This is a genomic window from Pseudomonas sp. GW822-FHT05A08, assembly GCF_058800485.1.
In genome coordinates this window covers 55,889-168,135 of record NZ_CM179511.1, presented here as the reverse complement: position 1 = coordinate 168,135, position 112,247 = coordinate 55,889, and the positions used below count along the sequence as shown (strand labels likewise).

At 63.9% G+C, this 112,247-nt stretch carries 107 protein-coding genes and 2 pseudogenes (2 of these 109 running past the window's edge); 55 read left to right on the top strand and 54 right to left on the bottom strand.

The features are described 5' to 3' along the window. The 6 genes in view from AC3RCP_RS00800 to folE2 are tightly spaced (at most 11 nt apart) and all read right to left on the bottom strand, a layout consistent with a single transcriptional unit that may run on beyond the window. On the bottom strand, positions 1-344 hold the 5' portion of the coding sequence (locus AC3RCP_RS00800; protein ID WP_492570531.1) for a gamma carbonic anhydrase family protein. The gene continues 217 nt to the left of window position 1, outside the view; the window shows 344 of its 561 coding nt (coding positions 1-344); the start codon lies at positions 342-344; its stop codon lies off the left edge, out of view. Further along, a complete protein-coding gene (gene hisI / locus AC3RCP_RS00795) occupies positions 341-778 on the bottom strand; it encodes a phosphoribosyl-AMP cyclohydrolase (RefSeq protein WP_007927616.1) in 438 nt (145 codons plus the stop codon). Before hisI ends, AC3RCP_RS00800 begins: the two co-directional genes overlap by 4 nt. Continuing rightward, entirely contained in the window at positions 775-1,659 is an 885-nt protein-coding gene (locus AC3RCP_RS00790) for a metal ABC transporter substrate-binding protein (protein WP_492570532.1), read from the bottom strand. Before AC3RCP_RS00790 ends, hisI begins: the two co-directional genes overlap by 4 nt. An 11-nt stretch (positions 1,660-1,670) precedes the next feature. Continuing rightward, positions 1,671-2,537, bottom strand: a complete 867-nt coding sequence (locus tag AC3RCP_RS00785; protein ID WP_492570533.1) for a metal ABC transporter permease — start codon at positions 2,535-2,537, stop codon at positions 1,671-1,673. Continuing rightward, positions 2,537-3,205: a metal ABC transporter ATP-binding protein gene (locus tag AC3RCP_RS00780; protein WP_492570534.1), complete on the bottom strand. Its 669-nt coding sequence runs from the start codon at positions 3,203-3,205 to the stop codon at positions 2,537-2,539. Before AC3RCP_RS00780 ends, AC3RCP_RS00785 begins: the two co-directional genes overlap by 1 nt. After that, a complete protein-coding gene (gene folE2, locus AC3RCP_RS00775) occupies positions 3,202-4,098 on the bottom strand; it encodes a GTP cyclohydrolase FolE2 (RefSeq protein ID WP_492570535.1) in 897 nt (298 codons plus the stop codon). The genes AC3RCP_RS00780 and folE2 overlap by 4 nt, the downstream gene beginning before the upstream one ends. 129 nt (positions 4,099-4,227) lie before the next feature. On the opposite strand from folE2, the gene AC3RCP_RS00770 reads away from it, so the two are divergent. Next, entirely contained in the window at positions 4,228-5,448 is a 1,221-nt protein-coding gene (locus AC3RCP_RS00770; protein ID WP_007927610.1) for an N-acetylmuramoyl-L-alanine amidase, read from the top strand. Between the two features lie 119 nt (positions 5,449-5,567). Here AC3RCP_RS00770 and AC3RCP_RS00765 read toward each other — a convergent pair whose 3' ends face one another. Next, the gene (locus AC3RCP_RS00765; RefSeq protein WP_007927609.1) at positions 5,568-5,948 is read right to left on the bottom strand and encodes a hypothetical protein; all 381 of its coding nucleotides are present in this window, start codon (positions 5,946-5,948) and stop codon (positions 5,568-5,570) included. Between the two features lie 134 nt (positions 5,949-6,082). On the opposite strand from AC3RCP_RS00765, the gene dksA reads away from it, so the two are divergent. From dksA to AC3RCP_RS00745, 4 genes are all read left to right on the top strand, one after another. Next, on the top strand, positions 6,083-6,487 hold the full coding sequence (gene dksA, locus AC3RCP_RS00760) for an RNA polymerase-binding protein DksA (protein ID WP_492570684.1): 405 nt from the start codon (positions 6,083-6,085) through the stop codon (positions 6,485-6,487). Positions 6,488-6,520: 33 nt separating this feature from the next. After that, on the top strand, positions 6,521-7,729 hold the full coding sequence (zigA, locus tag AC3RCP_RS00755) for a zinc metallochaperone GTPase ZigA (protein WP_009041404.1): 1,209 nt from the start codon (positions 6,521-6,523) through the stop codon (positions 7,727-7,729). Continuing rightward, the gene (locus AC3RCP_RS00750) at positions 7,729-8,427 is read left to right on the top strand and encodes a DUF1826 domain-containing protein (protein ID WP_492570536.1); all 699 of its coding nucleotides are present in this window, start codon (positions 7,729-7,731) and stop codon (positions 8,425-8,427) included. Before zigA ends, AC3RCP_RS00750 begins: the two co-directional genes overlap by 1 nt. Before the next feature lie 167 nt (positions 8,428-8,594). Then, positions 8,595-9,557: a CobW family GTP-binding protein gene (locus AC3RCP_RS00745; protein WP_492570537.1), complete on the top strand. Its 963-nt coding sequence runs from the start codon at positions 8,595-8,597 to the stop codon at positions 9,555-9,557. A 150-nt stretch (positions 9,558-9,707) separates the two neighbouring features. On the opposite strand, the gene AC3RCP_RS00740 is transcribed toward AC3RCP_RS00745, so the two are convergent. Continuing rightward, the gene (locus AC3RCP_RS00740; protein WP_007927603.1) at positions 9,708-10,103 is read right to left on the bottom strand and encodes a DUF3301 domain-containing protein; all 396 of its coding nucleotides are present in this window, start codon (positions 10,101-10,103) and stop codon (positions 9,708-9,710) included. Between the two features lie 116 nt (positions 10,104-10,219). Here AC3RCP_RS00740 and pdxY point away from each other — a divergent pair, with 116 nt between their 5' ends. Next, complete coding sequence (pdxY, locus tag AC3RCP_RS00735; protein WP_007927602.1) at positions 10,220-11,092, top strand: pyridoxal kinase PdxY; 873 nt, start codon at positions 10,220-10,222, stop codon at positions 11,090-11,092. 64 nt (positions 11,093-11,156) lie between these two features. Here pdxY and AC3RCP_RS00730 read toward each other — a convergent pair whose 3' ends face one another. Beyond that, entirely contained in the window at positions 11,157-11,639 is a 483-nt protein-coding gene (locus tag AC3RCP_RS00730) for an acyl-CoA thioesterase (protein ID WP_007927601.1), read from the bottom strand. A gap of 266 nt (positions 11,640-11,905) precedes the next feature. Here AC3RCP_RS00730 and AC3RCP_RS00725 point away from each other — a divergent pair, with 266 nt between their 5' ends. Further along, a complete protein-coding gene (locus tag AC3RCP_RS00725; RefSeq protein WP_492570538.1) occupies positions 11,906-13,669 on the top strand; it encodes a cation:proton antiporter in 1,764 nt (587 codons plus the stop codon). Here AC3RCP_RS00725 and AC3RCP_RS00720 read toward each other — a convergent pair. The 4 genes from AC3RCP_RS00720 to uvrD form a co-directional block, all read right to left on the bottom strand. Then, positions 13,666-14,430, bottom strand: coding sequence for an alpha/beta hydrolase (locus AC3RCP_RS00720; protein ID WP_492570539.1), 765 nt, complete (start codon positions 14,428-14,430; stop codon positions 13,666-13,668). The genes AC3RCP_RS00725 and AC3RCP_RS00720 overlap by 4 nt on opposite strands. 147 nt (positions 14,431-14,577) lie before the next feature. Further along, positions 14,578-14,985, bottom strand: coding sequence for an SMI1/KNR4 family protein (locus AC3RCP_RS00715; RefSeq protein ID WP_007927598.1), 408 nt, complete (start codon positions 14,983-14,985; stop codon positions 14,578-14,580). Between the two features lie 138 nt (positions 14,986-15,123). Further along, positions 15,124-16,002, bottom strand: a complete 879-nt coding sequence (locus tag AC3RCP_RS00710) for a Tim44 domain-containing protein (RefSeq protein WP_007927597.1) — start codon at positions 16,000-16,002, stop codon at positions 15,124-15,126. A gap of 256 nt (positions 16,003-16,258) precedes the next feature. Continuing rightward, a complete protein-coding gene (uvrD, locus tag AC3RCP_RS00705; protein ID WP_007927596.1) occupies positions 16,259-18,442 on the bottom strand; it encodes a DNA helicase II in 2,184 nt (727 codons plus the stop codon). Positions 18,443-18,688: 246 nt separating this feature from the next. On the opposite strand from uvrD, the gene AC3RCP_RS00700 reads away from it, so the two are divergent. Beyond that, on the top strand, positions 18,689-21,553 hold the full coding sequence (locus AC3RCP_RS00700) for an EAL domain-containing protein (RefSeq protein ID WP_101336325.1): 2,865 nt from the start codon (positions 18,689-18,691) through the stop codon (positions 21,551-21,553). A gap of 237 nt (positions 21,554-21,790) precedes the next feature. Then, entirely contained in the window at positions 21,791-22,657 is an 867-nt protein-coding gene (gene hexR, locus AC3RCP_RS00695; RefSeq protein WP_007927594.1) for a transcriptional regulator HexR, read from the top strand. Positions 22,658-22,688: 31 nt separating this feature from the next. Here the strand turns inward: hexR and AC3RCP_RS00690 are convergent, their stop codons facing one another. After that, positions 22,689-23,147 (bottom strand): hypothetical protein, encoded by a 459-nt coding sequence (locus tag AC3RCP_RS00690; RefSeq protein ID WP_101336324.1) that lies wholly within the window; start codon positions 23,145-23,147, stop codon positions 22,689-22,691. Between the two features lie 135 nt (positions 23,148-23,282). Between AC3RCP_RS00690 and AC3RCP_RS00685 the strand changes: the two genes are divergently transcribed. Further along, on the top strand, positions 23,283-25,019 hold the full coding sequence (locus AC3RCP_RS00685; RefSeq protein ID WP_492570540.1) for a hypothetical protein: 1,737 nt from the start codon (positions 23,283-23,285) through the stop codon (positions 25,017-25,019). 107 nt (positions 25,020-25,126) lie between these two features. Further along, positions 25,127-25,339: a PA3496 family putative envelope integrity protein gene (locus AC3RCP_RS00680; protein WP_492570541.1), complete on the top strand. Its 213-nt coding sequence runs from the start codon at positions 25,127-25,129 to the stop codon at positions 25,337-25,339. Here the strand turns inward: AC3RCP_RS00680 and AC3RCP_RS00675 are convergent. After that, on the bottom strand, positions 25,281-26,243 hold the full coding sequence (locus AC3RCP_RS00675; protein ID WP_028683627.1) for a LysR family transcriptional regulator: 963 nt from the start codon (positions 26,241-26,243) through the stop codon (positions 25,281-25,283). The genes AC3RCP_RS00680 and AC3RCP_RS00675 overlap by 59 nt on opposite strands. A 190-nt stretch (positions 26,244-26,433) precedes the next feature. Between AC3RCP_RS00675 and AC3RCP_RS00670 the strand changes: the two genes are divergently transcribed. The 4 genes and pseudogenes from AC3RCP_RS00670 to AC3RCP_RS00655 all read left to right on the top strand — a co-directional run. Beyond that, on the top strand, positions 26,434-27,849 hold the full coding sequence (locus AC3RCP_RS00670; protein ID WP_007927582.1) for an acetyl-CoA carboxylase biotin carboxylase subunit: 1,416 nt from the start codon (positions 26,434-26,436) through the stop codon (positions 27,847-27,849). A 98-nt stretch (positions 27,850-27,947) separates the two neighbouring features. Next, the gene (gene oadA / locus AC3RCP_RS00665; RefSeq protein WP_492570542.1) at positions 27,948-29,756 is read left to right on the top strand and encodes a sodium-extruding oxaloacetate decarboxylase subunit alpha; all 1,809 of its coding nucleotides are present in this window, start codon (positions 27,948-27,950) and stop codon (positions 29,754-29,756) included. Positions 29,757-30,063: 307 nt separating this feature from the next. Beyond that, positions 30,064-31,338: a type II toxin-antitoxin system HipA family toxin gene (locus tag AC3RCP_RS00660; RefSeq protein WP_492570543.1), complete on the top strand. Its 1,275-nt coding sequence runs from the start codon at positions 30,064-30,066 to the stop codon at positions 31,336-31,338. Then, positions 31,335-31,601 (top strand): annotated as a pseudogene (locus tag AC3RCP_RS00655) (helix-turn-helix domain-containing protein); the annotation flags it as partial. The gene AC3RCP_RS00660 and the pseudogene AC3RCP_RS00655, both read left to right, overlap by 4 nt. Before the next feature lie 87 nt (positions 31,602-31,688). On the opposite strand, the gene AC3RCP_RS00650 reads toward AC3RCP_RS00655, so the two are convergent. Next, positions 31,689-32,525 (bottom strand): amino acid ABC transporter permease, encoded by an 837-nt coding sequence (locus tag AC3RCP_RS00650; RefSeq protein ID WP_457295246.1) that lies wholly within the window; start codon positions 32,523-32,525, stop codon positions 31,689-31,691. Beyond that, positions 32,522-33,343 (bottom strand): ABC transporter substrate-binding protein, encoded by an 822-nt coding sequence (locus tag AC3RCP_RS00645; protein WP_053263149.1) that lies wholly within the window; start codon positions 33,341-33,343, stop codon positions 32,522-32,524. The genes AC3RCP_RS00650 and AC3RCP_RS00645 overlap by 4 nt, the downstream gene beginning before the upstream one ends. Before the next feature lie 111 nt (positions 33,344-33,454). Between AC3RCP_RS00645 and AC3RCP_RS00640 the strand changes: the two genes are divergently transcribed. Next, a complete protein-coding gene (locus AC3RCP_RS00640) occupies positions 33,455-34,354 on the top strand; it encodes a homocysteine S-methyltransferase family protein (protein ID WP_101336316.1) in 900 nt (299 codons plus the stop codon). Between the two features lie 436 nt (positions 34,355-34,790). On the opposite strand, the gene AC3RCP_RS00635 is transcribed toward AC3RCP_RS00640, so the two are convergent. From AC3RCP_RS00635 to AC3RCP_RS00625, 3 genes are read right to left on the bottom strand one after another with little or no spacing between them, the layout of a single operon-like run. Continuing rightward, the gene (locus tag AC3RCP_RS00635; RefSeq protein WP_085532737.1) at positions 34,791-35,462 is read right to left on the bottom strand and encodes a GNAT family N-acetyltransferase; all 672 of its coding nucleotides are present in this window, start codon (positions 35,460-35,462) and stop codon (positions 34,791-34,793) included. Positions 35,463-35,479: 17 nt separating this feature from the next. Then, on the bottom strand, positions 35,480-35,926 hold the full coding sequence (locus AC3RCP_RS00630) for a GNAT family N-acetyltransferase (RefSeq protein WP_007927568.1): 447 nt from the start codon (positions 35,924-35,926) through the stop codon (positions 35,480-35,482). Beyond that, the gene (locus AC3RCP_RS00625) at positions 35,923-36,558 is read right to left on the bottom strand and encodes an FMN-binding negative transcriptional regulator (RefSeq protein WP_007927566.1); all 636 of its coding nucleotides are present in this window, start codon (positions 36,556-36,558) and stop codon (positions 35,923-35,925) included. The genes AC3RCP_RS00630 and AC3RCP_RS00625 overlap by 4 nt, the downstream gene beginning before the upstream one ends. Before the next feature lie 120 nt (positions 36,559-36,678). On the opposite strand from AC3RCP_RS00625, the gene pdxR reads away from it, so the two are divergent. Both pdxR and AC3RCP_RS00615 read left to right on the top strand, forming a co-directional pair. Continuing rightward, the gene (gene pdxR, locus AC3RCP_RS00620) at positions 36,679-38,241 is read left to right on the top strand and encodes a MocR-like pyridoxine biosynthesis transcription factor PdxR (RefSeq protein WP_492570544.1); all 1,563 of its coding nucleotides are present in this window, start codon (positions 36,679-36,681) and stop codon (positions 38,239-38,241) included. 39 nt (positions 38,242-38,280) lie between these two features. Continuing rightward, positions 38,281-39,492 (top strand): YeeE/YedE family protein, encoded by a 1,212-nt coding sequence (locus AC3RCP_RS00615; protein ID WP_053263143.1) that lies wholly within the window; start codon positions 38,281-38,283, stop codon positions 39,490-39,492. A gap of 124 nt (positions 39,493-39,616) precedes the next feature. Here AC3RCP_RS00615 and AC3RCP_RS00610 read toward each other — a convergent pair whose 3' ends face one another. From AC3RCP_RS00610 to aspA, 27 genes are all read right to left on the bottom strand, one after another. Next, positions 39,617-40,717 carry a polyamine ABC transporter substrate-binding protein gene (locus AC3RCP_RS00610; RefSeq protein ID WP_492570545.1) on the bottom strand — a complete coding sequence of 367 codons (1,101 nt, stop codon included), beginning with the start codon at positions 40,715-40,717 and terminating at the stop codon, positions 39,617-39,619. Between the two features lie 14 nt (positions 40,718-40,731). After that, positions 40,732-41,763 (bottom strand): histone deacetylase family protein, encoded by a 1,032-nt coding sequence (locus AC3RCP_RS00605; RefSeq protein WP_053263141.1) that lies wholly within the window; start codon positions 41,761-41,763, stop codon positions 40,732-40,734. Between the two features lie 161 nt (positions 41,764-41,924). Then, complete coding sequence (locus tag AC3RCP_RS00600; RefSeq protein WP_492570546.1) at positions 41,925-43,844, bottom strand: ankyrin repeat domain-containing protein; 1,920 nt, start codon at positions 43,842-43,844, stop codon at positions 41,925-41,927. Positions 43,845-43,915: 71 nt separating this feature from the next. Then, positions 43,916-44,908: an AraC family transcriptional regulator gene (locus AC3RCP_RS00595; RefSeq protein ID WP_101336309.1), complete on the bottom strand. Its 993-nt coding sequence runs from the start codon at positions 44,906-44,908 to the stop codon at positions 43,916-43,918. A 179-nt stretch (positions 44,909-45,087) separates the two neighbouring features. Then, positions 45,088-46,092, bottom strand: a complete 1,005-nt coding sequence (locus AC3RCP_RS00590; RefSeq protein ID WP_492570547.1) for an asparaginase — start codon at positions 46,090-46,092, stop codon at positions 45,088-45,090. A gap of 99 nt (positions 46,093-46,191) precedes the next feature. After that, positions 46,192-47,637 (bottom strand): alanine/glycine:cation symporter family protein, encoded by a 1,446-nt coding sequence (locus tag AC3RCP_RS00585; RefSeq protein WP_101336307.1) that lies wholly within the window; start codon positions 47,635-47,637, stop codon positions 46,192-46,194. Positions 47,638-48,166: 529 nt separating this feature from the next. Then, a complete protein-coding gene (locus tag AC3RCP_RS00580) occupies positions 48,167-49,396 on the bottom strand; it encodes a hypothetical protein (protein WP_101336306.1) in 1,230 nt (409 codons plus the stop codon). Between the two features lie 929 nt (positions 49,397-50,325). Continuing rightward, positions 50,326-51,285, bottom strand: coding sequence for a PDR/VanB family oxidoreductase (locus AC3RCP_RS00575; protein ID WP_085532761.1), 960 nt, complete (start codon positions 51,283-51,285; stop codon positions 50,326-50,328). After that, entirely contained in the window at positions 51,278-51,724 is a 447-nt protein-coding gene (locus AC3RCP_RS00570; protein ID WP_492570548.1) for a Rid family hydrolase, read from the bottom strand. The genes AC3RCP_RS00575 and AC3RCP_RS00570 overlap by 8 nt, the downstream gene beginning before the upstream one ends. Next, positions 51,721-52,755 (bottom strand): Rieske 2Fe-2S domain-containing protein, encoded by a 1,035-nt coding sequence (locus AC3RCP_RS00565; RefSeq protein ID WP_101336304.1) that lies wholly within the window; start codon positions 52,753-52,755, stop codon positions 51,721-51,723. The genes AC3RCP_RS00570 and AC3RCP_RS00565 overlap by 4 nt, the downstream gene beginning before the upstream one ends. 21 nt (positions 52,756-52,776) lie before the next feature. Next, entirely contained in the window at positions 52,777-53,004 is a 228-nt protein-coding gene (locus tag AC3RCP_RS00560) for a recombinase-like helix-turn-helix domain-containing protein (protein ID WP_007928486.1), read from the bottom strand. Position 53,005: 1 nt separating this feature from the next. After that, entirely contained in the window at positions 53,006-53,323 is a 318-nt protein-coding gene (locus AC3RCP_RS00555) for a hypothetical protein (protein ID WP_007928488.1), read from the bottom strand. A 2-nt stretch (positions 53,324-53,325) separates the two neighbouring features. Further along, positions 53,326-54,468 (bottom strand): FAD-dependent monooxygenase, encoded by a 1,143-nt coding sequence (locus AC3RCP_RS00550; RefSeq protein ID WP_492570549.1) that lies wholly within the window; start codon positions 54,466-54,468, stop codon positions 53,326-53,328. 13 nt (positions 54,469-54,481) lie between these two features. Beyond that, a complete protein-coding gene (locus tag AC3RCP_RS00545; RefSeq protein ID WP_101336302.1) occupies positions 54,482-55,447 on the bottom strand; it encodes a VOC family protein in 966 nt (321 codons plus the stop codon). Continuing rightward, positions 55,444-56,940 carry an aldehyde dehydrogenase gene (locus AC3RCP_RS00540; RefSeq protein ID WP_101336301.1) on the bottom strand — a complete coding sequence of 499 codons (1,497 nt, stop codon included), beginning with the start codon at positions 56,938-56,940 and terminating at the stop codon, positions 55,444-55,446. The genes AC3RCP_RS00545 and AC3RCP_RS00540 overlap by 4 nt, the downstream gene beginning before the upstream one ends. Positions 56,941-57,055: 115 nt before the next feature. Beyond that, positions 57,056-57,859 carry an aspartate dehydrogenase gene (locus AC3RCP_RS00535; protein ID WP_492570550.1) on the bottom strand — a complete coding sequence of 268 codons (804 nt, stop codon included), beginning with the start codon at positions 57,857-57,859 and terminating at the stop codon, positions 57,056-57,058. Positions 57,860-57,869: 10 nt separating this feature from the next. After that, a complete protein-coding gene (locus AC3RCP_RS00530) occupies positions 57,870-59,552 on the bottom strand; it encodes a thiamine pyrophosphate-binding protein (RefSeq protein WP_007928497.1) in 1,683 nt (560 codons plus the stop codon). Next, positions 59,545-60,342, bottom strand: coding sequence for an SDR family oxidoreductase (locus tag AC3RCP_RS00525; protein WP_492570551.1), 798 nt, complete (start codon positions 60,340-60,342; stop codon positions 59,545-59,547). The genes AC3RCP_RS00530 and AC3RCP_RS00525 overlap by 8 nt, the downstream gene beginning before the upstream one ends. A 1-nt stretch (position 60,343) precedes the next feature. Beyond that, entirely contained in the window at positions 60,344-61,177 is an 834-nt protein-coding gene (locus AC3RCP_RS00520; RefSeq protein WP_007928502.1) for an IclR family transcriptional regulator, read from the bottom strand. Further along, positions 61,174-62,052, bottom strand: coding sequence for an alpha/beta fold hydrolase (locus tag AC3RCP_RS00515; protein WP_492570552.1), 879 nt, complete (start codon positions 62,050-62,052; stop codon positions 61,174-61,176). Before AC3RCP_RS00515 ends, AC3RCP_RS00520 begins: the two co-directional genes overlap by 4 nt. 4 nt (positions 62,053-62,056) lie before the next feature. After that, complete coding sequence (locus AC3RCP_RS00510) at positions 62,057-62,596, bottom strand: cupin domain-containing protein (protein ID WP_007928504.1); 540 nt, start codon at positions 62,594-62,596, stop codon at positions 62,057-62,059. A gap of 13 nt (positions 62,597-62,609) precedes the next feature. Next, complete coding sequence (locus tag AC3RCP_RS00505; protein WP_101336297.1) at positions 62,610-63,374, bottom strand: SDR family oxidoreductase; 765 nt, start codon at positions 63,372-63,374, stop codon at positions 62,610-62,612. Then, a complete protein-coding gene (locus tag AC3RCP_RS00500; RefSeq protein WP_007928506.1) occupies positions 63,374-64,150 on the bottom strand; it encodes an ABC transporter permease in 777 nt (258 codons plus the stop codon). The genes AC3RCP_RS00505 and AC3RCP_RS00500 overlap by 1 nt, the downstream gene beginning before the upstream one ends. 28 nt (positions 64,151-64,178) lie before the next feature. Then, positions 64,179-65,174 (bottom strand): ABC transporter substrate-binding protein, encoded by a 996-nt coding sequence (locus AC3RCP_RS00495; protein WP_492570553.1) that lies wholly within the window; start codon positions 65,172-65,174, stop codon positions 64,179-64,181. A 39-nt stretch (positions 65,175-65,213) separates the two neighbouring features. Next, complete coding sequence (locus AC3RCP_RS00490; RefSeq protein ID WP_052034491.1) at positions 65,214-66,050, bottom strand: ABC transporter ATP-binding protein; 837 nt, start codon at positions 66,048-66,050, stop codon at positions 65,214-65,216. A gap of 526 nt (positions 66,051-66,576) precedes the next feature. Next, positions 66,577-67,302: a hypothetical protein gene (locus AC3RCP_RS00485; RefSeq protein WP_492570554.1), complete on the bottom strand. Its 726-nt coding sequence runs from the start codon at positions 67,300-67,302 to the stop codon at positions 66,577-66,579. A gap of 288 nt (positions 67,303-67,590) precedes the next feature. Next, positions 67,591-69,015 carry an aspartate ammonia-lyase gene (gene aspA, locus AC3RCP_RS00480; RefSeq protein WP_007928510.1) on the bottom strand — a complete coding sequence of 475 codons (1,425 nt, stop codon included), beginning with the start codon at positions 69,013-69,015 and terminating at the stop codon, positions 67,591-67,593. A gap of 181 nt (positions 69,016-69,196) precedes the next feature. On the opposite strand from aspA, the gene AC3RCP_RS00475 reads away from it, so the two are divergent. The 5 genes from AC3RCP_RS00475 (at position 69,197) to AC3RCP_RS00455 (ending at position 73,068) form a co-directional block, all read left to right on the top strand. Continuing rightward, entirely contained in the window at positions 69,197-70,114 is a 918-nt protein-coding gene (locus tag AC3RCP_RS00475; RefSeq protein WP_009041373.1) for a LysR substrate-binding domain-containing protein, read from the top strand. A 392-nt stretch (positions 70,115-70,506) separates the two neighbouring features. Then, the gene (gene purE, locus AC3RCP_RS00470) at positions 70,507-70,998 is read left to right on the top strand and encodes a 5-(carboxyamino)imidazole ribonucleotide mutase (protein ID WP_007928512.1); all 492 of its coding nucleotides are present in this window, start codon (positions 70,507-70,509) and stop codon (positions 70,996-70,998) included. An 11-nt stretch (positions 70,999-71,009) separates the two neighbouring features. Further along, entirely contained in the window at positions 71,010-72,092 is a 1,083-nt protein-coding gene (locus AC3RCP_RS00465) for a 5-(carboxyamino)imidazole ribonucleotide synthase (RefSeq protein WP_007928513.1), read from the top strand. A gap of 107 nt (positions 72,093-72,199) precedes the next feature. Continuing rightward, entirely contained in the window at positions 72,200-72,445 is a 246-nt protein-coding gene (locus AC3RCP_RS00460; RefSeq protein WP_007928514.1) for a GlsB/YeaQ/YmgE family stress response membrane protein, read from the top strand. Between the two features lie 86 nt (positions 72,446-72,531). Further along, the gene (locus AC3RCP_RS00455; protein WP_101336294.1) at positions 72,532-73,068 is read left to right on the top strand and encodes a DUF3299 domain-containing protein; all 537 of its coding nucleotides are present in this window, start codon (positions 72,532-72,534) and stop codon (positions 73,066-73,068) included. 7 nt (positions 73,069-73,075) lie between these two features. Here AC3RCP_RS00455 and AC3RCP_RS00450 read toward each other — a convergent pair whose 3' ends face one another. Then, on the bottom strand, positions 73,076-73,975 hold the full coding sequence (locus AC3RCP_RS00450; protein ID WP_492570555.1) for a D-hexose-6-phosphate mutarotase: 900 nt from the start codon (positions 73,973-73,975) through the stop codon (positions 73,076-73,078). Positions 73,976-74,047: 72 nt separating this feature from the next. Next, positions 74,048-74,452, bottom strand: a complete 405-nt coding sequence (locus AC3RCP_RS00445; protein ID WP_003229628.1) for an acyl-CoA thioesterase — start codon at positions 74,450-74,452, stop codon at positions 74,048-74,050. Positions 74,453-74,840: 388 nt separating this feature from the next. Here AC3RCP_RS00445 and AC3RCP_RS00440 point away from each other — a divergent pair, with 388 nt between their 5' ends. From AC3RCP_RS00440 to AC3RCP_RS00395, 10 genes and pseudogenes are all read left to right on the top strand, one after another. Further along, positions 74,841-76,139 (top strand): MFS transporter, encoded by a 1,299-nt coding sequence (locus AC3RCP_RS00440; RefSeq protein WP_101336292.1) that lies wholly within the window; start codon positions 74,841-74,843, stop codon positions 76,137-76,139. Positions 76,140-76,407: 268 nt separating this feature from the next. Further along, positions 76,408-77,406, top strand: a complete 999-nt coding sequence (locus tag AC3RCP_RS00435) for a phosphate ABC transporter substrate-binding protein PstS family protein (protein WP_007928520.1) — start codon at positions 76,408-76,410, stop codon at positions 77,404-77,406. A 219-nt stretch (positions 77,407-77,625) separates the two neighbouring features. After that, positions 77,626-79,911: an ABC transporter permease subunit gene (locus AC3RCP_RS00430; protein ID WP_009041368.1), complete on the top strand. Its 2,286-nt coding sequence runs from the start codon at positions 77,626-77,628 to the stop codon at positions 79,909-79,911. 15 nt (positions 79,912-79,926) lie between these two features. After that, the gene (gene pstA, locus AC3RCP_RS00425; protein ID WP_007928524.1) at positions 79,927-81,597 is read left to right on the top strand and encodes a phosphate ABC transporter permease PstA; all 1,671 of its coding nucleotides are present in this window, start codon (positions 79,927-79,929) and stop codon (positions 81,595-81,597) included. A gap of 92 nt (positions 81,598-81,689) precedes the next feature. After that, the gene (gene pstB, locus AC3RCP_RS00420; protein WP_007928526.1) at positions 81,690-82,523 is read left to right on the top strand and encodes a phosphate ABC transporter ATP-binding protein PstB; all 834 of its coding nucleotides are present in this window, start codon (positions 81,690-81,692) and stop codon (positions 82,521-82,523) included. A 110-nt stretch (positions 82,524-82,633) separates the two neighbouring features. Then, the gene (phoU, locus tag AC3RCP_RS00415; protein WP_007928528.1) at positions 82,634-83,395 is read left to right on the top strand and encodes a phosphate signaling complex protein PhoU; all 762 of its coding nucleotides are present in this window, start codon (positions 82,634-82,636) and stop codon (positions 83,393-83,395) included. 167 nt (positions 83,396-83,562) lie between these two features. Then, complete coding sequence (locus tag AC3RCP_RS00410; RefSeq protein WP_492570556.1) at positions 83,563-84,519, top strand: response regulator; 957 nt, start codon at positions 83,563-83,565, stop codon at positions 84,517-84,519. A gap of 550 nt (positions 84,520-85,069) precedes the next feature. Next, a pseudogene (locus tag AC3RCP_RS00405) lies at positions 85,070-85,390 on the top strand (type II toxin-antitoxin system RelE/ParE family toxin); the annotation flags it as partial. A 7-nt stretch (positions 85,391-85,397) separates the two neighbouring features. Beyond that, positions 85,398-85,712 carry a helix-turn-helix domain-containing protein gene (locus tag AC3RCP_RS00400; RefSeq protein WP_037004383.1) on the top strand — a complete coding sequence of 105 codons (315 nt, stop codon included), beginning with the start codon at positions 85,398-85,400 and terminating at the stop codon, positions 85,710-85,712. 61 nt (positions 85,713-85,773) lie between these two features. Continuing rightward, a complete protein-coding gene (locus tag AC3RCP_RS00395) occupies positions 85,774-86,670 on the top strand; it encodes a peptidoglycan DD-metalloendopeptidase family protein (RefSeq protein ID WP_007928535.1) in 897 nt (298 codons plus the stop codon). Positions 86,671-86,918: 248 nt separating this feature from the next. On the opposite strand, the gene AC3RCP_RS00390 is transcribed toward AC3RCP_RS00395, so the two are convergent. The 3 genes from AC3RCP_RS00390 to phoB all read right to left on the bottom strand — a co-directional run bounded on the left by AC3RCP_RS00390 (position 86,919) and on the right by phoB (position 90,506). After that, a complete protein-coding gene (locus tag AC3RCP_RS00390) occupies positions 86,919-88,259 on the bottom strand; it encodes a hemolysin family protein (RefSeq protein ID WP_007930300.1) in 1,341 nt (446 codons plus the stop codon). Positions 88,260-88,375: 116 nt separating this feature from the next. Next, complete coding sequence (gene phoR, locus AC3RCP_RS00385; protein ID WP_492570685.1) at positions 88,376-89,668, bottom strand: phosphate regulon sensor histidine kinase PhoR; 1,293 nt, start codon at positions 89,666-89,668, stop codon at positions 88,376-88,378. A gap of 148 nt (positions 89,669-89,816) precedes the next feature. Continuing rightward, complete coding sequence (phoB, locus tag AC3RCP_RS00380; RefSeq protein WP_007896474.1) at positions 89,817-90,506, bottom strand: phosphate regulon transcriptional regulator PhoB; 690 nt, start codon at positions 90,504-90,506, stop codon at positions 89,817-89,819. A 151-nt stretch (positions 90,507-90,657) separates the two neighbouring features. On the opposite strand from phoB, the gene AC3RCP_RS00375 reads away from it, so the two are divergent. Further along, positions 90,658-91,041 (top strand): COG4315 family predicted lipoprotein, encoded by a 384-nt coding sequence (locus tag AC3RCP_RS00375; protein ID WP_492570557.1) that lies wholly within the window; start codon positions 90,658-90,660, stop codon positions 91,039-91,041. 75 nt (positions 91,042-91,116) lie between these two features. Here the strand turns inward: AC3RCP_RS00375 and ubiA are convergent, their stop codons facing one another. Continuing rightward, positions 91,117-92,007, bottom strand: coding sequence for a 4-hydroxybenzoate octaprenyltransferase (ubiA, locus tag AC3RCP_RS00370; RefSeq protein WP_492570558.1), 891 nt, complete (start codon positions 92,005-92,007; stop codon positions 91,117-91,119). After that, positions 92,007-92,570 carry a chorismate--pyruvate lyase family protein gene (locus AC3RCP_RS00365; protein WP_009041358.1) on the bottom strand — a complete coding sequence of 188 codons (564 nt, stop codon included), beginning with the start codon at positions 92,568-92,570 and terminating at the stop codon, positions 92,007-92,009. Before AC3RCP_RS00365 ends, ubiA begins: the two co-directional genes overlap by 1 nt. A 216-nt stretch (positions 92,571-92,786) precedes the next feature. Between AC3RCP_RS00365 and AC3RCP_RS00360 the strand changes: the two genes are divergently transcribed. The 21 genes from AC3RCP_RS00360 to icmH form a co-directional block, all read left to right on the top strand. After that, positions 92,787-92,954 (top strand): rubredoxin, encoded by a 168-nt coding sequence (locus AC3RCP_RS00360; RefSeq protein WP_007930291.1) that lies wholly within the window; start codon positions 92,787-92,789, stop codon positions 92,952-92,954. A gap of 38 nt (positions 92,955-92,992) precedes the next feature. Continuing rightward, positions 92,993-94,141: an NAD(P)/FAD-dependent oxidoreductase gene (locus tag AC3RCP_RS00355; protein WP_492570559.1), complete on the top strand. Its 1,149-nt coding sequence runs from the start codon at positions 92,993-92,995 to the stop codon at positions 94,139-94,141. A 188-nt stretch (positions 94,142-94,329) separates the two neighbouring features. After that, positions 94,330-94,605 carry an HU family DNA-binding protein gene (locus AC3RCP_RS00350; RefSeq protein ID WP_003213368.1) on the top strand — a complete coding sequence of 92 codons (276 nt, stop codon included), beginning with the start codon at positions 94,330-94,332 and terminating at the stop codon, positions 94,603-94,605. Between the two features lie 629 nt (positions 94,606-95,234). Then, positions 95,235-96,791 carry a type VI secretion system protein TssA gene (gene tssA / locus AC3RCP_RS00345; protein ID WP_492570560.1) on the top strand — a complete coding sequence of 519 codons (1,557 nt, stop codon included), beginning with the start codon at positions 95,235-95,237 and terminating at the stop codon, positions 96,789-96,791. 33 nt (positions 96,792-96,824) lie between these two features. Beyond that, positions 96,825-97,328, top strand: coding sequence for a type VI secretion system contractile sheath small subunit (gene tssB / locus AC3RCP_RS00340; RefSeq protein WP_007930286.1), 504 nt, complete (start codon positions 96,825-96,827; stop codon positions 97,326-97,328). 29 nt (positions 97,329-97,357) lie between these two features. Then, on the top strand, positions 97,358-98,833 hold the full coding sequence (gene tssC, locus AC3RCP_RS00335; RefSeq protein WP_053263125.1) for a type VI secretion system contractile sheath large subunit: 1,476 nt from the start codon (positions 97,358-97,360) through the stop codon (positions 98,831-98,833). 14 nt (positions 98,834-98,847) lie between these two features. Next, complete coding sequence (gene tssE / locus AC3RCP_RS00330; protein ID WP_087087493.1) at positions 98,848-99,255, top strand: type VI secretion system baseplate subunit TssE; 408 nt, start codon at positions 98,848-98,850, stop codon at positions 99,253-99,255. A gap of 10 nt (positions 99,256-99,265) precedes the next feature. Further along, positions 99,266-99,772: a PAAR domain-containing protein gene (locus AC3RCP_RS00325; RefSeq protein ID WP_087087495.1), complete on the top strand. Its 507-nt coding sequence runs from the start codon at positions 99,266-99,268 to the stop codon at positions 99,770-99,772. 3 nt (positions 99,773-99,775) lie between these two features. Next, positions 99,776-100,615, top strand: coding sequence for a hypothetical protein (locus AC3RCP_RS00320; RefSeq protein ID WP_492570561.1), 840 nt, complete (start codon positions 99,776-99,778; stop codon positions 100,613-100,615). Beyond that, positions 100,596-100,934 carry a hypothetical protein gene (locus tag AC3RCP_RS00315; protein WP_087087499.1) on the top strand — a complete coding sequence of 113 codons (339 nt, stop codon included), beginning with the start codon at positions 100,596-100,598 and terminating at the stop codon, positions 100,932-100,934. Before AC3RCP_RS00320 ends, AC3RCP_RS00315 begins: the two co-directional genes overlap by 20 nt. 101 nt (positions 100,935-101,035) lie before the next feature. Continuing rightward, the gene (locus AC3RCP_RS00310) at positions 101,036-101,386 is read left to right on the top strand and encodes a hypothetical protein (protein WP_256583122.1); all 351 of its coding nucleotides are present in this window, start codon (positions 101,036-101,038) and stop codon (positions 101,384-101,386) included. Between the two features lie 20 nt (positions 101,387-101,406). Then, positions 101,407-101,826 (top strand): hypothetical protein, encoded by a 420-nt coding sequence (locus AC3RCP_RS00305; protein ID WP_157832228.1) that lies wholly within the window; start codon positions 101,407-101,409, stop codon positions 101,824-101,826. A gap of 24 nt (positions 101,827-101,850) precedes the next feature. Next, the gene (tssF, locus tag AC3RCP_RS00300; protein ID WP_101336283.1) at positions 101,851-103,638 is read left to right on the top strand and encodes a type VI secretion system baseplate subunit TssF; all 1,788 of its coding nucleotides are present in this window, start codon (positions 101,851-101,853) and stop codon (positions 103,636-103,638) included. Beyond that, complete coding sequence (tssG, locus tag AC3RCP_RS00295; RefSeq protein WP_007930277.1) at positions 103,602-104,609, top strand: type VI secretion system baseplate subunit TssG; 1,008 nt, start codon at positions 103,602-103,604, stop codon at positions 104,607-104,609. The genes tssF and tssG overlap by 37 nt, the downstream gene beginning before the upstream one ends. Before the next feature lie 11 nt (positions 104,610-104,620). Next, the gene (gene tssH / locus AC3RCP_RS00290; protein WP_007930275.1) at positions 104,621-107,275 is read left to right on the top strand and encodes a type VI secretion system ATPase TssH; all 2,655 of its coding nucleotides are present in this window, start codon (positions 104,621-104,623) and stop codon (positions 107,273-107,275) included. 10 nt (positions 107,276-107,285) lie between these two features. Beyond that, the gene (locus AC3RCP_RS00285) at positions 107,286-108,803 is read left to right on the top strand and encodes a sigma-54 interaction domain-containing protein (RefSeq protein ID WP_062824223.1); all 1,518 of its coding nucleotides are present in this window, start codon (positions 107,286-107,288) and stop codon (positions 108,801-108,803) included. A 95-nt stretch (positions 108,804-108,898) separates the two neighbouring features. Beyond that, entirely contained in the window at positions 108,899-109,039 is a 141-nt protein-coding gene (locus tag AC3RCP_RS00280; RefSeq protein ID WP_007930271.1) for a hypothetical protein, read from the top strand. Positions 109,040-109,056: 17 nt separating this feature from the next. Next, positions 109,057-110,250, top strand: a complete 1,194-nt coding sequence (tagH, locus tag AC3RCP_RS00275) for a type VI secretion system-associated FHA domain protein TagH (RefSeq protein WP_101336282.1) — start codon at positions 109,057-109,059, stop codon at positions 110,248-110,250. 5 nt (positions 110,251-110,255) lie between these two features. Beyond that, positions 110,256-110,756 (top strand): type VI secretion system lipoprotein TssJ, encoded by a 501-nt coding sequence (gene tssJ, locus AC3RCP_RS00270; RefSeq protein ID WP_007930268.1) that lies wholly within the window; start codon positions 110,256-110,258, stop codon positions 110,754-110,756. A 2-nt stretch (positions 110,757-110,758) separates the two neighbouring features. After that, the gene (tssK, locus tag AC3RCP_RS00265; protein WP_007930267.1) at positions 110,759-112,090 is read left to right on the top strand and encodes a type VI secretion system baseplate subunit TssK; all 1,332 of its coding nucleotides are present in this window, start codon (positions 110,759-110,761) and stop codon (positions 112,088-112,090) included. A gap of 5 nt (positions 112,091-112,095) precedes the next feature. Further along, positions 112,096-112,247, top strand: partial view of a type IVB secretion system protein IcmH/DotU gene (gene icmH, locus AC3RCP_RS00260; RefSeq protein WP_007930266.1) — the 5' end (the start) only. It continues 718 nt past the right edge of the window; 152 of the gene's 870 nt are visible here — the first part of the coding sequence; it begins with the start codon at positions 112,096-112,098; the stop codon falls past the right edge of the window.

Below are 112,247 nucleotides of genomic sequence, written 5' to 3'. Positions count from 1 at the left end.
GCGCAGTTGAACAGCACGCTGTTGAAGCCGATGAAGACCCGGTCGCCGACCGTGCACGGGCCATGGACGATCGAGCGGTGGGCGATGGAGGTGAACTCGCCGATGGTCACCGCCGCGCCGGATTTGGAGTGGATCACCACGCCGTCCTGGATGTTCGAATTGGCGCCGATGACGATCGGGTCCATGGCGCCTTGCTCGTTGACTTCGTCGGCACGGATCACCGCGTAGGGGCCGACGAATACGTTCTCGCCGATCACCACCTTGCCGCAGATGATGGCGGTCTTGTCGACATAGGCCGACTCGGCGATGACCGGCAGATCGCCGGAGGGGTTCTTGCGAATCATGCTGGGGTTTCCTGTAGCGGCGCGCTGATGACCTGCACCGCACCGTCGCGAATGGCGTTGTAGAAACAGTTGGGGCGCCCGGTGTGGCAGGCCGGGCCTTGCTGGTCCACCAGCAGCAGGACGGCGTCGCCGTCGCAGTCCAGGCGCGCTTCGAGCAGACGCTGGCGATGCCCCGAGCTTTCGCCCTTGCGCCACAGTTGCCGGCGCGAGCGCGACCAGTAGCAGACCTGCCCGCTGGCCAGGGTCTCGGCCAGCGCCTTGCGGTTCATCCAGGCCAGCATCAGCACCTCGCCGCTGTCGTGCTGTTGGGCGATGGCGGCGATCAGGCCGTCGGCGTTCCATGGCAGGGCATCGAGCACGCTGGTGAGCGGCCAACGGCTGCCCAGGGGCGCGCTTTCCAGGTCGAGCATCGATAGCGGTGGGCGCTTGTTCATGGTTGGCTCAGGGCGTCGTACAGGGTGTTCAGGTTGTATTCGAACAACCCGGTGAAGGTGCTGGCTGGTCCCTGCGCAGCGAGAGCGTCGGAGTACAGGGTGCCGCCGATCTGGGCGCCGCTTTCGTCGGCGATCTGCTTGAGCAGGCGCGCGTCCTTGATGTTCTCCATGAACACCGCCTTGACCTTGGCGTTGCGGATCTGGGTGATCAGCGCCGCGACTTCGGCGGCCGAGGGTTCGCGTTCGGTGGACAGGCCTTGCGGGGCCATGAAGTCGATGCCATAGGCCTGCCCCAGGTAACCGAAGGCGTCGTGGGAGGTGACGATCTTGCGATTGCCCGGCGGCAGCGCGCCGAACTTGGCCTTGGCTTCGGCCAGCAGCGCGTAGATCCGTTTCAGGTAGGCCTGGCTGTTGCGTTCGTAATCAGCTTTGTTCGCCGGGTCGGCGGCCACCAGCGCCTTGGTGATGTTGCCCACATAGAGTTCGGCGTTCGCCAGGTTGTGCCAGGCGTGCGGGTCGGGAACGGTCTCGCCGTCCTCATCCAGCGGGCGCGGGATCACTCCGCGACTGGCGGTGATCACCGGGGCCCGGGTGCCGGTACTGGCCACCAGGCGATCCAGCCAGGGCTCGAAACCCAGGCCGTTCTTGATGATCAACCGGGCCTTGAGCAGGGCCTTGGCATCGTCCGGTGTCGGTTCGTAGGTATGGGCGTCGGCGTCCGGACCGACCATGTCGGTGATCTGGATATGCTCGCCGCCGACCTGGCGGGTGATGTCGGCGAGGATGCTGAAGCTGGTGACCACAGCGAGTTTGTCCGCGGCCTGGGCGGGCGACAGCGACAACGGCAGCAACAGACTGAAGAGCACGAGTAGGGCGCGCATCGGGGAACACCTCATGGGGATGTGAGCAAAGGCGGGTGGCGCAGCAGACCGTGCACCGGACCGAACACCACGGACAGCAGGTACAGGCCGCCCGCCACCAGGACGATGGCCGGGCCGCTGGGCAGCGAGTAGTGGAACGACAGCAACAGGCCGAGCCACACCGAGAGGCAACCGAGCAGCGCGGCAATGCCGATCAGCACCGGCAGGCGCCGACTCCAGAAGCGCGAGGCGGCGGCCGGCAGCATCATCAGGCCGACCACCATCAAGGCGCCGATGGCCTGGAAACCGATCACCAGGTTCAGCACCACCAGGGTCAGGAACAGGCCGTGGGCGAGGGGGCCGAGGCGGCTGACGCTGTTGAGGAACAGTGGGTCGAGGGTGTCCAGCAGCAACGCTTTGTAGATCAGCGCCATGGCCAGCAGGCTGAACCCGGAGACCCAGAGCATGCCCTCCAGGGTCGGCCCATCCACCGCCAGGGCCGAGCCGAACAGCAGGTGCAGCAGGTCCAGGCGTTTGCCGGCGAGGCCGAGAATCAGCACGCCGCTGGCCAGGGAAATCGGGTAGATCGCAGCCAGGCTGGCGTCCTCGCGCAAGCCGGTGCGCCGGGTAATCCAGGCGGCCAGGCCGGCCATGCCGAGTCCGGCGCCAAGGCCGCCGAGCGTCAGTGCCGGCAGGCTCAGCCCGGCGAACCAGAAGCCCAGCGCCGCGCCGGGGAGAATGCCGTGGGCCACGGCGTCGCCGATCAGGCTCATGCGCCGCAGGATCAGGAACACCCCCAACGGTGCGGTGCTGCATGCCAGCGCCAGGCCGCCGAGCAATGCCCGGCGCATGAACACGAACTCGTGGAAGGGCTGCCAGAGCTGGGCGGCGGCGAGCATCAGGCCACCTGCATCTGAATGGGCTGGACGATCAGTTCATCGCTGCTGCCGAACCGGCAACCGCTGGCCTTGATCAGCAGGGTCTGGGGGATGTGCTGGCGCACGGCGGCGAGGTCATGGCAGACCACCATTTGCGTGCGACCTTGCTGCTGCCAGGTGTGGATGTGTTTCCACAGCAGGGCCTGGCCCAGTTCGTCCAGGGCGGCGTGGGGTTCGTCCAGCAGCAACAGCGGGGCATCGGCGAGGTTCAGGCGGGCGAGCAGGGCACGCTGCAATTCGCCGCCGGACAAGGCCATCAACGGGCGTTGTTCCAGGCCACTCAGGCACCAGTCTGCGAGCACCTGCTGCAAACGTCCGGCACGCTGTTGCGCGCTTTGCCGATCGCCCCAGAAACCGGCGGCTACCAATTCCTGCAGGGTGATGGGGAACTGCCGGTCGAGGTACTGCTGCTGCGGCAGAAAGGACAGGCCGCCACGGCGAGGGACCTGCAACTTGATCTTCCCGGCCAAGGGCTTTTGCAGGCCGGCGATGACTTTCAGCAGGCTGCTTTTGCCCGAGCCGTTGGCGCCGATGATGGCGGTCAGGCTGCCGGGCTCCAGCTCAAGGTCGAGTGCTGGCGTCAGCGGTTGGCCGGGCGCGCCCCAACGTAGCGATTGCAGGCTGATCATGCGAGCTCCCACTTCCAGCGGCTCTCGGCCACGGCGTCATGGGCGTGCAGGCTTTCGGCGTGCACCACGCGCACCTGGAAGGCGCGGATGCCTGGCGAACGTTGCAAGGCGAGGTTCAGGCGGCGCGCGGCGTCTTCGCAGAACATCAGGTTTTGCCCGTTGGCCAGGGCGAAGGCTTGTTCGTCGGCGCGTTTCACCGCGGTTTGCACGGCGGTGCCGAGGGCGGCTTCGGCGTCGTTGATCGCCGCCATCAACGGCAACTCGTCGAGAAAGTCATCCAGGCGCAAGTGCAATTGCGCGGTGCTGCGCTGGCTGTGGGGCGTGGCGACTATGCCTTTCGAGGAACCGAGCCAGGTCAGGATGTCTTCATGGTGCAGCGCCCGGTTGGCGAAATCATCGATGAATTGCTGCTGAATCAGCTGCCTGGAAAGTGCGGCTGAACAGGGGCACGTCGAGGAATAATGCACTTCGATTTTTAGTTCCACGTGGAACATTGCGTTTTTCAGGTGCGCTTCGATGCTCACCGGATAGGTTTTCCAGCCGGCCAACGGACTGATCAAGGCCGGGCGTTTCAGTAGCAGATCGGTATGAATTCGTAGGTAGGCACTGCTGGACAGCCCGTCGTGGCTGTCGAGAAAGCGTTGCAGTACCTGGCGCATCAGGGCCGGGGTGAGATTTTCCTGTTCGAGCATTTCCAGCGCCAGATACAGGCGCGACATATGAATGCCGCGGGCTTCGCCGTCGTCGAGGCTGACGCCGGCATCCGCTGTTGCGCCAATCCGCTGGCCATCAAACAACACAGGTAAGGCAATGCCACACATGCCCACCCACTCAAGGGGCAGGGCCTGGCGTGCGGCCTGCGCGGCGATATCCGGCAGAGTCAGCGCATTCATGAGCAGGTCCATCGTTGGAAACAATTTGCCATGTTATATTATAACAATGCAGTCGATGAAACCTTTTTCCTGAACGTTTTTTCACCAAGCCTTTCGAGTACGGATGCTCCTCAATCTGCGGTGTAAGTCATGCACAGACGTCAGTTGCTCAACCTGCTGTTGGCCAGCGCGGCCTTGGTTCTGCCTTTGGGGGTGTCCGCCACCCAGATTCGCAACCTGCGTTTATGGAACTCGGCCGACAAGCTGCGCCTGGTGCTCGATCTGAGTGGGCCGGTGCACTACAAGACCTTCTCTCTCAGCGCGCCGGAACGGCTGATCATCGACCTTCGCGGCGCGCAGCTCAGTGGCGATTTCAGCCAACTGGCCCTGGCCAATACGCCGATTCGCTCGATCCGTTCCGGGCACTTTGGCCAGGGCGATACGCGGATCGTCCTCGACCTGGCCGAACCGCTGCGGCTCGACAGCTTCTTGCTGCCGCCCCAGGACGGTCAGGGCCACCGCCTGGTGCTCGATCTGAGCAACGCCAGCCGCGTCCCGCAGCAGATCGCGGCGGTCGCCGCTCCCGCTTTGCCGCGTGAAACACCGGCGGACCGGGCGCATCCCAAGCGCGACATCATCGTTGTGGTCGACCCGGGTCACGGCGGCAAGGACCCGGGGGCGGTCGGCGCCCGTGGCGAACGGGAGAAGGATGTGGTGCTGGCGATCGCCCAGCTGCTGGCCAAGCGGCTGAAGCGTGAGAAGGGCTTCGATGTGAAGCTGGTGCGCAACGACGATTTCTTCGTGCCGCTGCGCAAGCGGGTGGAGATCGCTCGCAAGCACAAGGCCGACATGTTTATCTCGGTGCATGCCGATGCGGCGCCACGCCTGACGGCGTCCGGGGCTTCGGTTTACGCGCTGTCGGAAGGTGGTGCGACCTCGGCCACCGCACGCTTCATGGCGCAGCGGGAGAACGGCGCCGACCTGCTGGGCGCCACCAGCCTGCTCAACCTGAAAGACAAGGACCCGATGCTCGCCGGGGTGATTCTCGACATGTCGATGAACGCGACCATCGCCGCCAGCCTGCAGTTGGGCGGTACCGTATTGGGCAGCCTGGCGGGCATCACCACCCTGCACCAGAAGCGCGTGGAACAGGCCGGTTTCGCGGTGCTCAAGTCCCCCGACGTGCCCTCGATCCTGGTGGAGACGGGTTTCATCTCCAACAGCCGCGACAGCCAGCGCCTGGTCACCGCGCGGCACCAGCAGGCGATTGCCGATGGGCTGTTCGCGGGCTTGCAGAGCTACTTCCAGAAGAACCCGCCGGTGAACAGCTACATGGCCTGGTTGCAGGAACAGAAAAAAGCCCAGGCCTGACGCGGCTCAGCCTGCTTCTGTAGGAGCACAGCTTGCGTGCGATGAAGACGCTGCGGTGTATCAGCTATACCGCGTAAGCGTCCATCGCGGGCAAGCCTCGCTCCTACAAAATGCTTTGCTCAGCAGCCGCTGATCCGGCTGCAAGTGAACTTGCCGCTGCTGCCGCCGGAGCTGGAAAAACGGTTGCGGGTGGTCCAGCCGACGCGCTGGCTGTAGCCGACCCAGGCCTCGCCGTCGGAGGCCAGGCCGGTAAAGAAGGTCAGTTGGCCGTAACGGCTGTTGGTCTGCGCCCAATAACGTTTGCCGGCGACTTCGAAACCCCGCAGATAGGTAGTACTGCCCGCGGCCGCGACGCTGTAGGCGTTGCCTTCGGCATCCACGCAGGCCAGCAGGTTGGCGCTGCGGGTGCAGGTGGCCAGGGCGCTGGGCACTTGCGCGATGGCGGTGTCCGCGACCAGCAGGGACAGGCTCAGCAGCGTGTATTTCAAGGCGTGGCGCATGGGGTTTCTCGGCTGGGGAGGCTCAAGCATCCCGCCCTTCGTCGCGGGCGGCAAGAGAGGGTTGGCTTATTTGTATTGTTATACTATAACATTAAATAAAGCCTGACCCGTGACCCACCATGACTGAACGCCCGATGACCGAAGCGCAACTTCTCGCCCAGCCCGAGGCGGACTACATGAACGACGTCCAGCAGGCCTATTTCCGTGAGCTGCTGCTGGCGCAGCGCGTCGAGCTGCAAGAACGCATCGATGGCGAGTTCGAGGTGCTGCGCGAGCAGGAGCCCCACAGCGACCTCGCCGATATCGGCAGCGCCGAAGAGCAGCGTCAGTGGCAACTGCGCCTGCTGGAGCGGGAAAAGAAGCTGCTGGACAAGATCGACGAAGCCCTCGAATGCCTGGCCCGTGGCGAGTACGGCTGGTGCCGTGAAACCGGCGAGGCCATTGGCCTCAGGCGCTTGCTGCTGCGGCCCACCGCCACCCTGTGTATCGAAGCCAAAGAACGCCAAGAGCTGCGCGAACGCCATCAACGGGCGATCTGACCCAGCCACCCAGCCCCCGATGAGGATCACCTGATGACCGACCGTCTTCCCGTTACCGTGCTGTCCGGCTTTCTCGGCGCCGGCAAAAGCACGCTGCTCAACTACGTTCTGCGCAACCGCGACAACCTGCGGGTGGCGGTGATCGTCAACGACATGAGCGAAATCAACATCGACGGCAGCGAAGTGCAGCGCGATGTCAGCCTCAACCGCGCCGAAGAAAAACTGGTCGAAATGAGCAACGGCTGCATCTGCTGCACCCTGCGCGAAGACCTGCTGGAAGAGGTCGGCAAGCTGGCCAGGGACGGGCGTTTCGATTACCTGCTGATCGAGTCCACCGGCATTTCCGAGCCGCTGCCGGTGGCCGAGACCTTCACCTTTCGCGACGAAGCGGGGCAGAGCCTGGCCGACATCGCGCGGCTGGACACCATGGTCACCGTGGTCGACGGCATGAACTTCCTGCTCGATTACCAGGCCGCGGAAAGCCTGGCGTCCCGCGGCGAAACCCTGGGCGAGGAAGACGAGCGCTCGATCACCGATCTGTTGATCGAACAGATCGAGTTCGCCGACGTGATCCTGATCAGCAAGATCGACCTGATCGGCAGCGACGAGCGCCAGGAACTGATCGCCATCCTCGAACGCCTCAATTCCCAGGCGGAAATCATCCCCATGGTGATGGGCGAAGTGCCGCTGGCGAAGATCCTCAACACCGGTCGTTTCGACTTCGAGCGCGCTGCCCAGGCGCCGGGCTGGCTGCAGGAGCTGCGCGGCGAGCACGTGCCGGAAACCGAAGAATACGGCATCGCCTCCAGCGCCTATCGGGCGCGCCGACCCTTCCATCCACAGCGCTTTTTCGATTTCATCAACCGCCCCTGGAGCAACGGCAAGCTGTTGCGTTCCAAGGGTTTTTTCTGGCTCGCCAGCAAGCACCAGGAGGCTGGCAGCTGGTCTCAGGCTGGCGGTCTGATGCGTCATGGTTTCGCCGGACGCTGGTGGCGTTTCGTGCCGAAGCAACACTGGCCGCAGGATGCGGAAAGCACCGCGGCGATCATGCAGAACTGGACCGCCGCCACCGGCGACTGCCGCCAGGAACTGGTGTTCATCGGCCAGAACATCGACTTCGCCCGGCTCACCGCCGAACTCGACGATTGCCTGCTGACGGACGACGAAATGGCATTGGGCGCGGAGGGCTGGCGCCTGATGCGCGACCCGTTCGGCCCCTGGCATGAAGAGGCCGCTGCCTGATGCTCTACCAACCACTGTCCCGTGTGGGAGCGAACCTGCTTGCGAAGCCGCTCCTGCGGCCAACCCTGCAGAAACCGATACGCCGCGAGGCCAGCGGCCCGGCCCCTATCGTCCTCGCCGAGGTGCTGGACGACGAGGTCAACTTGGCCCTGTGGCAGCGCCAGTTGCCGGCGCATATCGCCGATTTCGGTGCCTTGCTGCTGTCGCTGAACGAGCCGCTGGCCGAGTCGCTGTCGCTGGAACTCGACACCGAGGACGCCGAGCCGAACCTGCGCGGCCTGGCTTCTGGCTTCAGCGATCTGCAGGGCTACGATGGCTTTATCGCCGATGTCGCCTGGCTGGTCAGCGCCTTTGCCTGTCTGCTGGGCGCCAAGCGCGTCGGCCTGCGCCTGCGGGTGCTGGATAAGGCCATGTGCCCGCGCTTTCATGTCGACCATGTGCCGGTACGGCTGATCACCACCTATGCCGGCGCCGGCAGCCAATGGTTGCGCGAGGGCGCGATGGATCGTCGACAACTGGGCCAGGCCGAGGCCGAACCCACGGATGCCGCGCTGGTCCAGCAGATGGCCAGCGGCGAGGTGGCCCTGTTCAAGGGTGAGAAATGGCTGGGCAACGAGGGTTTCGGCCTGATCCACCGCTCGCCGCAACCGGCCCCCGGCGAGCGCCGGCTGATCCTCACCCTGGACTGGCTCGGCTGACCCTGTAGCTGCTGCCGCAGGCTGCGATCGGCTCCGCAGGAGACGTGCTCTTGAGGCCCTCGGAAGGCGCTGCGCGCCTTATCGCAGCCTGCGGCAGCGGCTACAGGAATTTCGCTGCCGCGGGTTAGCGCGTAGGATCAATCTCCTCCTTCCCGAGCGTTCCCCCCATGCTGCACAACATCCCCACCCACGTCATCGCCGGCCCCCTCGGCGCGGGCAAGACCAGCCTGATCCAGCACCTGTTGGCGCAGCGTCCGGCCCATGAGCGCTGGGCGGTGTTGATCAACGAGTTCGGCCAGATCGGCCTGGACGCAGCGCTGCTGGCCCGGGACGAGGACGGTATCGCCCTGGGCGAAGTGGCCGGCGGCTGCCTGTGCTGCGTCAACGGCGCGCCATTCCAGGTGGGCCTGGGGCGCCTGCTGCGCAAGGCCCGGCCCGACCGCCTGTTTATCGAACCTTCCGGCCTGGGGCACCCCGCGCAGCTGCTCCAGCAATTGCGCGAGGCGCCCTGGCAAAAGGTCCTGGCCGTGCAACCTTGCGTGCTGGTCCTCGATGCCCAGGCGCTGGCGGCCGGCAAGCCGCTGCCGCAGGCCCAACAGGAAGCATTGCCCAGCGCCGGCCTGTTGCTGCTGAACAAGGACGAAGGGCTCGACGCGGCGCAGCGTCAGGGCATTCTCGAGCAGTTGCCGGCCTGTCCGCTGCTCTGGACTACCCGCGGAACCTTGGCTCTGGAGCGTTTGCCTGGCGTGGAGGCTCGCGCGGGGGCTGCCATCGAGGCCTTCGAAGTACCCAAGGGGTTGGCACAGCTGCCGGCGATCTGGACCGATCCGGCCCAGCCCATCTGCCTGAGCCAGGACCAGGAGGGCGGCTGGAGCATCGGTTGGCGCTGGCACCCGAGCCGGGTGTTCGATGTTCGGTGCATCGAGCAATGGCTGGCGAGCCTTGATTGGCGCCGGACCAAGCTGGTGATCCATGGCGCCGATGGCTGGGTCTCGGGCAACGCCCTGGATAACGCCGCGCTGCACTGGCAAGCCAGCGAATGGCGCCGCGATTCGCGTATCGAGTTGATCTTCAGCGAGCCGCAGGACGTGGCCACCCTGCAACAGTCCCTGGCCCAGTGCTGCCAATAATCCAACCCCTGCTTCTGTAGGAGCGGCCGGTCGACGCTCGATTGCCCGCGAAAAACTCGTCAACGATGACGCGTTTTGCCAGGAAAAATCGCCGCTTCGCGGCTATCGCGGGCAAGCCTCGCTCCTACAGGATTGCATAGGCGGTTGGCCTTACTTGCTGCGTCCTTCGCGCCATTGGCTCAGTTCGATCACTTCGGCGCTGTGTGTCGGCACGGGTGGCGGCGCGGGCGTTGCAATCGGGTAGGGCGCCAGCTCGATCTGCGCGCTGTGGGCGCCGAACTGGGTGATGGTCCCCGCATGGCGGGTTTCGCCGGTGACGGTGAATTCGAAGGTGTAGATCCGGGCCAGGCGCCGGCGACCACTGGCGTCCCTGACGAAACCGATGCGCTTCAACGCCACGTTGCCGTCCAGCAGCTCGATATCGAGCCGCGCGCAATGCTGCTTGACCCTCTCCAGCGCCCGCTCGCGCAGGCCGTGGTTGTGCCATAGCCAGGCGGCGCCGGTCGCCAGCAGCATCAGCACGAAAATGTTTCCAAGGGTCAGCATGAGGTGCGCTCCAACGAAGTCGCACCAGCTTAACTGCGTCTTCGGTCTGTCGTACAGGTTGCGTTTAGTCGCATACTGCGCGGCTCGAATTTCAATCGTTTTACGGAATGACCCGAATGAAACGTACGCCTCATCTGCTCGCGATCCAGTCCCATGTGGTCTTCGGCCATGCCGGCAACAGCGCCGCGGTGTTTCCCATGCAGCGGGTCGGGGTGAATGTCTGGCCGCTCAATACGGTGCAGTTCTCCAACCACACGCAATACGGCCAGTGGGCCGGCGAGGTGCTGTCGCCGCACCAGATCCCGGAGCTGGTGGAAGGCATTGCCGCCATCGGCGAACTGGGCAACTGCGACGCGGTGCTGTCCGGCTACCTGGGCAGCGCGGCGCAGGGGCGGGCGATCCTCGGTGGCGTGGCGCGGATCAAGGCGACCAACCCCAAGGCCCTGTACCTGTGCGACCCGGTGATGGGCCACCCGGAAAAGGGTTGCAGCGTGCCCCAGGAGGTCAGCGACTTCCTGTTGGAAGAGGCGGCAGCCGTGGCGGATTTCCTCTGCCCCAACCAACTGGAGCTGGACAGCTTCGCCGGGCGCAAGCCGCAGTCGCTGTTCGACTGCCTGGCCATGGCCCGGGCGCTGCTGGCGCGTGGTCCGAAAGCGGTGCTGGTCAAGCATCTGGATTACCCGGGCAAGCTGCCGGACGGCTTCGAGATGTTGCTGGTGACCGCCGAAGGCAGCTGGCACCTGCGTCGTCCGCTGCTGGCATTCCCGCGTCAGCCGGTGGGTGTGGGCGACCTGACTTCGGGCCTGTTCCTGGCCCGGGTGCTGCTGGGCGACAGCCTGGTGGCGGCGTTCGAGTTCACTGCCGCGGCGGTGCATGAAGTGCTGCTGGAAACCCAGGCCTGCGCCAGTTACGAACTGCAACTGATACGGGCCCAGGACCGGATCACCCATCCACGGGTGCGGTTCGAGGCGGTGCCGATCGAGCTGTAACGGGTTGCGCAGGGGTTTTATCGCCAACAGGCTCGCTCGGTAGAAGCGAGCCTGTCTCGGACGATCAGGCGTCGGCCTTGATTTCCTGATAGCGCTTTTCCAGCTCCTGGCGGATCTGCCGGCGTTGCTGGGCCTGCATGAAGCGGCGCTTGTCTTCGCTGGTTTGCGGTTGCAGTGGCGGCACGGCGGCGGGTTTGCGCTGGTCGTCCACGGCCACCATGGTGAAGAAGCAACTGTTGGTGTGGCGCACCGAGCGCTCGCGGATGTTCTCGGTGACCACTTTGATACCGACCTCCATCGAGGTGTTGCCGGTGTAGTTGACCGAGGCCAGGAAGGTCACCAGTTCGCCGACGTGGATCGGCTCGCGGAAGATCACCTGGTCCACCGACAGGGTCACCACATAACGGCCGGCATAACGGCTGGCGCAGGCGTAGGCGACTTCATCGAGGTACTTGAGCAGGGTGCCGCCGTGGACATTGCCTGAGAAGTTGGCCATGTCAGGGGTCATCAATACCGTCATCGACAGCTGGGCGTTTCCGGGTTCCATAGCACACTCACGGGTTAAGGCAGGGGTTGCGGGGCGCACCTCTGCGGGTGCTTGGTCAGCGTTTCAAACCATCGATAACGGGACGCTGCGCCCGCGGTCGCCGTCACGCGGCGATCTATCTGTTTCCATATATTGCACCGCCTTTCTGGCACAAGTCGCGATGTTAACCTTCAAAAGCCCGTCCCAAGGGCTTTTCCCGCTGGCCGGCAGGCTGCGCAACGCCCCCGCGCCGCCCGCAAGAACACGACCCCAAGGAGCCCCACGCCATGCATGCCATCAGCTTTATTCAGGACCTGGCAGTGATCATGCTGGTCGCAGGCGTGGTGACCATTCTCTTCCACCGGCTCAAGCAGCCGGTGGTCCTCGGCTATATCGTCGCCGGCTTCATCATCGGCCCGCACACCCCGCCGTTCGGCCTGATCCACGACGAAGACACGATCAAGACCCTGGCCGAGCTGGGGGTGATTTTCCTGATGTTCTGCCTGGGCCTGGAGTTCAGCCTGCGCAAGCTGTTCAAGGTCGGCGCCACGGCCTTTATCGCGGCGTTCATGGAAATCGTGCTGATGATCTGGATCGGCTACGAGATCGGCCGCTGGTTCGACTGGAACACCATGGACTCGCTGTTCCTCGGCGCGATCCTGGCGATTTCCTCGACCACCATCATCGTCAAGGCGCTCAACGACCTGAAGATGAAGAACCAGCGCTTCGCCCAGCTGATCTTCGGTGTGCTGATCGTCGAAGACATCCTCGGCATCGGCATCATCGCCTTGCTCTCGAGCATCGCGGTCAGCGGCACTGTCAGCTCCGGTGAAGTGTTCTCCACCGTCGGCAAGCTCTCGCTGTTCATGATCGTCGCCCTGGTCATCGGCATCCTGCTGGTCCCGCGGCTGCTGGCCTACGTGGCCAGGTTCGAAAGCAACGAGATGCTGCTGATTACCGTGCTGGGGCTGTGCTTCGGCTTCTGCCTGCTGGTGGTCAAGCTGGAGTACAGCATGGTGCTCGGCGCCTTCCTGATTGGCGCGATCATGGCCGAGTCGCGGCAATTGCTGAAGATCGAGCGGCTGATCGAGCCGGTACGCGACATGTTCAGCGCCATCTTCTTCGTCGCCATCGGCCTGATGATCGACCCGCAGATCCTCCTGCAATACGCCTGGCCGATCGCGGTGATCACCGTCGCCGTGGTGCTGGGCAAGATGCTGTCCTGCGGCCTGGGCGCCTTTATCGCCGGCAACGATGGCCGCACCTCGCTGCGGGTCGGCATGGGCCTGTCACAGATCGGCGAGTTCTCCTTCATCATCGCGGCGCTGGGCATGACCCTGCAGGTTACCAGCGACTTTCTCTACCCGGTGGCGGTCGCCGTGTCGGCCATTACCACCTTGCTCACGCCTTACCTGATCCGCGCCGCCGACCCGCTGTCGCTGAAGCTCGCCGCCGTGATGCCGACCCGCCTGAGCCGGGTGCTGGGCATGTACGGCGAATGGTTGCGCAGTATCCAGCCCCATGGCGAGGGGGCGCTGCTGGCGTCGATGATCCGGCGGATCCTGTTGCAGGTCGGGGTCAATCTGGCGCTGGTGGTGGCGATCTTCTTCTCCGGCGGTTATTTCGCCGCGCGCATTGGCGAATACCTGCAGGACTGGATCAGTGATCCGAGCTGGCAGAAGGCATTGATCTGGGGCGGGGCGCTGCTGCTGTCGCTGCCGTTCCTGATCGCCGCCTATCGCAAGCTCAAGGCCCTGTCGATGCTGCTGGCGGAGATGGGGGTGAAGCCGGAAATGGCCGGGCGTCACACCCAGCGCGTGCGCCGGGTGATCGCCGAGGTGATTCCGGTGCTGTCGCTGCTGGTGATCTTCCTGCTGCTGGCGGCGCTGTCTTCGAGCATCCTGCCGACCACCGAGCTGCTGGTGCTGATCGCGGTGGTGACGGCGGCGGTGGCCGCGCTGCTGTGGCGCTGGTTCATCCGCGTGCACACCCGCATGCAGGTGGCCTTGCTGGATACCCTGGATAACCACAAGGAAGACAATGGGCACTAATTGCCGGGTGATGCACAACACAGCGGTTGGTCGCGCCAGTGTCGCCAGGCTTCGACCCAGCCCTGGTCGTGGGTGACCCCGGGCAGGCTGACGGATTGTACGCAGAAGGCTTTCGTCCCCAGTGCCTGCCGATAGGCGGGGTAGAGGCTGGCAGGCACGCTGCGGTCGGCCTGGCCGAGCAAATGCCGTTGCGCCACCAGGGCCAGCTTGGGTGCCTGGTCCAGCGGCTCGAGGGAGCCGTGCAACGGGCTCAACCCCAGCGCACTGACCCATAGCCGAGGGCTCAGGTTGCCGGCCAGGGTTTGCACCTGGGCAATATCGTCTCGCCGCGCGGCCAGCAACAGGGCCAGTGCCGCGCCACCTGAATAGCCGATCAGCTCGAAATCCTGATTGCCATAACGCAGCTTGAGGCGGTCGAGGGCCTGGTCGAGGCTGCGCAGTACCGCTGGGGAAAAGCGCTGGTCGGTCCAGATCGCCGCCGTGCAGTCGGCCGCGCTGACGAATTGGCAGGGGCGGGCCAGATAGACGCTGGGACGGGGATCGCTCAGCGCCAGTTGCACCATCAGCAGGTGCTGCGGACTGGGGTCGAGGCTGGGTTGGCGGGCTGTCGCCCAGGCATGGCCGTCGCCTTCAAGGTAGATGCGCAGGCGGGGTTGTTTGAATAAGTGCAGGGGCAGGCTGCTGGCGAGCGGGAAGGGTGAAGTGGGCAGGACTTCGACCTGATGGGCGTACTGCGTGCTCAGGTTTTGCAACTGAGCCATGGGCGACTGACAACCCGCCAGCAGGCTGCTGGCGAGTAGTGTCAATGCAGCGATCGACCGGGTGGCGCGACCGCTTGTGAACGTCATGCAACGGGTGGCAGTCGATCCATGCGCCTGCGCCCGCGGGGCGAAACCGCGCAAGGCCGATCAGCTTTCCAGCCAGACGTCCCGCGCCCAGTGCCATACCGATTCCCAGGATTCTTCGGTGATCAGCTCTTCTTCGCCGGACCACAGCACCACGGTGCCGTCTTCCTCGACGCAGTAGTAGTCGTCACCGTCCTGGCAGATCGGGATCAGCTCGCGCGGCACCCCCATGTCCCAGGCGGTGGCGGCCACTTCCGGCAGGTAGGTGTGGGACTGCGGGTCGGTCACGGTGACCGGCTCCAGGCTGCCGTAGACGACATCGCTCACGGTCAACAGGAACTCTTTGAAGACGAACGGGATATTGATGAACAGCTGTTCTTCGATTTCCACCAGCAGGTCTTCATCCGGCAGTTCCAGGGGAACGGGTACCGGTTCGTTTGCTTCACGGAGTTGCTCGATGACTTCTTCCACGGCCTGGGTCCTCTTAGCTCTATGGCGCGGTTTAATAGACGGCGGTTTATACAGTAGCTCGCTATAAGTGCAATCGTGAAATGCAAAACCCCGACCTGAGCCGGGGTTTTGCGATTACCGATGTGACACTGGAGAGAATCAGCCGTTCTGGCGGATACCTGCAACCAGCCAAGGCTGATTTTCGCCCTGGGCGCGCTCCATGTTCCAGCTTTCGCTGAACACTTCGCCCTGGTCGAAACGCGAGGTCTTCGACACGCCGGTGAAGGTCAGGGTTGCGATGGTCTTGTCGGCGCGGTCGTCGACGCCTTCCAGTTGCACATTGAGGTTGTCAATGTAGGTCGACTGGAAGCCGTCGCCCAGATCGGCACGTTCCTGCTTCAGGAATTGCAGCATCTGCGGGGTCACGAACTCGGCGATCTTGTCCATTTCGTTGGCGTCCCAGTGTTGCTGCAGGGACTGGAAGTGGTTGCGCGCGGCTTCGACGAAACGCTCTTCGTTGAACCAGGCTGGCGCGTTGATTACCGGACGGGCCGCGGCGGCAGGTGCAGCCGAACCACCGAAGATCGAACCGGAGGCAGGTTTTGGCTCGAAGGCTTCACGCTGCATCGGTGCGTGACCGGCTGGAGCGTACTGCTCCTGCTGCTTGCGACGACGGGCGGCGATAAAGCGGAAGACCAGGAAGGCGATGACCGCCATGATCAGGATGTCGAAGATCTGCATGCCCTGGAAGCCGTCGCCCATGAACATGGAGGCCAGCAAGCCGCCTGCGGCGATACCGGCCAATGGGCCGAGCCAGCGCGAAGCGCCGCTGGCCTTGGTGGCAGCGCCCGCGGCACCGGCAGCGCCGGCGGTCGCGGCAGTGGAACCCATGCCGGAAGAGGACGGAGCCATCTGGCTGGTCTGGTGGGTCGGCGCGGCGCCAGCGCTTTTGCCGCCACCGAAGCGCTTGGCGTTGGCGTCGAGGCTCATCGTCAGGCCGATGCACAACGCCATGGCGATGCTAAGAAAACGTTTCATAAAGGGAATTCCCATTTGTGGATGGCACGCGCGCCATGTTGCACAGGTGAAGTGTCACTGGCTAGCGGCAGAGTGTTTCGGGCTTTTGCCTGACAGCCGCGGTTCAGCTTGGGTCGAGGCAAGTGGGCCCTGTACAGGTTTGTCCGTTGGGCGGATGCAAAGGTTCAGTGGCCGGTCAGCCCGACTTCGCTCCATGCCGCGGGGCATGCTTCTGGTTCAGAAGCATCGCCCCGGCATGGCGAAGGAGGTCAAGGCCTCAGATGGCTTCGAGCTTGGCGTAGCCGAGCATCAGCCACTTGCTGCCTTCGCTGAAGTTCACCTGGACCCGGGCCTGGGCGCCGGCACCTTCGAAGTTGAGGATCACGCCGTCGCCGAATACCGAGTGGCGCACCGCCTGGCCGAGGCTGAGGCCGGTGTCCGGGATCTCGCTGCCGCCGAACAGGCTGCTGGTGCTCTGCGACTGGCCACCGCCGAACGGACGGCTGACGCTGTTGGACAGGCGCACTTCCTGGATCAGCCCCTTCGGTACCTCCCGTACGAAACGCGACACCTTGTTGTAGGTCTCGCTCCCATACAGGCGTCGGGTTTCGGCGTAGGTCATCACCAGGTTCTGCATCGCCCGGGTGATGCCGACGTAGGCCAGGCGACGTTCCTCTTCAAGGCGGCCGGGCTCTTCCAGGCTCATCTTGTGCGGGAACAGGCCTTCTTCCATGCCCACCAGGAACACGTAAGGGAATTCCAGGCCCTTGGCGCTGTGCAGGGTCATCAGCTGGATGCTGTCTTCGTGCTCGTCGGCCTGGGTGTCGCCGGCTTCCAGCGAAGCGTGGCCGAGGAAGGCCGCCAGCGGCGTCAGTTCCTGGTCTTCTTCGGTGTGCTCGAAGTTGCGCGCGGCGCTGACCAGTTCCTCGAGGTTTTCTACCCGGGCCTGGCCTTTCTCGCCTTTTTCCGCTTCGTGGTAGGCGATCAGGCCGGACTGCTCGATAACGGTCTGGGTCATCAGGTGCAACGGCATCTCGGCGGTTTTCGCCGCCAGGTGCTCGATCAGCTCCATGAAGGCGCCCAGGGCACCGGCGGCGCGCCCGGTCACGCCTTTATTGGCCACCAGCTGGCGCATCGCTTCCCACATCGACACATGGCTGTGGCGCGCGTGTTCGCGAATCGCTTCGACGGTCTTTTCGCCAATGCCGCGGGTCGGCACGTTGATCACCCGCTCCAGGGCCGCATCGTTGCCGCGACCTTCGAGCAGGCGCATATAGGCCATGGCGTTCTTGATTTCGGCGCGTTCGAAGAAGCGCTGGCCGCCGTAGATGCGGTACGGAATGCGCTCGCGCAGCAATGCTTCTTCCAGCACCCGCGACTGGGCGTTGGAGCGATAGAGGATGGCGATATCGCTGCGGGCCAGGCCGGTCTTCAGGGCGCTTTCGATGGTTTCCACCACGTAGCGCGCTTCATCGTGTTCGTTGAAGGCGGCGTACAGGTTGATCGCTTCGCCTTCGCCGCCGTCGGTCCACAGCTCCTTGCCCAGGCGCCCGGTGTTATTGGCGATCAGGGCGTTGGCGGCCTTGAGGATGCCGGCGGTGGAGCGGTAGTTCTGCTCCAGGCGGATCACTTCGGTGTCCGGGAAGTCTTCGGAGTACTGGTGAATGTTCTCGATCTTCGCGCCGCGCCAGCCGTAGATCGACTGGTCGTCGTCGCCCACCACCATCAGGCTGTCGCCGCCCTTGGCCAGCAGGCGCAACCAGGCGTACTGCACGGCGTTGGTGTCCTGGAATTCGTCCACCAGCACGTGGCGGAAACGCTTCTGGTAGTGCGCCAGCAGGCCCGGGTGGTCGCGCCACAGGTCCAGGGCACGCAGCAGCAGCTCGGAGAAGTCGATGACCCCGGCGCGCTGGCAGGCGGCCTCGTAGGCTTCGTAGATGCCGCGCATGGTGGCCAGAAACAGGTCGCCGCTGGCCTGAATGTGTTGCGGACGCAGGCCTTCGTCCTTCTGCCCGTTGATGAACCACTGGGCCTGCCGGGCCGGCCAGCGCTGCTCGTCCAGGCCGAGGTCGCGGATCACCCGCTTGACCAGGCGTTGCTGGTCGTCGCTGTCGAGGATCTGGAAGGTCTGGCTCAGGCCGGCCTCTTGCCAGTGCGCCCGCAGCAGGCGGTGCGCCAGGCCGTGGAAGGTACCGACCCACATGCCGGCCGGGTTGATACCCATCAACTGCTCGATGCGCTGGCGCATCTCGGCAGCGGCCTTGTTGGTGAAGGTCACCGACAGGATGGAGTGGGGCGAGGCGTTCTCGACCTGGATCAACCAGGCGATACGGTGCACCAGCACTCGGGTTTTACCGGAGCCAGCACCGGCCAGGACCAACTGACGACCCAAGGAGGCGGCTACGGCCTGGCGTTGGGCATCGTTGAGGGAGTTCAGCAGAAGGGAGAGATCATCGCGCATCGGGGCATTCTAGGGGGCTGGCGCACACCGGGCAAACCAAGCTTTGGTTTAGCCGATAAAAGAACGCCGGGGACGACCGGTCGGTCACGGGCTGCAGCCGTTGGCCGGGCTTGGCTGGAGGAATTTCGCAGGGATCGGCGCTCGCGCGGATTTGCCGATTTTATGATTCCAGGCAGTTTGGTCCGGGCGGTTGCTTGTGTATGCTCCGGCGACGTTTCGGGCTCAATCATTATAAGAACACTGCCTATGACACTCAGCACTGGCCCGTCCGGACCCTCCGTGGAGCCTCGGGTTGTTCGCAAGCAATACGCCATGGAGATGGCGGTAGAGCGCACGCGCCTGCTTTATCAGGGCTCCCTGTTGCCCACCCTGTTCATGCTGCTCAACGGCCTGGTCTGCGCCTGGCTGCTGTGGAGCCCCGAGCGTTATTGGCTGGTCAGCGTGTGGATGGTCTGGTTGCTGGCCCTGGTCGCCCTGCGGGTGATCCAGGTGGCGGCGTTCGACTCGGCGATTCCCAGCCGCCAGGCGCAACCGGTCTGGCGCCGCATGTTCCTGCTCGGCTCCGCCGTCAGCGGCCTGACCCTGGCCTGCGCCGGCATCGCCCTGATGCCCACCGACAATTTCCTGCAGCAGGCCTGGGTCTTCGGCCTGATCGGCGCGGCGATCCTCTCGGCCAGCGTGGCCTACGCGGTCAGCCTGCCGGCCTTCCTGTCCTTTACCTTGCCCTGTTTGCTACCGGCGATCGGCTACCTGTTCTGGGGCGGCGACGAGCAGCAGCGTGGCTGGGGCTGGCTGGGATTGATCCTGCTGGTGTCGCTGAGCGTGGTGGCCTGGCAGGTCAACCGCCTGATCCAGATGGGCTTGCTGCGGCGTTTCCAGAACCAGGCCCTGATCGAACATCTGCAACAGGCGCAGAGCCGCAGCGAACAGCTCAACAGCGAGCTGCTGCGGGAAGTCGAACAGCGTCGCCGTGCCGAAGAGCAATTGCGCGAGGCCCAGGTCGGCCTGGAAAGCCGGGTGGCCCAGCGCAGCCTCGAGCTGGACGCGGCCAACCAGGCCCTGAGCAAGAGCGAAGCGCGCCTGGCCCTGGCCCTCAAGGCCAGCCAGCTGGGGCTGTGGGACTGGAACCTGCAGACCGACGAGGTCCATCACAGCCATATCAAGGAGCTGTTCGGCCTGGAGCCGGAGTTCGTGCGGGCGATGCTCAGCCACCTCAAGCCGCTGCTACATCCCGAAGACCTGCCGCTGCTCAAGCGCGCGCTGGTGGAGCACCTGAAGGGGCGCACCGAGGATTACCTGGTGGAATATCGCGTGCGGCATGCCGATGGCCACTGGGTCTGGATCGAGGACCGTGGCCGCGCCGTGGAGCGCGGCCCAGGCGGGCGGGTGCTGCGCATGGTCGGCACCCGGCGCGATATCAGCGCCAGCAAGCAACAGGAAGAGCAGCGTCGCCTGGCGGCGATGGTGTTCGAGGCGGCCAGCGAGGGCATCGTGATCCTCGACCCCGATTACGTGCTGCTGGCGGTCAATCAGGCGTTCAGCCGGGTTACCGGTTACCAGATCGAGGACATGCTCGGGCGCAATGTGGTCGACCTGCCGTGCAGCCGCGACGCACGGCGGCACTTTCCGGTGATTCATCAAGCCCTCGAACAGCACGGCAGCTGGCAGGGCGAACTGGTGGAGGCGCGCAAGAACGGCGAGCTGTACCCGCAGTGGCTGCAATTGAACGTGGTGCGCGATACGCGGGGAAAGGTCAGCCATATTGTGGGCTTCTTCGCCGATCTGTCGGCGCGGCGCGAATCCGAAGAGCGCATGCGCTACCTGACCCATTACGACGAGCTCACCGGCCTGGCCAACCGTTCGCTGTTTCGCGAACGCTTGCGCGAAGCCCATCAACGGATGCGCCAGGGCGGCCGCAGCCTGGCCCTGGTGCATATCAACCTGGACCGTTTCAAGCTGCTCAACGACAGCCTGGGCCACGACATCGCCGACCAGCTGTTGCAGAAAATGGCGCGGCGGCTGGTCAACGCGCTGCCGGAAGCCGACACCATTGCCCGCTTGTCCGGCGATGAGTTCGCGGTGCTGTTCGATGCCTATGGCAGCCTGTCGAGCCTGACCCGGGTGGCCACCCGCTTGTCGGCGAAGCTGCGCCTGCCGATCACCGTGGAAGGCCATGAGCTGGTGGTCAGCGCTTCCATGGGCATCAGCATGCTGCCCGACAGCGCGCGGGAAATTCCGGCGCTGATCAGCCAGTCGAACATCGCCATGCAACACGCCAAGCACCTGGGCGGCAACAACTTCCAGTTCTACACCGCCAGCCTGCAAGCCAGCACCCTGGAGCGCCTGCAACTGGAGAACCAGCTGCGCAAGGCGGTCGAGGAGCATCAGCTGAAGGTGTTCTACCAGCCGAAACTGTGCCTCGCCACCGGCCGCCTGAACGCCGCCGAAGCCCTGGTGCGCTGGGACCATCCCGACCTGGGCCGGGTGCCGCCGGGGGACTTTATCGGCCTGGCGGAAGAGATCGGGCTGATCGGCCCGATCGGCGAATTCGTCTTGCGCCAGGCCTGCTGGCAAGCCTGCGAGTGGCAGCGCCAGGGGCTGCCGGCGATTCGGGTCTCGGTGAACCTGTCGGTGCATCAACTGCGCCAGGGCAAGCTGGTCAGCCAGGTGCGCAGCGTGCTGGAAGAGACCGGGCTGGCGCCGCACTTCCTCGAGCTGGAGCTGACCGAAAGCCATCTGCTCGACAGCGTCGAACACATCGTTTCCACCTTCCAGCAACTGCGTGACCTGGGGGTGAAACTGGCCATCGACGACTTCGGCACCGGTTATTCCTCGCTGAGCTACCTCAAGCGGATTCCGGTGGACTACGTGAAGATCGACCAGGCATTCATCCGCGGCCTGAGCGAAGGCAGCGCCGACGCGGCGATCACCCGGGCGATCATCGCCATGGCCCACGGGCTGTCGCTGAAGGTGGTGGCCGAAGGGGTGGAGCATCCGGAGCAGCTGGCATTTCTCAAGGAGCAGAAATGCGATGAGGTGCAGGGCTACCTGATCAGCCGGCCGGTGGAAGCCGAGGGGCTTGCGGCGCTGTTGCGGGCCGAGACCCTGTAGCCGCTGCCGCAGGCTGCGATCGGCTGCGCAGCGGCCGCAAAAGGCCAGGAATATCTGAAGTTTTTACGAATACCGGCCGCCCGGCTCCAGCAGCTACAAAGAGCAGGCGAGGCTAAAACAGTGGGGCGCAAAGGTGATTCAGTTACGCATTGAGCAGGCAAAAAGCGAATTCATGTAGTATAACTACAAAATTGCTACATCCTTGGGCGTCTGCCCCATAACAATGAGTCCAGCCCTTTGAATCTGTTGCAGCACATTGCCCAATCACGCCATCTCTTGCGCAAGTCGGAGCTCAAGGTCGCCGATCATGTGCTGCTCGACCCTGCGGCTGTGATGCACAGTTCCATGGCCGACCTGGCCCACAGCGTGGGTATCAGCGAGCCGACCATCGTGCGCTTCTGCCGCGCCATCGGTTGCTCGGGGTTCCAGGACCTGAAACTCAAGCTGGCCCAGAGCCTGGCCGCCGGGGCGAGCTTCGGCCAGTTCGCGATTCATGAAGACGACTCGGTCGCCGACTACAGCCTGAAAATCTTCGACACCACCCTGCACACCCTGATGGAGGTTCGCGAGAAGCTCGATCCGGTGGAGTTGCAACGGGCTGTGACCCTCATGTCCCAGGCCCAGCGCGTGGAGTTCTACGGCTTCGGCGCCTCGGGTGCGGTGGCGGCGGACGCCCAGCACAAATTCTTCCGCCTGCTGCTGACCGCGGCGGCCTATTCCGACCCGCATATGCAGGCGATGTCGGCGGTGACCCTCAAGCCCACCGACGTGGCGATCTGCATTTCCCAGTCCGGGCGTTCCAAGGACCTGCTGATCACCGCCAACCTGGTGCGTGAAAGCGGCGCCTCGCTGATTACCCTGTGCCCGAGCCAGACGCCGCTGGCCGAGCTGTCGACCGTCAACCTGGCGATCGACGTGCACGAAGACACCGAAATCTACACCCCGCTGACCTCGCGTATCGCCCACCTGGTGGTGATCGACGTCCTGGCGATGGGCGTGGCCATGGCCCGCGGCCCGAGCCTGGTCAACCACCTCAAGAGCGTCAAGCGCAGCCTTCGCAGCCTGCGCCTGTCGCCCAAGTCGGTAAAAGCCCTGGACGACTGAGCTGCCGGCAGCGCCTGGGTGATCATCCGGGCTAGGGCAGCGCGGCGTCGTCCTGATCCTGGTCATCGAGGTCGTCCGGCTTCACTTCCATCAGGGTGCCCGCCGCGTTTTCGCTGAGGCAGCGCGCCCGGCTCAGGGCCGCGTTGTCCGGCTTGAAATCCAGCAGCCTTTCCGCGGCCAGCAATTGCTCGTCGGCCTCCTCGAGCCGTACCAGTTCCTCGCCATAACCTTCGTAGCAAGTGTCGTCGTCCGACAGATCGTCGATGCGCCGCTGCTTGGCGCTCAGGTTGGCGTGGATCCTTTCCAGCAGATCCTGGTGCTCGGCGATCTCATCGATGATTTCATCGACTTCATCGGGGTCGGCCGCCGCGTCAGGTGCCGGCTCCTGGCTTTGACTGGCAGCGAGGGTGTCCTCCTTGTCTGGGCTGAAGACCGTGGGTTGCCCGGCAGGTGCTTCGCCGGGGAATTTTTCGTGTTCGGGTGTGGCCATGGTGACGCTCTCCAAAAGGAAACAGGAATGGGTTTGTCCAGCTGAGTGTTGCGAGGGCGATAATAGAGAGCGGGCATTTTCCGGTTGACCGGAAATCCGAGGAGGCGGTGTCCATTTTTCAAGGAGCGACAGTCGATGGTCAGGATTCCAGCGTATTTTGAAGTCTTCGAGGTGTTGTGCTGGGGAGCAGGACTGGTGACTTCCACTGCTGATGGCTTTTCCGGGCTCAGGTCCTATGAGGCTAAGCAGAAGCTGTACTTCAGGAAAAACAATGAAGTGGAGCAGGGGCTGCTGCCGGACCTGCTCAGGTACCTGGTGCAGGACGACAAGGCGCTGGCCAGTACGCTCCAGCACTATCTGAGTCAGTACGAGCATATCTTCTCGATATTGAGGTCACGCCCGATCATTACTTACCAGGATTACGCAACGGGAATAGCCCGGTTTCTGGATATCTGGGTACTGCCGCAACTGGCTGTGCTTCTGCATCGGTTGAGCGGCAAGCTTTCTCCTCAAACGACGCTCCATCATTTCCACGCACTGCTGGTCAGCCACGGTGCCAGCGGTATACGAGCGGCTGCGGTAAAGGCCTATATAAAAAGCCTGGTTCCAGCCACGGTAGAAGCTCCGGATTTTTTCTATGCCCTGGACAAGGTCAGCGATAAATCCCATAAGAAAATCTCCACGATCAACGCTGAAGTCGAAGGCCTGAGGGCAGAGATTTCATCCAGCAAGCTGACCGCAGCAGAGCAGCAGGAGCTGCTGGACACCGTTCGTTGCGCCTATACGGCGGCGACCGCGCTGAGTCGTTTTTCCGAGATGTATGGCTCTGCCCGAATGGACTCGAAGGTCACCCTGGTAGAACGTTTTCGTTACCACTACGAAGCATTCTGCGGGCGCCGGGAGCCCGATCGACTGGCTACTTCGCATATCGGGCTGTTCGATGGCTTCATTGCTTCCGGATTGCCGGATGCCAGTGGAAATGGCCATCTTGAGCGCCAGTTCGCTATCTTTTCCCAGCAAGTCGGCGCACGGTCAGTGGAGGCGTTCGAACCCTTGTACCAGCTTGTTCTGGCCACTGAAGAGGAGTACAGGGACCCCGTGGCGATCGAGCAGGCATTCTCGAAGCTGGAGCAGCATCCGGATTACCGGCTGTTCGAGGCTTTTGCGTGGCAGGCGCGTGCCGTCTTGGCATTGGAGAATGGCGAGACTGCCCGGTCCCTGGCGTTTTATCGAAACGTCTTGCCGTACTCGAAAAAACAGCAACTGGGGCGTGTGGGGTTCTATGCCGCGTCCTATGCCATTGCCTTGGAGGTGATGCAGGAAACGCCGCTGCCACACGGACACCAAAACCCGCTGATCAGTTACAGGATCGAATCGGAGCAGCAGGTCGGTGAACTGCGGATGGAGTTTCCTACGGTTTTCAGTCCCTTCATTCAGCAGCCTGAATGGCCGGCCCCGGTGCAGGCGGTATTCTCCTCGATCAGGGAGTTCAACACGGACATGTTGGAACTGGCGCGAATTCCCCGGGAGATTTACTGCAACCCATTGAAAAAGCTCAACGGATTCATGGGAGAGTTCTTCAGTTCGCTGGCGTCGGGAAGCGATGAGGCTCAGTTCGGCAAGCTGATCTGCAAGGCCATCAAGGGCAAGGACCGGGGGCGCTCGGTGCTGAGTATGCATACCGCGACGCCTTATGAAGTCTTGCGGGATGAAATCCTGTACGCGCAAACACTGTTCGGTGGCCTCAAGCTGTACTTTCGGCTGAACCCGCACTTGCGTTCCTATCATGAGTTGTCGGATGCCCAGAAGAAAGTCATCTTGAAGGCCTTGAGCCCGGATCGTTACCGGCATGACTCGCAGCAGGTCCGTTGATCATTGCCGGGCAGCCGCAAGCTTCATCGTTCTGTTACCCCAGTGACGTACAACTGTCATCGAGGTGGCGCATCTTGTACTCCCGTACTCGCATTGGGAGACTCGAAATGGCCCGGCCTTACGAAGAGAGCAGCAGCGCAGTCAAGACCCGTCGTCAACAGGAAGACCAGCGCCGCATGGAATTTCGCCGCGCGATCGAACATCGCTGTGAGCTGCGCCGTCTGCAGCAGGAAATCAACGACTACCCCGAGCTGGACGCCGTCAATTACTGGCAGGCAGCCTCGGCAGCTTCCCGTCAAAACGCTCAACAAGCCCGCTGATCTGCACCCGTTCGCTGCGGATAAACCCCAGGAACGCATGCGCTACCGGTGACAGGCGTTTAGCCTTGGCCTGCACCAGGCACCAGCTGCGATACAACGGCAGCTCTTCGACCGGCAACTCGACGAGTCCCCCGGTCGCCAACTCAAGGTTCAGGGCGTGGCGCGTCAACAGCGCCACGCCCAGACCCGCCAGCACACACTCGCGCTGAGCCTCGGCCGACGACACTTCCAGGGTCTGGGTGAAGTGCACGCGCTTTTCCTTGAAATATTCCTCGCAGGCCAGGCGCGTGCCCGAACCCTGTTCGCGCACCAGCAGGTTGTAGGGTTCCAGGTCCTGCAGGCGCAGCGGCCCGAGGTGGCACAGCGGATGGTCGGGCGGCGCCACGGCGACGATCGGGTTATTGAGGAACGGCAGGAATTCCAGGCCCATGTCCTGCGGGACCATGGACATGATCACCAGGTCGTCGCGGTTGTCCGAGAGGCGGCGGATCACTTGGCCCCGATTGACCACCGTCAGTTGCAGGTTGACCTCCGGGTGCTGGCGCTTGAAGGCGGCGAACAGGTGCGGCACGAAGTACTTGGCGCTGGATTCCACCGCCAGTTTCAGCTGGCCCTGCAAGGAGCCCTGCATGTCCGACAGTTGCATGTCGAGGTTTTCCAGGCGCCCGAAGATGTCGCGGCTGGCCCGCTGCAGCGCCTCGGCGGCTTCGGTCATATAGAGCTTCTTGCCGACGTAATCGAACAGGGGCTGGCCGATCAGCTCTTCCAGCTGGCGAATCTGCAGGCTGACGGCGGGCTGGGTCAGGGACATTTCGTCGGCCGCCCGGCTGTAGGAGCGCAGATCGCAGACCTCATTGAAAATCTGCAATTGGCGTAATGTCATACGCATCAAGGACTTACGCATTATCTAAGGTCTCGCGCCGAAGGCTGTCGGATCAACTATAAGTCTTTGCTTATGAGCGACCCAATAATTATTGATTTTTGTTAATTCATCGACAGGAATAGTGTGGGCCTGCGACTGGCTTGAAACATTTGGTCACGCGCCGACCCGGTCTAGCGGGTCTTTTGTTCCAACGGCTCAAGGGTACCTCCAAGTGATAAAAAAGATCCTGATCGCCAACCGTGGTGAGATTGCCGTACGAATCGTGCGTGCCTGCGCCGAGATGGGCATTCGCTCGGTCGCGATCTTCTCCGACGCCGATCGCCATGCCCTGCATGTGAAGCGCGCGGATGAAGCCCACAGCATCGGTGCCGAACCCCTGGCCGGCTACCTGAACCCACGCAAGCTGGTGAACCTGGCCGTGGAAACCGGCTGCGACGCGCTGCACCCCGGGTACGGCTTCCTTTCGGAAAACGCCGAGCTGGCGGACATCTGCGCCGAACGTGGGATCAAATTCATCGGCCCATCGGCTGAAGTGATTCGCCGCATGGGCGACAAGACCGAAGCCCGCCGCAGCATGATCAAGGCAGGCGTGCCGGTCACCCCGGGCACCGAAGGCAACGTCGCCGATATCCATGAAGCCCTGAGCGAAGGCGACCGCATCGGTTACCCGGTGATGCTCAAGGCCACTTCCGGCGGTGGCGGCCGCGGCATTCGTCGCTGCAACAGCCGGGACGAACTGGAACAGGCGTTCCCACGGGTGATTTCCGAGGCGACCAAGGCGTTCGGTTCCGCCGAAGTGTTCCTGGAAAAGTGCATCGTCAATCCCAAGCACATCGAGGCGCAGATCCTCGGCGACAGCTTCGGCAACGTGGTGCACCTGTTCGAGCGCGACTGCTCGATCCAGCGCCGCAACCAGAAGCTGATCGAGATCGCCCCCAGCCCGCAATTGACCCCGGAACAGCGCGCCTACATCGGCGACCTGTCGGTGCGCGCGGCCAAGGCCGTGGGCTACGAGAACGCCGGTACCGTGGAGTTCCTGCTCGCCGACGGCGAGGTGTACTTCATGGAGATGAACACCCGGGTGCAGGTGGAACACACCATCACCGAAGAAATCACCGGCATCGACATCGTTCGCGAGCAGATCCGCATCGCTTCCGGCCTGCCGCTGTCGGTGAAGCAGGAAGACATCCACCACCGTGGTTTCGCCCTGCAGTTCCGGATCAACGCCGAAGACCCGAAGAACAACTTCCTGCCGAGCTTCGGCAAGATCACCCGTTACTACGCGCCCGGGGGCCCCGGCGTGCGGACCGACACGGCGATCTACACCGGCTACACCATTCCGCCGTTCTACGACTCCATGTGCCTGAAGCTGGTGGTCTGGGCCCTGACCTGGGAAGAGGCGATGGACCGTGGCTTGCGCGCCCTGGACGACATGCGTCTGCAAGGGGTCAAGACCACTGCTGCCTATTACCAGGAAATCCTGCGTAACCCGGAATTCCGTAGCGGCCAGTTCAACACCAGTTTTGTGGAAAGCCACCCTGAGCTGACCAACTACTCGATCAAGCGCAAACCCGAAGAGCTGGCCCTGGCCATCGCCGCCGCCATCGCCGCCCACGCAGGCCTTTGAATGCAGCGGCAAGCTGTGAGCGGCAAGCTGCAAGTAGAAGCAGATCGGCTTTTTCTTGCGGCTTGTAGCTTGAAGCTTGTCGCTATGAGGAGATAAGAATGTCCAAGAAGATCTTTGTTACTGACACCATCCTGCGCGACGCCCACCAATCGCTGCTGGCGACCCGCATGCGCACCGAAGACATGCTGCCGATCTGCGACAAGCTCGACAAAGTCGGCTACTGGTCGCTGGAAGTCTGGGGCGGCGCGACCTTCGACGCCTGCGTGCGCTTCCTCAAGGAAGACCCGTGGGAGCGCCTGCGCAAACTGCGCGCCGCGCTGCCCAACACCCGCCTGCAAATGCTCCTGCGCGGGCAGAACCTGCTGGGCTACCGCCATTACAGCGACGACGTGGTCAAGGCCTTCGTCGCCAAGGCGGCGGTCAACGGCATCGACGTGTTCCGCATCTTCGACGCCATGAACGACGTGCGTAACCTGCGGGTGGCCATCGAAGCGGTGAAAGCCGCCGGCAAGCACGCCCAGGGCACTATCGCCTACACCACCAGCCCGGTGCACACCATCGAGGCGTTCGTGGCCCAGGCCAAGCAAATGGAATCCATGGGTTGCGACTCGGTGGCGATCAAGGACATGGCCGGCCTGCTGACCCCTTACGCCACCGGCGAACTGGTCAAGGCGCTGAAGGCCGAGCAATCGCTGCCGGTGTTCGTCCACTCCCATGACACCGCCGGCCTGGCCGCGATGTGCCAGCTCAAGGCTATCGAGAACGGCGCCGACCATATCGACACCGCGATCTCCAGCTTCGCCTGGGGCACCAGCCACCCGGGCACCGAGTCGATGGTCGCCGCCCTCAAAGGCAGCGAATTCGACACTGGCCTGGACCTGGAACTGCTGCAGGAGATCGGCCTGTACTTCTATGCCGTGCGCAAGAAGTACCACCAGTTCGAAAGCGAATTCACCGCGGTCGACACCCGGGTGCAGGTCAACCAGGTGCCGGGCGGGATGATTTCCAACCTGGCCAACCAGCTCAAGGAGCAGGGCGCCCTGAACCGCATGAACGAAGTGCTGGCGGAGATCCCGCGGGTGCGTCACGACCTCGGCTACCCGCCGCTGGTGACCCCGACTTCGCAGATCGTCGGCACCCAGGCGTTCTTCAACGTGCTGGCCGGCGAGCGCTACAAGACCATCACCAACGAAGTGAAGCTGTACCTGCAAGGCGGCTACGGCAAGGCACCGGGCGAGGTGGACGAGAAGCTGCGGCGCCAGGCCATCGGCAGCGAAGAAGTGATCGACGTGCGCCCGGCCGACCTGCTGAAGTCGGAAATGACCAAGCTGCGCAATGACATCGGCGCCCTGGCCAAATCCGAAGAAGACGTGCTGACCTACGCCATGTTCCCGGACATCGGGCGCAAGTTCCTCGAAGAACGCGAAGCCGGCACCCTGACTCCGGAAGTGCTGCTGCCGATTCCGGAAGCGGGTGGTGTGACCTCGGCCGGCGGCGAAGGTGTACCGACCGAGTTCGTCATTGACGTGCACGGCGAGACCTACCGCGTCGACATCACCGGTGTCGGCGTGAAGGCCGAAGGCAAGCGCCACTTCTACTTGTCCATCGACGGCATGCCGGAAGAAGTGGTGTTCGAGCCGCTCAACGAGTTCGTCGGCAGCGGCAGCAGCAAGCGCAAGCAGGCCAGCGCGCCGGGCCACGTCAGCACCACCATGCCGGGCAACATCGTCGACGTGCTGGTCAAGGAAGGCGACACCGTCAAGGCCGGCCAGGCGGTGCTGATCACCGAAGCCATGAAGATGGAAACCGAAGTCCAGGCGGCCATCGCCGGCAAGGTCACCGCCATCCATGTGGCCAAGGGCGACCGGGTCAACCCGGGCGAAATCCTGATCGAGATCGAAGGCTGATTTTCAATCCTTCATCGGTAACTGTTTACCTCGGGGGGGCTACGGCCTCCCTTTTTTTTGCCTGTTGCCGGGGCGGCGGGGGGGGGGCAATGCGCGTGCCGCTACAGGCGGCTTGAGGGATATTTCCAGGCTGGAACGAGCATCATGTGAATGTATTTTAATGCACTTATTTCATTCTGGATTTTGTATATCTGTATTACAATACACTTAACTGACTTATAGCTCATTAAAAGTGCACTAAAATGCAGGTGACAAAGTGCTTCGGCTGACGTTGCAGCTCTACTGCGCAGGGGCATGGAACGACGCCATGACCCTGACCTTCGACAGGCCCGAAGAGGGCTTCGCCAGCCCCTGCCGTTTTGGTTATGTCCAGCAGTATCTGGTGGATAACCTGGAGGCTGTCGCCAGCCCGCTGGCCAGGTCGGTCAGTGCGCAGATCCCATTGGGCTGGGAATCGTGGCGGGAAGAACGGGCCCCGGCCTTTCTCTATGACCTTGCCCCGGCGGCAGCGACCGGGCGCTTCCTGCTGCGCCAGATTGGCCACGAGCGGCCGGACGGCATGGGCGTCGAGTTGTTCCTCTTGAGTCGGTCCACTGCGGCACCCATCGGCAACCTGCGGATCAAGGAGTCGCTGGCGGGCTTGCGCAGGCGTCCGGCGCTGGGGTTTTCCCGGGACCAGGTGATCGCCCTCGATAATCGCTTTCTCGAGTACGCCCACGAGCAGGGCGCGGCGTTCGGCGGTACTGCGAGCATCGGCGGTGAGGCGCCCAAGCTGCTGCTGAGTCAAAACCGCGAGGGCCTGCTGTACCCCGATGCGCTGCTCGACGACGCCTCGGCGGCGTACCACTGGTGGGTGAAGTTTCCCCGCAACCCGGCCACGCAGAATGACGGCGACATCCTCAGGAGCGAATTCCACTATTACCGGGCGCTGCAACAGTTGGGCATCGATACGCTGCCGGCCGAGGGCCTGGCCCTGGAAGAAGGACCCAGGCCCAGCCTGTGGATGCAGCGCTTCGACCGTCGGGTAACGCCGGCGGGGGTGGAGCGCCTGGCGGTGGAGTCGATCTATTCCCTGGCGGGGCTGGTGGGCCATGGCCAGGGCATGCGGCACACCGAGGTGCTGGGGATCCTCGCCGAACTGTGGCGAGCCACGGGCCAGGAATCGGCGATCCCCGAGCTGGTGGCGGATTACCTGCGCCGGGACCTGCTCAACAAGATCCTCGGCAACTCGGACAATCATGGACGCAACCTCTCGATCATCCGCACCGACAGTCGGGTGCAGCTGGCGCCGATCTACGATCTGGCACCCACGGTCATGGACGATGAGGGCATTACCCGGACCATCAAATGGCCCGGGCGCATGGAAGTGGCGGGTGACGTGGACTGGCGCCTGGTATGCGCGAGCCTGAAGCCGCTGCTCGACCCTGAAGCCGCCCTGACACGCCTGCGGGAGGATGCCGAACGGCTACGGGCCTTGCCGGACCTGTTGCACGCCAGCGGCTTGCCCGACGCCACCCTGAATCACCCGCGCATTCACTTGCGCCACTTGGACCGACGCCTGCAGGAGTGGGGACTGCGATGAGTACAACCCTGGAAGAACGCGGCGCGCTGATCGACAACATCCAGCAGGAGCTGGCGGCCGGCCGCTTGCCGCTTGGCGATGCGGTCAGGCGCCTGCGCAGCGAAGTCACGGGGCTGCACCAGAGCCAGTTCGCCAGGATGTGCCGGATTTCCCTGCGCACCCTGATCCACATCGAACACGGTGACGGCAACCCGACCCTCAAGTCGTTGAACGCGGTGTTCAAGCCCTTCGGTTTGCAGATGGGGGTGCTGGCCGTGCAGAAAACCAGTCGCGCCCGCTCGCTGCTCAGTGATCTCGAGCGCCTGGAAAAGGGCCCGGGTACGCCCGAACCCTCGGCACCTCACTGAGCCTCAGTCGCGCTGGGCGTAAGCCTTGCCGTAATGCCTTTCCATCCGCGCCTGGATCAGTTCCAGGCCGATCGACAGCAACCAGTAGATGATCGCCGCGGTGCTGAGCATTTCGATGTAGCGGTAGCTGGAGCGGCCGTAGGACTGGGCCAGGAACATCACTTCCCAGACGCCCATCACCGAGATCAGCGACGAGTCCTTGAGCATCGAGATGAACTGGTTGGTGGCCGGCGGGATGATGGTGCGCATGGCCTGGGGCAGGGTCACCTGCCAGAAGATCACGCTGTCACTCATGCCCAGGGCCAGGGCCGCCTGGCGTTGGCCGTGGGGCACGCCGAGGATGCCGGCGCGGAAGATTTCGCTGAGGTAGGCGCCGTAGTTCAGCGACAGGGCGATGATCCCCGCGGCGATGGCGCCCGGCACCACGCCCAGTTGCGGCAGGCCGAGGTAGATCAGCAGGATCTGGATCAGCAGCGGCGTGCCGCGAAAGAACGAGGCGTAGAAGCTGGCGATGCCAAAGGCCACGGCGCTTTTCGACAACCGGGCCAGCGCGGTGACGAAGCCCAGCAGCGACGACAGCACGATCGAGCAGAGGCAGAGGAACAGGGTCAGCGCCGCGCCTTGCAGAAACCCGTTGGGGGCCAGGGTGATGCCGAGCAGGTTGGGCAGCTTGTCGAGGATGATCGAGAACTTCAGGTCGAAGCTCAGGAAGAAACTGGCGAACAGGCCGAACAGCACCGCCCAGGTCAGGTACAGGCGGGCGCGGAAACCGAAGAGGCGTTTGACCCGTGGCCCGGCCAGCGCTTGCGGTGGCCGGGGCGGTTGCGAAAGAGAAGTCATTGGCTGATGTCGGCGCCGATCCATTTCTGCGAGAGCTTGCTCAGGGTGCCGTCCTGCTTCAGCTGGGCGAATACTTCACGGACCTTGGCATGCCACTGGGCGTCGCCTTTCTCGATGGCCACCGAGTTGGGTTCGGCGTACAGCGGCTCGCCGGCGAGCTTGAAGCGCGGGTCCTGGGCCAGGCGCGGCTGGGCCGTTACCAGGTTGGTGAGGATCGCGTCCAGGCGCACGCCAGCGCCCAGGCCGAGGTCCTGGAAGGCCACGTTGTCGGTGTCGTACGGGGCGATCTGCACGTTGTCGAACGGGTACTGCAACCGGGTGTCCTCGGCACCCTCGATCACCAGGTTCTTGTTCAGGTAGCTCTCGTAGCTGGACGCGCTGGTCAGGCCGACCTTCTTGTCGCTCAGGTCCTTGGCGCCGTGGATACGATCGTCCTTGGCGTTGACTACGATCACCGCCGGCGAGGCGTAGTACTGCACCGGAAAGTCGAAGACTTCGGCGCGGGCCTTGCTCGGGGTCATGGAGCAGATGCAGATGTCGTAGCGGCCGCTCCAGCGGCCGGCGGCGATCACGTCCCAGGACGGCGTTTCCAGGCGCAGCTTCACCCCCAGTTTGTCGGCCACGGCCTTGGCCACGTCGACGTCGAAGCCATCGAGCTGGTTCTGATCGTTGAGGAAGGAGAAGGGCGGGTAGCTTTCCATCAGCACGCCGACCAACTCTTTTTTCTGTTCGATACGGTCCAGCGTGGCACCGGCAAAAGCCTGGCTGGAGGCAGCGAGAATCGTCAGGCCCAGGGCCAGCAGCGGTTTGAATTTCATTGGAATCCCGGGCAGAAAAAAGGTTGTTATTAACTGAATGGTGCGTATTAAATAGTTATAAGAGCGACTCAGATAGTGAGTTATTTTCATAAGCATATGAGTAAAGAGCATATGGGCACAGGCAGCAGGGTAATTCTGGATGGCGGCATGGGTCGTGAACTGCAACGCCGCGGGGCGCCGTTCAGGCAGCCCGAGTGGTCGGCGCTGGCCCTGAGCGAAGCGCCGCAGGCAGTGGAAGCGGTGCATGCGGCTTATATCGAGAGCGGTGCCAACGTCATCACCAGCAACAGCTACGCGGTGGTGCCGTTCCACATCGGCGAAGCGCGTTTTGCCGCCGAAGGCCAGGCGCTGGCGGCCTTGGCCGGTGAACTGGCGCGGCGCGCGGTCCAGGCTTCCGGCAAGCCGGTGCGGGTAGCCGGTTCGCTGCCGCCGCTGTTCGGCTCCTATCGCCCGGACCTGTTCGAGGCCGATCGCGCCGCCGAGTTGCTGGCGCCGCTGGTCAACGGCCTGGCTCCGCATGTCGACCTGTGGCTGGCGGAAACCCAGAGCTCCACGGTCGAGGCACGGGCGATCCATGCCGGCCTGCCCAAGGACGGCAAACCCTTCTGGCTATCGTTCACCTTGCACGATGAGAACCCTGACCAGGTGCCACGCCTGCGCTCCGGCGAGCCGGTGGCGGACGCGGCGGCGGTGGCCGCCGAGCTGGGGGTGGAAACCCTGCTGTTCAATTGCAGCCAGCCGGAAGTGATAGGCGCGGCGATCGACGCGGCGCGGGTAACCTTCGAGCGGCTGGGGGTGAAGATCCATATCGGCGCCTATGCCAACGCCTTCCCGCCGCAACCGAAAGAAGCCACGGCCAACGATGGCCTCGACCCGCTGCGCGACGACCTCGACCCGCCGGGTTACCTGCAATGGGCGGCCGACTGGCGGCAACGCGGCGCCAGCCACTTGGGCGGTTGCTGCGGTATCGGGCCGGAGCACATTGCGGTGCTGGCGCAGCAGCTGGCCTAAACCGTGCGACTCCTATATCCCGACCACGCTCGATGCTCTATGTAGCCGCTGCCGAAGGCTGCGATCGAGCGGCACGCTCGCGGGGATCCTGCAACCGCCAAAGACCCTGCGGGTCTATCGCAGGCTGCGCCAGCGGCTACAAGGGCAATGCCGGGCACGATAATGCAGCCGTGCTCATGCTTTGTGTAGCCGTTGCCGAAGGCTGCGATCGAGCGGCACGCTCGGCGGGGATCTTGCTGGCGCCAAAGACCCTGCGGGTCTATCGCAGGCTGCGCCAGCGGCTACAGGGGCAGTGCCGGGCACGATAATGGAGCCGTGTTCCATGCTTTGTGTAGCCGCTGCCAAAGGCTGCGATCGAGCAGCACGCTCGCGGGGATCCTGCAACCGCCAAAGACCCTGCGGGTCTATTGCAGGCTGCGCCAGCGGCTACAGCGGTTTACCCCCGGCACTCCGCCAACCCCTTCAACTGCCCCGAGCCGCTCTGGTTGTCCTCGCTCAACCAGCGCTCGAACCCGGCGCCGACCTTCGGCCATTCGGAATCGAGGATCGAATACCAGGCGGTATCGCGGTTCTGGCCCTTGACCACCATGTGCTGGCGGAACACCCCTTCGAAACTGAAACCCAGGCGCTCGGCCGCATAACGCGAGCGGGCGTTGGCGTTGTTGCACTTCCACTCCAGGCGGCGATAACCGAGGGCGAAGGCTTCCTTGGCCAGCAGGTACACCGCTTCGGTGCTCTTGGGCGAGCGTTGCATGGGTGCGCCGAAGGTGACGTGGCCGATCTCGATGCGGCCCTGGGCCGGGACGATCGACATCAGGCTGAGCAGGCCCTGCACCTGGCCGCTGGCCCGGTCGACCACGCTGAAGAAATACGGGTCGCTGTTGGCCGCATGGTTGTTCAGCCAGTCATTGAAGGCGCTGCGCTCGGTAAAGGGCCCGTAGGGCAGGTAGTCCCACAGCTTGGGGTCGGCGCCCGGGCCCTGGAAGGCGTGCCACAGGTCGTCGGCGTGGCGCGCCGGGTCGAGTTTTTCCAGGCGGATAAAGCGCCCTTCGAGCAGGGTGGTCGACGGCGGCGGTACGCCTTTCCAATCGGCGAGTGAGGTCGGCATGGGTTCTCCTTGAACGCTTAAAGGGCTTTGCGAAATTGAATGAAACCCGGGCGTTCAGCGATCCGCTCGTAGAGCTGGATGGCGGTGGCGTTGGTTTCGTGGGTCAGCCAGTGGACCTTGCAGCAGCCGTCGGCCTTGGCGGTGGCGTAGACGAATTCGATCAGTTGGCGACCGACGCCGGTGCCGCGTTGCTCCGGGACCACCAGCAAGTCCTGCAGGTAGCAGGAGTTCTCGATGCTCCAGTTGGAGCGATGGTAGATGAAATGCACCATGCCCACCGCCTGCTCGCCGTCCCAGGCCAGGGCGGCGTGGGTCGGCTCGGCGGGATCGAGGAAGCGCTGCCAGGTGCTGCGGGTGACCGCGTCGGCCAGCTCGGTCTCGTAGAAACGCAGGTAGGCCTGCCACAGCGGCAGCCAGGCTGCATGGTCAGCGGCGGTGACGGGACGAATCTGGATCTGGCTCATGGCTGCTCCTGGCGCATCAGTTGGGAAATGCTCTGGTCATGGGGATCGGCGCTGGCGGCCAACCCTTCGCGCACGCCGGCGATGTCGGCGGCGGTGCGGTTCTGGCTGAGTTTGCGCTTGCCCTCCAGGCGCTGGATCGGCAGGGCGAAGCCGACGATGGCGCGCAGCATGCTGTCCATGAACTCGGCGGGGGCGTCCTCGAATTTCCAGGGGCTGGCGCGGCCGGCTTCATGCTGGTCGGTCAGGGCGCTGACCACTTCGCGGATGCGCTGCGGATCGTGGAACACCTCGGCCACGCCGTAGGCATGCACGCTCACGTAGTTCCAGGTCGGCACCACTTTGCCGTGCTCGGCCTTGCTCGGGTACAGCGACGGGCTGACGTAGGCTTCGGCGCCCTGGAAGATCAGCAGCGCCTCGGCGCCGCTGGCCAGTTCCTGCCATTGCGGGTTGGCCCTGGCCAGGTGGCCGTAGAGGGTGCCGTACGGGCCCTGGTCCGGGGCGAACGACAGCGGCAGGTGATTGGCCTGCAGACCGCGCTCCCCGTAGGTCACCAGGGTGGCAAGGCGGGTTTCCCCGATCAGCTGGTGCAGGGTAGGCAGGTCTTCTTCGGCGAAAGCGCGGGGTAGGTACATGGAAAAATATCCTTGGCGAATGGCTGCATCCTAGGCAGGCTATTGGTCTGTTGTAAGAGCCATCTTCAGTCATTTTCATAGGTCCATTGGCGGGTCCATTCAGCCGGCCGGGGGGAGTACATGAACAGCCCGACATTGCCGCTTTCCTTCAACCCCGCCGGTATCGAGCTGGACCGCGGCCAGGGGCTCAGCCGCCAGCTGTACCAGGCGCTGCGCCAGCGGGTGCTGGACGGTCGGCTGGCCAGCGGCACGCGCCTGCCGGCCAGCCGCGACCTGGCGGCGGCCCTGGAGATTTCCCGCAATAGCGTGGTGCGCGCCTACGACCAGCTGTACGCCGAAGGTTTTATCGAAGGCCGGGTGGGCGATGGCACCTACGTGGCGCAATTGCCCGAGAGCCGGCTGCCGATCAAAAAGGCCACAAAAAATTTATCCACAAAAGTATCCACAGGGTTATCACCAGGCTTACCCACAGGGTTATCCACAAAATGTCTGGACTTACCTGGGATTACATCCAGTAAAGTTATCCACAGCGAGGCGTTGGAGCGGGTCGAACAGCACCATTTGGCGACTCCGCAAAGCGGTCCGCCACGGGCTTTTCGGGTGGGGATTCCGGCCTTCGATCTGTTTCCGTTCGAGGTCTGGGCCAAGCTGAATGCGGCTTTCTGGCGCAAACCGGATCTGGGCCAGCTGTGTTATGGCGATTCGGCCGGTGAGGAGCGCCTGCGCGGATTGATCGCCGCCTACTTGCGCAGTTCGCGCGGCATGCAATGCAGCGCTGAACAAATTGTGATCACCAGTGGTGCACAACAGGGCATAAGCCTTTGTGCACAGTTGCTGGTGAACCCTGGCGACGGGGTGGCGGTGGAAAATCCCGGCTATCGGGCGGCGGGGCATGCCTTCGCGATTGCCGGCGCGCGCCTGCACGGGGTGGCGGTGGATAACGAGGGCTTCGACTGCGGGGCGCTGGCAGCCCTGAGCGATTGCCGACTGGTCTACGTTACGCCGTCCCATCAGTACCCCACCGGGGTCACCCTGAGCCTGGCCCGGCGCCTGGAACTGCTGGCCTGGGCCGAGCGCAGCAATGGCTGGATCGTCGAGGACGACTATGACGGCGAGTACCGCTACAGCGGGGCGCCGCTGGCCCCCCTGGCGGCGCTCGACCGGCAGGGCCGGGTGCTGTACGTCGGCACTTTCGGCAAGGTCGCGTTCCCGGCCTTGCGCCTGGGTTACCTGGTGCTGCCGCCGGCGCTGGTGCAACCCTTCGCTCAGCGCCGGGCGCTGGATGTGCGCCATTCCGAGGTCAGCACCCAGGCGGTGATGGCCGAGTTCATGGCCGCCGGGCATTTCCAGCGGCATATCCGGCGCATGCGCCGCGCCGCCCTGAGTCGGCGCAATGCCTTGCTGGCCGGCTGGCCTGTGGATATCCCCGGGGTGGGCAAGGTGCCAAACGTGGCGGCGGGCCTGCACCTGACGATCCCGGTGCAGAGCCTGGCGCGGGAGCGCGAACTGGTGGAAAAGGCCGCCGCCGTGGATGTCGAGATCAACGGCCTGAGCAACTACTGGCTGCCGGACTCGCCCCAGCCGGCGGACCAGCGCGCTGGCCTGGTGCTGGGCTTCGCCGCGGTGCCCGAGGCCGCTATCGCCTGTGCCCTGGAGCGTCTGCGCCGGGCCTGGGGCGTGTGACGGCTATACTCGCGGCCATTGTCTTTGTCGAGAACCCTTATGAGCCTGACTCTTTCCGCGACGCCCGAACGCAAGTTCGGCGCGCCCTTGTTCGCTTTGATCGTGCTGCTGGCCGGCGCTGTATTCCTGCAGGCCCAGGTCGGCTCGCGCCAGGTGTGGCTGTTGCTGCTGGGCGCGGCCCTGGGCCTGACCCTGTATCACGCCGCCTTCGGTTTCACTTCGGCTTGGCGGGTGTTTATCCGCGATCGCCGCGGCGCCGGCCTGCGGGCGCAGATGGTCATGCTGGCGCTGGCGGTGCTGCTGTTCTTCCCGGCTCTGGGCGCGGGCAGCCTGTTCGGTTCGCCGGTCACGGGGCTGGTGGCGCCGGCCGGCGTCTCGGTGATTGTCGGTGCGTTCATTTTCGGCATCGGCATGCAGCTGGGCGGTGGTTGCGCGTCCGGCACGCTGTTTACCGTGGGCGGCGGCAACGCGCGGATGCTGGTGACCCTGCTGTTTTTCATCTGCGGTTCGCTGATCGCCACCCACCATGTGGACTGGTGGTTCGCCTTGCCGTCGCTGCCGCCGGTGTCCATCGTGCAGCGCTTCGGCGTGGCGCCGGCATTGGGGCTCAGCCTCGGTCTGTTCGCCCTGATCGCCCTGGTTACGGTACGCCTGGAGAAGAGCCGCCACGGCACGCTGGAAGCGCCGGTCGACAGCGCGCACCAGGGCTGGCGCCGCCTGCTGCGCGGGCCCTGGCCATTGGTGTGGGGCGCGGTCGCCCTGGCCCTGTTGAACTTCGCCACCCTGGCCCTGGCCGGCCGGCCCTGGGGCATCACCTCGGCGTTTGCCCTGTGGGGCGCCAAGGTCGCCAGCGGGCTGGGGGTGGATGTCGGCAGTTGGGTGTTCTGGCAGGGCGCGGCGAACGCCAAGGCCCTGGCCGCGCCGGTGTGGCAGGACATCACCAGCGTGATGGATATCGGCATCGTCTTCGGCGCCTTGCTGGCGGCGGGCCTGGCCGGGCGTTTCGCGCCAAGCCTGAAGATTCCCGCGCGCTCGCTGGTGGCGGCGGTGATTGGTGGTTTGCTGCTGGGATACGGTGCGCGCCTGGCCTACGGCTGCAACATCGGCGCCTACTTCAGCGGTATCGCCTCCGGCAGCCTGCACGGCTGGCTGTGGCTGGTAGCGGCCTTTATCGGCAATGGCGTAGGCGTGCGCCTGCGGCCGTGGTTCTTTGCCGAGGAGCGTCAACCGCAAGGGCTGACGGGGTGCTGAAACGTTCTTGAGGCAGGGGCTCTGTAGGAGCGAGGATTGCCCGCGATGAACGATAACGCGGTGCAATCGATACACCGCGGTGTCCCTATCGCGGGCAAGCCTCGCTCCTACGGACGCCGGGCGATCAGGTCCCGGCCTTGATCTTGGTCCAGGCCCGGGTCCGCGCCCGTTCCGCGTCCCGTGGCAGCGGCCGCAAGGTGTACAGCGTGCTCATCGCCGCGTCGGTCGGGTACAGGTTGGGGTTGTTGCGGATCGACGGATCGACCTGCTCGGTGGCGTCCCTGTTCGGGTTCGGGTAGCCGACGAAGTCGCTGACCGGGGCGATCACCTTGGGTTGCAGCAGGTAGTTGATGAAGCGGTAGGCATCGTCCGGGTTCTTCGCGCCTTTGGGGATCGCCAGCATGTCGAACCAGATCGGCGCCCCTTCCTTGGGCAGGCGCATGTCCACCACCACGCCGTTCTTGGCTTCCTTGGCGCGGTTGGCGGCCTGGGAGAAGCTGCCGGAATACCCCACCGCCACGCAGATATCGCCATTGGCGATGTCGGCCATGTACTTGGACGAGTGGAAGTAGGTGACGTAGGGGCGGATCTTCAGCAGCAGTGCTTCGGCCTTGGCGTAGTCCGCCGGCTGCTTGCTGTTGGGGTCCAGGCCCAGGTGCTGCAGGGCCAGCGGCAGGATCTCCGACGGCGAGTCGAGCAGGGCCACGCCGCACTGCTTGAGCTTGCTGATGTTCTCTTCCTTGAAGATCAGGTCCCAGCTGTCCACCGGCGCGTTCTCGCCGAGGGCGGCCTTGACCTTGGCTGGGTTGAAGCCGATCAGGATGGTGCCGTACATGTAGGGCACGGCGAACTTATTGCCCGGGTCGTTGGCCTCGATCAGCTGCATCAGCTTGGGATCGAGGTGGTTCCAGTTCGGCAGCTTGCTGCGGTCCAGCGGCTGGAACACCCCGGCCTCGATCTGCTTGGCGAGGAACACGTTGGACGGCACCACCACGTCGTAGCCGGAGTTGCCGGTCAGCAGCTTGGCTTCCAGCGCCTCGTTGGTGTCGAAGATGTCGTAGACCAGCTTGACCTGGCTGTTCTCGGCCTTGAAGTCTTCCAGGGCCTTGGGGGTGATGTAGTCGAACCAGTTGTAGACGCGCAGGGTGCGTTCTTCAGCCTGTGCGGCACTGCCCAGCAGCGCCGCGCAGAGCGCGGGCAAGAGGTAGCTTTTGAGCCTGTTCATGTGGCGGGTTTCCTTCACTGGGCGTTTTGAAAGCCTTCGAGAACGTTGACGGCGTTGATGCCGATCTCTTCCACGGCGTAGCCGCCTTCCATGACGAACAGCGTCGGCGTGCCCAGGGCGGCAATGCGTTGCCCCATGGCCAGGTAGTCCGGGCTGTCGAGCTTGAACTGCGAGATCGGGTCGTCCTTGAAGGTGTCCACGCCCAGCGATACGACCACTATGTCGGCGCCATAACGGCGGATTTCCTCGCAGGCCTGTTCCAGCGCCGCGCTCCAGCTGTCCCAGCCGCTGCCGGCGGGCAGCGGGTAGTTGAAGTTGAAGCCCTCGCCGGCACCTTCGCCGAGTTCGTCCGCGTACCCCAGGAAGAACGGGAATTCGGCTTCCGGGTGGCCGTGGATCGAGGTGAACAGCACGTCACTGCGTTCGTAGAAAATCGACTGGGTGCCGTTGCCGTGGTGGTAGTCGACGTCGAGGATCGCGACCTTCTTGTGGCCCTGGTCGAGGAAGGCCTGGGCGGCGATGGCCGCGTTGTTCAGGTAGCAGTAGCCGCCCATCAGGTCGCCGGCGGCATGGTGTCCCGGTGGCCGGCACAGGGCGAAGGCACTGCGCGCGCCGCGCTGGATCACCGCCTGGGCGGTCAGGGCGACTTGCGCGGCGCTGTAGGCCGCCTGCCAGGTGCCGGCGGTGATCGGCGCGCCACCGTCGAAGCTGTAGTAGCCAAGCTGGCCGTGCAGGCTGGTGGGGATCACGCTGCGCAGGGTGCGCGCCGGCCAGGTGTAGGGCAGCAGGTCGCCGTCGATGCCCTGGGCGGCCCAGCGGTCCCAGGCGCCCTTGAAGAAGTCCAGGTAGGCGCGGCTGTGGATGCGTTCGATGGGCCCCAGGCCGAAGTCCCTGGGCGCCTCGACCGGGCCCAGGTTGCGATACTTCACGCGGTCCAGCACGTGGTCGGCGCGCGACGGCATTTCGAAGCAGGGCATCAGTTGCCCGTCGATCAGTTCGCAGCGGCCGTGGTGCAGGTGGTGATCGTCCGAGTAGATCGTCAGCATTTCTTGTTCTCCGCAGGCTGGTTCGGTGCTCACAGTCTTGCGGCGCCGGGGCTTTTGGAGAACGGCAGGAGCGGCCAAAAGGGGATCGATATGGCCAAAACCTGTGTCCGCAATTCGCCCCTTGAAACAGCACGGCGCCCCATTGCGGGGCGCCAGCGGGGTCAGCTTGCGGGCGGCGCTTGATCGAAGCGCTGCAGCACCTGGAGCATGTCCTCGCGTTTTTTCCGGGTGAGGATACCCAGCAGCAGGGCGCGGCCGTTTTTCTCGCAGCGCTGGCCGGCGTTCGGATCGGCGCCTTTCTCCAGCAGCAGGGTGAACATGTCCAGGGTCTCCTGCTGGCTGACAGTGGGGGACTTGTCGTCGGCGGAGGTCTTGTCGGCGACGAACGTCAGCAGGCTCTGGCCGCCGGGTTGCTGGTTGGAGCAGGTGCCACGACCGTAGTTCAGGTTGAGATTGGCACCGGCTTCGATCAGCTGCCTCATGGCCGTGTAGTTGTTGCCCCAGAACGCCCGGTACAGTGCGGTTTCGTTGTCATCCACGGTGCGCAGTTCGAGGTTCTGCGGGTGTTGCAGCAGCCAGGTGAAGCCTTCGAGGTTGCGTGTCTGCTCGGCCAGTTGCATCAGCGGGGTGTAGCCCCGGCTGTTTTGCTCGTCGATGGCGACGCCGGCTTCCAGGAGGAATTTGAGACGCCCGCCCTGGTTCAGGTCGGGGCTGTCCTTGAGGTCGCGCTCCATGGCCTGCAGGGCCAGGGTGGTCCATTTGTACTGGCCGCTGGTATGGGCGTCGTGGGCCAGCAGCAGTCGGGCGATCTCCAGGTTTGGCGCATCCAGGGCGTGCAGCAGGGCGCTGCGCCCGTCGTCGGCCATGACTTCGCCACTGACGCCACCGGCCAGCAAGCGCCGGACCTCGGCCGCGTCGCCGGCATCCACGGCGGCCACCAGCGGCCAGAAGCCCTGGCACGCCTGCGGGTTGGCGGACTTCAGGCCCAGGCGCTCTAGCACCCGCGGCGGCACGCTCAACTGGCGTTGCAGGCGCAGGCCGCAATACAGCCGATAGCGCTCGATGGCGCGGCCCTGGTGGATGTTGTCCAGCGGCCGTTGTTCGAACTGGGCCCAGTCCAGGTCGGCCAGGTTGAGGTAGGTCGGCATGCGCCCGGGTTCCCGGCGCAACACCTCCAACAGCCAGGGGCGGGCGGTTTTCAGCTGGCCGGCCTCGCTGGTCCAGTAGGCGATGTCGTTGAGCAGGCCCGGGTATTCACTGCGGTCCTGGGCCATGGTGCGAAAGTCATGGGCGGCGAAGAAGTCTTCTACCTGGCGGATGCCCGGCCCCTTGTCCTTGGCTTTGCGCAGTTGCTCGTGGAGTTCGCGGAACCGCGCCCAGACGTCATCCGCCGTGGCCGCTGGCGCATAGGCATTGAAGGTGATCGGACCTGCGCCGCTGCTGAAGGGCCGGAACCACGCAGGAAAGCGCTGCAGGGCGTACAACCACTGTTGCTCGATCTCGGTGCCGATCGGTTGCAGCGGCGTGAAGTCCATCTGGGTCAGGTCGCGGCGGTGACTGACGGCCAGCATCGGCTGCTGCGGATAGCGCTGGTCGATCAGCAGATAACGCTGGCTGAGTTGCCAGTCCGGGCTGATGCAATTGAAGCTCAAGGGCGTCAGGCTCAGCCCGACTTCGAGCTGATTGCTCGGCGGCCAGTTGTCCGAGACCTGGATCGGGTCGTCCGGCGAGACGCAGGCCCGCAGTTCCTCGGGGCTGAATAGCGGCAAGGGCGGCGACTTGTAGATGCGCTGCTGGTACTGCGTGTCCTGGTAGGCGTTGAGATAAAACAGCCCGCGGTACTGGCTGAGCACGATCCGCGCCGGCAGCTGCTCAAGGCCTGGCAGGGGGAACGGCTTGATCTGCAGGGTGGCGGTTTCCGGCTCGTCCAGGACGATACCGCGGGAGACTTGCCACCATTTGATCTTGGCCAGGTCCAGGTCGAATGCCTGGACGGCGGGGGCGATGGCGAGCATCAGCAGCGCCAGGCCGCTCGCGCAAAAGCGGATGTGCCTGGCAACGATGCCTGTAAAGAAGTTCACGTTTGCAGTCCCTTGCCGGTATGAAAGGCCGGCAATGTAATGCAATCGGCGGTTTTATGCCGGGGTTTGTGTCAGGGCCGGAACTGGCTCGGGGCGACGCCGCTCCAGCGCACGAAGGCATGGCGGAAGCTCGCGGTTTCGCTGAAGCCCAGGGCTTCGGCGATGCGGTAGATCGGCAGGTCGTCCTCGCAGAGCATCTGCTTGGCCCGCTCGAAGCGCAGCTCGTCGAGCAGTTCCTGATAGCTGCACCCCAGGTCCTTGAGGTGCCGGCGCAGGGTGCGGGCCGAGCAGTTCATCTGTTCGGCCAGGCCTTCCAGTCCCGGCGCGGCGTCCAGTTGCGCCGCCAGCAGCTGGCGGATACGCCCCAGCCAGGCCTGGCGCCCGGTGAATTCGGTGTTCTGCTTGCGGCAGCGTTCGGCCATGGCCTGGTGGGTGATGGCGTCCGCCAGGGGCAGCGGCTGTTCGAGCCAGCGCCGGTCGAAGGCGAAGGCATTGCAGGTTGCATCGAATTGCAGCGGGCAGTCGAAGCGCTCGGCATAGCGGCGCTGGTAATCGGGGGCGGGGTAGTCGAAGCGGGCACCGCGCAAGGGCAGCGGATGGCCCAGCAGGTCGTCGCAGATGACCTTCATCGACACCAGGCAGAACTCGATATTGAAGGTCGCCAGCGCCGGGTTCTCGCGGTAATCCGCGGCGGTCAGCCAGATCAGCTCGCCATCCGCTTCCAGGCTCAGCTCGAAAAGTGTTCCCAACAGCGCCGGATAACGCAGCGCCAGGCGCAAAGCGTCACCTAAGGTGGCACTGGTGAGCAGGGCATAACCGAGCATGCCGTAGCTGGAGACGTGCATGCGCCGGCCCAGCTCCAGGCCGATATCCCGTTGCAGGGCCACGGCGTTGGCGCACACCAGCATTTCCTGGTTGGTGGTGATGCGGGTGTCGGCGCGGCTCAGGTCGGCGGCGTTGATGCCGCTGCCGGCCAGCAGCGCGTCACTGGGCAGCCCTTGGTCTTTGAAGGTGTTGAGCACCAGCGAGACGGCGTTGAGGGTGGTGAGGTGGGAATGCAGCATGTCCGTTTCCAGCCCGGGGGATGCTGAAAACGGAGCAATTTGTATGCCGCGCCTGCGACAAATTCCAACGATGACGTGGGGCGGCGGCTGGATCGCCGCGTTGCGGCTATCGCGAGCAAGCTCGCTCCTACAAGGGACTGTGGAGCTTGCTCGCGATGAAGGTGAACGATGACGTGCTGTCAGCTCAGCTCGCCGCACAGGTCCAGTTCCACCAGGCGCCGCACTTCGGCGCTGTCCAGGCCGGCGCCCAGCAGGGCGTTGAGCTTGCCGAAGGCCGCTTCGCGGGTCATGCCGCCGCCGGACAGTACGCCGACGCCGCGCAGGCGGCTGCCGGCCTCGTAGATGTCCAGTTCCACGCCGCCTTCATGGCATTGGGTGATGGCGACCACCACGATGCCCTGTTCCCGGGCGCGTTGCAGGCTGGCCAGGAACTGCGGGTTATCGCTCGGCCCGGTGCCGCTGCCGAAGCACTCCAGCACCAGCGCCTGGATGCCGCTGCCCAGCAGGGCGTCGAGCTGTTCGGCGGCGATCCCCGGCACCAGCGGCAATACGCCGACCCTGGCCAGTTGCTTGGCCTGGCGGTAATCCAGCTGCGCTGGAATCGAGGTCGCCTTGGCTGCGCCACCCTGGCGCTGCAACGCCGCGAACGGATGACGGCCGAAGCTGCGGATCTTCGCGCAGCGGGTCGGCGCCAGCAGTTCACCGTGGAAGTACAGGTGCACGCCCGGCGCCAGGCCCTGGCCGAGGGTGACCAGGGCGCCGCCGAGGTTTTCCCAGGCATCGCTGTCGGTCACCCCGGCCGGCAGCATCGAGCCGGTGAACACCACGCGGGCGGGCAGGCCCAGCAGCTGGAAGCTCATGGCCGCGGCGCTGTAGGCCAGGGTGTCGGTGCCGTGCAGGATCAACACGCTGTCGCAGCCTTGCACGTCGACCGCATCGACCACGGCTTCGCGCAGGCGCTGCCAGTAGGCGGGGGTCATGTTGGCGCTGTCGATCAGCGGCGCCATCTCGCGAAAGCGCCAGTCGGGCACCACCAGCTCGGGCTGGCTGTGCAGGTAGTCGCGCATCCGCGCCTCGAAACCCGAGGCCGGGGCCAGGCCGTGGGCGCTGGCCTGCATGCCGATGGTGCCGCCGGTGTAGAGCACCATGACGTTCTGCGCGGCAGGATAGGTGTTGGCATTCATTGGGGAGTCTCCGGAACGATGACAGCGTGCGGTCGAGCATGAAGCTGACCGCCGCTTGTGTCACGCCGGGCGCAAGACATGCGCCCGGTTTTTACCCGATCAGCGTTGCGCTGCGGGAATGCCTTGCGGCTGAACGTCGGCCTCGGCAGCAACCGACGGGCTGGTCGGCCAGGCCTTCAGGTCCAGGTCCAGATCGGTAAATTTGCTGGAGTCGAACACTGGCTGGCTGACGCCGGCGCGGCGCTGCTCGTCGTAGTCGCGCATCACGCGCAGGCCGACCTTGAACAGCATGGCCAGGGCCACCAGGTTGACGAAGGCCAGGCAGGTCATGGTGATGTCGGCGAAGGCGAACACGGTCGACAGGTCCTGCATCGAACCCCAGACCACCAGCGCCAGCACCAGGCCGCGGAAAGTCATCAGCGCAGTGCGGTTGCGGGTGAGGAACTGCAGGCTGTTCTCGCCCAGGTAGTAGTTGTAGAGGATGCAGGTGAAGACGAACAGCGACAGCGCGACGCTGACGAACATGCGGCCCCAGTCACCGACCACGGCGGCCAGCGAGTTCTGGGTCAGGACGATGCCGTCACCTTCGAAGCCCGGGGTGTAGAAGCCCGACAGCAGGATCAGCAGCGCGGTGCAGGTGCAGATCACGAAGGTGTCGAGGAACACGCTGAAAGCCTGGACCACGCCTTGGGCGCCCGGGTGCTTCACGGCGGCCACGGCGGCGACGTTCGGCGCACTGCCCAGGCCCGCTTCGTTGGCGAATACGCCACGCTTCACGCCCATGACGATGGCGCTGCCGAGCAAGCCGCCGAAGGCCGGGTCGAGACCGAAGGCGCTCTTGAAGATGGTTTCCAGCATGGCTGGGACCTGTTCGATCTGGGTGCCGATCACGTACAGGGTCACGCCGATATAGGCCAGAGTCTTGATCGGTACCAGCAGGTCGGACACCGAGGCGATGCGCTTGATACCGCCGATGAAGGTGATGGCCAGCAGCACGGCCAGGACGATACCGGTGTGTTGTGGGTCGAAGGCAAAGGCGTTCTGCAGCGAGTGGGTCACGGTGTAGGACTGCAGGCCGATGAAGGCGAAGCCGTAGGTGACCAGCAGCAGGATCGAGAACACCACCGCCATGCCTTTGAGCTTCAGGCCGTGCTGGATGTAGTAAGCCGGACCTCCACGGTACAGGCCGTCGCCATCGGCGCGCTTGTAGACCTGGGCCAGGGTACATTCGAAGAAGCTGCTGGACATGCCGACCAGTGCGGTCACCCACATCCAGAACACCGCACCCGGACCACCGAGGGTCACGGCGATGCCGACACCGGCGATGTTGCCTGCACCGACACGGCCGGCAAGGCTGAGCATCAGGGCCTGGAACGAGCTGAGTTGCCCGGCGCTGCCTTTGAGGCTGTCGCGGAACACCGCGAACATGTGGAAGAAATGGCGCAATTGAACGAAACGCGAGCGGATCGTGAAGTAGCTACCGAGCCCGACAATGAGCACGATCAGTACTTTCCCTGAGAGGAAGTCGTTGATGACTTCGAGCATGGAGTATTCCTCGCTGTTTTTTGTAAAGGCAGAAGCTGGGCGGTCCGAAACATCGAGTTACACACCGTCGCGCGGGCAGCACGACAGGTGGGGCGAGTGTTCGTCCCGGTTCCAATTCGCGGGTTGTTATTAGTTCGGGTTTCCCATGGGGTTGAGCCTCGTTACCGACGGCTGTCCATGTGAAGAGGGGGCGCACTATACCGGTGCGCGCGCCCGCCGTCTGCATGTAGCGCGTCGAGCCGAGGAACGGCAGGCGGGGAAAGGGGCTGAATCGGTTCTTGCGCAAGCGCCTCGGCACGCTTTATCGCCTCCGTAGGAGCGAAGCTGGCTCGCGATGAACGTCAACGAAAATGCGGTGTGGCTGGCAGAGCGCCGCTTTGCGGCTATCGCGAGCGATCGAGCGTCGACCGGCCGCTCCTACAGAAGATTCCCGTCGCAGACGATACCGGCGACAGCTTTGCGTTTTCGTAGGAGCGAGCCGGTCGACGATCGATTGCCCGCGATGGGGGGCGGCGCGGCCCGGCAGGCCTCAGAAGTAGTAGCCGATATTGACGTTGGTCCGGTAGTACCACTGGTTGCTGCCCACCGAGCTGGTGCTGGTGAAGCCGCTGCCGTTCTCCGCGCCGCCGTAGGGGTTGGCGTTCCGGGCCCAGGTCAGGTCGACCCAGGCCATGATCGGCATGGCCAGGAACTGCGCGCCCACGGTGTACATCTGCGAGTCGTCCCAACCGCTCCGGTCTTTCATCATCCGGCTGTAGTCGTTGTACAGCTTGATCTTCTTCAATTGCCCGAGCTTGGGCGTGTAGATGTCGTAGCCGACGTTGAACGAGGCGATGGTGGCCTTGGAGGCGATCAGGTACGCCGGGGTCAGGCCGTTGCCGCCCATCAGCACCGAATCCTGGCTGACGCCGGTCGGGTTCTGGGGATCGAACTCGTAGCGGATGCCCTGGGTGGTGACGGTCCACGGCCCCTTGCTGATGACCGCGTGCACGCCCGCGGCCCAGTAGTCGCCATCGTCCCTGGTGGTGGCGTTGTAGAGCTGGGCGGTGGCCAGCGAGGCGCCGATCTCGGTCTTCCAGCCATCGCTGTTGAAGGTCCGCGCCACGCGGGCGTTGAATTGGTTGCGCTTCTCGTTGTCCTGGCGCGACTGGGTGAAGGCAATGGCGTTGTTATCGAGGTCGGCGTAACGCCCGACTTCCGGCGAGTAGCGAATATCCGTGGGCAACATGCGCGGGAAGTAGCCGAGCTGCACGTCCCAGTCCTGATCCTTGTAGGTGTATTTGAGGCCCGAGCCTGCGCTCACGCCGTAGCCCATGAAAAACGGGATGTGATAACTCCAGCCGAACTGCGGATAGGGCTCCAGGCCGAAGGGCTTGAACGGCGCCCCCAGTTGCAGGTTGGCGTTGGCGTTGAGCCGGTAGCCGACGAAGCCGCGGTCGATGGAGCGCTTGCCGTCGTCCTGGAACCAGTAGCCGATATCGCTGTAGAGGTTCTTGTAGGTGGCTTGCACATCCAGGCGGAAGGTGTCGAACAGGAACCGGCCGTTATTCTCGGTGGTGTCCCAATGTTCGTCGCGGTAATTGGTGCGCAGCGCGCCGCCGATATCCAGGCTGCTGTCGCCGTCGTCACTGCGCCAGGAAATATGCGGAAAAGGCTTGTTGGCGGCGTTGGCCCGCACGGGGGCGGAAGGAATGGGTTCGACGGCGAAACTTGCGCAACTGACTACCATCAATCCTGCACATAAGACATGACGTTTCATTTTTGACCTCACCTTTAATGCTCGGCGCTACTTGACGATCGGCAACACTTACCCGCTTGCCTGATAAGGCAACTGTGGCGGGAGTGGGTCTTGCCGGATTAAGTGCTGGTTATTGTTGTTTTATCGGTGGAACGCCGTTTGGCCCGTGGATTTACAGGGGGTAGAGCAGGAACTGTGCCAGGCATCCTGCATCTTGGATGTTTATGAAAAGGTTATTGAAAACAATTGTTTATATGGGAAACACAGGCTTCTGTGCAGCCTGTGAAACAGCGGGGAAAGTGGGTAACAAAGTTGCGCGTTATGGGTGCGTCTTTATTGCACGCTGTTAAATAAGCGGGCAGGAAGTTTGTTTTACTGGTGAACAATCAGATGCCTGTCGGTTACAGCGAAAGTTCATTTTTCGCCATAAACCGCGAGCCTAAAAAAGGCCGACATCACTGCCTGTAGCCGCTGCCGAGCCCGCGAGGCGGCGAACGGCACCGCAGGGGCCGCCATCCGGGCGCTGCGGTGTATCAATGGAAGCGCGGTTGGCAGGTTTTGCGGCTGCTGCGCAACCGATCGCAGCCTCGCGGGCTCGGCAGCGGCTACAACAGCGGTTTTGCAGCTTCTCAGCGGTTGTGGCGGCCATTGTGTGGGAGCGTCGGCGGGCTACATGCCTGGATTCCTGTAGCCGCTGCCGAGCTCCGCGAGGCGGCGAATGGCACCGCAGGGGCCGCCATCCGGACGCCGGGGTGCATCAATGGAAGTGCGGTTGGCAGGTTTTGCGGCTGCTGCGCAACCGATCGCAGCCTCGCCGGGCTCGGCAGCGGCTACAGCGGCCGTTTTGCAGTCTTTCAGCGGGTTTGGCGGTACGTAACGGTCGTACAGCCTTTGCCTGGCAACGATTACGTAGCAATTACGTAACCGTTACGTAGCAATTACATAGCGTGCTAGAGGTCCAGCACCAGGCGCCGGCTCTTGCAGCCGGAAACGCAGACCATCATCGATCGGTTGGCCGCCCGTTCGGCCTTGGTCAGCACGCCGTCGCGGTGGTCGATCTCGCCTTCCACCACCCGCGTTTCACAGGAGCCGCAAACCCCTTCGCGACAGCTGTGGTCGATGTCGCAGCCGGCTTCGAGCAGCACATCCAGCAGGCTCAGGCCGGGCTCCACGGACAGGGTCTTGCCGGACTTTTTCAGCTCGACGCTGTAACTGCTCTGGGCGTCTGCGCTGGGTGGCAACTCGGCGGCGGCGAAGCGCTCGATGTGGGCATGGGGATAACCCAGGCGTTCGCAGGTGGCTTCGAAGGCATCGAGCATCGGCGTCGGGCCGCAGCAGTAGAAGTGCGTGTCCGCCGGTTGGCCGGCGAGGTAGGCGGCGAGGTCCGGCGGCGCGCCTTTCTCGTCGTTGAAGTGGTAGATCACCCGGGCCTTGAGCCCGCTCAGCTCTTCCACCAGCGCGGCCTCCTGGCGCGAGCGCGCGCAGTAGATCAGCTCGGCGGATTTTCCCAGGGCCAGCAGTTGGCGGAACATGCAGTAGATCGGCGTGATGCCGATGCCGCCGGCCACCAGCACGCTGTGGCTGGCGCTTGGCTCCAGTTCGAAGTTGTTGCGCGGCGCGGCGATCGACAGGTGCATGCCGACCCGCAGCTGGCTGTGCACGTATTCCGAGCCGCCGCGGCTGTTGCGGTCGCGCAGGATGCCGACCACGTAACGGCCCTGGTCGCTGGGCGAGTTGAGCAGCGAGTAACTGCGCACCAGGCCGTTGGCCAGGTGCAGGTCGATGTGCGAGCCGGCGTCGAACGGCGGGAACACCGTATCGCCCAGGGGCCGCAGCTCGACGCTGATGATGCCTTCGGCTTCGTAGCGCAGGGTGTGGACGCGGGCGGTGAGGAGGGAGGGTTTAGACATCGTTCACCTCTATGACGGTACGCAGGTCGACATCGAGCCGGGCGTCGGCCTCGATCTCGACCCGTAATTCGGGAAACACCAACGCACTGACCGCCACCAGGGTGGAGGTCGGGAACAGCGCCTGCCCGGCAAAGAAATCGCGCCGGGCGCGGCCCACCTGCTCCTTGTCGGCGATGTCGGTGAGGTACACCGTCAGCCGGCAGATATTGCCGATGTGGCCGCCGGCGGCTTCCACCAATGCCTGGATCTTGCCCAGCACCAGCAGGGTCTGGGCGTAGCCATCCAGCGCCGCGCCGGCTTGCGCGGCCTCGCGGCTGGCGGGGTGCGCGGTCATGCCGGACAGCAGCACCTCGTGGCCGATCACCAGGGCATTGGACCAACTGGCGCCGGCCGGCTCGGCCACGGCTGCGCTGCGCACCTGGTGCACGGCCCGGTTCATGGCAGCTGCTTCGCTTCGATCAGTTCGAGCTGGGCCTTGGCGGCGTTCTTCAGGTAGCGCCGCAGCCGCACCACGCCCAGGTCGTGCTGGTAGAGGTTTTCGCGCTGGTTGGCGTCCGGCTCCATGAACTCCAGCAGCACCCGGTCCTGCTCCAGCACCGCCCAGTGCCGCGCTTCCAGGCGGTTCTTGTAGAGGAAGCGCCAGGTGTCGCGCTGCCAGCCGGTCAGCGGACGGCAGCGCCAGTGGAACACCGCCGCCAGCGAGCGGCTGCTCGGGGTGTAGCTGCCGATGATGGTGAAGTTGCCGCCCGGGCCGCCGGTTTTCGGGTAGGGAATTTCCAGGCGCAGCCAGTGGCAGCCGTTGTCCATGAACTCGGTCCAGTCGAAGTTCACCCCGCGCTGGCCTTCCTTCTCGAAGAAGAAGCCGTTGTCGGTATCGCGGGTGACGAACTTGGCGGTGGCTTCGCCTTCGCTCATCGAGTGCGACATCTTGTGCAGGTAGGTGCCGTGCATCGGGTCCATGACGTTGTCGAGCACGTAGCGGTAGTCGCCTTTCCACTCGGTGTAGCAGACGAAGCTGCTCCACTCGGGGGACCTCAGCTGCTCCGGCAGCACCAGTTCCGGCGGGGTTTCCAAGTGCGGGTCGGTGGCGTTGAACAGGAAGATCGCGCCGGCGGCTTCGCGGGTGTGGAACATCCGCGTCGGCCGGCTGCCTTCGAGCTTGCAGCCGGGGCTGCCGGGCACCTTGGTCACGGTGCCGTCGCAGCGCACTTCGACGCCGTGGTAAGGGCATTGCAGGCGATCACCCAGCACCGGCCCCTGGGACAGCGGCGCGCCGCGATGCGGGCAATGGTCTTCCAGGGCATGGACGCTGCCATCGTTGTCGCGCCACAGGGCGATCTTGTAGCCCAGGCGGCGCACCGATACCGGCTTCTCGCCCAGCAGGTCCGAGGGCAATACCGGGAACCAGAGGTCCTTGAGGCCATTGGCCAGGTGATTTTCAACAGGGTCGACGGTCAGTTGCGTATTCATCTTGTTATTCCTTCTGCCGGGTCATTCGCCCAGCCGGGCCATCAGGGTTTTATAGGCATCCTCGGTCCACTCGCCGCTGGTCAGCGGGCAGGGCGGCCCGGCCAGGTTGAGGTGGGCGAGCAGCGCCGGCAGCTCGCTCACGCCATTGCCGAAAGCGCGCTCGATGGAATCGCCCAGCAGCTCTTCGAACTGGGTGTTGGGCCGCTTGCGCGCCTGATGGGGTTCGAGGAATCGTTCGTGGGTGTTCATGTCATTGACCTCCGTTGCGTACCCGTTCGCGGATCGTTTCGCGCACCGGGATAAAGTCGTATGTCGGGAAAACCTCAGTGCCGAACACGCCCCAAGCCGAGCGTTCGAGCTCGACGTTGAGGGTCGGCAGCAGGCTCGGCGGCAAGCGCAGGGTGACGATCTGGCCCAGGCCCATGGCCACGGTCCACGACACCAGCTCGACGCCTTGCGGGGGGAAGCGCTCCCACCAGTCCTGCTGCTTCATGTGGCGCTGGATGTCTTCCAGGTTCTTCGATTGGTCGTGCTTGAGCAGCACGGTCACCAGCAATGTCTCGCTCATGTTCAGGCCGCGCTGTCGGTGGGCACGGCCCAGGCGTCATAGCCGTAGACCCAGTCGGCGTTGCCGCCGTCCTTGAGCCACTGGTTGCCCCGCGAGCCGATCTGGATCTGGCTGGTGCGCGCCAGGCGCGCCTGCTGGTAGGCCTGCAAGGCCGCGGCGACCGACGCCGGGCTGTCGAGGTCGTGCAGGTAGCGGGCGAGCACCACCGCGTCCTCGATGGCCTGGCCGGCGCCCTGGGCCATGAACGGCATCATCGGGTGGCAGGCGTCGCCCAGCAGGGTGATCGCGCCCCTGGACCAGAACGGCAGCGGATCGCGTTCGTACAGCGCGGTCTTGAGCACATCGGTGCAGGCGTCGAGCAGGGCGCGGGCGTCCGGGTGGAACGCCCGGTAGTGGCCGCGCAGTTCCTCGGCGTCGCCGGCACTGGTCCAGGACTCCTCGTGCCAGCTGTCCTGGGCGGTAGTGGCGAAGATGAAGATGTCCTTACCCTGGTTCAGCGGGAAGGTGACGATCTGGCTCTGCGGGTTGGGGCCCCACCATTTGGTGAAGGCCTGGATGTTCGGCACCTGGGCCACGCGCTCGGCCGGCACCACCGCGCGGTAGGCCACCACCCCGGTGAAGCGCGGATGTTCTTCGCCGAACAGCGCGTTGCGCACCACCGAGTGGATGCCGTCGGCGCCGATCAAGACATCGCAGCGGTGCTGGCTGCCGTCCTTGAAGTGCAGCGCGATGCCGTCGTCGTCTTGGATCACCCGTTCGGCGCGCTTGGCGAATTGCACCTGCTCCAGCGGGAACACTTCGGCCAGGGCCGCCAGCAGGTCGGCGCGGTGGATGGTCAGTTGCGGCGCGCCGTATTTGCGCTCGGCGGCGTCGGCCATTTCCAGGCGCGAGGTTTCTTCGCCGCTGTCCCACATCCGGCTGATGCGATGGGTCGGCCGGGCGGCCGGCAGGCGCACCGCGGCGCCTATGCCCAGGCCGTCCAGCGCGCGCACCGCGTTGGGTGTGAGGTTGATGTCGGCGCCGACCCGCAGGAAGGCTTTCGACTGTTCGAACACGGTGACCCGGTGGCCGGCGCGGTGCAGGGCGATGGCGGCAGTCAGGCCGCCGATACCGGCGCCGGCGATGGCAATGTTCAGGGAAGACATGGACGACTCCTGCTCAGGGTTTCGGTTTGTCGGTGAGGAATTTGCCTTGCGGCGCCTCGACGTTCTGCTGGCGCCGGGTGTGGCCGTCGATGCCGCCGGCGATGGCCCATTCGGCGAACACCGTGGGCCCCGGTTCGAAGGTGCGCGGCTGCCATTCGCCGGTCAGCTGGTCTTCGTCGGCGTAGTACTCCACCAGCGCGCCGGCGGGGTTCTTGAAGTACCAGAAGAACGCCGAAGACACCGGGTGCCGCCCCGGGCCGATCTCGGTGGTCCAGCCGCTGCGGGAGATGTGCATGCCGCCGCCGAACACTTCGTGCACGTCGCGCACGGTGAACGCCACGTGGTTGAGCCCGGCCCGCGGCGCCGGCAGTTGCAGCATGAACAGGTCGTGGTGGCCGCCCTCCTCGGCGGTGCGCAAGAACGCCCCGCGGTCCGGATAACGGTCCGAGGCCTGGAAGCCGAAACGCTCGTGGTAGAAGGCTTCGCAGGCGTTCACGTCCTTGACGAAAAACACCACGTGGCCGACTTCGATCGGCGTCGCGCGTTCATAGACCGGCGCCGCCTTGTTGATCCGGCCCTTGGTCTGCCAGGTGTTGTGGCCGCTGCACTCGATGTCGATCTCGCGCTTGCGGGTCACTTGCAGGCGGATCGCCAGGCCGTTGGGATCGGTGCAGCCGATGCGCTCGTCGGTCTCGACAAACCCTGGGTCATGGGCGATGCGCTGGCGGTACAGCGCCAGGTCCGCCGTACTGGCCACGCCCCAGACCACTTCGCGCACGGTGGAGCCGGCCTCGATGGCGGGCGGCAGGCCCGGCTTGTCCAGGTCGGCGAGCACCACACGGCAGCCGTTGAGGGTTTCGAAGATCACCTCGTCGGGCTGCGCGCTGACCTGCTTGAGGCCCCAGTCGCTGAAAAACCGCACGCAGGTGTCCAGATCCTCGACGCCATAGGTGACTTCATCGATGCCTAACACGCTCATAGCGCTACCTCTCGTGGCACACCGGCCCAGGCCAGTGGCTGTTCGTTCATGCCCCAATAGAGGCTCTTCTGTTCCATGTACTGCAGGATGCCCAGGCGGCCTTTTTCGCGGCCCAGGCCGCTGTCGCGCCAGCCGCCGAAGGGCGTGGAGATCGAGAACTGCTTGTAGGTGTTGATCCACACCGTGCCGGCCTGCAGGCGCCGGCCCAGGGCCCAGGCGCGCTTGTAGTCGCGGCTCCAGATCCCGGCCGCGAGGGCGTACAGGCTGTCGTTGGCCTGCTCCAGCAGCTGCGCTTCGTCATCGAAGGGCATGGCCACCAGCACCGGGCCGAAGATTTCTTCCTGGCAGGTCTGCTGGCTGTTGCTCAGGCCTTCGAGGATGGTCGGCGGGTAGAAGTAGCCTTGATCGTAGATGCCGCCGGTTGGGCGCTGGCCGCCGAGCAGCAGGCGGCCGCCCTCGGCCAGCCCGAGGGCCACGTAGCGCTCCACCGATTCGCGATGGCCGGCGCTGATCAGCGGGCCCATCTGGGTGTTTTCGTTGGCCGGGTCGCCGACCCGCAGGTTGGCCGCGGCCGCCACCAGGCGCTGCATGAACGGCTCGTACAAGGCGCGGGCGACGAACAGCCGGGAGCCGGCGATGCAGGCTTCACCCGAGGAACTGAAGATGCCGTACAGCACCCCGGCCACGGCGTGGTCGAGGTCGGCGTCGTCGAGGACGATGGTCGGCGACTTGCCGCCCAGTTCCAGGGACACCGGCATCATCTTGTCGGCGGCGATATGGGCGATGTGCTTGCCGGTGCGGGTGCCGCCGGTGAACGACACGCGCTTGACCAGCGGATGCCGGGTCAGGGCATCGCCGAGCAGCGAACCCTTGCCGGGCAGCACGCTGACCAGGCCCTTGGGCAGGCCGGCTTCTTCGCACAAGCGGGCCAGGCGCAGGGCCAGCAGCGGGGTGATTTCCGCCGGCTTGATCACCACCGCGTTGCCCGCCGCCAGGGCCGGCGCGACCTTCTGCGCCTCGCTGGCGATCGGCGAGTTCCACGGGGTGATCGCAGCGACCACGCCCATTGGCTCATACACGCTCATGCTGACGAAATCGCCGCGCGACGGGGTGATGGTTTCTTCCAGGGTTTCGCAGGCCGCGGCGAAGAACTGGAAGGTGCCGGCGGCGCTGGCCACCAGGGCGCGGGTCTCGTTGATCGGCTTGCCGTTGTCCTGGCGCTGCAATTGCGCAAGCTCTTCGCCGTGCTGGCGGATCAGTTCGGCGATGCGGTACAGCACGCCGGCCCGCTCGTGGGGTTTGCGCTGGGCCCAGCCGCTGTGCAGGAACGCCTGGTGCGCGCCCTGGATGGCGTCTTCGACATCCTGCAGATCGGCGGCGTTGAGCCAGGCCACGGCTTCACCGGTGGCCGGGTAGCGGCTGGCGTAACGCTCGCCGCGGCCCAGGCGCCACTCGCCGGCGATGCAGATGGGTAAAGTCTGTTCGAGAGTCATGGAAGAACCTCAGGTATGGGGGCCAGCGGCAAGCTGCAAGCTTCAAGCTGCAAGAAGAAGCAAGAGCGGTGTGCTTTTACTTGTGGCTTGCCGCTTGAAGCCTGCCGCTGCCCATTCATATCGAAATCGCGTGGGCGTGGTTGCCCAGGGCACGGACCACGCTGTACACGGTCAGCGCCGAGGTCTTGGGGTTGGCCAGCAGCGGCTTGCCGCGCAGGCTCAACTCGAAACCGCCGAAGGCGCCCCGGGCTTCGAAGTGGTGGACGTTTTCCTCGCTGTGGGGGTCGGCGATCAGCGTCACCTGGGTGCGATCCAGGCCGATGCCGGCCAGCGACAGGGTGGCGGCGACGTTGGCGTTCTTCGGGTACAGCCGCGCCGCTTCGCGGGCGCTGCCCTGGAAGATCACCGTGGCCTCGCTGATGCTGTCGAGGTCGCAGGCCTGCTCGCCGGGGGTGTTCTTCCAGGCGCGGGCCGGCTTGCGCCCGGTGTAGTTGACCGAGTCCAGCCCGCCGACCTTGGCCGCCGACAGCGCATCGATGCCGCCGATGGCGCCGGGCAGCAGTTCGATGCGGGTCTGGCCGCGTTCGGCGGCGGCTTCCAGGCGCTCCACCAGGCCGACTTCGGAGAGCGCGCCGACCGAGACGATCAGGCAGGCGATGCCGCGCTCCAGGGCCGGCAGCACGTGTTCTTCAATGGCCCGGTGGCCGGCGCATTCCACCAGCAGGTCCGGACGGGCGTCGGCCGGCAGCGCGTTGAGTACCTGCGGCGGCTGCTTGAAGCTGGCCAGGCGCTGGCGCACCAGGGCTTCGGAACCCTGGGAGGCGATGACGTAGTCCACGCACAACTGCGGGTCCTGTTCCAGCAGTTCGAGCACGCCGACGCCAATGGCGCCGCAGCCGATCATGGTGATATGCAACATGGCGCGATCCTCAGGCGGTGGCCTTCTGGGCTTTGGTTTCGCTGTTGGGCGGGCCGGCGAACTGGGTGGCGAAGTTGCCGACGCTGAGCATGTCGACTTCCAGCAGGAACGGGCCGGGCTGGCTCAGGGCGCTGTCCACCACCTTGCCGAAGTCCTTGAGGTCGGTGACCAGGCCGTGGCGCAGCCCCAGGGACTCGGCGAGCTTGGTGTAGTCCGGGGTGTGCAGGTCGACGTAGCAATGGCGGCTGCCGTAGACCGCGTCCTGGATATTGCGGATCACCCCGTAGCGCTGGTCGTTCATCAGCAGGATCACCAGGTTGGCGCGCTCCTGGACCAGGGTCGCCAGCTCACCGAGGTTGAGGATGAAACCGCCGTCGCCGGCCAGGGCGAAGACCTTGCGCCCGGGCGCGGTTTCGGCGGCGGCCACGGCCGCGCCGATGCCCATCGCCAGGCCCTGGCCGATGCCGCCACCGAGGGCGTGGACCCCGGCGCGCGGGTGGTAGAGGGTCAGCAGGCGGTTGCCCCAGATGCTGTTGGACAGGGTCACGTCGCGCACCCAGGAGAAGTTGCGGCCGGTGCTGGCCTGCAACTGTTCGACCATCGCCGAGTACGGCCCCAGGTCGGCCACCAGCTGGCTGCGCGATTGCTCGCGGACCGCCTTGAGTTCGGCGAGGAAGTCCGGGTCGGTCTGCAAGCGGCCTTCGAGGCGGTCGGCCAGGCCCTCCAGGGCCAGCGCGGCGTCGCCGCAGATAAACAGTTCGCTGGCGTAGCTGCGGCCTTCGATGGCCGGGTTGGCGTCGATGCGCAGGGTGTTCTGCGGCAACTTCAGGGCGTACTTGAAGGTCTCGTTGCTGCGCAGCCGCGAGCCGGCGATCAGCAGCGCGTCGCAGGTTTGCAGGAACTGCTCGACCCGCTTGTTCTGCGAGAAGGCCCCGAGGCAACGCTCGTCGTCTTCGTTGACCACGCCGCGGCCCTGGGTCGAGGTGATGACGCCCACGCCCATGGCCAGCAGGCGCTTGACCTGCGCCCCGGCATGCCGGGCGCCACCGCCGAGCCAGAGCAGCGGACGCTTGGCCCCGGCCAGGCGTTCGGCGACCAGGTCGAGGGCTTCCGGCGCCGGCACCGCGACCGGGATCGGCAACGGCGACAGGTCGGTGGGCATCGGGATAAAGGTCGACTGGATGTCGATCGGGATTTCCACGCTCACCGGCCCGGTCGGCGCGGTCAGGGCGGTCTGCACCGCCAGCTTCAGGGTGCTGATGGCGGTCTCGACGCTGCGCACGCGGAACGCCGCCTTGGACACCGCCTTGAGCATGTTCAGCTGGTCGCGGGCTTCGTGGATGTAGGCCAGTTCCTGGTCGAGGTACGGCGTTTCGATCTGCCCGGTGATGTGCAGCAGCGGCGTGCCGGCGGTCTGCGCTTCGACCATGGCGCCGGCGGCGTTGCCGGCCGCGGTGCCGGTGGAGGTCAGGCACACGCCGAGGCCGCCGGTGGTGCGGGCATAGGCGTCGGCCATGTTGGCGGCGCCGGCTTCGCCGCGGGCCATGACGAAGCGGATATTGCCGCGCACGGCAAAGGCATCGAGGATCGGCATGTTGTGGATCGAGATCACGCCGAACGCGGCCTTGACCTCGCATTGTTCGAGAAAGGCGGTGATGGCAGCGCCCACGGTGACAGTGTTTTCGTTACGCATGGCGGGACAGGCCTCCGGATACATCGATATGGCTGCCTGTGGTGTAAGCCGACAGAGGCGAGGCCAGGAACAGGATCGCGCGGGCCGCTTCCAGCGGCAGGCCCAGGCGCCCCAAGGGAATGTGTTTGCGTTGCGCCAGCTGGGCGGTCCATTGCGCCCAGTCGAGGTCGCGTTCTTCGCGGGCCTCGAAGCGCCGGCGCCATTGCCCGGACTCCACCAGGCCAATGAGAATGCCGTTGACCCGGATGCCCTGCGGGGCGAATTCGGTGGCCATTGAGCGCACCAGGTTCATCACCCCGGCGCGGGCGGCCGAGGTGGCGACCATGTGCGGTTCCGGCTGGCAGGCCAGCAGCGAGTTGACGCAGACGATGGCGGCCTCGCACTGGCTTTCCAGCTGGGCCTTGAAGGCGCGGACCGGGTTGATCACCGAGAAGAACTTCAGGTTCAGCTCTTCGCTCCAGGCGGCGTCGCTGGTGTCGGCGAAGGTCGAGACCCGGCCTTGTCCGGCGTTGTTGATCAGCACGCTGGCCTCGCCGAGCGCGGCCTGGCTGGCATGGGCGAAGGCGCTGACCGACTCGGCGTCGAGCACGTTGCACACCTGGGCCAGCATCCGGGCCTGGGGGAAGCGCTGGCGCAGGTCGGCTTCGGTGCTGCGCAGGCGCTCGCCGTCGCGTCCGCAGAAGGCCACGGCGGCACCGGCTTCCAGCAGCAGTTCGACGCAGGCCAGGCCGATGCCCGAGGAGCCGCCGGTGACGATCGCGGTGCGACCTTGCAGTTGATAAAGGCTCATCTCAATCCCTCATCAAGGCGGTCACGCGCTGTTGCCCGTCGTGGGCCACGCCGTTGTAGTTGAGCAGGCGCGACAGCTCGTCGGCGCTGCGGCGGACCTGCGACAGCAGTTCCTCGAAATTGACGTGGCCGATCTGCGTGGTGGGGATGGTCACGCCCAGCGCGGCGGCGATGCGCCCGCTCTGGTCGCGCACTGGCGCGGCCACCGTGGAGATCGCCGATTCGAAGAAACCTTCGCCGCTGATAAAGCCGCGCTGGCGGTCGGCCTGGACCATGTCGAACAGCTCCAGCACGGTTTTCGGCGTGCTGTGGGAGTACTGCTCCAGATGCTCTTCGGGGTACAGCTCGCGCAGTTCGGCCAGGGACAGGTCTTCCAGGAGGATGCGCCCCAGCACCGTGGCGTGGGCCGGCAGGCGGGTGCCGACGTTGACCGCGTTGGAGAACACCGAGGGCGGCGAGACCTTGGCCACGTAGACGATCGAGCGGCCGTCGCGCACCACCAGGTTGCTCGGGTAGTTGAGGCGGTCGCACAGGCGCGCCAGCAGCGGCTGGCCGAGCTCGGTCAGCTCCAGCGACGCCAGGTATTCGAAGCCCAGGCGCAGCACCGACATGCCGAGGCGGTATTCGTTGCCGCTGCGGGTGACGAAACCCATGGTTTCCAGGGTGGTGAGCAGGCGGAAGATGGTCGAGCGCGGCAGGGCCAGGCGGCGGGCCAGTTCCGGCGCGGTCAGGGTGCGGTTGCGCCGGCTGAACTCGCAGAGCAGCAACAGGCCACGCTCCAGGCCCGGCACTATGTATTTGTCCTGAGCGTCCTTCAGCGGATCGGAGTCGTTCATAGGGTTCTACCTGTCAGGGATTCTTTGATGGCAAAGGCCAGGCGGCCCGCGACCACCAGCGGTTGTTCGATGGGGCTGGCGTGGCCCGCGTCGGCGATCAGGTTGAAGCTGGCGCCCAGCGCCTTGGCCAGGGTCAGGCAGGTCTCGGCCGGGGTGATGCGGTCGGCTTCGCCGCAATGCACTTCGCAGGGCATGCCGGGTTGGCCGTGGCGCAGCAGGTCGTCGCCGCACAGCAGCTCGATGGCCTGGCGATAACCCGCGGGGTTGAGCCGCGCCATGTTCCAGCGCACCCAGGCCAGGGCCTGCGGCGCGGCGTTGGGCGAGAGCATGTGGGCACTGCGTTGTTCGGCCAGGCCGGCGATCCCCAGATGCTCCAGGTTCTCCAGGCGCTGGCGGCGCACCTGCTGGCGCTGCTCGCCGCGTTCCGGCGCGCCATAACCACGGGCCGGGCTGATCAGTACCAGGCGACTCACCCGGCTCGCCTGTGAACTGCGAGCGAAGGCCAGGGCCGGCAGCGCGCCGAGGGAATGCCCCACCAGCACGCATTCCTCGACGTCCAGGGCATCGAGCATCTGCACCAGGCGGGCGGCGTAGTGCTCGGCCTTGGGCGCGGGGGATTCCAGGGGGCTGGAATCGCCGTAGCCGGGCGCGTCCCAGGCGATGACCCGGGCCTGGGGCGCCAGTTGTCGGGCCACCTCTAGCCAGGACGCCGCCCCGGAACCGATGCCGTGCAGCAGCACGATCGCCGGGCCCGCGCCGCATTCGCGCAGGGCCTGCCGGCCGCCGGCCACGGGCACCAGGCGCTGGGCAAAGTCGCGGGCCAGTCGGGCCTGGAGGTCCGCCGTCGATACGGGTTGAGAGAGGCCTGGCAACATGGGCTTATCCGCGCTTGATCGAGGCCAGAGGGTGCTCTGGCGGATAGGTCGGGGTGATCGGCTTTTTCGCGCCGAGCATCACGCACATCAGCGCGTCTTCGTCGCCGATGTTGATCTCTTCGCGGTACACGCCCGGCGGCACGGAAATCACGTCGCGGTCGGTGAGGATGGTCTCGAAGCGCTCGCCATCCTTTTCCAGCACCACCTTGAGCTTGCCGCGCAGCACGAAAAACACTTCCTCGACGTCGATGTGCAGGTGCGGCGGGCCTTCGTGGCCGGCCGGGATGACCATGGTGGAGAAGGTGAAGTGCTCCGACGCAATGGTGTTCATGTCACTGCTGACACCAGTGCCGCCGGTGCCGATGTAGCGCATTTGCGCGCGGCGGAATTTCGGGTCGTAGTCGGCCTGGAACTTCAGCGCGTCCCAGTCGTACTTGCGTGTCTGGTAGCGGGCGATGCGCGTGTTCATCCAGCTTTCCAGGCTCGCGCCGGCAGGGCGGTCCCAGCTTTTCGGGGTGGCGTTTTGGGCAGATAGATCGGTCATGACAGTCTCCAGATCAAGGCATGACGAACCCGCCGTTGACCGGCAGGGTTTGTCCAGTGATGAAGCGGGCAAGGTCGGACAGCGCGAACAGCACGGCGCCGCTGACGTCTTCGGGCAGTTGCGGGCGCTGGATGGCCCGCTGGTCGTTGTACAAACGGTGGCGTGCCTCGGGCACGTAGGCGGTGGCCTCCACCAGCACCAGGCCGGGGGCGATGGCGTTGACCGTGATGTTGTCGGCGCCCAGCTCGCGGGCCAGGCTGCGGGTCATGGCGATGATCGCGCCCTTGCTGGCGACGTAGGCCAGCAGGTTCGGCGCGCCCCACAGCGGGGTGTCGGAGGCCAGGTTGACGATGGCGCCGTGGCCGCTGGCGCGCAGGGCCGGCAGGCAGGCGGTGGTCATCAGCCAGGTGCCGCGCACGTTGACCTGCATCACCTGGTCCCAGGTGTCGATGCTCAGCTCTTCGCAGCCTTTGCCGCCGGAGTTGGTGATCGAGGCGTTGTTCACCAGGCCGTCGAGGCCGCCGAGCAGGTCCAGGGTGGCGGCGATGCAGGCGTCGATGGAGGCCGGTTGGGCCAGGTCGAGGGTCACGGCCTGGACGTCCAGGCCCTGGGCCCGCAGTTCGCTGGCGGCTTGCTGCACGCGCTCTTGCAGCACGTCGGCGATCACCACCCGGGCACCGGCCCGGCCGATGGCCTGGGCGAAGGCGTAGCCCAGGCCACGGGCGCCGCCGGTGACCAGCACCCGGCGACCTTCGAGCAGAAGATTCTGGCTGTTCATTATTGGGTGCTCAGCATGGCTTTGGGCATGTAGTGCAGGACGCGTTTTTCCGCCCAGACCACGGCGCCGTAGGCGATCACCCCGATCAGGGTGAGCATGACAATGGCGACGAACACCCCGGCGGTGTTGCCCTGGCCCTCGGCGTCCACCAGCAAGAAGCCCAGGCCCTGGTTGCCGCCGACCAGCTCGCCGACGGTGACGCCGATCACCGCCAGGGTCGAGGCGATGCGCAGGCCGGAGAACAGCGCGGCCATGGCCGAGGGGAACTCCACCAGGCGGAAGATCTGCCAGCGGCTGGCGTTCATGGTGCGCACCAGGTTGATCATGTCCGGATCGACGGTGCGGATCGCCGAGAGCACGTTGATCATCACCGGGAAGAACACGATCAGGATGGCGATCAGGATCTTCGGGTAGATGGTGTAGCCCAGCCACATCACGAACAGCGGCGCGAAGGCGACTTTCGGGGCGATCTGCAAGGCCAGGATGTAGGGCGACAACATGGCTTCGGCGGCGGGCGACAGGCCCAGGGACACGCCGATCACCACTCCCAGCAGGGCGCCGAGGCCGAAGCCGACGATGATCTCCAGCGCGGTGATCAGGGTGTGTTGCAGCAGGCCGCCGCTGTGCCACATCACCAGGCTTTCCTGGGCCACGCGGCTCAGTTGCGGCATGACGAATTCGGGCATGCCGAGCAGGCCCGGGCCCCATTGCCAGAGCACCAGGAACAGGACCAGCAGCGCGGCGCTGCCGAGCATGGAGTTATTCAGGCTTTTCATCGTGTGCGTACCTTGTTGTCCCGGTGGCTCATTGCGCGGCGACCGGGCTGTCGACGAATTGGTTGGTGAACAGGTCCTCGAGCTTGGGCTCCTGGCTGACGATGCCTTCGCTGACGTAGAACTGGCGGACCTTGTCCAGGCGCTGCGGATCGATGTGGCCGAGCACGCGCTGGTTGGCGTAGACATGCTCGACGTAGAGCTTGAAAACCTTCTCCAGCGAGTCTTCCTTGCCGGCGTAGGCCGGCACGGCCTTGGCGAAGGTCACGGCGGCGGCGCGCGGGTCCTGGATAATGTCGCGCATGCCTTGCAGGGTGGCCTGGACCACGCCGCGCACGACCTTGGGCTGGTTCTTGATGGCGTCGTCGGAGGCGAGGATCGCCTGGGCCATGCTTTCGAAAATCTGCGCCTGGGGAATCAGCTTGATCCGCACCCCGGCCTCTTCGGCGTTGACCACCCAGTCCGGCACGCCCGCCATGGCCTGGGCCTTGTCGGCCGAGAACAGCTGCCAGACCCCGGCCGGCCCGGCGGCCTGGATATTCACGTCGGTCTTGCTCAGGCCGGCTTTGCGCAGCGAGGCGAGCAGGGCGTAGTAGGTGGTGTCGGAGTAGGACATCACCGTCATGGTCTTGCCCTTGAGGTCGGTGATGGACTCGATATTTTCCTTGGCGTTGGTGGCGATCATGGTCACCCCGCCGGAGCCCAGCACCGCCACGGCGCGCACCGGAATACCATTGGCCCGGACCACGATCGGCGTGTCGCCGATGGCGCCGCCGAGCAAGGCATTACCGGCACCGATCTGCTTGGCCACGTCGACCCCGCCCTTGGCGGCGATAAAGGTCAGGTTGAGGTCCTGGGCGGCGTAGTAACCCTTCTCCTTGGCGATGATCCAGGGCGCGAAGGCCGGCGAGTTGGGCGGTGCCGGCAGCAGGTAGGTGACGTCGGTCCGGGCCTGGGCCTGGGCCGTGCAGGCCAGGCCGAGGCCCAGGCTGAATGCGCAAAGACGTTGAAACAGAGACTTGAGCATGGGGACTCCTGAATCGGTTGGGGGCCGCGAGGGCGGTGATCAGTGCAGTTCGGTGTCCGCGCCGACTTGCAGCAACTCCATCAGGCGGCCCACCAGCGGGCCGATTTCCGGCAGCTTGCGGCGCTCCAGCGGGTTGTCGCGAAACGGCAGGTCGATGCTGATTTCTTCGATGATGGTGCCGGGGCGGGCGCTCATGACCAGCAACCGGTCGGACATGGCGATGCCTTCGATCAGGTCGTGGGTGATGAACAGGGCGGTCTTCTTTTCGTCGTAGAGCATCCGCGCCATGTCCTGTTGCAGGATCATCTTGGTCTGGGCGTCGAGGGCGGAAAACGGCTCGTCGAGGAACAGCACCTGCGGGTCGATGGCCAGGGTCCGGGCCAGGGCCGCGCGCTGGCGCATGCCGCCGGACAGCTGGAACGGGTAGTGATCGGCGAAGCCCTTGAGGTGGCAACGTTCGAGCAGGTCGTTGGCCACGGTCTGCCGGGTCGCGGCGGGCACGCCCTGGATCTCCAGGCCCAGCTCGACGTTGCGGCGGATGCTGCGCCAGGGCATCAGCAGGTCTTTCTGCAACATGAAGGCGACCTGGCGTACCGGGCCGGTGACCGGTTCGCCGCTGACGAACACTTCGCCTTCGCTGGGGCGATACAGGCCGGAACCCATATTGAGGATGGTGCTCTTGCCACAACCGGAAGGGCCGATGATCGATACCACTTCACCCCGGCGAATCTTGAAGTTCACCTCGCGAATAGCGAATGGCGCTGCGGATTGGCCCTTGGCCGGGAAACATTTGCCGACATTGCGAAATTCAATTTCAGTCGGCTCCAGATCTTCCTTGGGAGCGGGCTTATTCCATTGAGGGGCGACGGCGTACATCTCTTTCACAGCCATTGGGAAGGTACTCTGGTCTGTTTTATAGGTGATACGCCGTTTAGTGCATGAACAATGCCAGTGCTTTATAGCGCGGTGTTTTAGTTTAAAAGTCCTTGTTTATTAATGAGTTGTAGTTATTTAGTTGAAAATGAAACGTTCCATATATGAAACATGGTTTCTTATTTGGCACGAAATTGCACACTGCCCGGGCAAAGCCTGGGAAGTTGCAAGAAGTCGGTGCTTGTTCGGGTAACGCAAAAAACGGGATAAATCGCTTACTTGTTTTGTATATGAAACAGAGCAAGTAAAAGTTGTCGCTTTATCAGTGGAAGAAAGAGGCCTTGAGGGCGTTTGTGGTCCTCAAGAAAAGTATCTGCAAGCGGGATCAGGCCGGCTCGGGGGTTACCGGGCATGTGCTCAAGAACGGTTGCAGTCCTTGTCGATACTCCTGGGGCGGCATGAGGTCACTGTGTTTGGCGATGCGGCAGGCCAGGCCCTGATGTCAGGTAACGCCCCGGCCGCTCGCCGCTCAGGCTGGAAACTGCCGTATATGCTGTTCCACCCACTCGAACAGGCGCTCGTCGAGCAGCGCTCGGTAGCGGTTGTAGGCGTCCCGGTGGCTGTTGAAGAGCGGGTCCTGATTGATCCGCGCGGCCAACGCGCTGGGGCTGTCGCTCCCGGCATGGCTCGCCCTCAGGTGTTTCTGTCGCTGATCGGCCTGTTCCAGGGTGTCCGCCAGGGCGTCCAGTTGCAGGTGCCTGAATTGGGCGATGACCTGGGGCAGGTGAAAGTGCAGGGCACTGTCAAAGCCTTCCCAGTCCTCAAAGGCCAGCCACTCGTGGAGCATCATGAAGCAGCGCGGCGTCGGTGCCAGTTGTTCCAGTGGCGCGAAGGCCAGCCAGTACTGGCGCGGCAGTTGCTCCTCGGTTTCGATGGCCTGGGCGATCAGGTCCAGGGCCCGGCCCTTGTCTCGGTGATGTTTGCGCAGGATGCGCTGGGTCAGGGTGAAGCGTGCTTCTTCTATAGCGTGCAGGGCAAGGTTCAGGTCGTAGCCGGCGTTGTGCAGGTGTTCGCGGGCTTGCTCGGGAGGCAGGCCGGACTTGTCCACCAGTAACTGCAACAGCTCGGACTTGTAGAGCTCGGCGGCTTGCTGGGGATTGCCCGCGCAGCGGGCCAGCAGGGTTTGGGCGTGGCGCAGGCCGATGGGGATCAGGTTGCGCAGTTGTTGAAGGGCCTGGATGTGCGTCGGGTCCATCGACGGGATGCCTTGGTATTCGTTGCCGGTCGCGGCGGGAGGTCGATTATCTACCCTGATGGCCGGTTGTGCCTGGCCAAAGCCTGGGCGAAGTATCGCGAAGGCCTGGATCTGTAGCCGCTGCCGCAGGCTGCGATCGACCGCGAAGCGGGCGCGGCGGTTTCAAGGGCAGGTAAAGGAACAGGCAAAAAAAAGGGCTTGGAGAAGAATCTCCAAGCCCTCAAAAGGTGAGAGGTGTCTAGTCCCTCGACCTGGTGAGCGGTGCCCTGTGGCCAGGGCGGGCGTTGGTCAGGCTTTGAGCGGGACCAGACGCGGGGCAATCATGTTTTCCGGGCGCAGGATGTCGGCGAGCATGGCGTCGTCGAGCAAGCCTTCTTCGCGCACCAGTTCCAGTACGCCGCGGCCGCTTTCCAGGGCGATGCGGGCGATACGGGTGGCGTTTTCATAGCCGATGTACGGGTTCAGCGCGGTGACCAGGCCGATCGAGTGCTCGACCAGTTCGCGGCAGCGCTGCTCGTTGGCGGTGATGCCGGTGATGCAGTGCTCGCGCAGCATGTCCATGGCGCGTTGCAGCAGGCGGATCGAGTCGAAGATCTTGAACGCGATCAGCGGCTCCATCACGTTCAGTTGCAGCTGGCCGCCTTCGGCCGCGATGGTCAGGGCCAGGTCGTTGCCGATGATCTGGAACGCCACCTGGTTGACCGCTTCCGGGATCACCGGGTTGACCTTGCCGGGCATGATCGAGCTGCCTGGCTGACGCGCTGGCAGGTTGATCTCGTTGATCCCGGTACGCGGGCCGCTGGACAGCAGGCGCAGGTCGTTGCAGATCTTCGACAGCTTGACCGCGGTGCGCTTGAGCATGCCGGAGAACAGCACGAAGGCGCCCATGTCGGAGGTGGCTTCGATCAGGTCGGCGGCCGGTACCAGCGGCTGGCCGCTGATGGTGGCCAGGCGCTGGACGGCCAGGGCCTGGTAACGCGGGTCGGCGTTGATGCCGGTACCGATGGCGGTACCGCCCAGGTTCACTTCGGTCAGCACTTCCGGCGCCAGGGTCTTCAGGCGGGCCAGGTCTTCGCTCAGGGTGGTGGCGAAGGCGCGGAACTCCTGGCCCAGGGTCATCGGCACGGCGTCTTGCAGCTGGGTACGGCCCATCTTCAGGACGTGGCTGAATTCTTCACCCTTGGCGGCGAACGACTGGATCAGGCTGTCGAGGCTGGCCAGCAGCGCGTCGTGGCCCAGCAGCAGACCCAGGCGGATCGCGGTCGGGTAGGCGTCGTTGGTCGACTGCGCCATGTTCACGTCGTTGTTCGGGTGCAGGTACTGGTATTCGCCCTTGCTGTGGCCCATGGCCTCCAGCGCGATGTTGGCGATGACTTCGTTGGCATTCATGTTGGTCGAAGTGCCAGCGCCGCCTTGAATCATGTCCACCACGAACTCTTCGTGGAAGTCGCCGCGGATCAGACGGGCACAGGCTTCGCTGATGGCAGCGTGCTTGGCTTCGCTCAGGTGACCCAGCTCGCGGTTGGCGTCAGCAGCTGCCTGCTTGACCATTGCCAGGGCCACGACCAGTTTTGGGTAGTGCGAAATCGGAACGCCGGAGAGGCGGAAGTTGTTCACCGCTCGCAGGGTCTGGATGCCGTAATACGCTTGAGCAGGTACTTCGAGTACGCCAAGCAGGTCTTTTTCTGTGCGGAAAGATGCAGCGGAGGACATGATAGAAATCATCTCGATATGGACCCGGTCGGTGCCGGAACGCTGCGAATCCTAGGCCTGCGGGAAAATTTGGGCCAATGCTGTTAAACACTGGCCTATGCATAAACGGCATAATGCCCGTGTGACGCCGCTTGCGCGGCAAGCGTGTGACCTAAAATGGTGCGTTCCCCGGGAGGACGTGATGAATCTGGAAAGCAAATGGCTCGAGGACTTCAGTGCCCTGGCCGCCACCCGCAGCTTCTCGCAGGCCGCCGAACGGCGCTTCGTGACCCAGCCGGCTTTCAGCCGGCGGATCCGCAGCCTGGAAGCGGCGCTGGGGCTGACCCTGGTCAACCGCTCGCGCACGCCGATCGAACTGACGGCGGCGGGGCAGCTGTTCCTGGTGACCGCGCGCACGGTGGTCGAGCAACTGGGCGAAGTGCTGCGGCACTTGCATCACCTCGAAGGCGGGCAGGGTGAAGTGATGCAGGTCGCCGCGGCGCACTCCCTGGCCCTGGGTTTCTTCCCGCGCTGGATCGCCCAGTTGCGTAACGAAGGCCTGAACATCGCCACGCGGCTGGTGGCGACCAACGTCGGCGACGCCGTGCATGCCCTGCGCGAAGGCGGCTGCGACCTGATGCTGGCCTTCTATGACCCGGACTCGGCCATGCAGATGGACCCGGAAATCTTTCCTTCGCTGCACCTGGGCCAGACCGAGATGCTGCCGGTGTGCGCGGCGGATGCCGCCGGCAAGCCGCTGTTCGACCTGGAAGGCGAGGCCAGCGTGCCGCTGCTGGCGTACAGCGCCGGGGCGTTTCTCGGGCGTTCGGTGAACCAGCTGCTGCGCCAGCGCAACCTGCGCTTCACCACGGTCTATGAAACCGCCATGGCCGACAGCCTCAAGAGCATGGCCCTGGAAGGCCTGGGGATTGCCTGGGTGCCGCACCTGAGCGTGCGCGCCGAACTGGCCCGCGGCGAACTGGTGGTCTGCGGCGGCGCGCAATGGCATGTGCCGCTGGAGATCCGCCTGTACCGCTGCGCCCTGGTGCGCAAGGCCAACGTCCGGCTGCTGTGGCGCAAGCTCGAAGGCGGCGCGGCGCAGGGCACAGGCAACACCTGACCTGTAGTCGCTGCCGAAGGCTGCGCTCGCTCTGGGCGGCACTCCGTCGCAGGGGCCGCAAAACCTGGCGACGCGGTCTGTCTGAAGGAGTGGGAATACCCCCTTTGCGCCGGCTTCGCCGTCGATCGCAGCCTGCGGCAGCGGCTACAGGAATCTGGCAACGATCCTGGCCCATGCTGACTGACCCAAAAGTCAATAAAACCGCCGCTTTGCGCCTGAAACATGGTGTATGACAGATGGTCGGCAAAAGTGCGTTTAATGCACCTTTTTCGGTATACTGCGCGGCCTTCGGCCGGTTCGTCCGGCCATAATTCGCACATTCAAGCCACGCACTCCGCGTGGCTTGTTGTTTTTGACGCGCCCGCGGGCGCCCAGAGAGAAGAGGCACGACGATGAGTGCATTGGTTGGCGTGATCATGGGCTCCAAGTCCGATTGGTCCACCCTTAGCCACACCGCCGATATGCTGGAAAAGCTCGGCATCCCTTACGAGGTGAAAGTGGTCTCTGCCCACCGCACCCCGGACCTGCTGTTCCAGTACGCCACCGATGCCGAAGCGCGTGGCATCGAGGTGATCATCGCCGGTGCCGGTGGCGCGGCCCACCTGCCAGGCATGTGCGCGGCCAAGACCCACCTGCCGGTGCTGGGCGTTCCGGTGCAGTCGTCGATGCTCTCGGGCGTCGACTCGCTGCTCTCCATCGTGCAGATGCCCGCGGGCATTCCGGTCGCCACCCTGGCCATCGGCAAGGCCGGCGCGATCAACGCCGCGCTGCTGTCGGCGAGCATCCTTGGCGCCAAGCATCCGCAATTTCATACTGTGCTGAAAAAATTCCGCGCTGAGCAGACAGACAGCGTCCTGGACAATCCAGACCCACGCATCGCCTGAGGTTTTTGACGATGAAGATCGGTGTAATCGGTGGCGGCCAACTGGGTCGCATGTTGGCTCTGGCGGGCACTCCGCTGGGGATGAACTTCGCTTTCCTCGACCCGGCTCCGGACGCCTGTGCCGCTGCCCTGGGCGAACACCTGCGAGCCGATTACGGCGATCAGGATCACCTGCGCCAGCTGGCTGACGAAGTGGACCTGGTGACCTTCGAGTTCGAAAGCGTGCCGGCGGAAACCGTGGCCTTCCTGTCGCAGTTCGTCCCGGTCTACCCGAGCGCCGAAGCCCTGCGCATCGCCCGAGATCGCTGGTTCGAGAAGAGCATGTTCAAGGACCTGGGGATTCCGACCCCGGCGTTCGCCGACATCCAGTCGCAAGCCGACCTGGAGGCCGCCGTGGCCAGCATCGGCCTGCCGGCCGTGCTGAAAACCCGCACCCTGGGTTACGACGGCAAGGGCCAGAAAGTCCTGCGCAGCCCTGAAGACGTGGTCGGCACTTTCGCCGAGCTGGGCAGCGTGGGGTGCCTGCTGGAGGGCTTCGTGCCGTTCACCGGCGAAGTCTCGCTGATCGCCGTGCGCGCCCGCGATGGTGAAACTCGCTTCTACCCGCTGGTGCACAACACTCACCACAGCGGCATCCTCAAGCTGTCCGTGGCCAGTAGCGATCACCCGCTGCAGGCCCTGGCCGAAGACTATTCCAGCCGCGTGCTCAAGCAGCTGGACTACGTCGGCGTGATGGCGTTCGAGTTCTTTGAAGTCGACGGTGGCCTCAAGGCCAACGAGATCGCGCCACGGGTGCACAACTCCGGGCACTGGACCACCGAAGGCGCCGAGTGCAGCCAGTTCGAGAACCACCTGCGGGCTGTCGCCGGCCTGCCGCTGGGTTCGACCGCCAAGGTCGGCGAGAGCGCGATGATCAACTTCATCGGCGAAGTGCCGGCGGTGGAGAAAGTCATCGCCATCGACGATTGCCATCTGCATCACTACGGCAAGGCCTTCAAGGTCGGGCGCAAGGTCGGTCACGCCAACCTGCGCTGCAAGGACAAGGCAACCCTCGAGGCGCAGATCCTCAAGGTCGAAGCGCTGATCGCCGAATAACTTCCTGAGGCTGCGGTGGAACCAATCGGGGCCGCCGTTCTCTGATGGCAGGATGCCAATGCGCTAACTAGGCTTTGGCATACCTAACTCATACAGAGGGAAATGCCATGGGAATTATTGGAACCATCTTTATCGGCTTGATCGTTGGCCTGCTGGCTCGCTTCCTGAAACCGGGCGATGACAGCATGGGCTGGATCATGACCATCCTGCTCGGTATCGGCGGTTCGCTGGCAGCCACCTACGGCGGCCAGGCCCTGGGCATCTACCAGGCGGGCCAGGGCGCGGGCTTCATCGGCGCGCTGGTTGGCGCGGTCGTGCTGCTGGTGATCTACGGCCTGGTCAAAAAGAACTGATTTAGCGACAAAGCCCTCTCTGCTGCGCAGGTAGAGAGGGCTAGAATGCCCGGCGTTGTCTTGTCCCTTTCTTGCCGAGCTCCTCCATGCGCCGTCTTCTGTTGACTCTTGTTCTGCTGGGCCCGGGCCTGGCCCATGCCGGCGAACTGCCGGAAACCGACTGGCTCGAACTGATGCCCAAGTCGGACCAGAAAGCCCTCGAGCAAATGCCGGAAATCGATCACAACTCCCCCGAAGCCAATGGCACCTTTACCGAAAAGGGCGGCCTGAAGCAGAGCAAGGGGTTGCCGGCGGTGATGTATTCGACCAAGACCGTGCCGGCCATGAACGGCAAGGACATCCGCATCGGCGGTTATCCGGTGCCGCTGGAGTCCGATGCCAAGGGGCGCAGCACGCTGTTTTTCCTCGTGCCTTACCCGGGCGCCTGTATCCATGTGCCGCCACCGCCGCCCAATCAACTGGTGCTGGTGCGTTTCCCCAAGGGCGTGAAGCTGGACGATATCTACACGCCGCTGTGGGTGACCGGCCACCTGAAGGTCGAGACGGTCAGCAACGACCTGGCCGACGCGGCCTATGCGCTGGATGCGCAGAAGGTGCGGGTGGTGCAGGAGTCGGATCTGTAGGACGGCGTTACAGCGCTACGCTGGTAACGCTCACGCCCAGGGTATGACTGGCGCCCGGCGCCAGGGTCACCACGTCATCCATCACGTTGGCGGTCTCGATGCACAGCATGCGTTGCCAGCCATCGTCGGCCATGTCGCTGAACTGCTCGGCGCGAGCGATCCACGGGTTCCAGATCACCGCCGAGCGCGAGCCGTTGCTGGTCAGCTGGATGCGCCGCTCCCAGGCCGGGTCGACGATGCTCAGCTGTGGCGGAGGGTCGAGGTAGATACGGTCGGTCTCGCCGGTGAAATGCAGATCGCCGGACTGCTGTGCAGTCTTCCAGTCATCCAGGGTCTCGATGTAATTCAGGCCGTCCAACCCTTCGACATGCACCTTGCGCACATCGCTGACCGCGAAGTAGCTGTGCAGCGCCTGGCTGATGGTGACCGTGTCGTCGCCCAGGTTGTGGCTGGTGAGGTTGATGTGCAGTTGCTCATCGAGGCGGATGCTCAGCTTCAGCTCGACCTGGTGCGGCCAGCCTGGCAGCCCGCCTTCGGGGATCGGCAGTTGCAGCTCCACCAGCAGGCTTTCGCCTTCGCTCTGAATGCCCAGCAGTTCCCAGTCGGTGGCGCGGACCAGGCCATGGGCCCCGGCCGGCTCGCTGCCCTGGCGCATGGCCTGGACGCTTTGCGGGTTGCGCGCGAAGTTGCCGAACCACGGCCAGCACACCGGAACGCCGGCGCGGATGCTTTTGCCGGTCTTGAACACGGCCTCGTCGTTGAGCCAGATCAGCGGCGGTTGCCCGGCCAATTGATAGCTGAGGATGTGCGCGCCTTGCTGGGCCACCAGCAGTTCGGCCTGACCGTGGCGGATGCGCCAGCAGTTCAGTTCATCCAGTTTCACCGTTTCAACGTGAGGGGTAGGCATGGTGCTGTTCTCGTTCAAAAGCAGGGCTGCTATGGACCACGTAACAGCCGCCGGGTTTAACCCACGCCGAATTTAACGGGCCCTGGGTGGAACCGAGCGGGTGCGGCCACTGCCGTCGATGGCAACGAACACGAACACCGCCTCGGTGACCTTGCGCCATTCGCTGGACAGCGGATCGTCGCTCCAGACCTCGACCATCATCTGGATCGAGCTGCGACCGATTTCCAGGGTCTGGGTATAAAAGGAAAGCTGCGCGCCGACCGCGACCGGCACCAGGAATGCCATGCGGTCGATGGCGACCGTGGCGACACGCCCGCCGGCCACGCGACTGGCCATGGCGGTCCCCGCCAGGTCCATCTGGGCCACCAGCCAGCCGCCGAAAATATCGCCAAAGCCGTTGGTTTCGCGGGGAAGCGCGGTGATTTGCAAGGCCAGGTCGCCTTGCGGGATCGGATCTTCTTGTTCGAGCTCTATCATGCCGGGGGTGCCTCTGACCCGTGACTCTTCATTGGTACTTCAGGTGAATAGCCGTCTTGAGGAAAAACGATTCAGCCCGAACATACTACGTTCGTCACGTTCTTCGTAAGGCGTACTAAAGGGAAACTCTGCGAAACCGGCTGGCCCAGTCGGCGCCTGGGGCGCCCAGCGGCGTTTTCGCACAGCAACCCTTGCCGGGGCGGCGTTGCTCCAATGCCTGCGAGTATATCGGTCGACAGGCTCGGCGACGACCATCCGGTTCTGATTTTGATTGTCAATTGTGCCCGTCTATGTGCTTTTTCGAACAATTTGCTATCGTGCCGAACCTGCCAGGCCACAACCAGCGCTGTTGCGGCTTCCAGAACCGACTATAAGAGAAGCCCTTGCCATGACCACTGTGCCTTCGAGCGTCGCGCAGCCCGCGCAACCTGCTCGTCCGTTGACCCGCAATGACTACAAGACCCTGTCGCTGTCCGCCCTGGGCGGCGCGCTGGAGTTCTACGACTTCATCATTTTCGTGTTCTTCGCCACGGTGGTCGGCAAGCTGTTCTTCCCCGCGGACATGCCCGAGTGGCTGCGCCTGATGCAGACCTTCGGCATCTTCGCCGCCGGCTATCTGGCCCGGCCCCTGGGCGGGATCGTCATGGCGCACTTCGGCGACCTGCTCGGGCGCAAGAAGATGTTCACCCTGAGCATTTTCATGATGGCGGTGCCGACCCTGATCATGGGCCTGCTGCCGACCTACGCGCAGATCGGCATGTGGGCGCCGATCCTGTTGCTGCTGATGCGGGTGATCCAGGGCGCGGCCATCGGCGGTGAAGTACCGGGCGCCTGGGTGTTCGTTTCCGAGCATGTGCCGCAGCGGCATATCGGCTATGCCTGCGGCACCCTGACCTCGGGCCTGACGGCCGGCATTCTCCTGGGGTCGCTGGTGGCCACCGCGATCAACAGCATCTATACCCCGGGCGAAGTCGCCGATTACGCCTGGCGGATTCCGTTCCTGCTCGGCGGCGTGTTCGGCCTGTTCTCGGTGTACCTGCGCCGCTGGCTGCACGAAACCCCGGTATTCGCCGAGCTGCAGCTGCGCAAGGCCCTGGCCGAGGAAGTGCCGCTGCGCGCGGTGCTGCGCGACCACCGCAGCGCGATCATTCTCTCGATGCTGCTGACCTGGCTGCTGTCCGCCGGGATCATCGTGGTGATCCTGATGACCCCGACCGTGCTGCAGACGGTCTATCACTTCACCCCGACCACCGCGTTGCAGGCCAATAGCCTGGCGATCGTGTTCCTGAGCCTGGGGTGCGTGATGTCCGGCGCGCTGGCCGATCGTTTTGGCGCCGGCCGGGTATTCGTGTTCGGCAGCGCGCTGCTGCTGGCGACTTCCTGGACCTTCTACCACAGCCTGCTGGATCACCCGGACTGGCTGTTCCCGCTGTACGCGCTGACCGGCCTGCTGGTGGGCACCATCGGCGCGGTGCCGTATGTGATGGTCAAGGCCTTCCCGGCGGTGGTGCGCTTCAGCGGCCTGTCGTTCTCCTACAACCTGGCCTACGCGATCTTCGGTGGCCTGACGCCGATGGTGGTGACCGCGCTGCTCAAGGAGAGCCCGATGGGCCCGGCCTATTATGTTGCAATTATTTGCAGCATCGGGATCCTGGTCGGCCTGTACCTGTGGAAAAAGGATCGCTGATCCTGTGATCCTGTGATCCTGTGACCCTGTAGCCGCTGCCGAAGGCTGCGAACGACCCGAAGGGGCGCGGCGATCTTCAGGGTCCTGGAGATCCTGCAGACCTATCGCAGCCTTCGGCGGCGGCTACAAAACGCTCTATAAAGAAAGGCCAGCCTTCCATCGCGAATGCTGGCCTTTCATCTAATTGTCATATTTCAGCCATAGAGTGTTCACACGGCCTACAGATACTTGGCCCGACTTAACACACCCTATCTGCTAGGAGTAAGGCATGAAACTGAAGCGTTTGATGGCGGCAATGACTTTTGTCGCTGCTGGCGTTGCGACTGCCCACGCGGTTGCCGCTGTTGACCCTGCTATCCCGAGCTACACCAAGACCACTGGTGTGTCGGGCAACCTGTCCAGCGTCGGCTCCGATACCCTGGCCAACCTCATGACCCTGTGGGCCGAGCACTACAAAAAAGAATACCCGAACGTAAACATCCAGATTCAGGCCGCTGGCTCCGCCACCGCGCCACCTGCGCTGACCGAAGGCACCTCCAACCTGGGCCCGATGAGCCGCAAGATGAAGGACACCGAACTGGCTGCCTTCGAGCAGAAGTACGGCTACAAGCCAACCGCCATCCCGGTTGCCGTGGACGCCCTGGCCGTGTTCGTGCACAAGGACAACCCGATCCAGCACCTGACCATGGAACAGGTTGATGCGATCTTCTCGTCGACCCGCCTGTGCGGCGCCAAGGCCGACGTCAAGACCTGGGGCGACCTGGGCGTGACCGGCGACCTGGCCAACAAGCCGGTCCAGCTGTTCGGTCGTAACTCGGTATCCGGCACCTACGGCTACTTCAAGGAAGAAGCCCTGTGCAAAGGCGACTACAAGCCTAACGTCAACGAACAGCCTGGTTCGGCTTCGGTGGTCCAGTCCATCAGCTCCTCGCTGAACGGCATCGGCTACTCGGGCATCGGTTACAAGACCGCTAGCGTGAAGACCGTGGCCCTGGCCAAGAAAGGCAGCAGCGACTTCATCGAAGACACCGAAGAAAACGCCCTGAACGGCAAGTACCCGCTGTCCCGCTTCCTGTACGTGTACATCAACAAGGCCCCGAACAAGCCTCTGGCCCCGCTGGAAGCCGAGTTCGTGAAACTGGTTCTGTCGAAACAGGGCCAGGAAGTGGTAGTGAAAGACGGCTACATCCCACTGCCAGCCAAAGTCGCCGCCAAGGCACTGGCTGACCTGGGCCTGCAGGAAGGCGCTGCAGTCGTAAAGAAGTAACACCCTAGGTCCGGGCCTGTCCCGGACCTTGTAGGAGCGAGCTTGCTCGCGACATGATGGCGAGGCCAACGCAGCATCTGTGTCTGGCGGCTCCCATCGCGAGCAAGCTCGCTCCTACACCCCTCAATTTTCGATCCGCTGCCAGCTCTGCTCCGCGGCGGATTTGTTGCGTCACTGCATTGTCATCTTTCTGTCATACAGGATCGCTAGGGTGTGCGCATGAATGATCTGGCCAACTCCACCATGACTCCGACTTCTCCCCCCAAGCGCATTGACTTCAATACGCCTGAGCTGCAACGCAAGCGCCGCATCCGCGCGCTGAAAGATCGCCTGACCCGCTGGTACGTCCTCGTTGGCGGTCTGGCCGTGCTGGCCGCGATCACCCTGATCTTCTTCTTCCTCGCCTATGTCGTGCTGCCCCTGTTCCAGGGCGCCGACCTGACCGCCAAGGACCCGCTGACGCCAGCCTGGATGCAGGACGCCGGCAAGCCGCTGATGTTCTCCCTGGAAGAGCAGAACCAGGTCGGCATGCGGGTTTCCGACAAGGGCCAGGCGCTGTTCTTCGACATCGACAACGGCGCCGAGCTGCGCCGCGTCGACTTGCCGATTCCGGCCGGCACCACCGTCACCGCTATCGGCAAGGATCAGCCGGGCAGCCCGCTGGTGGTGGTTGGCCTGTCCAACGGCCAGGCGCTGGTGTTCCGCCACACCTATAAGGTCAGCTACCCGGAAGGCAAGAAAACCATCTCGCCAGCCATCGAATACCCCTACGGCGAAACCCCGATCGTGCTGAACGAGCAGGGTGGTGCCCTGGAGCACGTCAACCTCAACGCCACCGATTCGGCGCTGGTGGTGGCCGGTTCCAGCGGCGCGCAACTGCACGTGCTGCAGCTGACCCGCGAAGAAAACATGATGACCGGCGAGGTCACCAGCGAGCAGAACCGCATCGAGCTGCCGCAGATGACCGAACCGGTCAAGGCCATGTACATCGACCCGCGCCAGCAGTGGCTGTACGTGATCAACGGGCGTGCCCAGGCCGACGTGTTCAGCCTGCGCGACAAGAGCCTCAACGGTCGCTACAAACTGCTGGAGGATGCCGATGCCGAAGTGACGGCCAGCACCCAGCTGGTGGGCGGTATCTCGCTGATCATCGGTACTTCCAAGGGCGGCCTGGCCCAGTGGTTCATGGCCCGCGACCCGGACGGCGAACTGCGCCTGAAGCAGATCCGTACCTTCCAGATGGGCACCACGCCGATCATCGAAATCACTGCCGAAGAGCGCCGCAAGGGCTTCGTCGCCCTGGACGCCTCGGGCAAGCTCGGCGTGTTCCACAGCACCGCGCACCGCACCCTGCTGGTGGACCAGGTGGTCGAGGGCGAAGGCCTGTTCGGCCTGTCGCCACGGGCCAACCGGGTGATCGTCGAAGCCGGCGGCAAGCTGCAACCGCTGGTGCTCGACAACCCGCACCCGGAAGTGTCCTGGAGCGCGCTGTGGAGCAAGGTCTGGTACGAGAACTACGACGAGCCTAAATACGTCTGGCAATCGACCGCGGCCAACACCGACTTCGAACCCAAACTGAGCCTTTCGCCGCTGACCTTCGGTACGTTGAAGGCAGCGTTCTACGCGATGCTGCTGGCAGCCCCGCTGGCGGTGGCCGCGGCGATCTACACCGCTTACTTCATGGCTCCGGGCATGCGCCGCAAGGTCAAACCGGTGATCGAGCTGATGGAAGCGATGCCGACGGTGATCCTCGGCTTCTTCGCCGGCCTGTTCCTCGCGCCTTACGTCGAAGGCCATCTGCCGGGCATCTTCAGCCTGCTGATGCTGCTGCCGATCGGCATCCTGGTGGCCGGTTTCGTCTTCAGCCGCCTGCCTGAGTCGGTGCGCCTCAAGGTGCCGGATGGCTGGGAAAGCGCGATCCTGATCCCGGTGATCATCTTGGTGGGCTGGTTCTCGCTGTACATGAGTCCGTTCATGGAGAACTGGTTCTTCGGCGGCGACATGCGCATGTGGATCTCCCATGACCTGGGCATCACCTACGACCAGCGCAACGCCCTGGTGGTCGGCCTGGCCATGGGGTTTGCGGTGATCCCGAACATCTACTCGATCGCCGAAGACGCCGTATTCAGCGTGCCGCGCGGCCTGACCCTGGGTTCCCTGGCCCTGGGCGCCACGCCGTGGCAGACCATGACCCGCGTGGTGATCCTCACCGCCAGCCCGGGCATCTTCTCGGCGCTGATGATCGGCATGGGCCGCGCGGTCGGCGAAACCATGATCGTGCTGATGGCCACCGGCAACACCCCAGTCATGGAAATGAACCTGTTCGAAGGCCTGCGCACCCTGGCGGCCAACGTCGCGGTGGAAATGCCGGAGTCGGAAGTCGGCGGCAGCCACTACCGCGTGCTGTTTCTCTCGGCGCTGGTGCTGCTGCTGTTCACCTTCGTCATGAACACCCTCGCCGAGCTGATCCGTCAGCGTCTGCGCAAGAAATACTCGTCGCTTTAAGAAAGGTAGAAGTCTGTGAAACAGAACTCCCTGAATGGATGGTTCAAGAGCGGCGCCCCGGGCGTCTGGATCAGCGGTGGCGCGGTGTCCATCGCGGTCATCATGACTATCGGCCTGTTGGCGGTGATCGCCGTGCGCGGTCTGGGCCACTTCTGGCCGGCAGACCTGGTGCATGCCCACTACGACGTGCCGGGCCAGGCCAACCACCTGGTCATCGGCGAAGTGGTGCAGAAAGAAGAAGTGCCGCGGGCACGCCTCAAGAGCGCCGGCCTGCCGGTGCCGGACGAAGGCCCCGAGTTCATGACCCGCGAGCTGATCAAGGTCGGCAACCGTGACCTGAACGGCAACGACTTCACCTGGATCGTCGGCGACTGGCTGACCAACCAGACCACGCCGCCGGAGCTGATGGCCATCGAGCGGCGCGAGTGGGGCAACTTCTACGGCTACCTGGTCAACGTCAAGCAGGATGGCAAGGTCATCGCCGAAGGCGAAGCGGCCTGGCCGGAACTGCAGGCGCGGATCGAGCGAGTGAACAAGCTGGCGGCCCAGCTCAAGACCCTGGAGAAAGTCGACATCGGCGCGATCAACGCCGGCCTCGAGCGCATCCGCCTGCACGGTCGCAAGCTGGAACTGGACGGCAAGCTCGATGCCGCCGCCCAGGCCGACATGGAAAGCGAACGCGCCGAGCTGAACGCCCGTTACCAGGACGTCGAGGCCCGCCTGAGCGACCTGCACGCGCAGTTCAACCGTGACAGCCTCACCGCCCGCGACGCCAACGGCAAAGAGATCGAGATCAGCCTGGGCAAGGTGGTGCACGCCTACCAGCCGAACGCCATGGGCACCTTCACCAAGCTGGGTTTCTACTTCAGCAAGGTCTGGGAATTCCTCAGCGACGACCCGCGTGAAGCCAACACCGAGGGCGGTATCTTCCCGGCGATCTTCGGTACCGTGATGATGACCCTGATCATGGCGATGATCGTCACCCCGTTCGGCGTGCTGGCGGCGGTGTACCTGCGCGAATACGCCAAGCAGAACACCCTGACCCGGGTGATCCGCATCGCGGTGAACAACCTGGCGGGCGTTCCGGCCATCGTCTACGGCGTGTTCGGCCTGGGCTTCTTCGTCTATGTGCTGGGCGGTTCCCTCGACCGCTTGTTCTTCCCCGAAGCGCTGCCGGCGCCGACCTTCGGTACCCCGGGCCTGCTCTGGGCCTCCCTGACCCTGGCGCTGCTGGCGGTGCCGGTGGTGATCGTGGCCACCGAGGAAGGCCTGGCGCGGATTCCCCGCACCGTGCGTGAAGGTTCCCTGGCCCTGGGCGCGACCAAGGCGGAAACCCTGTGGAAGATCGTGCTGCCAATGGCCAGCCCGGCGATGATGACCGGCATGATCCTCGCGGTGGCCCGCGCCGCCGGTGAAGTGGCGCCGCTGATGCTGGTGGGTGTGGTGAAACTGGCGCCGTCGCTGCCGGTGGACGGCAACTACCCGTACCTGCACCTGGACCAGAAGATCATGCACCTGGGCTTCCATATCTATGACGTCGGCTTCCAGAGCCCCAACGTCGAGGCCGCGCGGCCGCTGGTGTACGCCACGGCGCTGCTGCTGGTGCTGGTGATCGCGACGCTCAACCTGTCGGCAGTGTGGATTCGTAACCACCTGCGCGAGAAATACAAGGCGCTGGATAGCTAAAGCCATTAGCCACAAGCGGCAAGCCACAAGCCGCTTTTGCTCAAACTTGCAGCTTGCAGCTAGAAGCTTGCAGCTACGAACGGAGTGAGATCATGCAACAAGAAGCACATACCCACGGCATCAACATGTCGGCCCTGGGCCGCGACAAGCAGAGCCTGAACCTGGACCAGGAAACCGTGGCCATCGAAGTCCCGGGCCTGAGCCTGTTCTACGGTGAGAAACAGGCGCTGTTCGACGTCAGCATGAACATTCCGAAGCAGCGCGTGACCGCCTTCATCGGCCCGTCCGGCTGCGGCAAGTCGACCCTGCTGCGTACCTTCAACCGGATGAACGATCTGGTGGACGGCTGCCGCGTGGAAGGCGAGATCAACCTCTACGGCAACAACATCTACCGCAAGGGCGAAGACGTGGCCGAGCTGCGCCGCCGCGTGGGCATGGTGTTCCAGAAGCCCAACCCGTTCCCGAAAACCATCTACGAGAACGTGGTCTACGGCCTGCGCATCCAGGGCATCAACAAGAAGCGCATCCTCGACGAAGCCGTCGAGTGGGCCCTCAAGGGCGCGGCGCTGTGGGACGAGGTCAAGGATCGCCTGCATGAATCGGCACTCGGCCTGTCCGGTGGTCAGCAGCAGCGTCTGGTGATCGCCCGCACCATCGCCGTGGAACCGGAAGTGCTGCTGCTCGACGAACCCTGCTCGGCGCTCGATCCGATCTCCACCTTGAAGGTCGAAGAGCTGATCTACGAACTGAAATCGAAGTTCACCATCGTGATCGTGACCCACAACATGCAACAGGCCGCGCGTGTCTCCGACTACACGGCGTTCATGTACATGGGCAAACTGGTGGAATTCGGCGACACCGATACGCTGTTCACCAATCCGGCGAAGAAGCAGACCGAAGACTACATCACCGGTCGGTATGGCTAGCAGCAGCCGCGAGCCGCAAGCTTCAAGCGGCAAGTGAGAGCGGTTCGAGTACGACACAACATGGCTTGCAGCTTGTAGCTTGCAGCTCACAGCTTTTGCGGAGCACACACATGATTTCTAAGGAAGGCTTGACCCATCACATCTCCCAGCAGTTCAACGCCGAGCTCGAGGAGGTGCGCAGCCACCTCCTGGCGATGGGCGGGCTGGTCGAGAAACAAGTCAACGACGCCGTCACCGCGCTGATCGAAGCCGACTCGGGGCTCGCCCAGCAGGTGCGCGAGATCGACGACCAGATCAACCAGATGGAACGCAACATCGACGAAGAATGCCTGCGCATTCTCGCCCGTCGCCAGCCGGCGGCTTCCGACCTGCGTCTGATCATCAGCATCTCCAAGTCGGTGATCGACCTGGAGCGCATCGGCGACGAATCGACCAAGATCGCCCGTCGCGCCATCCAGCTGTGCGAAGAAGGCGAAGCCCCGCGCGGCTACGTGGAAGTGCGGCATATCGGCGACCAGGTGCGCAACATGGTCCGCGACGCGCTGGATGCCTTTGCCCGCTTCGACGCCGACCTGGCGCTGTCGGTGGCCCAGTACGACAAGATCATCGACCGCGAGTACAAGACCGCGCTGCGCGAGCTGGCCACCTACATGATGGAAGATCCGCGCTCGATCTCGCGCGTTCTGAGCATCATCTGGGTCCTGCGCTCCCTGGAGCGGATCGGCGATCACGCGCGCAACATCTCGGAGCTGGTGATTTACCTGGTGCGCGGCACCGATGTGCGCCATCTGGGCCTGAAGCGGATGAAGGAAGAAGTTGAAGGCACCAGTGCCGAAAGCGCTAATGTTCCGGGTGAAGCTGACGATAAGTAAGGTTGCCCGAGAGAAGCGCCCGGCCCTTTGGCCGGGCGTTTTCGTTTATGGGGATTTAACTTGAAAAGCAGCGCCCGCGAACGAAAAGTCCCGGCGTGACTGAAGAGTTTTGGCAAAGTGCCATCAGTAAAGCGTTATGCTAGCCGGGATTTTTAAAGGGGTGGTCGATGAGTAAGGTAAGTGTGTTGGTGGTGGATGACGCTTCGTTCATTCGTGACCTGGTGAAGAAATGTCTGCGCAACTACTTCCCTGGCATCAAGATCGAGGACGCCATCAACGGCCGTAAAGCCCAGGCCCTGCTGGCCCGTGAAGCCTTCGACCTGGTCCTGTGCGACTGGGAAATGCCGGAAATGTCCGGCCTGGAGCTGCTGACCTGGTGCCGCGGCCAGGAGGCGATGAAGGCCATGCCGTTCATCATGGTCACCAGTCGCGGCGACAAGGAGAACGTGGTGCAGGCGATCCAGGCCGGCGTCTCCGGCTACGTCAGCAAGCCGTTCACCAACGAGCAACTGCTGACCAAGGTCAAGCAGGCGCTGAACAAGGTCGGCAAGCTCGACACCCTGATGAACAGCGCGCCGACCAAGATGAACTCGGCGTTCGGCAATGACTCCCTGAGTGCCCTGACCGGCGGCAAGGCCGAAGTCATCGGCGCCGCGCCGGCGGCTGCGGCGGTCAATCCGTTTGCCAAACCTGCCGTGGTGTCCGCTCCCGCTGCAGCCCCGTCTCGTGGGTTGCTCAACAGTCCTCCGGTGAAGGCGCCGGCTCCTGCCGCCGCTGCGTCTGCTGGTGGTCGTGGCCAGGGGCAGTTGCGCCTGCCCAACGGTACTCAGCAATGCGTGATCAAGGCGCTGAGCATCAAGGAGGCGCTGTTGGTGGTGAAACGCACCGATACGCTGCCGCAGGTGCTCGACAGCGCCGTGCTGGACCTGGAGCAGGGCGACAATGCCGAAGTGGCGCGCCTGAACGGCTACCTGCATGCGGTGGTGGCCTATGAGCCGAAGCCGGACAGCGAGTGGTTGCAACTGACCTTCCGCTTCGTCGACCAGGATGCGCAGAAACTCGATTACATCTCCCGCCTGATCGCCCGCGGCACGGCGCAGAAGCACTTCGTCCCCGGCGCCTGAGGGGTTCCTGCCCCCCTGTTTCACGGGCAGCCACGCTTGCGTAGGAGCGAGGCTTGCCCGCGATAGCGTCCGCTCTGACGCTGCAGACCGCTGGCCCGACCCCTGTAGCCGCTGCCACAGGCTGCGATAAGGCCGAAGGCCTTCAACGATCTCAAACCTCAGCGCCCGTTTCGTCGGAGTGCTGTCCCACTCCAGCATCAGTCCGCGTTTGAATGTGGCGCGAAACCTGCTGCAAACACTTTCCTGTACCACGCTTTTGCACGCTGACGAGGGTGATCTGGGCGTGTCACTCAAGCGCTGTATCTGTTGCTGGATGATGGTTGTGATGTGTTGCAGGCTGCGCAGAGCAAGGCGTTGGGGGAAAGGGCAATGGTTTGATGCCGTGTGTCCGATTCTCGGTTTTTCAGGTTGATTTATATCTGTACTGATATAGGTTGTGGTCTGTGCTTTTGGCTTTTCTTGTGCCTGGCCACGCTTTGAAACAACCCGGTCGCGCGCTGTGGCGGTCGGGTTGTTTAACCTCTCTGGGGTCAGTAACGGGAGAGGTTCGATGCCTAGGCACAAGGATGTGGTGTTTGTCGGGAGCGCGCTCCGGGACCTCCGGGCTTTTCCGCTGGATGCGCGAAGGGCCGCGGGTTTTCAGCTGGATCTGTTGCAGCAGGGCGAGCCGCCCTATGACTGTCGGTCGATGAAAACCGTGGGGCCGGGGGTGTTCGAGATCAGGATCAGTGAGGATTCAGGAGCGTTTCGGGTGTTTTACGTGGCCAACCGGCCCGCGGCCATTTATGTGCTGCACGCCATGCGCAAGACCACCCGCAAGACCGAAGCGCGGGACATCGAGCTGGCTCGGGCCAGACTTCAGGAGATAAGTGCACGCCATGACCGATCACATGCATACCGAGCGTTTCGCCAGTGTCTGGGACGCGCTCGAAGGTTCGCCCCAGGAAGCCGCCAATATGCGCCTGCGCTCCAAGCTCATGCTGGAGCTGGGCAAGACCATCAAGGCCTGGGGTGTTTCGCAGAAGGAGGCCGCCAGGCGGCTCAATATCACCCAGCCGCGGCTCAACGACGTGCTCAGCGGCAAGATCAACAAGTTTTCCCTGGATGCGCTGGTCAACCTCTCCGACGCCGCGCACCTGGGCGTCGATATCAGTTTCAGTCCGTCGGCAATGGAACCTCTGGTGCAGGGTTGATTCATACAAAGTCCACGTCGGGCTGCTAGCCTGACTTCAGGCTTTCCTCAGAATCTTGCCCATGTTCATGCACCTGCTGTTTTCCTGCGGTCTGTTGCTGGCTGCCACCTCGGCCATGGCCATGACCATCTACAAGTCCACCGACGCCAACGGCGTGGTGTCCTACAGCGACCGTCCGTCGCCGGGCGCCCAGGTGTTCGTGTTTCGCGATCGCATGGTCGAGCACCTGGAACGCCAGGTGCGTCTGGACGTCGAGAAGAGCTGGGGCGTGGACAGCGTCTTTGTGCGTAACGACCTGTATGCGCCGGTGGAGATCGAGCTGGGGTTTACCGGCCTGAAGAACATCCGCAGTGCCCCCAGGCAGCCGATTCGCCGGGTACTGCCGGCCCGCAGCCGACAGCGCCTGGCACAGCTCACGGCCATGCAGGCGGGCAAGCCGCTGATCTATGTCCCGCAGTTTCGTTACTCCCTGGGCGACCCTGCAGGCGCCGCCCAAGCCTATCGTTACCCGCTGCCCTGGCGTGGCGGCCCCTTTCGCCTGACCCAGGGCGCCAACGGCCGGTACAGCCATTTCGGCCCCAAGAGCCGCTATGCCATGGACATCGCCATGCCCGAGGGCACGCCGATCATCGCGGCGCGTGGCGGGGTGGTGGTGAAGACCGAGAACCGCCAGAGCGGGCGCGGCACCGACCCTTCCGGCAATTTCGTGCGGGTGTTGCACAACGACGGCACCATGGGGGTGTACCTGCACCTCAAGCGCGGCTCGGTAAGCGTGCGTGAAGGCCAGCGGGTCGTGGTGGGCAGCCCGCTGGCGTTGTCGGGCAACACCGGCAACAGCAGCGGCCCGCACCTGCACTTCGTGGTGCAGCGCAATACGGGGCTGGGGCTGGTGTCGATTCCCTATCAGTTCAACCAGCCCATCGGCAGCCTGCCGAATTTCGCGCTGGGCAAAAAGTAGCCGTGTAGCCGCTGCCGAAGGCTGCGATAAGGCCGAAGGCCTTCAGCGATCTCAAGAGCCTGCGCCCGCTTCGTCGGAGTGCCGCCCAGGTCGATCGCAGCCTTCGGCAGCGGCTACAGGGTGATCGGCGGAACAGGTGATAATCGGGGAGGGGGTCGCGAGCAATCGAGCCTCGACCGGCTGCTCCTACAGATGAACGCGGTTCATTGTAGGAGTGAGCTTGCTCGCGATGAGGTGTCAGACCGTGCTCAATCGAGCATCAACACCTTGGCCAGGACAATTTTCGGGCCTTTCATCTTCTTGATGATGATGCGCAGGCCTTCGACCTCCATGACCTCTTCTTCTTCCGGTACCCGTTTCAGGGTCTCGTAGACCAGGCCGGCAAGGGTTTCGGCCTCGATATGGTCCAGGTCGATGCCCAGCAGGCGCTCCACCTTGAACAGCGGGGTATCGCCGCGCACCAGCAACTTGCCGGGCTGGTAGGCGAGGATGCCGCGCTCGGCCTTGCGGTGTTCGTCCTGGATATCGCCGACCAGCACTTCGAGCACGTCTTCCATGGTCAGGTAGCCGATGATCTTGCCGTCGGCTTCTTCCACCAGGGCGAAGTGCGAACCGCCTTTACGGAACTGTTCCAGCAGCTGCGACAGCGGCATGTGCCGGGAAACGCGCTCCAGCGGGCGGGTCAGCTCGGCCAGGTTGAACGATTCGGGGATGTGGTCCAGCGCCGCCAGTTCCAGCAGCAGGTCCTTGATGTGCAGCAGGCCGACGAACTCGTTGCGCTCGCTGTCGTAGACCGGGTAGCGGCTGAACTTGTGGCGGCGGAACAGCGCGAGGATCTGCTTCAGCGGCGCGTTGAATTCCACGCTGATCAGGTCTTCCCGGGAGTTGGCCCAGTCCACCACTTCCAGCTCGCCCATTTCCACGGCCGAGGCCAGCACGCGCATGCCCTGGTCGCTGGGGTCCTGGCCCCGGCTGGAGTGCAGGATCAGCTTCAGTTCTTCGCGGCTGTAGTGGTGCTCGTGATGCGGGCCGGGCTCGCCCTGGCCGGCGATGCGCAGGATGGTGTTGGCGCTGGCGTTGAGCAGGTAGATCGCCGGGTACATCAGCCAGTAGAACAGGTACAGCGGCACCGCCGTCCACAGCGACAGCAGCTCGGGCTTGCGGATGGCCCAGGACTTGGGCGCCAGTTCGCCGACCACGATGTGCAGGTAGGAAATGATGAAGAAGGCGGTAAAGAACGACACGCCCTTGACCACTTCCGCCGAATCCACGCCCACGGCGCTGAGCAGCGGCGCCAGCAAATGCGCGAAGGCCGGCTCACCGACCCAGCCCAGGCCAAGGGAGGCCAGGGTGATCCCCAGCTGGCACGCGGAAAGGTAGGCATCCAGCTGGCTGTGTACGGTGCGCAGGATCTGCCCGCGCCAGCCGTTCTTGTGGGCGATGGCCTCGACCCGGGTCGAGCGCAGTTTGACCATGGCGAACTCGGCGGCTACGAAAAAGCCGTTGAGCAGAACCAGGAGCAGTGCAAAAAGAATCATGCCGAAGTCGGCGAAAAGAGACGCGAGGGTAAAACCAGGGGAAGGGTCCATGATGGAGTTTTGCGGGTTCCGTGTATTCGAAAAAGAGAGAAATGCGCGGCGCAATGGCCGGCGCAAGCCAGCCAATGTAGCGGCTGGCAGGGCGATTGCCTAGTGGCGCGTGGCTGTCACCGCTGGTCGGTCAGGGTGTCGGCACGCAATCTTTTCACCTGGGCCGGGGCGAAATGGCAGGTAAAAGTGCTGCCGTGGCCCGGTACGCTGCTGATCTCCAGGCGCGCCCGATGGCGCAGCAGCACATGCTTGACGATGGCCAGGCCCAGGCCAGTGCCGCCGGTGTTGGAGTTGCGGCTGGAGTCGACCCGGTAGAAGCGTTCGGTCAGGCGTGGCAAGTGCTTGCTGTCGATGCCGATCCCCGAATCCTGCACGCTCAGGTGCGCGCCTTGCTCGTCGCCCCACCAGCGGATGCGGATGTTGCCCTCGGCCGGGGTGTATTTCACGGCGTTGAACACCAGGTTGGAAAAGGCGCTGCGCAGTTCCGCCTCGCTGCCCTTGAGCAGGACCTGCGCGTCGGCTTCCAGGGTGATGCGCTGGTTGCGCTCCCCGGACAGCGCCAGGGCATCGCTCTTGATCGACTGCAGCAGCACGTCGATCGGCACCGGCTGGTTGTCCGACGGGTAGTCGGTGGCTTCCAGCTTGGCCAACAGCAGCAGGTCGTTGAGCAGGGTCTGCATGCGCCCGCCTTGCTGCTGCATCTGCTGCAGGGCGCGGCTCCAGCGCGGATTCACTTCCTCGACGTTGTCGAGCAGGGTTTCCAGGTAGCCGCAGATCACCGTCAGCGGCGTGCGCAGCTCGTGGGAGACGTTGGCGATGAAGTCCTTGCGCATCTGTTCCAGCTGGTGGATGCGGGTCACGTCGCGCACCAGCATCAGGTGTTCGTTGTTGCCGTAGCGGGTGATGTACAGCTGGATGCGTACCCGGTCGTTGGTCGGCGAGGGGATTTCCAGCGGCTCGTTGTAATTGTCCTGCTCGAAATACTCCTTGAAGCGCGGATGGCGCACCAGGTTGGTCACCGGCTGGCCGCTGTCTTGCGGGGTCTTCAGGCCCAGCAGGGTTTCCGCGGCGCGGTTCCACCATTCCAGGTTGCCGTCGCTGTCGAGCATGATCACCGCGTCTTTCAGTGCCGCGGTGGACTCCTGGACCCGGTCGATCACCGCTTGCAGGCGCCCGCGCACCCGTTGGTCGCGGCGTTGCAGGTGGTAGATGCTGTCGAACACCTCGCCCCACAGGCCGTAGCCATCGGGCGGTGCTTCATCGGGTTGGTGCAGGCGCAGCCATTCGTGCAGGCGCAGCAGTTGCTTGAGGGTCCAGGCCAGGTAGATCCCCAGGCCGATGGCCAGGCTCCAGCCGTAGTAACCGCTGATCAGGCCCACCAGCAGGCAGCCGGTGACCAACAGCAGCATGTGGCGAATCAGGGTGCCATGCCAGTTCTGGTTCACTTAACACGCGTCCATGGGAAGTGGAGCAGCTCCAAGCTGCAAGCTTCAAGCTGCAAGTTTTAAAGTGGTCGGCTTCAGCTTGCCGCTTGTGGCTTATGACTTGCCGCTGCTGTTAAGCCTTGGTGGAAAAACGGTAGCCGGTGCCGCGCACGGTTTGTACCAGATTCTCGTAGGCATCGCCCAAGGCTTTGCGCAGGCGGCGGATATGCACGTCGACGGTACGCTCTTCGACATAGACGTTGCCGCCCCAGACCTGGTCCAGCAACTGGCCGCGGGTGTAGGCGCGCTCCTGGTGGGTCATGAAAAATTGCAGCAGGCGGTATTCGGTCGGGCCCATCTCGGCCGGTTTGCCGTCGATGGTCACGCGGTGGCTGATCGGGTCCAGCAGCAGGCCGCCGACTTCGATCGGTGCCTCGCCGTCGGTCGGGCCAGCGCGGCGCAGCACGGCCTTGAGGCGCGCGACCAGCTCGCGAGGGGAGAATGGCTTGGTGATGTAGTCGTCGGCGCCGACTTCCAGGCCCTGGATCTTGTTGTCCTCTTCGCCCTTGGCGGTGAGCATGATGATCGGGATGTCACCGGTCAGCTCATCGCGTTTCAGGCGCCGCGCCAGCTCGATGCCGGAGGTGCCGGGCAGCATCCAGTCGAGCAGGATCAGGTCGGGCTTGCGGTCGACGATGATGGCATGGGCCTGCTGGGAGTTCTCCGCCTCCAGGCAGTCGTAGCCGGCCATTTCCAACGCAACGGCGATCATTTCGCGAATGGGCGCTTCGTCGTCAACGATCAGAATGCTCCTGCCAACCATGCTTAATCCTCTTGTCATTTAACTGTCTTGCGCCGCATTAGATAACGGAATTATTGCAGTCGTGTGACAGTATTTTAGGTGCTGGTGCGAGGGCTGCATTCGTGGACTAAGCTTTGGGTCCGAATCCTGACAACCACCAAAGAAGGTTTCCATGACTCAACACACGCTATCCTGGAAAGCCCTGTTGCTGAGCGCTGCGCTGACCCTGCCGGGGCTGGCGTTCGCTGCGGAACCGGCGATGACCAAAGACGGTATGTTCGTCGACCACAAGGGCATGACCTTGTACACCTTTGCCAAGGACAGCGGCGGCAAGTCCATGTGCAACGACAAGTGCGCCGCCAACTGGCCGCCGCTGATGGCCGCCAGCGGCGACAAGGCGATGGGCGAGTGGACCGTCATCAAGCGTGACGACGGCTCCATGCAGTGGGCCTACGACGGCAAGCCGCTGTACACCTTCGTGATGGACAAGAAAGCCGGTGACATGACCGGCGACGGCAAGATGGATGGCGCCTGGAAAGTGGCCAAGCCTGATTGATCGTAGTGTTTCTTCGCAGGCCAGCCTCACTCCTACAGAAACGGTAGGTGTGAGGCTGGCCTGCGATAACGGTCCTCAGCGAACGGCGTAATCCACGACTATCCCCAGGAAAATCGCCAATCCCGCCCAGTGGTTATGCAGGAAGGCCTTGAAGCACTTCATCCGGTCGCGATCGCGGGTGTCCCAGAACTCCCAGGCAAAACACCCGGCCGCCACCAGCAGGCCCAGGTGGAACCAGATACCCAACTCGAAGCGCGCGCCCACCAGCAGCAGGCACGCCAGCGCCAGGCCCTGCAGGGTCAGGATGATTACCCGGTCGGCTTCGCCGAACAGGATCGCGGTGGATTTCACCCCGATCTTCAGGTCGTCGTCGCGGTCGGTCATCGCGTAATAGGTGTCATAACCCACGGTCCACAGCAGGTTGGCGATGTACAGCAGCCAGGCGGTGGCCGGCAGCTCGCCGGTCTCGGCGGTAAAGGCCATCGGGATGCCCCAGGAGAACGCCGCGCCCAGCACCACTTGTGGGTAATAGGTGTAGCGCTTCATGAAGGGATAGCTGGCCGCCAGGGCCAGGCCGCCCAGCGACAGCCAGATGGTCTCCGCGTTGGTGCACAGCACCAGCAGGAAGCTGATGAACATCAGCACGGCGAAGAACACCAGGGCTTCCCTGGAGCTGATCTTGCCGCTGACCAGCGGGCGCTGTTCGGTGCGCTTCACATGGCCGTCGACCTTGCGGTCGGCCCAGTCGTTGATCACGCAGCCGCCGGCCCGGGTGAGGGTTACGCCAAGGACGAAAATCACGATATTGGCCAGCGATGGCGAGCCTTTGCCGGCAATCCACAGGGCCCAGAGGGTCGGCCAGAGCAGCAGGTAGATGCCGATCGGCTTGTCCATGCGGGTCAGCTGGATAAAGTCCCAGGCGCGCGGATTCAGGCGGTTGAGGGATTTGAGCAGGCTCTGATACATCAGCGGTTCTCCGGCTGGGCGCTGACGGCGCTCCACAGGGACGGCAGGAAGATTTCGGCGACCAGCACGCTCAGGGCTGCGCGATCGAAGCGCGAACGGCGGGCCCAGAGGTCATCGGCCTGCACCTCGTCGGGCAGCCACGGGCGTGGGTAATGGCAGACCTCGATGGGGCGGCGCTGAAAGGCCTGGTCACAGAACAGCAGCTCGCCCAGGGAGCGGCTGCCCAACTCGTCCATGTTCAGCCCGCCATCTTGCAGGGCACTGCGGGCCGCCACGCTGCGGGCGAATACCCAGGCCTGGCCGTGACCGCGCAGATACACCTCGCGTACCCAGCCCTGGCTGCCTGGCTGCAGGTCCAGCGCGGCGCATTCGTCGGCGCGCAGGGGCTGCCAGCCCTCGACCAGCGGCGTCACGCTGAAGCCGTCGTTGGAGAGACGGGTCAGGCGCCGGGTCAGCGAACCTTCATCGAACAGCCAGTCGAGGGTCTGTGCGTCGGGGAGGGGCGTCAGCCGGCTTTGCGAGAGCCAGTCCGGGGTGGAAAATGCAGAGATTGAGTGCGGCACAGTGGGTCATTATTGGCAGCAAATGAGGCCGCGAGCTTAGCATGGTGCCAGGCGATTTTTCCGCAATGGAGCGGCCGCCTGCAGCGAACGTGCTTGCATCCGTCGGTGCTCATCAGTACAAAACGCGCTGGGCCGGACGCGCCCCCTGGCGTCATCCAGAGTCGAGTCATCGACCATCCCGCCGGCAACAGCCTGAGAACCTGAGGAAACGCGTAAATGAAAAAGTGGCAATGTGTGGTCTGCGGCCTGATCTACAACGAAGCCGATGGCTGGCCGGACGACGGAATCTTGCCCGGTACCCGCTGGGAAGACGTGCCTGAAGACTGGCTCTGCCCGGATTGCGGCGTCGGCAAAATGGATTTCGAAATGATCGAAATCGGCTGATCACACCCTGTGATCCCCTGAACCTGAAGGAGTAAGGAATGAACGCACCTGTCGTCATCGTGGGCACCGGGCTGGCCGGCTACAACCTGGCCCGGGAGTTTCGCAAGCTCGATAGCGAAACGCCGCTGCTGCTGATCACCGCCGATGACGGGCGTTCCTATTCCAAGCCGATGCTGTCCACCGGCTTCGGCAAGAACAAGGAAGCCGACGGCCTGAGCATGGCCGAGCCCGGCGCCATGGCCGAGCAATTGAAGGCCGAGGTGCGCACCCATACCCGCATCAGCGGCATCGACCCTGGCCACAAGCGCCTGTGGATGGGTGAAGAGGCGGTGAACTACCGCGACCTGATCCTGGCCTGGGGCGCGGAAACCGTGCGCGTACCGGTGGAGGGCGATGCTGGCGACCTGATCTTCCCGATCAACGACCTGGAAGACTACGCGCGTTTTCGCGCGGCTGCGGCCGGCAAGCGCCGGGTGCTGCTGCTGGGCGCCGGCCTGATCGGCTGCGAGTTCGCCAACGACCTGATCCTCGGCGGTTATGCAGTGGACCTGGTGGCGCCTTGCGAGCAGGTCATGCCGACGTTGCTGCACCCTGCGGCCGCCGCCGCGGTGCAGGCCGGGCTGGAAAGCCTGGGCGCGCGCTTCCATCTGGGGCCGGTACTCAATCGCTTGCAGCGCACGACGGATGGCCTCGAGGCACATCTGTCCGACGGTGAAGTGATTGCCTGCGATCTGGTGGTGTCGGCGATCGGCCTGCGTCCGCGCATCGACCTGGCCGCCGCCGCGGGGGTGATGGTCAACCGTGGGGTGGTGGTCGACCGGCATCTCAAGACCTCCCACACCAACATTTATGCCTTGGGCGACTGCGCCGAGGTCGATGGGCTGAATCTGTTGTACGTCATGCCCCTCATGAGCTGTGCGCGAGCGCTGGCGCAGACCCTGGCGGGTAACCCGACGGCGGTCAGCTATGGCCCGATGCCGATCACCGTGAAAACCCCGGTCTGCCCGCTGGTGGTTTCGCCACCGCCACGCGGCCTGGAGGGCGTGTGGACGGTCGAAGGGCAGGGCGCCGACATCAAGGCGCTGTGCCGCGATGCCAGCGGCAAACTGCTGGGCTATGCGCTGACCGGGGCCGCGGTCATGGACAAACTGGCCCTGAACAAAGAGCTTCCCGGCTTGTTGGCCTAAATACCGGTCGTTCTGTCGGAATAATCATGTGTTTGCCACTACAAAGGTCGCGCAGAGACTGGCGCCACTCCTAACTGCGTGCCATCCTCACACCCGTCTGCCGCAGAGTAGAGCCTGCGGCGCCTTGGGCGCTGTTCCGGAAGAACAGCACGGACATAACAACAAAAAACCGTCAAAGAGGCTTCACTATGCGTAAACCAGAACTCGCCGCTGCAATTGCTGAAAAAGCGGATCTGACCAAAGAACAAGCCAACCGCGTTCTCAATGCCGTTCTCGAAGAAATCACCGGCGCCCTGCATCGCAAAGACAGCGTCACCCTGGTAGGTTTTGGAACCTTCCTGCAGCGTCACCGTGGCGCCCGTACCGGCAAGAACCCGCAAACCGGTGAGCCGGTGAAGATCAAGGCCAGCAACACCGTAGCCTTCAAGCCAGGCAAATCGCTGAAAGACAGCGTCAATCCATAACTGTTGCGAACTCCCTCGATAGCAGGGAGAACCGTATTGAAAAATGGGCAAGCCGATAATTCGGATGCCCATTTTTTATGGATGGTTGTTCGGCATATAAAGAACGGGAATGCATGCAGCAAGTTTCGCGAGGAACTACATCTGTATTGCTCAAAAAACATACAGACTGTTTGATGGCAAACTATCGTCTTGAGTGCCATCATATTGGTGGCACTTTACAAAGTTAGGGGCATCCGCGACTGCACTCTTTCATAAAAGTTCAGAATTAGGATTTATTTCCGTACCCGGCACTTTCGATTCTGCCTGGCATTACCCCTTAATCATTGAATCGCTCTCTGGTTTATATCGCGCAAGGCTCTGGCCCGCGGCTTCTGGCGTTGCTGGTTGGAATAGGGATTCAACTGGCTGCCTAGGGGGAAACCCTGCCATATATAAGGCAATCTCTTACGAACAACCGATGACAGTTCGTCTTGTTGTTTGAGGGGATGCTTGCTAGTGGCCATCATACTGATTACGATGCGCGCTCTTGAAAGAGCAGGCTCAATTGGATGAGTACGCTCTTTGATACTGTCAAGCACGCGAAAAATGTCTCGCGGGCGTATAGACCGTAATCTCGAAAAAGGCCATGGATGTCCTACTCAAGTAAACTTTCTGCCCATTACCTCGAACTCGCCAAAGCCTCTGTTTCCAAAGAGAGTTTTGCGGGCGAGGACGTTCGCTTCTCCAGCGAATACGAGGCACTGGAAAGTGAGCTGGGCAAAGCCCAATCCATGCACGAAAGCGGTCAGATCGACTGGCTGAAAATCCTCGAGAACAGTGAAGCGCTGCTGCGTACCCAGTCCAAGGATCTGCGGGTGGCCGCCTGGCTCACCTGGGCCTTGTATCAGCGTGAATCCTTCCCCGGCCTGCTGGCCGGCCTTGGTCTTCTGCAGCACCTGTGCGAACAGCATTGGGCGCAGATCCACCCCGCCAAGCTGCGTACCCGGGCTGCCGCCGTCGGCTGGCTGGTGCCGCGTCTCGAGCAGGTGTTGGGCGAAAACGTCGCGATCAAGGAGCAACTGCCGCTGTTCCGCCGTCTGGTGGAACACCTGGAAGGGCTCGATGCCGCGCTCACCGAGCATCTGGGTGACAACGCGCCCTTGCTGCTGCCGATCTGCCGACGGCTGTCGACCATGGTCCAGCGCGCCGCCGACAATCAGCCAGAACCCGGCGCCGTGGGCGCGGTGGTGGCCCAGGTCAAGCAGGCCGCGACCCAGCTGTTCACGCCTGGCGCGCCGATCGACAACGAGAAGGAAGCGCAGAAGGCCCTGCGTGCGATGCAGGAAAACGCCCGTCCACTGAGCGCCTGGTGGTTCAAGCAGAAGGCCACTGACGTACGCGCCCTGCGCCTGAACCGCACCATGCTGTGGTTGCCCATCGATGCCGTCCCGGAGCGCAACGCCGAGCAGATCACTGCGTTGCGCGGGCTGCCGGCCGACAAGCTCAAGACCTACCAGGAGCGTTTTGCCAATGGGCAATACGCCGACCTGTTGGTGGAACTCGAAGCCAGCCTGGCCAGGGCGCCGTTCTGGTTCGACGGCCAGCGCATGGTCTGGGAATGCCTGCAGGGGCTGAACGCCGACCAGGCGATGCGCGAAGTGGAGTTTCACTTCGCGCTCCTGTTGCAGCGCCTGCCGGGGGTGGTCGAGTTGCGTTTCCACGACGGCGCACCTTTCGCCGACCCGGCCACCCGCGGCTGGATCAGCGCCCACGTCATGCCCCATCTGCAAAGCGCCAGCGCGCCGCGCAAGGTCGAAGCGACCGCCAGCCAGCCAGCCTGGGAAGAAGCCCTCGAAGAGGTCTTGCCGATCCTGCGCAAGGACGGCCTCAAGGCCGCCGTGCAGATCCTCAAGCAAGGCCTGCAGAACGCCCATGGCGGGCGGGTGAGGTTTTTCTGGCAGTTCAGCCTGGCGCGGCTGTGCTTCATGGCCAAGAAATACGAGCTGGCCAAGACCCAGCTCGAAACCCTCGATCAAGAATTACTGAGCTCGGGCCTGCATGCCTGGGAGCCGGATCTTGCGTTGGAAGTGCTGCACCTCCTGCATAGCTGCTGTGAGTTGTTGCCGCAGAACCACGCAGTGCGAGAACGCAAGGAAGAGATTTATCGCAGGCTGTGCCACCTCGACCTCGAAGTGGTACTCGAATAGGCCCCAGGGCCAACAACCGCAAGGAGAAAAGCCATGGCCAAAGAAGGCTCGGTAGCCCCCAAGGAACGCATCAACGTCACCTTCAAACCCGCCACCGGCGGTGCTCAGGAAGAGATTGAACTGCCGTTGAAGCTACTGGCAATCGGTGATTACACCCAGCGCGTGGACGAGCGCAAAGTGGAAGACCGCAAGCCGATCAGCATCGACAAAATGACGTTCGACGAAGTGCTGGCCAAGCAGGAGCTGAGCCTGACGCTGAGCGTGCCTAACCGTCTTCAGGAAGAGGGCGACACCGAAGAGCTGGCGGTCAAGCTGCGCGTCAACTCGATGAAGGACTTCAACCCGGCCAGCCTGGTCGAGCAAGTGCCTGAGCTGAAAAAACTGATGGAACTGCGCGACGCGCTGGTGGCCCTCAAGGGTCCGCTGGGTAACGCCCCTGCATTCCGTAAAGCCATCGAAGGCGTACTCGCCGACGACGAATCGCGCGGTCGTGTACTCGGTGAGCTGGGCCTGAACGCCGCAGCCACCGAAGCCTGAGTCTCTATCAGTCAAGGAAGCCAAACACTATGAGCACTAGTGCAGCACAACAGAAAAGCAACGAGAACGGCGAGTACAGCATTCTCGACAGCATCATCGCCGAAACCCGCCTGACTCCGGACGACGAAGCCTACGACATCGCCAAGCGCGGCGTGTCGGCCTTCATCGAAGAGCTGCTCAAGCCTCAGAACAATGGCGAGCCAGTCAAGAAGGCCATGGTTGACCGCATGATCGCCGAGATCGATGCCAAGCTCAGCCGCCAGATGGACGAAATCCTGCACCACGAAGACTTCCAGTCCCTGGAATCGGCCTGGCGTGGCCTGCAGTTGCTGGTCGACCGCACCAACTTCCGCGAAAACATCAAGATCGAAATCCTCAACGTCTCCAAGCAGGACCTGCTGGACGACTTCGAAGATTCGCCGGAAGTGATGCAGGCCGGCCTGTACAAGCACATCTACACCGCTGAATACGGCCAGTTCGGTGGCCAGCCGGTGGGCGCGATTATCGCCAACTACTTCATGTCGCCAAGCTCGCCAGACGTGAAGCTGATGCAATACGTGTCCAGCGTTGCCTGCATGTCCCACGCGCCGTTCATCGCCGCGGCCGGTCCGAAATTCTTCGGTCTGGAAAGCTTCACCGGCCTGCCGGACCTCAAGGATCTGAAAGATCACTTCGAAGGCCCGCAATTCGCCAAATGGCAGAGCTTTCGCCAGTCGGAAGACTCGCGCTACATCGGCCTGACCGTACCGCGCTTCCTGCTGCGCAACCCGTACGATCCGGAAGAGAACCCGGTCAAATCCTTCGTCTACAAGGAAACCGTTGCCAACAGCCACGAGCATTACCTGTGGGGCAACACCGCGTACGCGTTCGGTACCAAGCTGACCGACAGCTTCGCCAAGTTCCGCTGGTGCCCGAACATCATCGGCCCGCAGAGCGGTGGCGCGGTAGAAGACCTGCCGCTGCACCACTTCGAAAGCATGGGCGAAATCGAAACCAAGATCCCGACCGAGGTTCTGGTCAGCGACCGTCGTGAATACGAACTGGCCGAGGAAGGCTTCATCTCCCTGACCATGCGCAAAGGCAGCGACAACGCGGCGTTCTTCTCCGCAAGCTCGGTGCAGAAGCCGAAGTTCTTCGGCATCAGCGCCGAAGGCAAGGCCGCGGAGCTGAACTACAAGCTCGGCACCCAGCTGCCGTACATGATGATCGTCAACCGCCTGGCTCACTACCTCAAAGTGCTGCAGCGCGAGCAACTCGGTTCGTGGAAAGAACGTACCGACCTCGAGCTGGAACTCAACAAGTGGATCCGCCAGTACGTCGCCGACCAGGAAAACCCGAGCGCCGAAGTGCGTGGCCGTCGTCCGCTGCGCGCCGCGCAGATCATCGTCAGTGATGTGGAAGGTGAGCCGGGCTGGTACCGCGTCAGCCTGAACGTGCGTCCGCACTTCAAGTACATGGGGGCCGATTTCACCCTGTCGCTGGTTGGCAAGCTGGACAAAGAGTAACCAGGAGCTAGGTCATGACCGGATACGGCAGCCTTTTCGAACGCCTGAGTGGCGAGGCCGACAAACGTGTCGGCTGGAGCCGCGAGGTTTCCGCCATGGCGTCGGTGGCTGCCCATCTGGGCAAGATGCTCAGCACCCGTGCGGGCAGCGTGCAGACGCTGTCCGATTACGGGTTGCCCGATCTCAACGACATGCGCCTGAGCCTGCACGACGCCCTGAGCCAGGCCCGCCTGGCCATCGAAAGCTTCATCGAAGCCTACGAGCCGCGTCTGAGCAACGTGCGTGTCGTTTCCCTGCCGCGTGATCACGACCAGCTCAAGCTGGCTTTCAGTATCGAAGGCCTGCTTGAGGTGGACGGGTTCAAGCGCCAGGTCAGTTTTTCCGCGCGCCTGGATGGCAGCGGTCAGGTCAAGGTCAGTTAAGGAGACGAGGATGTCAGGTAAACCCGCAGCACGCGTCAGCGACCCCACCGCCTGCCCGCTCCCCGGCCACGCAACCAACCCGATCGCCGCCGGTTCCGGCGATGTGTTCTTCGATGGCCTCGCGGCCGCCCGCCAGGGCGATGCCTCGGCCTGTGGCGGAGCGATGTCCGGCGGCCTGGCGACCACGGTGCTGATCAACGGCAAGCCGGCGGCCACGGTTGATTCGGTCGGGACTCATGGAAATATCGTTATCGGTGGGTCGGGGACGGTGATTATCGGGAATTCCCACTCGGCGGCGTCGTTTGCTCCTCCATTACCGCTGACTATTCCTGGATTTGATGAGCAGTTTGCGCTGACAGATGAGGCGGGAGCTCCGATTGCCAATCGCCGATATCTGCTTGTTCGCGAAGATGGCTCGCAGGAAGAAGGGATTACCAACGATGCAGGGCTTACTCATCGGCTTGCTCGACATGAGCGAGCAGAGAAAGTCGAAGTCTACGTAGCCGCGGGAAGCTGATGAATGGCCACTGATACCATCAACACTTCAAGTGGTACTTTCAAAAAAGTCGCTACGGGGCAGAGTTCCCCTACCAAAGAACTTGTGCCCAAGCCGGTTGTAGTTGAGCAAGGGCTGACCGTATTTTTGGGTGGCGCTGGGATGATTGGTGGTTATAACGCCGATATGATCAACGCATTTACCGAGACCGGCATTGCTAACGTTGTCTACGGAAACTATTCATCCCTGATCACTGGGGCCGATGAGTATGTCCATCCAATGATTGATATGCTCGCCGACGCATCGTCGGTTATTTTTTATAATCAGGACAGTAGTCGGCCGGCAGAGTTTGAATATGATCAGGTGGGCGTTGTAAAAGAAAGAACCGATTTGTATGGTTTGGTCGCTGTTAAAAGCACTATGCCGGTTATAGAAAGCCAACCTGCGGATTTTTCCCTTGCTGCCATTGGCATATCAAAGAAGATTCCGACTTCCGGGCAGTTCAATATTGTCGGGTACTCATGGGGGGCGGTAATTGCGGCGCGTAGCGCTATGTATCATGCGCGCAAGGATATTATCGTCGATCACTTGGTTCTGATCGGTGCACCGATCAATCAGGACTTGAAGGATGCGGTAACCGGGCATCCGAAAATAATCAAGACAATAATTATTGACCTGGCGGATAAGGGCGATCCGATTTATGCCGGGATGACGGATGCCGAATTGGTTGGCGTTGCACCCGAGCTTGCGGGGCAGATGTCAGGGACTAACCAAGGACACTTTTACTATTCAGGGGATGATGCAGACGGTCAATTAAGGCATCGGGAACTTGCAAAGCGGCTTTATGACGAAGGGCTTCGATAAAGTGATGCGATATTTCGTTATCTTCATTTCTCTTGTCATGCTGTCTTTGAGCTTTATCGATCCCAAAGCCCCGTGGGGGGTTAGTGTCGACTTTATGGGCTTATCGCTCCCTCAGGCGGGGTATACATTTTTTTTCGTGGTTTGTATTTTTCTTTATCTTCCGATGATAGTTGTCGGTCTTTATTATTTTGTAAAAAGTGCAGTTCGTTTGGTCAGGTTTCGAGATCTCAGGGGTGGGTTCGAGCCGTTTATTTTGTTTGCGCTCATTGTGGTGAGTTTGAGCCGGTTCGGCGATTGGGTTGTTTATGAAATTTTCTAAATTCCAACCTTGTCGCTGCAATCAATGGGTGTCCCGTGAATTGTTCTAACGGGCCAATGCCAGCCATTGCTGCACCCTCGATGAAGGGTAAGGCGTTCAGGTTGCTCAACGCATTCCTTTGCTCAGTCGGCTTGCTGGCGATTCTGCTGCTGTTTGCGCTGCTGTTTACCTGGCAGCGGGATACCCCGCCAAAACTGTTCGCTCATCCCAATGCGCTGTGGGTTGGCGCGGAGGATGGTGGTGTGTTCGTCGAAATCGCCAAGGCCGAGGCGCCGGATTATTACGTTGAGATCCGGCATGAGAATGGGGACATCTGGGGTGAAGGCTGGATTCGGTACGACGGCAAAGATGGCTTTCCGCTGAGTGCCGCGGCCATCACCGGGTTTGATGGCGAGGCGCTTTATCTACAGACCAGCGTTGCGATTACCTCTGAAAAAGCGGGGGCGCAGTAATCATGGGAGAGAGGGATCGCATGCTCAGTGCAGGCCGCCGTCGCTTGCTTGTCACAGCCCTCTGGATTCCGCTGGCCGTTCTCCTGCTCATGCTGCTGGACGAGTGTCTGAGAGGCACCCCCTTGACCGTCGAGTTGTTCGAGACCTACGCGTCGACCATGGGCATTGTGGCGTACATCGCCTTTGCCCTTCTGGAAATGCGCCTGCTGCGTGGCAAGAGCGAGCAACAAATACTCGCGCGGGTCTGGCTCGGGCCGTTGCTGTTCATCCCTTTTTACGCCGCTTCGTGGGTGCTTTTCCGGTTGGCAAAAATGCTTGGCGGTGATGCCAGTGACGTTGCACCGATGTTGGGTTGGCTGGTTTTCATTCCGTGTGTCCTCATCGTGGGCTACGTGGTTTCCGGGCTGACGGTTGCGCTCTACAGGACGGTTTATTCATGAGATTCAATACCAGGCAGGTAACCCGTGTCCTTTAACCACTACTACCAAAGCGAACTCACCGCGCTGCGCCAGCTGGGTCGCCGTTTCGCCGAGCGTAGTCCGGCCCTGGCGCCGTTCCTGGGCCAGGCCGGACGGGATCCGGATGTGGAGCGCCTGCTCGAAGGTTTCGCCTTTCTCACTGGTCGCCTGCGACAGAAGCTCGATGACGAGCTGCCGGAACTCAGCCACTCGCTGATGCACTTGCTGTGGCCGAACTACATGCGGCCGTTGCCGGCGTTCAGCATTCTGCAGTTCGACCCGCTGAAGCAGTCCGGGCCGGCCCTGCGCGTGGAGCGTGATACGCCGGTGGAGAGCAAGCCCATCGATGACGTGCGCTGCCGCTTCCGCACCTGCTACCCGACCGAAGTCCTGCCGCTGGACCTGACGGCGCTGAACTACTCGGTGAAAGGCGACGGCGCGCTGCTCAGCCTGCGCCTGGAGATGAGCTGCGACGGCCACCTCGGCGAGTTGAACCTGAGCCGTCTGCGCCTGCACCTGGCGGGCGAGCGCTACATCAGCCAGATGCTCTACCTGAGCCTGCTGCGCAACCTCGAAGGCATCGAGCTGGTGCCGCTGGGCATGGACGGCAAGCCGTTCCCGGGTGTCAGCGGCAATGCCATGTCGTTCAAGATGCCCGGCAACCGCGTGCAGCCGGTGGGCTTTGCCGAGGAAGAGGCGTTGATCCCGTATCCGCTGAATACCTTCCGCGGCTATCGCTACCTGCAGGAGTATTTCGCCTTCCAGGACAAGTTCCTGTTCGTCGACCTGGACGGCCTGGACCTGCTCAAATCGCTGCCGGAGGACACCCTCAAGCAGCTGCACGGCCTGGAAGTGCGCTTCGACATCCGCAAGAGCGGCATCCAGCGCCTGCGGCCGACCCTGGACAACGTGAAGCTGTATTGCACGCCGATCGCCAACCTGTTCAAGCACGACGCCCTGCCGATCCGCCTCGACGGCAAGCAGGACGAGTACCTGCTGCTGCCGGCCGAATACGACCTGGAAAACTGCGGCGTGTTCTCGGTGGAAACCGTGACCGGCTGGAAGCCCGGCGGCCTGGGTTACCAGGAATACGTGCCGTTCGAATCCTTCGAGCACGACCCGAGTTTCGACGTCCCGCAAAGCCGCCCGCACTACAGCATCCGCCAGCGTTCCTCGCTGCTGCACGACGGCCTGGACACTTACCTGAGCTTCGGCATCCGCCACACCGAAGCCCACGAAACCCTGTCCATCGAGCTGACCTGCACCAACCAGAACCTGCCGCGCCGGCTCAAGCTCGGCGAGATCAACCAGGCGTGCGAGGAAACCCCGGAGTTCCTCAGTTTCCGCAATATCACCCCGGCCACCTCGAGCTACGCGCCACCGCTGAACCGCGACTTCCTGTGGAAGCTGATCAGCAACATGTCGCTCAACTATCTGTCGCTGGCCAACGTCGATGCGCTCAAGGTGATTCTCGAAACCTACGACTTGCCGCGCTACTACGACCAGCACCTGGAAAAGGTCAGCAAGCGTCTGCTGGGCGGGCTCAAGTCGATCCGCCACGAGCATGTCGACCGGCTGCATCGGGGCCTGCCGCTGCGCGGTTTGCGCACCGAGCTGACCATCGATCCGGAAGGCTATATCGGTGAAGGCGACATGTTCGTCTTCGCCTCGGTTCTCAACGAGTTTTTCGCTCTTTACGCCAGTCTCAACTCGTACCACGAGCTGCGGGTAAAAAGTACACAGGGAGAGGTGTACCAATGGACACCACGTATGGGTCTACAGCCCCTGCTTTAAGCGGGCTGACCCGGGTCATTCGCGAGTACTCGCTGTTTCAGGCCGTGCTGCTGGTGGTGGACCGGCTGCGCGATTCCCACCCGGGCCTGAGCGAAGAGGATCTCTACGACCAGCTGGAATTCCAGGCCAATCCGAGCCTGGGTTTCCCTGGCAGCGACGTCGATCGCGTGGAGTTTTTCGAAGAGCACGGGCAGATGCGCGCGCGCCTGCGGTTCAACCTGATCGGGCTGTTCGGCTCCGGCTCGCCGCTGCCGGCGTTCTACGGTGAACAAGCCCTGGGCGACAGCGAAGACGGCAACCCGACCCGCAACTTCCTCGACCTGTTCCACCATCGCCTGCAACGGCTGATGCTGCCGATCTGGCGCAAGTACCGTTACCGCGCCAGCTTCAAGAGCGGCGCGCTCGACCCGTTTTCCGCCCAGCTGTTCGCCCTGATCGGCCTCGGCGGCGAAGACATCCGCAAGGCCAAGGAACTGAACTGGAAGCGCCTGCTGCCGTACCTCGGCCTGCTCAGCCTGCGGGCCCACTCGGCGGCATTGATCGAGGCCGTGCTGCGCTACTACTTCAAGCATGCGGACCTGGTGATCGAGCAGTGCATCGAGCGCCGGGTGGAGATTCTCGAAGAGCAGCGCAACCGCCTCGGCCGCGCCAACAGCCAGCTCGGCGAAGACCTGGTGCTGGGCGAACGGGTGCGCGACCGCAGCGGCAAGTTCCGCATCCATATCCGCCAGCTCGACTGGCAACGCTTCCACGAATTCCTGCCGATCGGTTTCGGCTACCAGCCGCTGTGCGCGCTGGTGCGGTTCACCCTGCGTGACCCGCTGGACTACGACATTCGCCTGGTCCTGCGCCAGGAAGAAATCCGCGAACTGCGCATCGGTGAGCAGAACGCCTGTCGCCTGGGGTGGACCAGTTGGCTCGGCCGCGAACGCGCGGACGGCGTGGTGACCCTGGGCAGCAAAATTCATTAAGGACAGATGACATGATCAACGTAGACCTGCAGCAACTGATCCAGGCGCTGGACGCCGAAACCCGCCGTGACCTGGAAAGCTCCGCCGAACGTTGTGTTGCCCGGGGCGGCAGCAAGATCCTGGTCGAAGACCTGCTGCTGGGCTTGCTGGAGCGTCCGCAAGGCTTGCTCGCACGCGCGTTGCAGGACGCCGAAGTGGATGCCGGCGAGCTGAGCGCGGCGCTGCAATCGCGGGTCGAACACAGTGCCTCGCGCAACCCGGTGTTCGCCCCGGAGCTGGTGCAGTGGCTGCAGGACGCCTTGCTGGTGGCCAACCTCGAACTGGGCCAGAGCCAGGTCGAGCAGGCGGCGCTGATCCTCGCGCTGCTGCGCAACCCGATGCGTTATGCCGGTAGCCGTTACCAGCCGCTGCTGGCCAAGCTGAACATCGAGCGCCTGAAGGATTTCGCCCTGTCACAGAAGGAAGAGCCGGCCAGCGGCAAGCCGGCAGCGCCGGGCGAATCGCTGTTGCAGCGCTTCACCCACAACCTGACCCAGCAGGCGCGCGAGGGCAAGCTTGACCCGGTGCTGTGCCGCGATGGCGCGATCCGCCAGATGGTCGACATCCTTGCCCGTCGCCGCAAGAACAACCCGATCGTGGTCGGCGAAGCCGGTGTCGGTAAGACCGCGGTGGTCGAAGGCCTGGCCTCGCGCATCGCCGCCGGTGAAGTGCCGCAAGTGCTCAAGGGCGTCGAGCTGCTGTCGCTGGACATGGGCCTGCTGCAAGCGGGCGCCAGTGTGAAGGGCGAGTTCGAGCGCCGCCTCAAGGGCGTGATCGACGAGGTCAAGGCTTCGCCTAAGCCGATCATTCTGTTTATCGACGAAGCCCACACCCTGATCGGCGCCGGTGGCAACGCCGGCGGCTCCGACGCGGCCAACCTGCTCAAGCCAGCCCTGGCCCGTGGCGAGCTGCGCACCATCGCCGCCACCACCTGGGCCGAGTACAAGAAGTACTTCGAGAAAGACCCGGCCCTGGCCCGTCGCTTCCAGCCGGTGCAGTTGCACGAGCCGACCGTCAGCGAGGCGGTGACCATCCTGCGTGGCCTGGCCCAGGTCTACGAGAAAAGCCACGGTATCTACCTGCGCGACGACGCGGTGGTGGCCGCGGCCGAACTGTCGGCCCGCTACCTGGCCGGCCGCCAACTGCCGGACAAGGCGGTGGACGTGCTCGACACCGCCTGTGCCCGGGTGCGCATCAGCCTGGCGGCGGCGCCGGAGAGCCTGGAGCGCCTGCGTGGCGAGCTGGCCGAAGGTGGCCGTCAGCGTCAGGCGCTGCGCCGCGACGCCGAGGCCGGCCTGGTGATCGACCAGGAAGCCCTGGACGCGCTGGAGGCCCGCCTGGCCGAGGCCGAGGCCGAGCAGCAAGCCCTGGAAACCCTGTGGAGCGAACAGCGCACCTTGGCCGAGCGCCTGCTCGAACTGCGCCAGCAACTGGCCAAGGCCCGCGAGGCCGCGGCGGTCGAGCCGACCGTCAGCGTTGAAGAAGATGCCGAAGGCACGGTGATCGAGACCCTCGCCGCCGAAGTGGAAGAGGGGCAGAGCGTCGAGGCGCTGGAAGCCGCCCTCAACGAAACCCATCGCGCCCTGAGCGATGCCCAGAGCCAGGAGCGCCTGGTCAGCTTCGAAGTCTGCCCGCGCCTGGTGGCCGAAGTGATCAGTGCCTGGACCGGCGTGCCGCTGACGCAACTGGCCCGCGAGCACAACGCCAAGGTCGCGAGTTTCGCCACCGACCTGCGCGCGCGCATTCGTGGTCAGGAGCAGGCGGTGCACGCCCTGGATCGTTCGATGCGCGCCACCGCCGCTGGCCTGAACAAGCCGGACGCGCCAGTGGGCGTGTTCCTGCTGGTGGGCCCGAGCGGCGTCGGCAAGACCGAAACCGCCCTGGCCCTGGCCGACCTGCTGTACGGCGGCGACCGCTTTATCACCACCATCAACATGTCCGAGTTCCAGGAGAAGCACACCGTGTCGCGCCTGATCGGCGCGCCTCCAGGCTACGTCGGCTACGGCGAGGGCGGGATGCTCACCGAGGCGGTGCGGCAGAAACCCTATTCGGTGATTCTGCTCGACGAGGTCGAGAAAGCCGACCCGGACGTGCTCAACCTGTTCTATCAGATCTTCGATAAAGGCGTGGCCAACGACGGCGAAGGGCGCGAGATCGACTTCCGCAACACGCTGATCCTGATGACCTCGAACCTGGCCAGCGACCGCATCAGCGCGCTGTGCGAGAACGGCGAGCGGCCGAGCGCCGAGACCCTGGAAGAGACCATTCGCCCGGTGCTCAGCAAGCACTTCAAGCCGGCGCTGCTGGCGCGCATGCGCGTGGTGCCGTACTACCCGGTGGGCGGCCCGGTGCTGCGCGAACTGATCGAAATCAAGCTGGGCCGTTTAGGTGAACGCCTGAACCGTCGCCAGCTGGATTTCACTCACTGCCAGAACCTGGTCGACCATCTGGCCGAGCGCTGCACCCAGAGCGAAAGCGGCGCGCGCCTGATCGATCATTTGCTCGATCTGCACGTACTGCCGCTGGTGGCCGACCGCCTGTTGGACGCCATGGCCACCGGCGAGAACCTCAAGCGCGTGCACGCGACGCTCGACAGCAGCGGCGGCGTGACCTGCGAGTTCGCCTGAGGTGGGTGTGATGTTCACTCGTGTACCGCAACCGCTGATCTACGCCGAGGCGCTGCTGGCGCAGTTCGCCAGCCTGTCGCGGGCGGCCGACGGTGGCGCGCTGCTGGGCGATTTCGTGCGCGGTGTGGCCGGGCTCAGCGGTTGCGAGCTGAGCCAGCTGTACCTGCTCGATGCCACTCATACCCGGCTCGGCCTCAGCGCCGAATGCCTGGGCGGCATCCTGCAACCGCGGGAAGCGGCAAGCCTGCCGGCGGACTACAACGGTGAGCAGTTGCTGCAGTTCGCCCTGTGCCAGAACCGCGTGGTGAGCCTGGTGGGGTTGAGCGGCAGCCTGCACGAAACCAGTTTTCTGCCGGCCCGGGACACGCCCTGGCAGTCGCTGTTGTGCGTGCCGCTGGTGAACACGCAAAAGGCTGTCGAGGGCCTGCTGCTGTGCGCCAGTCGCGAACATGTCGACCTGCAGGGCTTCGCCGATTCCATGGGCCAGCTGGGCTCGTTCGTGCTCGGGCAATTGCACCTGCTGCAACGCCTGCGGCGTCCGGTGGGCGACGCGGCGCCGGTGGCCAGCACCCCGGTCAGCGCCAGCGGCTACGGGCTGATCGGCAACAGCACGGCCATGCGCCAGACCTACCAGTTGATCAGCAAGGTGCTGCACAGCCCCTACACCGTATTGCTGCGCGGCGAGACCGGCACCGGCAAGGAAGTGGTGGCGCGGGCCATCCACGACTACGGCCCGCGACGCTCCCAGGCGTTCATCGTGCAGAACTGCGCGGCGTTCCCGGAGAACCTGCTGGAGAGCGAGCTGTTCGGCTACCGCAAGGGCGCCTTCACCGGCGCCGATCGCGACCGTCCGGGGCTGTTCGACGCGGCCAATGGCGGCACCCTGTTACTGGACGAAATCGGCGACATGCCGCTGTCCCTGCAGGCCAAGCTGCTGCGCGTGCTGCAGGAGGGCGAGATCCGTCCGCTGGGTTCCAACGACACCCACAAGATCGACGTGCGCATCATCGCCGCGACCCACCGCGACCTGGCGGTGCTGGTCAGCGAGGGCAAGTTCCGCGAGGACCTGTACTACCGCCTGGCGCAGTTCCCGATCGAGCTGCCGGCCCTGCGCCAGCGCGAAGGCGACATCCTCGACCTGGCCCGGCACTTCGCCGACAAGGCCTGCGCCTTCCTCCAGCGCGACCCGGTGAGCTGGTCGGAAACCGCCCTCAATCACCTCTCGGGCTACACCTTTCCGGGCAACGTGCGCGAGCTCAAGGGCCTGGTGGAGCGGGCGGTGCTGCTGTGCGAAGGCGGCGAGCTGCTGGCCGAGCATTTCTCCCTGAGCATCGAAGCGTTGCCGGAGGAACCCGGGCTGAACCTGCGCGAACGCCTGGAGAAGGTCGAGCGTCATCTGCTGCTCGATTGCCTGCGCAAGAACGACGGCAACCAGACCCTGGCGGCCCGCGAGCTGGGGTTGCCCAGGCGCACGCTGCTGTACCGCCTCGGGCGGCTGAACATCAATCTTGGCGACTTCGAGGGTTAGCGCGACATGACTTTCCCCAGCGCCTTTTTCGTTTCGCCAGGCGTCGCCCGCAAGGGTCGGCGCTTTGTGCATTGTCTACCCATGGAGACCCTCTGATGTCTGTTCGTCACTGGCAAGCCGCCCTGCTGGCTCTGATCGTTCTCAGCGGCCTCGGCGGCTGTAGCGGCAATTACAAATTCAACGACAACACCTATCGCCCATTGGGTGATCCGCAGGCGGTCAATCGCGGCAAGTGACCGCAAGGAGCATCATCATGGAACTGGTTTTCGAAATGCTGAACACCAAGCAGTTCGTGCCCACGGAGTTGAGCAGCAAAACCTTCAAGCAGGCCGGCGGGGTGATCGGGCGGGGCGAGGATTGCGACTGGATCATTCCGGACCGCAAGCGTCACCTGTCCAATCACCACGCGATCGTCAGCTACCGCGACGGTACGTTCTTCCTCACCGATACCAGCAGCAATGGTATCCAGGCCAGCGACAGCGGCGCGCGCCTGCGCAAGGGCGAGCCGCAGCGTATCGAGCACGGCAGCGTCTATGTGCTGGGGGATTTCGAGATCCGCGCGCGCCTGGTGCGCGATCCGGCGACCTTCGACACCGAAGTCGGGCGTCCGCAGGCCGCTGGCAGCATCATTCCCGATGACGCATTCCTCGACCTCGACCCGCTCAACGCGCTGGATCAGCAGGAGCGGGTGTATTCGGAAATCGACGAGCTGACCGCGCTCAACACGCCGCGCCAGGAACCACGCCAGCGCGCGGACTATGCGCGCATCGACATGGAAAGCCTGCTGGTGCCGGAACTGGTGGCGCAGCCCGAGGCACCGGTCGCCGTCGAGCCGGCCCCGGTGGAACGCCAGAGCGAAGGCTTCTGGGAGCATTTCGGCGCGGCGCTGGGGGTGGACCTCAAAGGCCTCGATCACGACGCCCGCGAAGCCCTGGCAATCGATGCCGCGCGCCTGCTCAAGCAAAGCATCGGCGGCCTGCAGCAGAGCCTGCGCACCCGCAGCGAGCTGAAAAACGAACTGCGCCTGGCCCTGACCACCGCCCAGGGCGGCAGCAAGAACCCACTGAAGTTCGCCGTGGACGCCAGCGAAGCGCTGGGCATCCTGCTGCAAGGCAACAAACCCGGCCAGTTGCCGGCCGAGCAGGCGATCTCCCGTGCCTTCCGCGATCTGCAGGCGCATCAGGTGGCGCTGCTGACCGCCAGCCGCGCGGCCGTGCGCGGCACCCTCGAGCATTTCTCGCCGCAGCAGCTGACCCTGCGTTTCGAGCGCGACAACAAGCCGTTGCTGGCCACCTCCGGCAGCCGCTGGAGAGCCTACAACCGCTATCACCAGGCCCTGCGTCAGGACGATGACTGGAGCGAACGCCTGCTGGCCCGTGACTTCGCCCAGGCCTACGAAGAACAGATCCGCCTGATCTCCACCCTTCACACCGAACACCAAGGATGATGCGCATGTCTCGCTGCTCGACCCTGTTACTCAAGACGCTGGCCATGCTGACCGCCCTGGCGTTGCTGGCCGGCTGCTCGTCGCTGTCGCCGTACTCGACCATGACCAAGCTCAACCTCAAACTGACCGCCAGCGACCAGCTCAACCCGGACCTCAACGGTCGCCCGTCGCCGATCGTGGTGCGGCTGATCGAGCTCAAGCATCCGGTGGCCTTCGAGAACGCCGATTTCTTCAGCCTCTACGAGCGCGCCAAGGAGTCCCTGGCGCCGGACATGGTGGCCAGCGAAGAACTGGAACTGCGCCCGGGTGAAACCGTGGAACTCAAGCTCAGCGTCGAAGAAGGCAGCCGCTACGTCGGCGTGCTGGCGGCCTACCGCGATATCTCCGAAGCCCAGTGGCGCTATGTGGTGCAGCTCACTCCGGTGGAGCTGACCGAAGCCGATCTGACCCTCGACCAGGCCGGTATCCGCACCAGCAACGCAACGCTCGCCAAGGCGGACAAGTAATCATGAACGTGCATAAAGTCATTTGGCAGGAAGGCATGTTGCTGCGCCCGCAGCACTTCCAGCACAACGATCGCTACTACGACTACCAGATGAAAACCCGCACCCAGTTGCTGGGCAGTTATTCCTGGGGTTTCCTGAGCCTGGAGATCGACCTGCAGTTCCTCAACATGGGCAAGCTGGTGATCAGCCAGGCCTCCGGCATCCTGCCTGACGGCAGCCTGTTCGAGCTTGGCGGCAACACCGAACCGCTGGCCCTCGACGTGCCGCCGAACACCGGTAACACCCCGGTCTACCTGGCCTTGCCGCTGGTGACCGGCAACCACATCGAGTCGCGCCGTCCGGAGCAGTCCGATGTGCTGGCGCGCTACACCGCCTACGAGGCGGAAGTGGCCGACTCCAACGCCGGCGACGATTCCAGCAGCCAGGTCAGTTGCGCCCGGCCGGACTTCCGCCTGTTGCTGGGCGAGCAACAGAGCGACCAGGCCTATGTGAAGCTCAAGCTCTGCGAAGTCCTCGACACCACGCCCGACGGGGTGATCAGCCTCGACCCGGACTTCGTGCCGACCTTCATCCACGCTCATGCCTCGAGCTACCTGCTGTCGTGCCTGAAAGAAGTGATCAGCATGCTCAGCCACCGCGGCGACACCATCGCCGACCGGATCCGCTCCAACGGCAAGGTCGGCGGCGCCGAAGTCGGCGACTTCATGATGCTGCAACTGATCAACCGCACCGAACTGCTGCTGCGCCACTACCTGGGCCTGGAGCAGGTGCACCCGGAAGAGCTGTATCGCACGCTGCTGACCATGCTCGGCGATCTGGCGACCTTCGCCAGCGACAGCAAGCGCCCGCGCCTGGACAGCCGCTACCAGCACAGCGACCAGGGCGCGAGCTTTCGCAAGTTGATGGACGCGATCCGCCAGGTGCTGTCGATGGTGCTCGAACAGCACGCCATCGAGCTGGTGCTGCAGGCGCGTCAGTACGGGATCATCGTGTCGCCGTTGCACGACCACAAGCTGCTGGGGTCGGCCTCGTTCGTCCTGGCCGCCAGTGCCAACTGCGACTCCGAAGAACTGCGCCATCGCTTGCCGGCGCACCTCAAGGTCGGCCCGGTGGAGCGGATTCGCCAGCTGGTCAACCTGCACCTGCCGGGGATCAAGGTCAAACCCTTGCCGGTGGCGCCACGGCAGATCGCGTTCCACTCCAACAAAACCTATTTCATCCTCGAACTCAGTTCCGAAGACCTGGCGCAACTGGAGCGTTCCGGCGGTTTCGCCTTCCACGTGTCCGGCGAATTCGCCGAGCTTGAACTGAAATTCTGGGCCATCAGGAACTGACCGACATGATCAAGGACATGGAACACAACCAGGACGACAAGACCGTCCTGCTCGATCGCCAGGGCCATGGCCCGGCGCAGAGTCCGCTGACCGATTTCGCCGCGCCGCCGCGCTTCGAGCAACTGGAAGAGCGGATGATCTACGCCGCGCGCCTGCG

Coding starts and splice junctions, on each gene's coding strand:
- hisI (WP_007927616.1), bottom strand. CDS start 778: ATGAACAAGCGCCCACCGCTATCGATGCTCGACCTGGAAAGCGCGCCC.
- AC3RCP_RS00790 (WP_492570532.1), bottom strand. CDS start 1,659: ATGCGCGCCCTACTCGTGCTCTTCAGTCTGTTGCTGCCGTTGTCGCTG.
- AC3RCP_RS00785 (WP_492570533.1), bottom strand. CDS start 2,537: ATGCTCGCCGCCGCCCAGCTCTGGCAGCCCTTCCACGAGTTCGTGTTC.
- AC3RCP_RS00780 (WP_492570534.1), bottom strand. CDS start 3,205: ATGATCAGCCTGCAATCGCTACGTTGGGGCGCGCCCGGCCAACCGCTG.
- folE2 (WP_492570535.1), bottom strand. CDS start 4,098: ATGAATGCGCTGACTCTGCCGGATATCGCCGCGCAGGCCGCACGCCAG.
- AC3RCP_RS00770 (WP_007927610.1), top strand. CDS start 4,228: ATGCACAGACGTCAGTTGCTCAACCTGCTGTTGGCCAGCGCGGCCTTG.
- AC3RCP_RS00765 (WP_007927609.1), bottom strand. CDS start 5,948: ATGCGCCACGCCTTGAAATACACGCTGCTGAGCCTGTCCCTGCTGGTC.
- dksA (WP_492570684.1), top strand. CDS start 6,083: ATGACCGAAGCGCAACTTCTCGCCCAGCCCGAGGCGGACTACATGAAC.
- zigA (WP_009041404.1), top strand. CDS start 6,521: ATGACCGACCGTCTTCCCGTTACCGTGCTGTCCGGCTTTCTCGGCGCC.
- AC3RCP_RS00750 (WP_492570536.1), top strand. CDS start 7,729: ATGCTCTACCAACCACTGTCCCGTGTGGGAGCGAACCTGCTTGCGAAG.
- AC3RCP_RS00745 (WP_492570537.1), top strand. CDS start 8,595: ATGCTGCACAACATCCCCACCCACGTCATCGCCGGCCCCCTCGGCGCG.
- AC3RCP_RS00740 (WP_007927603.1), bottom strand. CDS start 10,103: ATGCTGACCCTTGGAAACATTTTCGTGCTGATGCTGCTGGCGACCGGC.
- pdxY (WP_007927602.1), top strand. CDS start 10,220: ATGAAACGTACGCCTCATCTGCTCGCGATCCAGTCCCATGTGGTCTTC.
- AC3RCP_RS00730 (WP_007927601.1), bottom strand. CDS start 11,639: ATGGAACCCGGAAACGCCCAGCTGTCGATGACGGTATTGATGACCCCT.
- AC3RCP_RS00725 (WP_492570538.1), top strand. CDS start 11,906: ATGCATGCCATCAGCTTTATTCAGGACCTGGCAGTGATCATGCTGGTC.
- AC3RCP_RS00720 (WP_492570539.1), bottom strand. CDS start 14,430: ATGGCTCAGTTGCAAAACCTGAGCACGCAGTACGCCCATCAGGTCGAA.
- AC3RCP_RS00710 (WP_007927597.1), bottom strand. CDS start 16,002: ATGAAACGTTTTCTTAGCATCGCCATGGCGTTGTGCATCGGCCTGACG.
- uvrD (WP_007927596.1), bottom strand. CDS start 18,442: ATGCGCGATGATCTCTCCCTTCTGCTGAACTCCCTCAACGATGCCCAA.
- AC3RCP_RS00700 (WP_101336325.1), top strand. CDS start 18,689: ATGACACTCAGCACTGGCCCGTCCGGACCCTCCGTGGAGCCTCGGGTT.
- AC3RCP_RS00690 (WP_101336324.1), bottom strand. CDS start 23,147: ATGGCCACACCCGAACACGAAAAATTCCCCGGCGAAGCACCTGCCGGG.
- AC3RCP_RS00685 (WP_492570540.1), top strand. CDS start 23,283: ATGGTCAGGATTCCAGCGTATTTTGAAGTCTTCGAGGTGTTGTGCTGG.
- AC3RCP_RS00680 (WP_492570541.1), top strand. CDS start 25,127: ATGGCCCGGCCTTACGAAGAGAGCAGCAGCGCAGTCAAGACCCGTCGT.
- AC3RCP_RS00675 (WP_028683627.1), bottom strand. CDS start 26,243: ATGCGTAAGTCCTTGATGCGTATGACATTACGCCAATTGCAGATTTTC.
- oadA (WP_492570542.1), top strand. CDS start 27,948: ATGTCCAAGAAGATCTTTGTTACTGACACCATCCTGCGCGACGCCCAC.
- AC3RCP_RS00660 (WP_492570543.1), top strand. CDS start 30,064: ATGACCCTGACCTTCGACAGGCCCGAAGAGGGCTTCGCCAGCCCCTGC.
- AC3RCP_RS00650 (WP_457295246.1), bottom strand. CDS start 32,525: ATGACTTCTCTTTCGCAACCGCCCCGGCCACCGCAAGCGCTGGCCGGG.
- AC3RCP_RS00645 (WP_053263149.1), bottom strand. CDS start 33,343: ATGAAATTCAAACCGCTGCTGGCCCTGGGCCTGACGATTCTCGCTGCC.
- AC3RCP_RS00640 (WP_101336316.1), top strand. CDS start 33,455: ATGGGCACAGGCAGCAGGGTAATTCTGGATGGCGGCATGGGTCGTGAA.
- AC3RCP_RS00635 (WP_085532737.1), bottom strand. CDS start 35,462: ATGCCGACCTCACTCGCCGATTGGAAAGGCGTACCGCCGCCGTCGACC.
- AC3RCP_RS00630 (WP_007927568.1), bottom strand. CDS start 35,926: ATGAGCCAGATCCAGATTCGTCCCGTCACCGCCGCTGACCATGCAGCC.
- AC3RCP_RS00625 (WP_007927566.1), bottom strand. CDS start 36,558: ATGTACCTACCCCGCGCTTTCGCCGAAGAAGACCTGCCTACCCTGCAC.
- pdxR (WP_492570544.1), top strand. CDS start 36,679: ATGAACAGCCCGACATTGCCGCTTTCCTTCAACCCCGCCGGTATCGAG.
- AC3RCP_RS00615 (WP_053263143.1), top strand. CDS start 38,281: ATGAGCCTGACTCTTTCCGCGACGCCCGAACGCAAGTTCGGCGCGCCC.
- AC3RCP_RS00610 (WP_492570545.1), bottom strand. CDS start 40,717: ATGAACAGGCTCAAAAGCTACCTCTTGCCCGCGCTCTGCGCGGCGCTG.
- AC3RCP_RS00605 (WP_053263141.1), bottom strand. CDS start 41,763: ATGCTGACGATCTACTCGGACGATCACCACCTGCACCACGGCCGCTGC.
- AC3RCP_RS00595 (WP_101336309.1), bottom strand. CDS start 44,908: ATGCTGCATTCCCACCTCACCACCCTCAACGCCGTCTCGCTGGTGCTC.
- AC3RCP_RS00590 (WP_492570547.1), bottom strand. CDS start 46,092: ATGAATGCCAACACCTATCCTGCCGCGCAGAACGTCATGGTGCTCTAC.
- AC3RCP_RS00585 (WP_101336307.1), bottom strand. CDS start 47,637: ATGCTCGAAGTCATCAACGACTTCCTCTCAGGGAAAGTACTGATCGTG.
- AC3RCP_RS00580 (WP_101336306.1), bottom strand. CDS start 49,396: ATGAAACGTCATGTCTTATGTGCAGGATTGATGGTAGTCAGTTGCGCA.
- AC3RCP_RS00575 (WP_085532761.1), bottom strand. CDS start 51,285: ATGTCTAAACCCTCCCTCCTCACCGCCCGCGTCCACACCCTGCGCTAC.
- AC3RCP_RS00570 (WP_492570548.1), bottom strand. CDS start 51,724: ATGAACCGGGCCGTGCACCAGGTGCGCAGCGCAGCCGTGGCCGAGCCG.
- AC3RCP_RS00565 (WP_101336304.1), bottom strand. CDS start 52,755: ATGAATACGCAACTGACCGTCGACCCTGTTGAAAATCACCTGGCCAAT.
- AC3RCP_RS00560 (WP_007928486.1), bottom strand. CDS start 53,004: ATGAACACCCACGAACGATTCCTCGAACCCCATCAGGCGCGCAAGCGG.
- AC3RCP_RS00555 (WP_007928488.1), bottom strand. CDS start 53,323: ATGAGCGAGACATTGCTGGTGACCGTGCTGCTCAAGCACGACCAATCG.
- AC3RCP_RS00550 (WP_492570549.1), bottom strand. CDS start 54,468: ATGTCTTCCCTGAACATTGCCATCGCCGGCGCCGGTATCGGCGGCCTG.
- AC3RCP_RS00545 (WP_101336302.1), bottom strand. CDS start 55,447: ATGAGCGTGTTAGGCATCGATGAAGTCACCTATGGCGTCGAGGATCTG.
- AC3RCP_RS00540 (WP_101336301.1), bottom strand. CDS start 56,940: ATGACTCTCGAACAGACTTTACCCATCTGCATCGCCGGCGAGTGGCGC.
- AC3RCP_RS00535 (WP_492570550.1), bottom strand. CDS start 57,859: ATGTTGCATATCACCATGATCGGCTGCGGCGCCATTGGCGTCGGCGTG.
- AC3RCP_RS00530 (WP_007928497.1), bottom strand. CDS start 59,552: ATGCGTAACGAAAACACTGTCACCGTGGGCGCTGCCATCACCGCCTTT.
- AC3RCP_RS00525 (WP_492570551.1), bottom strand. CDS start 60,342: ATGAGCCTTTATCAACTGCAAGGTCGCACCGCGATCGTCACCGGCGGC.
- AC3RCP_RS00520 (WP_007928502.1), bottom strand. CDS start 61,177: ATGAACGACTCCGATCCGCTGAAGGACGCTCAGGACAAATACATAGTG.
- AC3RCP_RS00515 (WP_492570552.1), bottom strand. CDS start 62,052: ATGTTGCCAGGCCTCTCTCAACCCGTATCGACGGCGGACCTCCAGGCC.
- AC3RCP_RS00510 (WP_007928504.1), bottom strand. CDS start 62,596: ATGACCGATCTATCTGCCCAAAACGCCACCCCGAAAAGCTGGGACCGC.
- AC3RCP_RS00505 (WP_101336297.1), bottom strand. CDS start 63,374: ATGAACAGCCAGAATCTTCTGCTCGAAGGTCGCCGGGTGCTGGTCACC.
- AC3RCP_RS00500 (WP_007928506.1), bottom strand. CDS start 64,150: ATGAAAAGCCTGAATAACTCCATGCTCGGCAGCGCCGCGCTGCTGGTC.
- AC3RCP_RS00495 (WP_492570553.1), bottom strand. CDS start 65,174: ATGCTCAAGTCTCTGTTTCAACGTCTTTGCGCATTCAGCCTGGGCCTC.
- AC3RCP_RS00490 (WP_052034491.1), bottom strand. CDS start 66,050: ATGTACGCCGTCGCCCCTCAATGGAATAAGCCCGCTCCCAAGGAAGAT.
- AC3RCP_RS00485 (WP_492570554.1), bottom strand. CDS start 67,302: ATGGACCCGACGCACATCCAGGCCCTTCAACAACTGCGCAACCTGATC.
- aspA (WP_007928510.1), bottom strand. CDS start 69,015: ATGTCCTCCGCTGCATCTTTCCGCACAGAAAAAGACCTGCTTGGCGTA.
- AC3RCP_RS00475 (WP_009041373.1), top strand. CDS start 69,197: ATGAATCTGGAAAGCAAATGGCTCGAGGACTTCAGTGCCCTGGCCGCC.
- purE (WP_007928512.1), top strand. CDS start 70,507: ATGAGTGCATTGGTTGGCGTGATCATGGGCTCCAAGTCCGATTGGTCC.
- AC3RCP_RS00465 (WP_007928513.1), top strand. CDS start 71,010: ATGAAGATCGGTGTAATCGGTGGCGGCCAACTGGGTCGCATGTTGGCT.
- AC3RCP_RS00460 (WP_007928514.1), top strand. CDS start 72,200: ATGGGAATTATTGGAACCATCTTTATCGGCTTGATCGTTGGCCTGCTG.
- AC3RCP_RS00455 (WP_101336294.1), top strand. CDS start 72,532: ATGCGCCGTCTTCTGTTGACTCTTGTTCTGCTGGGCCCGGGCCTGGCC.
- AC3RCP_RS00450 (WP_492570555.1), bottom strand. CDS start 73,975: ATGCCTACCCCTCACGTTGAAACGGTGAAACTGGATGAACTGAACTGC.
- AC3RCP_RS00445 (WP_003229628.1), bottom strand. CDS start 74,452: ATGATAGAGCTCGAACAAGAAGATCCGATCCCGCAAGGCGACCTGGCC.
- AC3RCP_RS00440 (WP_101336292.1), top strand. CDS start 74,841: ATGACCACTGTGCCTTCGAGCGTCGCGCAGCCCGCGCAACCTGCTCGT.
- AC3RCP_RS00435 (WP_007928520.1), top strand. CDS start 76,408: ATGAAACTGAAGCGTTTGATGGCGGCAATGACTTTTGTCGCTGCTGGC.
- AC3RCP_RS00430 (WP_009041368.1), top strand. CDS start 77,626: ATGAATGATCTGGCCAACTCCACCATGACTCCGACTTCTCCCCCCAAG.
- pstB (WP_007928526.1), top strand. CDS start 81,690: ATGCAACAAGAAGCACATACCCACGGCATCAACATGTCGGCCCTGGGC.
- phoU (WP_007928528.1), top strand. CDS start 82,634: ATGATTTCTAAGGAAGGCTTGACCCATCACATCTCCCAGCAGTTCAAC.
- AC3RCP_RS00410 (WP_492570556.1), top strand. CDS start 83,563: ATGAGTAAGGTAAGTGTGTTGGTGGTGGATGACGCTTCGTTCATTCGT.
- AC3RCP_RS00400 (WP_037004383.1), top strand. CDS start 85,398: ATGACCGATCACATGCATACCGAGCGTTTCGCCAGTGTCTGGGACGCG.
- AC3RCP_RS00395 (WP_007928535.1), top strand. CDS start 85,774: ATGTTCATGCACCTGCTGTTTTCCTGCGGTCTGTTGCTGGCTGCCACC.
- AC3RCP_RS00390 (WP_007930300.1), bottom strand. CDS start 88,259: ATGGACCCTTCCCCTGGTTTTACCCTCGCGTCTCTTTTCGCCGACTTC.
- phoR (WP_492570685.1), bottom strand. CDS start 89,668: ATGCTGCTGTTGGTCACCGGCTGCCTGCTGGTGGGCCTGATCAGCGGT.
- phoB (WP_007896474.1), bottom strand. CDS start 90,506: ATGGTTGGCAGGAGCATTCTGATCGTTGACGACGAAGCGCCCATTCGC.
- AC3RCP_RS00375 (WP_492570557.1), top strand. CDS start 90,658: ATGACTCAACACACGCTATCCTGGAAAGCCCTGTTGCTGAGCGCTGCG.
- ubiA (WP_492570558.1), bottom strand. CDS start 92,007: ATGTATCAGAGCCTGCTCAAATCCCTCAACCGCCTGAATCCGCGCGCC.
- AC3RCP_RS00360 (WP_007930291.1), top strand. CDS start 92,787: ATGAAAAAGTGGCAATGTGTGGTCTGCGGCCTGATCTACAACGAAGCC.
- AC3RCP_RS00355 (WP_492570559.1), top strand. CDS start 92,993: ATGAACGCACCTGTCGTCATCGTGGGCACCGGGCTGGCCGGCTACAAC.
- AC3RCP_RS00350 (WP_003213368.1), top strand. CDS start 94,330: ATGCGTAAACCAGAACTCGCCGCTGCAATTGCTGAAAAAGCGGATCTG.
- tssA (WP_492570560.1), top strand. CDS start 95,235: ATGTCCTACTCAAGTAAACTTTCTGCCCATTACCTCGAACTCGCCAAA.
- tssB (WP_007930286.1), top strand. CDS start 96,825: ATGGCCAAAGAAGGCTCGGTAGCCCCCAAGGAACGCATCAACGTCACC.
- tssC (WP_053263125.1), top strand. CDS start 97,358: ATGAGCACTAGTGCAGCACAACAGAAAAGCAACGAGAACGGCGAGTAC.
- tssE (WP_087087493.1), top strand. CDS start 98,848: ATGACCGGATACGGCAGCCTTTTCGAACGCCTGAGTGGCGAGGCCGAC.
- AC3RCP_RS00325 (WP_087087495.1), top strand. CDS start 99,266: ATGTCAGGTAAACCCGCAGCACGCGTCAGCGACCCCACCGCCTGCCCG.
- AC3RCP_RS00320 (WP_492570561.1), top strand. CDS start 99,776: ATGGCCACTGATACCATCAACACTTCAAGTGGTACTTTCAAAAAAGTC.
- AC3RCP_RS00315 (WP_087087499.1), top strand. CDS start 100,596: ATGACGAAGGGCTTCGATAAAGTGATGCGATATTTCGTTATCTTCATT.
- AC3RCP_RS00305 (WP_157832228.1), top strand. CDS start 101,407: ATGCTCAGTGCAGGCCGCCGTCGCTTGCTTGTCACAGCCCTCTGGATT.
- tssG (WP_007930277.1), top strand. CDS start 103,602: ATGGACACCACGTATGGGTCTACAGCCCCTGCTTTAAGCGGGCTGACC.
- tssH (WP_007930275.1), top strand. CDS start 104,621: ATGATCAACGTAGACCTGCAGCAACTGATCCAGGCGCTGGACGCCGAA.
- AC3RCP_RS00285 (WP_062824223.1), top strand. CDS start 107,286: ATGTTCACTCGTGTACCGCAACCGCTGATCTACGCCGAGGCGCTGCTG.
- AC3RCP_RS00280 (WP_007930271.1), top strand. CDS start 108,899: ATGTCTGTTCGTCACTGGCAAGCCGCCCTGCTGGCTCTGATCGTTCTC.
- tagH (WP_101336282.1), top strand. CDS start 109,057: ATGGAACTGGTTTTCGAAATGCTGAACACCAAGCAGTTCGTGCCCACG.
- tssJ (WP_007930268.1), top strand. CDS start 110,256: ATGTCTCGCTGCTCGACCCTGTTACTCAAGACGCTGGCCATGCTGACC.
- tssK (WP_007930267.1), top strand. CDS start 110,759: ATGAACGTGCATAAAGTCATTTGGCAGGAAGGCATGTTGCTGCGCCCG.